The organism is Streptomyces sp. NPDC048600 (assembly GCF_055587025.1).
Genome location: NZ_JBVJGZ010000018.1, coordinates 31,734 through 147,076 on the forward strand (window position 1 = coordinate 31,734; position 115,343 = coordinate 147,076).

The 115,343-nt window shown below is 71.9% G+C and carries 83 protein-coding genes and 2 pseudogenes (1 of these 85 only partly in view); 43 read left to right on the top strand and 42 right to left on the bottom strand.

The window, feature by feature from the left end; genetic code table 11:
• Positions 1–129 precede the first annotated feature (129 nt).
• Complete coding sequence (locus ACZ6SQ_RS23615; protein ID WP_389330652.1) at positions 130–561, bottom strand: peptidase inhibitor family I36 protein; 432 nt, start codon at positions 559–561, stop codon at positions 130–132.
• 231 nt (positions 562–792) lie between these two features.
• On the opposite strand from ACZ6SQ_RS23615, the gene ACZ6SQ_RS23620 reads away from it, so the two are divergent.
• The 5 genes from ACZ6SQ_RS23620 to ACZ6SQ_RS23640 all read left to right on the top strand — a co-directional run bounded on the left by ACZ6SQ_RS23620 (position 793) and on the right by ACZ6SQ_RS23640 (position 10,851).
• Complete coding sequence (locus ACZ6SQ_RS23620; protein WP_469565219.1) at positions 793–1,953, top strand: helix-turn-helix domain-containing protein; 1,161 nt, start codon at positions 793–795, stop codon at positions 1,951–1,953.
• Between the two features lie 261 nt (positions 1,954–2,214).
• Entirely contained in the window at positions 2,215–5,235 is a 3,021-nt protein-coding gene (locus ACZ6SQ_RS23625) for a type 2 lanthipeptide synthetase LanM family protein (protein ID WP_469565221.1), read from the top strand.
• 220 nt (positions 5,236–5,455) lie between these two features.
• Positions 5,456–5,656 carry a hypothetical protein gene (locus tag ACZ6SQ_RS23630; RefSeq protein ID WP_389330642.1) on the top strand — a complete coding sequence of 67 codons (201 nt, stop codon included), beginning with the start codon at positions 5,456–5,458 and terminating at the stop codon, positions 5,654–5,656.
• A gap of 120 nt (positions 5,657–5,776) precedes the next feature.
• Positions 5,777–8,740, top strand: a complete 2,964-nt coding sequence (locus ACZ6SQ_RS23635; protein ID WP_469565223.1) for an ATP-binding protein — start codon at positions 5,777–5,779, stop codon at positions 8,738–8,740.
• 257 nt (positions 8,741–8,997) lie between these two features.
• Positions 8,998–10,851, top strand: coding sequence for an AfsR/SARP family transcriptional regulator (locus ACZ6SQ_RS23640; protein WP_469565225.1), 1,854 nt, complete (start codon positions 8,998–9,000; stop codon positions 10,849–10,851).
• A gap of 68 nt (positions 10,852–10,919) precedes the next feature.
• On the opposite strand, the gene ACZ6SQ_RS23645 is transcribed toward ACZ6SQ_RS23640, so the two are convergent.
• The 6 genes from ACZ6SQ_RS23645 to ACZ6SQ_RS23670 are packed head-to-tail and all read right to left on the bottom strand — an operon-like array spanning position 10,920 to position 19,097.
• Entirely contained in the window at positions 10,920–13,049 is a 2,130-nt protein-coding gene (locus ACZ6SQ_RS23645) for a prolyl oligopeptidase family serine peptidase (protein WP_469565227.1), read from the bottom strand.
• Positions 13,050–13,080: 31 nt separating this feature from the next.
• Entirely contained in the window at positions 13,081–14,625 is a 1,545-nt protein-coding gene (locus ACZ6SQ_RS23650) for an MFS transporter (protein WP_469565229.1), read from the bottom strand.
• Positions 14,622–15,536: a DUF6895 family protein gene (locus ACZ6SQ_RS23655; protein WP_469565231.1), complete on the bottom strand. Its 915-nt coding sequence runs from the start codon at positions 15,534–15,536 to the stop codon at positions 14,622–14,624. Before ACZ6SQ_RS23655 ends, ACZ6SQ_RS23650 begins: the two co-directional genes overlap by 4 nt.
• Before the next feature lie 2 nt (positions 15,537–15,538).
• Entirely contained in the window at positions 15,539–16,822 is a 1,284-nt protein-coding gene (locus ACZ6SQ_RS23660) for a radical SAM protein (RefSeq protein WP_469565233.1), read from the bottom strand.
• Entirely contained in the window at positions 16,819–17,781 is a 963-nt protein-coding gene (locus ACZ6SQ_RS23665) for a DUF6895 family protein (RefSeq protein ID WP_469565235.1), read from the bottom strand. Before ACZ6SQ_RS23665 ends, ACZ6SQ_RS23660 begins: the two co-directional genes overlap by 4 nt.
• Positions 17,778–19,097 (bottom strand): glycosyltransferase, encoded by a 1,320-nt coding sequence (locus tag ACZ6SQ_RS23670; protein ID WP_469565236.1) that lies wholly within the window; start codon positions 19,095–19,097, stop codon positions 17,778–17,780. The genes ACZ6SQ_RS23665 and ACZ6SQ_RS23670 overlap by 4 nt, the downstream gene beginning before the upstream one ends.
• Positions 19,098–19,632: 535 nt before the next feature.
• Here ACZ6SQ_RS23670 and ACZ6SQ_RS23675 point away from each other — a divergent pair.
• The 8 genes from ACZ6SQ_RS23675 to ACZ6SQ_RS23710 all read left to right on the top strand — a co-directional run bounded on the left by ACZ6SQ_RS23675 (position 19,633) and on the right by ACZ6SQ_RS23710 (position 28,488).
• Complete coding sequence (locus ACZ6SQ_RS23675) at positions 19,633–20,793, top strand: radical SAM protein (RefSeq protein ID WP_469565237.1); 1,161 nt, start codon at positions 19,633–19,635, stop codon at positions 20,791–20,793.
• Entirely contained in the window at positions 20,790–21,539 is a 750-nt protein-coding gene (locus tag ACZ6SQ_RS23680) for an iron-containing redox enzyme family protein (RefSeq protein ID WP_469565239.1), read from the top strand. The genes ACZ6SQ_RS23675 and ACZ6SQ_RS23680 overlap by 4 nt, the downstream gene beginning before the upstream one ends.
• A 13-nt stretch (positions 21,540–21,552) precedes the next feature.
• Positions 21,553–21,762: an aroma-sacti cluster domain-containing protein gene (locus tag ACZ6SQ_RS23685; protein ID WP_386380242.1), complete on the top strand. Its 210-nt coding sequence runs from the start codon at positions 21,553–21,555 to the stop codon at positions 21,760–21,762.
• A gap of 32 nt (positions 21,763–21,794) precedes the next feature.
• Positions 21,795–24,917 (top strand): adenylate/guanylate cyclase domain-containing protein, encoded by a 3,123-nt coding sequence (locus tag ACZ6SQ_RS23690; protein ID WP_469565242.1) that lies wholly within the window; start codon positions 21,795–21,797, stop codon positions 24,915–24,917.
• Positions 24,914–25,747, top strand: a complete 834-nt coding sequence (locus ACZ6SQ_RS23695) for a S8 family peptidase (RefSeq protein WP_469565244.1) — start codon at positions 24,914–24,916, stop codon at positions 25,745–25,747. Before ACZ6SQ_RS23690 ends, ACZ6SQ_RS23695 begins: the two co-directional genes overlap by 4 nt.
• 26 nt (positions 25,748–25,773) lie before the next feature.
• Positions 25,774–26,349, top strand: a complete 576-nt coding sequence (locus ACZ6SQ_RS23700; protein WP_469565246.1) for a GAF domain-containing protein — start codon at positions 25,774–25,776, stop codon at positions 26,347–26,349.
• 101 nt (positions 26,350–26,450) lie between these two features.
• Positions 26,451–27,881, top strand: coding sequence for a hypothetical protein (locus tag ACZ6SQ_RS23705; protein WP_469565248.1), 1,431 nt, complete (start codon positions 26,451–26,453; stop codon positions 27,879–27,881).
• A 19-nt stretch (positions 27,882–27,900) separates the two neighbouring features.
• The gene (locus ACZ6SQ_RS23710; protein WP_469565251.1) at positions 27,901–28,488 is read left to right on the top strand and encodes a hypothetical protein; all 588 of its coding nucleotides are present in this window, start codon (positions 27,901–27,903) and stop codon (positions 28,486–28,488) included.
• Between the two features lie 168 nt (positions 28,489–28,656).
• Here the strand turns inward: ACZ6SQ_RS23710 and ACZ6SQ_RS23715 are convergent, their stop codons facing one another.
• Positions 28,657–30,681, bottom strand: a complete 2,025-nt coding sequence (locus ACZ6SQ_RS23715) for a fibronectin type III domain-containing protein (RefSeq protein WP_469565252.1) — start codon at positions 30,679–30,681, stop codon at positions 28,657–28,659.
• A gap of 226 nt (positions 30,682–30,907) precedes the next feature.
• Positions 30,908–31,288, bottom strand: a complete 381-nt coding sequence (locus tag ACZ6SQ_RS23720) for an HGxxPAAW family protein (RefSeq protein WP_469565254.1) — start codon at positions 31,286–31,288, stop codon at positions 30,908–30,910.
• Between the two features lie 155 nt (positions 31,289–31,443).
• Here ACZ6SQ_RS23720 and ACZ6SQ_RS23725 point away from each other — a divergent pair, with 155 nt between their 5' ends.
• Together ACZ6SQ_RS23725 and ACZ6SQ_RS23730 are read left to right on the top strand one after the other, a co-directional pair.
• Positions 31,444–31,941 carry a MarR family transcriptional regulator gene (locus ACZ6SQ_RS23725; protein ID WP_386380264.1) on the top strand — a complete coding sequence of 166 codons (498 nt, stop codon included), beginning with the start codon at positions 31,444–31,446 and terminating at the stop codon, positions 31,939–31,941.
• 248 nt (positions 31,942–32,189) lie between these two features.
• Complete coding sequence (locus ACZ6SQ_RS23730) at positions 32,190–33,284, top strand: carboxylate-amine ligase (RefSeq protein ID WP_469565256.1); 1,095 nt, start codon at positions 32,190–32,192, stop codon at positions 33,282–33,284.
• Positions 33,285–33,473: 189 nt separating this feature from the next.
• Here the strand turns inward: ACZ6SQ_RS23730 and ACZ6SQ_RS23735 are convergent, their stop codons facing one another.
• The 4 genes from ACZ6SQ_RS23735 to ACZ6SQ_RS23750 form a co-directional block, all read right to left on the bottom strand.
• The gene (locus ACZ6SQ_RS23735; RefSeq protein ID WP_469565258.1) at positions 33,474–33,860 is read right to left on the bottom strand and encodes an STAS domain-containing protein; all 387 of its coding nucleotides are present in this window, start codon (positions 33,858–33,860) and stop codon (positions 33,474–33,476) included.
• Positions 33,857–34,942 (bottom strand): cobalamin B12-binding domain-containing protein, encoded by a 1,086-nt coding sequence (locus tag ACZ6SQ_RS23740; protein ID WP_469565260.1) that lies wholly within the window; start codon positions 34,940–34,942, stop codon positions 33,857–33,859. Before ACZ6SQ_RS23740 ends, ACZ6SQ_RS23735 begins: the two co-directional genes overlap by 4 nt.
• Complete coding sequence (locus tag ACZ6SQ_RS23745) at positions 34,939–36,618, bottom strand: SpoIIE family protein phosphatase (RefSeq protein ID WP_469565261.1); 1,680 nt, start codon at positions 36,616–36,618, stop codon at positions 34,939–34,941. Before ACZ6SQ_RS23745 ends, ACZ6SQ_RS23740 begins: the two co-directional genes overlap by 4 nt.
• Before the next feature lie 374 nt (positions 36,619–36,992).
• Positions 36,993–37,427 (bottom strand): VOC family protein, encoded by a 435-nt coding sequence (locus ACZ6SQ_RS23750; protein ID WP_469565263.1) that lies wholly within the window; start codon positions 37,425–37,427, stop codon positions 36,993–36,995.
• Positions 37,428–37,536: 109 nt separating this feature from the next.
• Here ACZ6SQ_RS23750 and ACZ6SQ_RS23755 point away from each other — a divergent pair, with 109 nt between their 5' ends.
• On the top strand, positions 37,537–37,797 hold the full coding sequence (locus ACZ6SQ_RS23755; RefSeq protein WP_469565264.1) for a hypothetical protein: 261 nt from the start codon (positions 37,537–37,539) through the stop codon (positions 37,795–37,797).
• Here the strand turns inward: ACZ6SQ_RS23755 and ACZ6SQ_RS23760 are convergent.
• Both ACZ6SQ_RS23760 and ACZ6SQ_RS23765 read right to left on the bottom strand, forming a co-directional pair.
• Complete coding sequence (locus ACZ6SQ_RS23760; RefSeq protein WP_469565266.1) at positions 37,773–37,949, bottom strand: hypothetical protein; 177 nt, start codon at positions 37,947–37,949, stop codon at positions 37,773–37,775. The two genes, ACZ6SQ_RS23755 and ACZ6SQ_RS23760, sit on opposite strands and share 25 nt — an antisense overlap.
• Positions 37,950–38,570: 621 nt before the next feature.
• Positions 38,571–39,200 carry a type III effector protein gene (locus ACZ6SQ_RS23765; protein ID WP_469565268.1) on the bottom strand — a complete coding sequence of 210 codons (630 nt, stop codon included), beginning with the start codon at positions 39,198–39,200 and terminating at the stop codon, positions 38,571–38,573.
• Positions 39,201–39,328: 128 nt separating this feature from the next.
• On the opposite strand from ACZ6SQ_RS23765, the gene ACZ6SQ_RS23770 reads away from it, so the two are divergent.
• The 4 genes from ACZ6SQ_RS23770 (at position 39,329) to ACZ6SQ_RS23785 (ending at position 41,603) form a co-directional block, all read left to right on the top strand.
• Complete coding sequence (locus ACZ6SQ_RS23770; protein ID WP_469565271.1) at positions 39,329–39,760, top strand: Hsp20/alpha crystallin family protein; 432 nt, start codon at positions 39,329–39,331, stop codon at positions 39,758–39,760.
• Positions 39,761–40,139: 379 nt separating this feature from the next.
• Positions 40,140–40,583 carry a DUF2267 domain-containing protein gene (locus ACZ6SQ_RS23775; RefSeq protein WP_469565272.1) on the top strand — a complete coding sequence of 148 codons (444 nt, stop codon included), beginning with the start codon at positions 40,140–40,142 and terminating at the stop codon, positions 40,581–40,583.
• A 251-nt stretch (positions 40,584–40,834) separates the two neighbouring features.
• Positions 40,835–41,197, top strand: a complete 363-nt coding sequence (locus ACZ6SQ_RS23780; RefSeq protein ID WP_469565274.1) for an STAS domain-containing protein — start codon at positions 40,835–40,837, stop codon at positions 41,195–41,197.
• 73 nt (positions 41,198–41,270) lie between these two features.
• Positions 41,271–41,603, top strand: a complete 333-nt coding sequence (locus ACZ6SQ_RS23785; RefSeq protein ID WP_469565276.1) for an ANTAR domain-containing protein — start codon at positions 41,271–41,273, stop codon at positions 41,601–41,603.
• 300 nt (positions 41,604–41,903) lie between these two features.
• Here the strand turns inward: ACZ6SQ_RS23785 and ACZ6SQ_RS23790 are convergent, their stop codons facing one another.
• Positions 41,904–43,580, bottom strand: coding sequence for a hypothetical protein (locus ACZ6SQ_RS23790; protein WP_469565278.1), 1,677 nt, complete (start codon positions 43,578–43,580; stop codon positions 41,904–41,906).
• Between the two features lie 1,130 nt (positions 43,581–44,710).
• Between ACZ6SQ_RS23790 and ACZ6SQ_RS23795 the strand changes: the two genes are divergently transcribed.
• Both ACZ6SQ_RS23795 and ACZ6SQ_RS23800 read left to right on the top strand, forming a co-directional pair.
• Positions 44,711–44,941 (top strand): HflX-like GTP-binding protein, encoded by a 231-nt coding sequence (locus ACZ6SQ_RS23795; protein WP_469565280.1) that lies wholly within the window; start codon positions 44,711–44,713, stop codon positions 44,939–44,941.
• Positions 44,942–45,209: 268 nt separating this feature from the next.
• A complete protein-coding gene (locus ACZ6SQ_RS23800) occupies positions 45,210–46,586 on the top strand; it encodes a DUF5685 family protein (RefSeq protein ID WP_469565282.1) in 1,377 nt (458 codons plus the stop codon).
• 145 nt (positions 46,587–46,731) lie between these two features.
• On the opposite strand, the gene ACZ6SQ_RS23805 is transcribed toward ACZ6SQ_RS23800, so the two are convergent.
• Positions 46,732–47,094: a hypothetical protein gene (locus tag ACZ6SQ_RS23805; protein WP_469565285.1), complete on the bottom strand. Its 363-nt coding sequence runs from the start codon at positions 47,092–47,094 to the stop codon at positions 46,732–46,734.
• On the opposite strand from ACZ6SQ_RS23805, the gene ACZ6SQ_RS23810 reads away from it, so the two are divergent.
• The gene (locus ACZ6SQ_RS23810; RefSeq protein WP_469565286.1) at positions 47,061–47,318 is read left to right on the top strand and encodes a tetratricopeptide repeat protein; all 258 of its coding nucleotides are present in this window, start codon (positions 47,061–47,063) and stop codon (positions 47,316–47,318) included. The genes ACZ6SQ_RS23805 and ACZ6SQ_RS23810 overlap by 34 nt on opposite strands.
• A 288-nt stretch (positions 47,319–47,606) precedes the next feature.
• Here the strand turns inward: ACZ6SQ_RS23810 and ACZ6SQ_RS23815 are convergent, their stop codons facing one another.
• Both ACZ6SQ_RS23815 and ACZ6SQ_RS23820 read right to left on the bottom strand, forming a co-directional pair.
• Positions 47,607–48,434: a hypothetical protein gene (locus ACZ6SQ_RS23815; RefSeq protein WP_469565289.1), complete on the bottom strand. Its 828-nt coding sequence runs from the start codon at positions 48,432–48,434 to the stop codon at positions 47,607–47,609.
• Positions 48,419–49,153, bottom strand: a complete 735-nt coding sequence (locus ACZ6SQ_RS23820; RefSeq protein ID WP_469565290.1) for an RNA polymerase sigma factor — start codon at positions 49,151–49,153, stop codon at positions 48,419–48,421. Before ACZ6SQ_RS23820 ends, ACZ6SQ_RS23815 begins: the two co-directional genes overlap by 16 nt.
• Positions 49,154–49,691: 538 nt before the next feature.
• Between ACZ6SQ_RS23820 and ACZ6SQ_RS23825 the strand changes: the two genes are divergently transcribed.
• A complete protein-coding gene (locus ACZ6SQ_RS23825) occupies positions 49,692–50,549 on the top strand; it encodes a hypothetical protein (protein ID WP_469565292.1) in 858 nt (285 codons plus the stop codon).
• A gap of 13 nt (positions 50,550–50,562) precedes the next feature.
• Positions 50,563–52,770 carry a bifunctional polysaccharide deacetylase/glycosyltransferase family 2 protein gene (locus ACZ6SQ_RS23830; RefSeq protein ID WP_469565293.1) on the top strand — a complete coding sequence of 736 codons (2,208 nt, stop codon included), beginning with the start codon at positions 50,563–50,565 and terminating at the stop codon, positions 52,768–52,770.
• 44 nt (positions 52,771–52,814) lie between these two features.
• Here the strand turns inward: ACZ6SQ_RS23830 and ACZ6SQ_RS23835 are convergent, their stop codons facing one another.
• The 4 genes from ACZ6SQ_RS23835 to ACZ6SQ_RS23850 all read right to left on the bottom strand — a co-directional run bounded on the left by ACZ6SQ_RS23835 (position 52,815) and on the right by ACZ6SQ_RS23850 (position 60,158).
• Complete coding sequence (locus ACZ6SQ_RS23835) at positions 52,815–53,825, bottom strand: DUF2278 family protein (protein WP_469565296.1); 1,011 nt, start codon at positions 53,823–53,825, stop codon at positions 52,815–52,817.
• A 61-nt stretch (positions 53,826–53,886) separates the two neighbouring features.
• The gene (locus ACZ6SQ_RS23840; protein WP_469565297.1) at positions 53,887–54,867 is read right to left on the bottom strand and encodes an endonuclease/exonuclease/phosphatase family protein; all 981 of its coding nucleotides are present in this window, start codon (positions 54,865–54,867) and stop codon (positions 53,887–53,889) included.
• Between the two features lie 218 nt (positions 54,868–55,085).
• Positions 55,086–57,773 (bottom strand): hypothetical protein, encoded by a 2,688-nt coding sequence (locus tag ACZ6SQ_RS23845; protein WP_469565299.1) that lies wholly within the window; start codon positions 57,771–57,773, stop codon positions 55,086–55,088.
• A gap of 876 nt (positions 57,774–58,649) precedes the next feature.
• Positions 58,650–60,158, bottom strand: a complete 1,509-nt coding sequence (locus ACZ6SQ_RS23850) for a DUF4246 domain-containing protein (RefSeq protein ID WP_469565302.1) — start codon at positions 60,156–60,158, stop codon at positions 58,650–58,652.
• A gap of 275 nt (positions 60,159–60,433) precedes the next feature.
• Here ACZ6SQ_RS23850 and ACZ6SQ_RS23855 point away from each other — a divergent pair, with 275 nt between their 5' ends.
• Both ACZ6SQ_RS23855 and ACZ6SQ_RS23860 read left to right on the top strand, forming a co-directional pair.
• Entirely contained in the window at positions 60,434–61,636 is a 1,203-nt protein-coding gene (locus ACZ6SQ_RS23855) for an NAD(P)/FAD-dependent oxidoreductase (protein ID WP_469565304.1), read from the top strand.
• Positions 61,637–61,720: 84 nt separating this feature from the next.
• Complete coding sequence (locus tag ACZ6SQ_RS23860) at positions 61,721–62,617, top strand: RNA polymerase sigma-70 factor (protein WP_469565305.1); 897 nt, start codon at positions 61,721–61,723, stop codon at positions 62,615–62,617.
• 53 nt (positions 62,618–62,670) lie between these two features.
• On the opposite strand, the gene ACZ6SQ_RS23865 is transcribed toward ACZ6SQ_RS23860, so the two are convergent.
• The gene (locus ACZ6SQ_RS23865) at positions 62,671–64,569 is read right to left on the bottom strand and encodes an ABC transporter ATP-binding protein (RefSeq protein ID WP_469565307.1); all 1,899 of its coding nucleotides are present in this window, start codon (positions 64,567–64,569) and stop codon (positions 62,671–62,673) included.
• A gap of 208 nt (positions 64,570–64,777) precedes the next feature.
• Here ACZ6SQ_RS23865 and ACZ6SQ_RS23870 point away from each other — a divergent pair, with 208 nt between their 5' ends.
• The gene (locus ACZ6SQ_RS23870) at positions 64,778–65,647 is read left to right on the top strand and encodes an AraC family transcriptional regulator (protein ID WP_469565309.1); all 870 of its coding nucleotides are present in this window, start codon (positions 64,778–64,780) and stop codon (positions 65,645–65,647) included.
• Positions 65,648–65,732: 85 nt separating this feature from the next.
• Here the strand turns inward: ACZ6SQ_RS23870 and ACZ6SQ_RS23875 are convergent, their stop codons facing one another.
• Positions 65,733–67,292 (bottom strand): methionine--tRNA ligase, encoded by a 1,560-nt coding sequence (locus tag ACZ6SQ_RS23875; protein ID WP_469565310.1) that lies wholly within the window; start codon positions 67,290–67,292, stop codon positions 65,733–65,735.
• Positions 67,293–67,669: 377 nt separating this feature from the next.
• Here ACZ6SQ_RS23875 and ACZ6SQ_RS23880 point away from each other — a divergent pair, with 377 nt between their 5' ends.
• A complete protein-coding gene (locus ACZ6SQ_RS23880; protein ID WP_469565312.1) occupies positions 67,670–70,450 on the top strand; it encodes a SpoIIE family protein phosphatase in 2,781 nt (926 codons plus the stop codon).
• Positions 70,451–70,627: 177 nt separating this feature from the next.
• On the opposite strand, the gene ACZ6SQ_RS23885 is transcribed toward ACZ6SQ_RS23880, so the two are convergent.
• Positions 70,628–71,506, bottom strand: coding sequence for an ABC transporter substrate-binding protein (locus tag ACZ6SQ_RS23885; protein ID WP_469565315.1), 879 nt, complete (start codon positions 71,504–71,506; stop codon positions 70,628–70,630).
• Between the two features lie 343 nt (positions 71,507–71,849).
• On the opposite strand from ACZ6SQ_RS23885, the gene ACZ6SQ_RS23890 reads away from it, so the two are divergent.
• Together ACZ6SQ_RS23890 and ACZ6SQ_RS23895 are read left to right on the top strand one after the other, a co-directional pair.
• On the top strand, positions 71,850–73,430 hold the full coding sequence (locus ACZ6SQ_RS23890) for a serine/threonine-protein kinase (protein WP_469565317.1): 1,581 nt from the start codon (positions 71,850–71,852) through the stop codon (positions 73,428–73,430).
• A 9-nt stretch (positions 73,431–73,439) separates the two neighbouring features.
• Positions 73,440–73,562, top strand: coding sequence for a hypothetical protein (locus ACZ6SQ_RS23895; protein WP_469565318.1), 123 nt, complete (start codon positions 73,440–73,442; stop codon positions 73,560–73,562).
• A gap of 48 nt (positions 73,563–73,610) precedes the next feature.
• Here the strand turns inward: ACZ6SQ_RS23895 and ACZ6SQ_RS23900 are convergent, their stop codons facing one another.
• Together ACZ6SQ_RS23900 and ACZ6SQ_RS23905 are read right to left on the bottom strand one after the other, a co-directional pair.
• Entirely contained in the window at positions 73,611–78,581 is a 4,971-nt protein-coding gene (locus ACZ6SQ_RS23900; RefSeq protein ID WP_469565320.1) for a hypothetical protein, read from the bottom strand.
• Entirely contained in the window at positions 78,578–79,432 is an 855-nt protein-coding gene (locus tag ACZ6SQ_RS23905) for a DUF4132 domain-containing protein (RefSeq protein WP_469565322.1), read from the bottom strand. Before ACZ6SQ_RS23905 ends, ACZ6SQ_RS23900 begins: the two co-directional genes overlap by 4 nt.
• Before the next feature lie 458 nt (positions 79,433–79,890).
• Here ACZ6SQ_RS23905 and ACZ6SQ_RS23910 point away from each other — a divergent pair, with 458 nt between their 5' ends.
• Positions 79,891–84,156 carry a HEAT repeat domain-containing protein gene (locus ACZ6SQ_RS23910; protein ID WP_469565324.1) on the top strand — a complete coding sequence of 1,422 codons (4,266 nt, stop codon included), beginning with the start codon at positions 79,891–79,893 and terminating at the stop codon, positions 84,154–84,156.
• 64 nt (positions 84,157–84,220) lie between these two features.
• On the opposite strand, the gene ACZ6SQ_RS23915 is transcribed toward ACZ6SQ_RS23910, so the two are convergent.
• From ACZ6SQ_RS23915 to ACZ6SQ_RS23955, 9 genes and pseudogenes are all read right to left on the bottom strand, one after another.
• Positions 84,221–84,880 carry a hypothetical protein gene (locus tag ACZ6SQ_RS23915; protein ID WP_469565325.1) on the bottom strand — a complete coding sequence of 220 codons (660 nt, stop codon included), beginning with the start codon at positions 84,878–84,880 and terminating at the stop codon, positions 84,221–84,223.
• A gap of 252 nt (positions 84,881–85,132) precedes the next feature.
• Complete coding sequence (locus tag ACZ6SQ_RS23920) at positions 85,133–86,929, bottom strand: serine/threonine-protein kinase (RefSeq protein ID WP_469565327.1); 1,797 nt, start codon at positions 86,927–86,929, stop codon at positions 85,133–85,135.
• A 67-nt stretch (positions 86,930–86,996) separates the two neighbouring features.
• The gene (locus tag ACZ6SQ_RS23925; protein WP_469565329.1) at positions 86,997–87,593 is read right to left on the bottom strand and encodes a YrhB domain-containing protein; all 597 of its coding nucleotides are present in this window, start codon (positions 87,591–87,593) and stop codon (positions 86,997–86,999) included.
• A gap of 77 nt (positions 87,594–87,670) precedes the next feature.
• Positions 87,671–87,967 carry a helix-turn-helix domain-containing protein gene (locus tag ACZ6SQ_RS23930; protein WP_469565463.1) on the bottom strand — a complete coding sequence of 99 codons (297 nt, stop codon included), beginning with the start codon at positions 87,965–87,967 and terminating at the stop codon, positions 87,671–87,673.
• Between the two features lie 261 nt (positions 87,968–88,228).
• A complete protein-coding gene (locus ACZ6SQ_RS23935) occupies positions 88,229–88,495 on the bottom strand; it encodes a hypothetical protein (protein ID WP_469565331.1) in 267 nt (88 codons plus the stop codon).
• 149 nt (positions 88,496–88,644) lie between these two features.
• A pseudogene (locus ACZ6SQ_RS23940) lies at positions 88,645–89,739 on the bottom strand (FAD-binding protein); the annotation flags it as partial.
• Between the two features lie 218 nt (positions 89,740–89,957).
• Positions 89,958–90,413, bottom strand: coding sequence for a (2Fe-2S)-binding protein (locus tag ACZ6SQ_RS23945; RefSeq protein ID WP_469565333.1), 456 nt, complete (start codon positions 90,411–90,413; stop codon positions 89,958–89,960).
• A 33-nt stretch (positions 90,414–90,446) separates the two neighbouring features.
• Entirely contained in the window at positions 90,447–92,528 is a 2,082-nt protein-coding gene (locus tag ACZ6SQ_RS23950; protein WP_469565465.1) for a xanthine dehydrogenase family protein molybdopterin-binding subunit, read from the bottom strand.
• 188 nt (positions 92,529–92,716) lie between these two features.
• Positions 92,717–94,270, bottom strand: coding sequence for a carboxylesterase/lipase family protein (locus ACZ6SQ_RS23955; RefSeq protein ID WP_469565334.1), 1,554 nt, complete (start codon positions 94,268–94,270; stop codon positions 92,717–92,719).
• Between the two features lie 348 nt (positions 94,271–94,618).
• Here ACZ6SQ_RS23955 and ACZ6SQ_RS23960 point away from each other — a divergent pair, with 348 nt between their 5' ends.
• The 5 genes from ACZ6SQ_RS23960 (at position 94,619) to ACZ6SQ_RS23980 (ending at position 102,043) form a co-directional block, all read left to right on the top strand.
• Complete coding sequence (locus ACZ6SQ_RS23960; RefSeq protein ID WP_469565337.1) at positions 94,619–95,533, top strand: MerR family transcriptional regulator; 915 nt, start codon at positions 94,619–94,621, stop codon at positions 95,531–95,533.
• A gap of 183 nt (positions 95,534–95,716) precedes the next feature.
• Positions 95,717–96,718, top strand: a complete 1,002-nt coding sequence (locus ACZ6SQ_RS23965; protein WP_469565339.1) for a HalD/BesD family halogenase — start codon at positions 95,717–95,719, stop codon at positions 96,716–96,718.
• Positions 96,719–96,790: 72 nt separating this feature from the next.
• Positions 96,791–97,606, top strand: coding sequence for a class I SAM-dependent methyltransferase (locus ACZ6SQ_RS23970; RefSeq protein ID WP_469565341.1), 816 nt, complete (start codon positions 96,791–96,793; stop codon positions 97,604–97,606).
• Positions 97,607–97,729: 123 nt separating this feature from the next.
• Positions 97,730–99,565, top strand: a complete 1,836-nt coding sequence (locus ACZ6SQ_RS23975; protein ID WP_469565343.1) for a choline/carnitine O-acyltransferase — start codon at positions 97,730–97,732, stop codon at positions 99,563–99,565.
• Positions 99,566–99,880: 315 nt separating this feature from the next.
• The gene (locus ACZ6SQ_RS23980; protein WP_469565345.1) at positions 99,881–102,043 is read left to right on the top strand and encodes an ATP-binding SpoIIE family protein phosphatase; all 2,163 of its coding nucleotides are present in this window, start codon (positions 99,881–99,883) and stop codon (positions 102,041–102,043) included.
• A gap of 73 nt (positions 102,044–102,116) precedes the next feature.
• Here the strand turns inward: ACZ6SQ_RS23980 and ACZ6SQ_RS23985 are convergent, their stop codons facing one another.
• Positions 102,117–103,301 (bottom strand): beta-ketoacyl-[acyl-carrier-protein] synthase family protein, encoded by a 1,185-nt coding sequence (locus ACZ6SQ_RS23985; protein WP_469565347.1) that lies wholly within the window; start codon positions 103,299–103,301, stop codon positions 102,117–102,119.
• Between the two features lie 417 nt (positions 103,302–103,718).
• On the opposite strand from ACZ6SQ_RS23985, the pseudogene ACZ6SQ_RS23990 reads away from it, so the two are divergent.
• Positions 103,719–103,859, top strand: a pseudogene (locus tag ACZ6SQ_RS23990) (MFS transporter); the annotation flags it as partial.
• Positions 103,860–103,954: 95 nt separating this feature from the next.
• On the opposite strand, the gene ACZ6SQ_RS23995 reads toward ACZ6SQ_RS23990, so the two are convergent.
• From ACZ6SQ_RS23995 to ACZ6SQ_RS24010, 4 genes are read right to left on the bottom strand one after another with little or no spacing between them, the layout of a single operon-like run.
• A complete protein-coding gene (locus ACZ6SQ_RS23995) occupies positions 103,955–104,263 on the bottom strand; it encodes a hypothetical protein (protein WP_469565348.1) in 309 nt (102 codons plus the stop codon).
• A 4-nt stretch (positions 104,264–104,267) separates the two neighbouring features.
• Positions 104,268–105,185 carry an ATP-grasp domain-containing protein gene (locus ACZ6SQ_RS24000; protein ID WP_469565350.1) on the bottom strand — a complete coding sequence of 306 codons (918 nt, stop codon included), beginning with the start codon at positions 105,183–105,185 and terminating at the stop codon, positions 104,268–104,270.
• Entirely contained in the window at positions 105,182–106,018 is an 837-nt protein-coding gene (locus ACZ6SQ_RS24005) for a hypothetical protein (protein WP_469565352.1), read from the bottom strand. Before ACZ6SQ_RS24005 ends, ACZ6SQ_RS24000 begins: the two co-directional genes overlap by 4 nt.
• Complete coding sequence (locus ACZ6SQ_RS24010) at positions 106,015–107,865, bottom strand: M6 family metalloprotease domain-containing protein (protein WP_469565354.1); 1,851 nt, start codon at positions 107,863–107,865, stop codon at positions 106,015–106,017. The genes ACZ6SQ_RS24005 and ACZ6SQ_RS24010 overlap by 4 nt, the downstream gene beginning before the upstream one ends.
• A 569-nt stretch (positions 107,866–108,434) precedes the next feature.
• Here ACZ6SQ_RS24010 and ACZ6SQ_RS24015 point away from each other — a divergent pair.
• The 5 genes from ACZ6SQ_RS24015 to ACZ6SQ_RS24035 all read left to right on the top strand — a co-directional run.
• The gene (locus ACZ6SQ_RS24015) at positions 108,435–108,647 is read left to right on the top strand and encodes a hypothetical protein (RefSeq protein ID WP_469565355.1); all 213 of its coding nucleotides are present in this window, start codon (positions 108,435–108,437) and stop codon (positions 108,645–108,647) included.
• Positions 108,647–109,321, top strand: coding sequence for a restriction endonuclease (locus ACZ6SQ_RS24020; protein ID WP_469565358.1), 675 nt, complete (start codon positions 108,647–108,649; stop codon positions 109,319–109,321). Before ACZ6SQ_RS24015 ends, ACZ6SQ_RS24020 begins: the two co-directional genes overlap by 1 nt.
• Positions 109,322–110,046: 725 nt before the next feature.
• Positions 110,047–111,900, top strand: coding sequence for a hypothetical protein (locus tag ACZ6SQ_RS24025; RefSeq protein WP_469565361.1), 1,854 nt, complete (start codon positions 110,047–110,049; stop codon positions 111,898–111,900).
• A 98-nt stretch (positions 111,901–111,998) separates the two neighbouring features.
• The gene (locus ACZ6SQ_RS24030) at positions 111,999–113,399 is read left to right on the top strand and encodes a hypothetical protein (RefSeq protein WP_469565363.1); all 1,401 of its coding nucleotides are present in this window, start codon (positions 111,999–112,001) and stop codon (positions 113,397–113,399) included.
• Positions 113,400–113,434: 35 nt separating this feature from the next.
• Positions 113,435–115,343, top strand: partial view of a hypothetical protein gene (locus ACZ6SQ_RS24035; RefSeq protein WP_469565365.1) — the 5' portion only. The gene runs 707 nt beyond the window's last position; only the first 1,909 of its 2,616 coding nucleotides appear in the window; its start codon is at positions 113,435–113,437; the stop codon falls past the right edge of the window.

A 115,343-nucleotide genomic window follows, 5' to 3' on the forward strand; every position in this document is an offset into this window, starting at 1 on the left:
CGTCCCCCCCCCCCCCCTCCCCCCCCACCCCCCCCCCCCCCCCCCCCCCCCCCCCCCCTCCCCCCCCCCCCACACTCCCCCCCCCCCCCCCCCCCCCCCCCCCCCCGCCGCGTCAGTGCCGGGGCCCGGTCAGCCGCAGCTGCTGGAGATCCACTTGTGGGAGCGGACCTTGTACGTGCCCGCCAGGTTGCCGCCGTGCTGCTGCCGGGTGCAGCCGATGCGGTTGGAGTAGTTGGCGCCCAGGTAGTACGCGACGCCGGTGGCGGAGCTGGTGCCGGCGTTCCACACCGACTTCACGTTGGTCGTGGCGGCCCAGGAACACCTGACGTTGCCGCCCTGCCAGTCGGGGTCGGCCTCGTTCCACTGGCACTTGCTGCCCGTGAAGTTGGCGCCGGTCCAGAAGCAGACGTGCCCGGACGGGCAGTCCACCGCGGCCGGCTTGACCGGGGCCGCCGACGCGGAGGAGGTCGGCAACGCCAGGGCCGTGGCGGCGGCTGCGCTGACCGTGAGAACCGCGAGCAGCGGGGTCGTACGAGTGTGCCGGCGAAGGGAAAGGCGCATGGGCCTGGTCTCCTCGGAGGTCGGGGACGGTCGTGCGGACGGCTCGAACCTGGCAAGACACGACCGGGCCGGACAAGGCCGAAGCGGCCCACTGGGACGCCGGGACGTCATCCCACGTCCTACCTGGCGTATTCCGGGTTCATTGGGACGGCCATGGGACGCCTTTGGTGGCAGAGTGTCGGCAAAGCCGCCAGACCAGCGTGCTGTTGGGGATGCCGAAGGGGGAAAGGCGTGTCCGGATGCCCAGAAACAGAGCGGTTCGCCGCGCTGCTGCGTTCGCTGAAGAGCCGGTCCGGGCTGAGTTACGACGCCCTTGCAAGGAAATCCGGACTGGCCAGTTCCACGTTGCACCGCTACTGCCGGGGCACCTCGGTGCCGCAGGACTATGGAAGCGTCCACCGGCTGGCCACGGTCTGCGGCGCCACCCCTGACGAACTGCGCACCCTGCACCGCCTGTGGGCACTCGCGGACGCGGAACGGGCCGCCAGTGCCGCCGCCTCGGATGCCGCCGTCTCCGAGATCCCCACCAGTCCTGGTGCCGGTGCCGGTGCAACGGAGATCGACCAGGGCGCGGACGACGAGGTGGCATCTCTGGTCGACCAGCCAGTCGGCGAAAGGGGCCCGGACCCCGACGAGTTGTCCGACGCCGAGCCAGGGATCCGGCCTTCCGGACGGTCACGTCGGCTCCGGCTGGGCACCTCCGTCGTCTCCGCCGCCGTCCTCGTCGCCGTCACCGTCTCCGCCTGGGCCCTGTCGAACAGCAGATCGCCCGACGGCGGCGGACCCCGCACCGGTGACAACCGGCCCTTGTTCTCGGCCAACTGTCCGCCCGTGATCGCGATGGGCGAGCACGACGAATGCGTGCGAGAGGTGCAGCGCCTGCTGCACACCAAGGGCGCGGACATCGACGTGGACGGCGACTTCGGGCCGCAGACCCTGCGCCGTGTCACGGCCTTCCAGGTGCTCGCCGGACTCCAGGCCAACGGGGTCGTCGGGGAGCCGACGAAGAACGCGCTGTACACCTCGCGCGTCCGGATGGCCGTGTGGTCGCCGCAGAGGGTGCGGCAGCGGGTCCGGGAGGTGTTCCCCGAGGCGCCGGACAAGGCGGTGGCCATCGCCGACTGCCAGTCCTTCCTCGACCCGCTGCACATCCTCCCCAACACCAACGGCACCCGGAACTGGGGCCTGTTCCAGATCTCCGACACCCGGCTGCGCGAGCTGGGCGGCACACCGCGCCAGGCCCTGGACCCGGAGTGGAACATCCAGGCGGCCCGGAAACTGTGGAGCCGGGACCATGACTTCGGCGACTGGCCGCACTGCGAGCGCGCCGTCGACGCGCCCCGGTCCCCCACGCCCCGGCACTCGACCTCCGGAGGCCTGCGCTCGCTTTGACCCCCTGCCCGGAGGCGTGGGGGACGGCCGAGTACAGGTGGTACGCGAGGCCGCGGGGCCGCGCCGCGATACGCCCGCCGGGCGCGGCCTCGTACGGACACCGGGCACTGAGCACCGAGTCCGGCATTCGCGGGCCCCGTACAAGCCCGGCGTGCACGGGGGCCCGTAGAACATGGGGGATTCTCCCCCATGCGGTGTCCGCGCCCGCCGTACGAGGATCGGGCCTGTCGGTGACGGCGGGCCGGACCTCGGGGAGGGACGATGGCGGCGGAGACCGGACAGGGGTGGGCCTCGGCCGCGCTGTCGGGCATCGAGCGGTGGTGGGAGGCCGGACTGGTCCCCGCCGACGCGCGGCGGGAGCGGCCGGACTGGGCCGCGTTCGCCGAGGAGGCCGCCGACGCCGCGCCCGAGGAGGCCCTCGCTCCCGAGGAGGAGTATCCGGGGCTGAGCGGCTTCGCGTGGGTGCTGCGGCCCTTCACCCGCTGTGCGGGCGAGCGGCTGGAGCGGCGGCTGCCGGCCCGGGCGCGAGACCTAGTGGACCTGGACTCCGTACGAGGGGACCTGGAGCGGCATCTCGGGGCGCGGCTGGCGCGGGTTGCGGCGCGCACGCTGGTGCTGGAACTGCACGAGGCGCGCACCGCCGGACGGCTCGACGGGGACGACTCCCGGGCCAGGTTCCGGCATTTCCTCGGGCGGGTGGCCGCCCGGCGGGGTCTGACGGATCTGCTGGCCGGACGGCCGGTGCTGGCGCGGATCCTGGGACGGGCGGCGCTGGACGCGGCGGACGCGATGGCGGAGGCGCTGGAGCGGCTCGCGGACGACCGCGTCCTCCTGGCCGCCGGGCTGTGGGGGCAGCCCGGCCGGGACCCGGGGCGCCTGGTGGGGGTCGAGCCGGGTGTGGGCGACGGGCACCGGGGCGGCCGCGGCGTGATGCTGCTGCGCCTCGCCGACGGAAGCCGGCTGGTGTACAAGCCGCGGCCGCTCGCCGCGCACCGGCACTTCAACGATCTCGTCGGCTGGTTCGGCCGACTTCCCGGTGCCGTGGAACTGCGCACTCTGGAACTGCTCGACCGGGGCGCGTACGGGTGGGTGGAGTTCGTCGAGGCGCGGCCCTGCGCCTCCGACGCCGAGGTGGATGCCTTCTATCGCCGCCAGGGCGCGCTGCTGGCCCTGCTGCATCTGCTCGACGGGACGGACCTGCATCACGAGAACCTGATCGCGGTCGGCGCCCATCCGGTACTGGTCGACGTGGAGACCCTGTTCCACCCGCCGCTGCCGGGTGCCGAGACGCAGGACCCCGCCGCCCGTGCCCTGCACGACTCGGTGTACCGCGTCGGGCTGTTGCCCCAGCTCCTGGTCGGCGACCACAGCGCCCTGGACGTGTCCGCGGTCGGCGGCGGCCGTGCGGCGGTGTCGCCCGTGGACCGGGCGGACTGGGCGGACGCGGGCACCGACCGGATGCGACTGGTGCGCAGGGCCGGGCGGTTCGACGAGTCCGCCAACCGGCCGCGGCTCGCGGACGGTACGCCCGTCGAGCCGGGGGCCCATGTGGAGGCGCTGTGCGCGGGGTTCCGTGCCGCGTACTCGGCGATCAGCGGAGCCTGGGACGAACTGCTCGCCGCGCCGGGCCCGTTGACCGCCTTCGCCGACGACGAGGTACGCGTCGTGCTGCGGCCCACCTGGGTGTACAGCATGCTCCTCGACGAGACGACCCACCCCGACCTGCTGAAGGACGCGGGCGAACGGCAGCGGGTCCTCGCGACGCTGCGCACCGGCCGGTTCGGCGTGCTGCCGGAGCCTGGTGCGGTGGAGGAGGAGATCGCCCAACTCTGGTCCGGGGACGTGCCGTTGTTCACGGCCCGGCCGGGCGGCGAGCGGCTCCTCGGTTCGGACGGCCTGCCGGTCGGACGTGTCGGCCTGTCCGGGATCGCCCGCGTCTCCGCGAAGCTGGCGGCCCTGGACACCGTCGACCGGCAGGACCAGGAGTGGATCGTGCGGGCCGCGATGGCGACGGCCTCTCCCGAGCCCGCGCACCGGCCCGCCGCGGGCAGGCGTCCGCGGACCGCGCAGCTCGCCCCTGAGCCGGAGCGGCTGCTGTCGGCGGCCCGGTCGCTCGGTGACCGGCTCGTCTCCCTCGCCTACCGCGAGGGTCCCCGCAGCAACTGGATCGGCCTGGAACTGCTGGACGACCGCTACTGGCGCATCGGCCCCATGGCCGCCGACCTGGCCGGCGGCTACAGCGGACCGGCCCTGTTCCTCTCCCAGTTGGCGGCCCTCACCGGAGCCGCGCACTACGCAGAGGCGGCCCGTACGGCGCTGTCGCCGGTGCCCGCACTGCTCGAAGCGCTCGCGGCCCGGCCCGGCGACCTCGGCACGGTGGGCTCCGGGGCCTTCTCGGGCCTCGGCGGCATCGCGTACGCCCTCGCCGAGGCGGCCCGTCTGCTCGACGACCCGGATCTGCGCGCGGCGGCGCCCACCGCGCTGCGCCTGGCGGCCGAGGCGACCCGCACGGAGAACGATCTCGGCCTGGGCACGGGTGCCGCGGGCGGGCTGGCCGTACTGCTGGCCGCCCACCAGGCCGACGGGGGCGCCGGGCGGGGGCACCTGCGGGCCGCGCGGGACTGCGCCGACCGGCTGGCCGCCGCCGACCTCACCTCCCTCGGAGGGTCCTTCACCAACGGGACGGCCGGCGTCGGTTGGGCTCTGCTGCGCTTCGCGGACGCCTGGTCCACCGCCGGGGTAGGGAGCGCCGACGCCGTGGAGCACCATCGCAGGGCGGGAACGGCCGCACTGCGGGCGGCCGTAGGCGGGGGTGACGGCGAGGCGCGGGCGTCCGCCTGGTGCGGCGGGCGTGCGGGGATCGCGCTCGCGGTGCTGGACGCGCCGGGCGCCCTGGACGACCCGCACCTCGCGGCCTGGGCCCGGGAACGCGCCGAGGAACTGGGCCGGGCGCACCCGGCTCCCGACGACAGCCTCTGCCACGGGGAGGCCGGACTGTGCGAGCTGCTGGCGCACGACGCGCTCCCCGAGGCACGCCGCCCCTGGGTCCGCAGGGCCGGGGCGCTGCTCGCGTCCGTCGAGCAGGCCGGAGCGCGCGGCGGCGCCCCGGACGGCGTCCCGCACCCCGGCATGCTGACCGGTCTGGCCGGGATCGGACACGGCCTGCTGCGCGCGGGCTTCCCGGAACGCGTACCGTCCCTGCTCCTCCTGCGACCGACCGGCCCCGGGACCATGACCACGATCAGCCCCGGGACCGGGACCGACCCGGCGGCCAAGCTCTGACGCCCATGCCCGGCACGGCCCACGCCCCACGCGCAGGGCCGGACCCCGGCCCTCAACTTCCGCCCCCGGCACCGCCGTCGGGCCCACCGCACCTCACGGCCGCACCACCGCAGCTCTCACACCGCACCACAGCACTCCACATGCCGCACACCACCGCACCACGCACGGCCCGGCACGACCACCACCACTGCTGCCCACACGAAGGACGAGGCGAGGGACCATGCAGATCACTGACTCGGTGAGGTACGTCGACGGCGGGGCGAACGCGGACACCGCGGGCCAGGAGCACCCGGTCGGGGAAGTGACACTCGGCGCGGGCGGCGCGCTGGGGCTGCGCGGCCGGCTGCTCAGGACGGCGGAACTCGACACGGCCGCCACGGTGGACGTGCCCTTCACCACCGGCACCATCACGCTGGCCTGAGGCAAGGGCGCACCCGCCGCCCCGCGAACCGCCGGGGACGATGACCGGAAAGAGTAGGTGGAGGCCGGGGGGCTCCCCGGCCCTCTGCCATGTGCACAAAGGATCACGTAGCCTGCGCACATGCGTGCGATGTCGTCGGTCATCGTGGGGCGGGACGCCGAGATCGGGCTGCTGGGCAGTGCGCTCGACGGTGTCGGCAAGGGCGCCGGACAGGCGGTGTTCCTGCTCGGTGAGGCGGGCATCGGCAAGTCGCGGCTCGTCGGCGAATGCGCCCTGCGCGCCTACGCCCAGGACATGGCGGTATTGCGGGGCCGCGCCACGTCCACCGGGCTGGTCGTGCCCTTCCGGCCGCTGGTCGAGGCGCTGGCGTCGCGGTTCAGGGCGGCCGGCGCCCCGGACGACCCCGAGCTGGACCCCTACCGGCCCGCGCTGGCCGGACTCGTGCCGGAGTGGCGGTCCGCCGCGGCGGCCTCCGGCTACGCGATCTCGCTGGTCGAACTCGCGGAGGCGCTGCTCAGACTGCTGGCCGTGCTCGGCCGCGAGCGGGGCTGCGTCATCCTCCTGGAGGACCTGCACGACTCCGACACCGAGACGATCGCGGTCGTGGAGTATCTCGTCGACAATGTGGCCGGTCTGCCGGTCCTGCTGGTCGGCACGCTGAGGCCCGATCCCGGTCCGGCGCTTGACCTGGCGCTCGCCGCGGAGCTGCGCAACACGGCCGAGTTACGGGAGCTGGGGTCCCTCGCCGAGGACGCCGTACGGGACATGGTGGACGCGTGTCTGGGCGCTGCTCCGGGTGAGGTGCCCCCGGCCGCGCAGCGGCATCTCGCCCGGCGGGCGGGCGGCAACCCGTATCTGGTGGAGGTGCTGCTGGCCGACCTGGTGGACACGGGGTGGCTGAGCCGGTCCGACGGCGGGTGGCTCCTGGCCGAGCAGGGCGAGCCGCCGGTGCCGACCGGGGCGGTGCGCAGCTGGGCGCGTCGGCTGGACCGGCTCGACGAGCCCGTGCGGGAGCTGCTGCTCGTCGCGGCCACGCTCGGCGGCCGGTTCTCCGTCGAGGCGGTCGGTGCCGTGACCGGGTTCGACGACCGGGCGCTCTTCGCGCATCTGCGGTCGGCCTCGGAGGCCGGGATCATCGCCCCGGACGGGGCGGCCCACGACCGCTACACCTTCCGCCATGCCCTGACGGCGGAGGCGCTCAGGGCGTCGCTGCCTCCCGCCGAGCAGGCCGCGCTGGCCCGCCGCGCGGCCGCGGTCATCGAGGGTTCGGCCGTCGAACTGTCGGGCGAGCAGCGTCAGTTGGTCGCGACGCTGCGGCTGGCGGCGGGCGACACGGCGACCGCCTCCCGCCAGTTCGCCCGGGTCGGACGCCAGATGCTGGACGCGGGTGCGTCGGGTTCGGCGGCCGTGCTGCTGGAGCGCGCCCGCGGACTGGCACCCGACGGGGAGCGCGACGAGGTGACCGTGCAACTGGCGATCGCCGAGGCCGAGTCCGGCCGTCTGGACACCGCTTCCGCGCTGCTCGACGACCTGCCCGCGGCCGTCGCCGGGTCCCGCGCGGCGGAGGAGCGGGCGCAGGCGCACACCCAGGTCGCCTGGGTCGCCACCATGGCGGAGCGGCCGAAGGAGGCACGCCGCCGGATCGGCGCGGCCCGGGCCCTGCTCGGGACGCCGCCGCGCCCGGAGCAGGAGGCGGCGCTGGTGGTGGTCGAGGGGCATCTCCTGCTGCTGCCGGAGCAGGACGGCCCGCGCGGGCGCGAGCGGCTCGAGGAGGCGGAACGTTCCGCCAGGCGGGCTGCTCTCACCGCGGAGGAACGCGGCCGGCCCGTGGTGGCCTGCCGCGCCTGGCAGTTGCTGGCGCTGCTGTCCCGCGAGCGGGGGTTCGACGAGGCCGACGCCTGTCTGGTGCGCATGCTGACCGTCGCCGAGCGGCACCGCCTCGCGGTGTGCCGGGCCGAGGCATTGGTGCGGCTCGGCACCAACGCGTTCCTGCGGACCGGTGAGGCCGCCCAGTTGGAGTCCGCCCGGGCGGCGGCGCACGAACTCGGCTCGCTGGCCCTGCTCCAGACCACCGACGGACTGCTCGCCATGCAGGCTGTCCTGGCCGGCCACTGGGACCGGGCCAGCGAGATCGTCGAGCGGTGCGTGGAGGCCAGCGCCCGCCTGCAGAACCTGTCCGCCCACCGCTATCTGCTCCTCGTCGACGCCACCCTCGCCGCACACCAGGGGCGGGCCCGTCAGCAGGAGCGGGCCCTGGCGCGGTTCCGCCGGGCCGGCGGCGAGGAGTCGATGCTGGTGCCCCTGCAGCACGGACTGTGCCTGGCCCTGGGCGCGTTGATGGCCGAGGACCGCGCGCGGGCCGCCGCCGAACTCGACGCCGCCTCGGCCTGGGAGCGGGAACACCCCAGCTTCTTCTACCTCAGCGGCAGCTACGGGCTGCGCCCCCTGCTGCGCGTCCTCGCCCGCGACGAGGACGGCCCCCGGGCCCACCGCGAGGCGCTCGCCTCACCCGGCGGGCAACTGGCCTGGAACCGGATGTTCCTGGGCATGGCGGAGGCACTGCTGCGCGGCCGGGAGGGCGACGAGACGGGCGCGCTGCGCTCCTTACGGGAGGCTCGGCGCTCGGCGGACGCCTTCCCGCAGGCGTGGCATCTCGCCCTGCGCCTGACCGCCGAGGGGGCCCTGGACGACGCGTGGGGCGAGCCGGTCGTCTGGCTGCGGACGGCCGAGGAGTACTTCCACGAGGCGGGCGTCCAGCCGGTCGCCGGGGCCTGCCGGGCCCTCCTGCGTCAGTCGGGCGTCAGCGTCCCGCAGCGCCGCGAAGGCCGCGAGCTGATCCCCGCGGAACTGCGCGCGGCCGGCGTCACCCCACGCGAGTACGAGGTGTTCGTCCTGCTCGCCGAACGGCCCGGGAACCAGCAGATCGCCAGCCGCCTGTGCATCTCGCCCCGGACGGTGGAGAAGCACATGGCGAGCCTGATGACCAAGACCGCCAGCGCGGACCGCTCGGCGCTGTGCGCGCTGTCCGCGCAGCGGGCACAGGACCAGGAGCCACGCGGCCGGCAGGCACCCATGCCCCGCTAGGGCCTTTCGGCGCGACGCCACGGAGATCCGCCAGAAGGCCCTGGCCAAGGCCACCGGCCAAAACGGCGCGTCACGGCCGCCGTTGATGGGGGCCACCCGCACCGGTATGGGGGCGCCGCCCCCATGTGTGGGGGTCCGTCCCCCACAACGCCCCCGCCCGCGGCAGGAGTCTGCGGGCCCGGTACCGATGTGCGACGCGGCGGCCACGGCGGATCATCGAGCGGCCGATTCCCTTCGCCCCCACGGAGGTCCGCTCGATGCCGCGTCCGACCGCGCAGCCCGCCGTGTCACCGCCCGCAGCACCGCCCGGCACGCTCCGGTTCTCCGTCCTCGGCCCGCTCGCGGTGCACCGGGACGGCCGCCCGCTGCCGCTCGGCCCGCTCAAACAGCGCGTCGTGCTGGCCGCGCTGCTCACCTCCGCCAACAGCCCGGTCTCCGTGGACGCCCTGACGGACACGGTGTGGCCCGAGGAACCCCCTCGTACCGCCCGCAAGAACCTCCAGGTCTACGTCAGCGCCCTGCGCACCCTCCTCGCGGACGACGACCGCGACCGTCCCCGGCTCTCCCACACGGGCGCCGGCTATGTGCTGCGCGCGAGCGAGGACGAGCTCGACCTGCTGCGCTTCCGTGCCCTCGTACGCAGCGCCGAGGCGCGGCCCGCGAGCGCGGCCGCCCCGCTGCTGGGGCAGGCCCTCGGCCTGTGGCAGGGGCCGCCGCTGGGCGAGGACCTGCGGCGCTCGCTCCGGCTCGCCGAGGAGGCCGAGCGGCTGGAGCTGCGCCATCTCACGGCGTACGAGAGCTGGGCGGAGGCGCAGTTGCGGCTCGGCGGCGCGCCGACGGTCGTCGAGGGGCTGCGCGACCTGGTGGAACGGCATCCGCTGCGGGAGCGGCTGCGGTCCGCGTGGATGTGCGCGCTGAGCGCGTCCGGCCGGCAGGCCGAGGCACTCGCGGTGTACGACGACTACCGGCAGCTGCTCGCAAGGGAACTGGGCCTGGAGCCGAGCGGTGCCATGGCTGCGCGCTACCGGGCGGTCCTCGCGGGCGACGAGGGCTCGGGGGCGGACCCTGACACCGGCCCCGCGCGGGCCCGGCACGGCTCGGGCCGATGTCCGACCACGGCCGCGCTGCCGCCCGACCTCGCCGACCTGACCGGCCACGGCGAGGAACTGCGTGACCTCCTCGACCTGCTGACGGACGACGTCCTCGGCGGTGTCGTGCTGCTGTCCGGTCCGGCCGGCTCCGGGAAGACCGCGCTGGCCGTACGCGCCGCGCATCTGCTCGGCGACCGCTTCCCCGACGGACGGTTCTTCATCTCCCTGCGGGACCCGGACGGCCGCCCCCGGCCACTGGACGCCGTGCTCGCCGAGACCGGCGCCCTCACCGGCCGCCCCGCGCCGCAGGGGCCCGAGGCGTGGCGGGCGTGGCTGGCGGAGCGACGCGTGCTGGTGCTCGTCGACGACGTGCCGGACGAGAGTGCCGTACGCCCGCTGCTGCCGTCCGGCGGGCTGGGCAGGGTGCTGCTCACCGCACGCGGCCAGCTCGGCGGTCTGGCTCCCGTGCACCGGCTGCCCCTGCCTCCGCTCGGCACCGCCGAGGCCCTGCAGCTGCTCTGCGGGCTCGTCGGCCCGGGCCGGGTGCGGGCCGACCGGGAGGCGGCGCTGCGGATCGTGCGGGCCTGCGGCGGGTCGCCGCTGGCGGTCCGGGTGAGCGGGATGCGCCTCGCGGTGCTGCGCCATGTCCCGCTGCGGGAGTTCGCCGACCGGCTCGGCGACCCCGCCGGAGCGCTGGACGAGCTGACCTCCGGGGACGTGTCCGTGCGGCGGTGGCTCGCCCGCGGCTGGGCGGCGCTGCCCGAGGACCGTGGCCGGGACGCGGGCCGGCTCGCCCTGGGCACCGGGGACGGCCCGTTCGGGCTGGCCGAGGCGGCCGAGGCCCTCGGCTGCGACGAGCGGCACGCGGTGCGGGTGGTGGAGGAACTGATCGAGGCCGGCATGGTTACCTCGCCCTGCGCGGAGGTCACCGCCCACGCCGCCCAGTACGAACTGCCGCATCTGATACGGCTGTACGTGCACGCCGCCCGGCCTGCCGCACCCGCGTCGGTCCAGGGATGACCCGCTCCCGGCGGTCTCGGCTCAGCTGACCGCCGGTTCAGCGTTGACCGGCCCCCGGCGGTCCCGGCTCAGCTGACCGCCGGGCCGGGATCCTCCGGGGCCGGCAGGCCCACGTGCCGGGCCAGGAAGGCGAGGCATTCGGCCTGAAGGGCCGCGGCGCGGGACGCGGACCGGTCGCCGTGGCCGACGCCCCGCTCCAGCCGCAGCAGCACCGGCCCGTCGCCGGTGGTGGCGTGCTGGAGGGCGGCGCACATCTTCCGGGCGTGCAGCGGGTCGGTCCTGGTGTCGCCGTCGGCGGCGGTCAGCAGCACCGCCGGATAGGCGGTCCCCGGGGTGACGCGGTGGTACGGGGAGTAGCCGTACAGCGTGGGCAGCGTCTCCGGGTCCCGCGCGCTGCCGTACTCGGGCGTCCAGCTGGGGCCGAGCCCGGACAGCTCGTAGCGGACCATGTCCAGCAGCGGCGAACTGCACACCACGGCCGCGTACTTGCCCGGCTGCTGAGTCAGTGCGGCGCCGACCAGCAGCCCTCCGTTGGAGCCGCCCATGCAGGCGAGGCGGCCGGGCTCGGTCCAGCCCTCCTCGATGAGCCGGTCGCCCGCGGCGGCGAAGTCGTCGAAGGTGTTCTGCTTGTTCCTGCCGCTGCCGGCCAGATGCCAGGCCTCGCCCTCCTCTCCCCCGCCGCGCAGCCCGGCCCAGGCGAACACCCCGCCGGCGCTGACCCAGGCGAGGACCAGGGCGCGGTAGCGGGGCGACATGGTGCGGCCGAAGCCGCCGTACCCGGTGAGCAGCGCCGGGCGCGGCACGTCCGGGCGGCCGGACGGGGAGATGACGAACATCCGCACCGTCGTGCCGTCGCGGGAGGGGAAGGCGATCTGACGGGTGACAGCGCCGTCGGCGCCCGCCGTGCCGGACATTTCGCGCTCCCAGCGCGTCACCTCGAGCGTGCGCGCGTCGAAGCGGAGCACCCGCGGCGGTGTGACGAAGTCGGTGTAGGCGAAGTAGGCCTCATGGCCGCCGGGGACGGCGGAGAAGTCGCCGACGGCACCGGTGCCCGGCAGGGGGAGGGTGGCGATCCGCCGGCCCTCCACCAGGTCGTGCACGGTCACCTCGGCCACCGTGTCACGGGTCCAGGCGACCAGGCCGAGCGGATGCTTCAGCTCCGGTCCGGACAGCACGACGACATGCGTCAGCACCGCGTCGGGACGCTCGGGCACCACCTCCCGCCAGGCGCCGGGGCCGAGGTGGAGCTCGTCCGGCCGGCAGGCGACGACCCGCCCGCGGGGGGCGTCGCGGTCGGTCCGCAGCCACACCGGGTCCCGCGGACCGCTGCCGGGCACCGCCCGCAGCCGGGTCGCGGCCGTCCTGCCCTCCTGGACCGGCCGCCACCGCGGGCGCTCCGGCGGACCGTCGTGCAGGTCCGCCAGATACAGATCGGTGCCGCGGCCGGTGCCGAGTGTCGCCGTGACACCCAGCCAGCGCCCGTCCGGGGTGACCGAGACGCTGTAGAACTGGGTCCGGTCCCGCCCCTCACCGAAGACGAGGGCGTCCGTCGCCGGGTCGGTGCCGACCCGGTGCAGATGGACGCGGCGGTGGTAGCGCGCCTCGCCGGGGTGGGCGCGGGGGTCGAGGTTCCTGACGTAGTAGAACGCCTCACCGCCGGGCAGCCAGCCGACCGACGTCCTGCGCACCCGGTCCACGGGCCCGTCGACGATCCGGCCGGTGGCCACGTCGAGCACCTGGAGCAGGGAGTCCTCCGTGCCGTCCCGGGACACCTGGAAGGCCAGCAGGGCGCCCTCCACGGAGGGTTCCCAGGCGTCGAGCACCGTGCGTCCGGACGGGTCGAGCGCCACCGGGTCGAGCAGCACCCGCTCCGCGCCGCCGGCGTCCGCCACCATCAGCACCGGGTGCTCCTGACCGGCGCGCTGCCGCTGCCAGAACTGCCGCTCGCCGCGGACCTCGGGAGATCGGACGCGGTCGACGGCGTCGATCGCCGCGACCTGCGCCTCCCACTGCCCCAGGTCCTGCCAGGTCGCGCGCTGCGCCGCGTAGAGCGCGTCCTGCCCGGCGCCCCAGCGCAGGGTCGCGGCGGACTCCGCGTCCTCCAGCCAGCGGTACGGGTCCGGGACGCGCAGCCCGTGCAGTTCCTCGACGACGTCCTGCCGCTCGGCGTCCGGGTGGCGGTGGGCCTGCGAAGTCACGCGATCCTCCCTCATCCGTCGACGTGACGGGTCAGAGTTCGTTGGAGCGGTTGATGACGCAGGCGGAGAGTTCCTCCTCGTCGTCGCTGTGGGCGACGACCTCGATGCCGTCGTGCTCGGCCGGTTCGGGGTCGTCGGCGGGACGCGTGTTCTCGACCGGCTCGGGGTCGTCGGCGGGTCGCGTGTTCTCGGGCATGGCCGTCCTTCTCGGGTGACGGCGTCCGGCGGAGCGGACGCGGGTGGACGTACGGATCCTGGAGGGGGGAGCGTCCGCGCCTGCGGCGCTGTCCGTCTCCGGCAGGGCGGCCCAGGCGAAGACGCCGGCCGCCACGACGACGAGCCCCGACACGGCGAACACGGTGTCGACGGGGCCGAAGCCGACGCCGCCCACGGAACCGTCGACGCCTCGCAGCACGGAGCCCGCGAGCCAGCCGGACAGCACCGCGGACAGCATGGAGGCCAGCTTCGTCACCGGGTAGAACACCGCCACCACCCGGCCCCGGAACTCCGCCGGCGCGGCCGCGAGCAGCAGCGGTGACATCGCGGTGTTCAGCACGGTCAGCGGAACGGTGAAGACGAACAGCAGGGCGACGCCGCCGATGAAGCCGCTCTGCCGGGAGTACGCCACCAGCAGCACCCCGCTCACCAGCAGGCCGATCCAGGTGGTCCGGCGCGCCCCCAGCCACTGCACCACCCGGCCGCCGCCGAGCGCCCCTGCGATGCCGCCCGCGCCCATCGCCATACCGAGGTATCCGTAGAGATGGGCGTCCGCGTTCAGGTTGTCGGTGGTGAAGAAGACGTTGAGGGTGCTCAGCGCCCCGACCCCGAACTGGCCGATCACGGCAAGCACCAGCAGCGCCACCAGGAACCTGCTGCCCGCGAAGAACCTCAGCCCGTCCACGAACTCCCGGCGCAGTCCGTCCGGCCGCCGCTCGGCGGTCTTCTCCGCCACGTCCCGCGCGGCGGGCACGCGGATGGCGCGGATCGCGATGTACGACACCACGTACGTGAGGCCGTTGAACAGCAGGGCCCACTGCAGACCGGCGGTGAACAACAGCGGTGCGGCGAGGGGCGGTCCGATGATCCAGGCCGTCTCACCGGTCGCCTGCGCGATGCCCGCCGCGCGGGCCCGGTCCGCCTCCCCGGTCACCAGGTCGGCCAGGACCGCGAAGCGCGCCGGGGCGAAGAACTGGCCGGCCGAATGCAGCAGCAGGACGGTCACATAGACCAGGGCCAGCCACACCCCGTCGGCGAGGGCGGCGGCCGGCAGGAAGGTCACGGCGGTCAGCACCGCCACCAGCACGCCCCGGACCACCTCGGTGCGCAGCATCGTGGCGCGCTTGTCCCACCGGTCGACGAACACGCCCGCGAGCGGTCCGACGACCAGCACGGCCACACTGGAGGCGATCAGGATGCCGCTGACCGCCATCGGCGCCCACGGCTCGTCCTTCGCCAGTACGGTCGCCACCCACAGCACCAGGGTCGTGCTGAAGACCGCGTCGCCGACGGAGGAGACCGCCTGGCCGAACCAGAGCCGGGTGTAGTCGCGGTTGATCAGCGTCGGCGGCCAGGTCATGACGGCCTCGGCGAAGAGACGATCAGCGCCGTCAGGGCGGTGACGAGGGTCGTGTGGTACGCCTTGCGGAAGAACTCCCCGTCCGTCGCCGACGCGGGCGCCCGAAGCGCCGCCGACCTTCCCGGGATCGACCCGTCGGGCCGCTGGACCCGTACCAGGCACTCCACGGCTGCGGCGCCCTCGGGCGTGTCCAGCGGCTCGCCGCCCAGGACGAACTGCGTGAGGACCAGCTCCACGGCCAGGTCCCACAGGTCGTGCTCGACGCAGTGCAGCAGCATCCGGCACACCAGGTCCCGCGCGTGCGCCAGCGCGCCGCCGCCCAGACCGGGCGCGCTCCGCCCGAAGTCGCTCGCGTAGAAGCCGGTGTGGGTGAGGGCGTACGCCTGCGGAACGGTCAGCGGGCTCCCCTCCTCCGGCTCTGCGGCGCGGAGGGCGACGAGCGGGCTGAGCGGGAGCAGCTCGGCCATCGGCTCGACACCGTGGCGGACCCCGGCCTTGTCCGCGTAGTAGCGGACCTCGACACGCTGGTACGGGGACTTGTCCCGCGGCGTGAGGAACCCGGGGTCCAGCCGGTCGAGCGCCGCACTGACCTGGGTGCCGTCGATGCCGTCGGGCGCCAGCGCGGCGAAGATCAGCCCGTACGTGGACGCGTACCGGGGGGTGTCCTCGAACAGCCGCGGGAGGCCGGGGTCCTGCCAGAGCTTGCGGACGAGGGCCGTCGCCCCGCCCAGCACGTCCGGCGGGTCCGGGAGGCGGGACGCGCAGTGGCAGAGCAGCGCCAGTTCCAGCGCGGCCTTCGCCTTCCCGTGGGTCGACGACCGGGCGCTCGCCGAGAACGGGTCGAAGAACTCCACGTTCGCGTCCAGCCAGCGCAGCGCGCCGCCGGAGAGCCGCTCCAGAGGTGAGGACATGTCTACAGGCGCCCCGTCTCGTGCAGATGGTCGAGCAGGGCCGTGTCGACGGAGTCCCGGAACCGCGCGAGCGTTGCCGCGTCCTCGTCGAAGCGGTAGAGGTCCTGGCAGGCGATCCAGCGGTCACGGGTCTCCGCCGACGGCAGATAGCCGTCGGTGACCGTGCCGACCTCCCAGTCGGGCTTGCCCGCGGTCTCCCAGCAGCTCGCCAGCGTGCCGTCCGCGCTCACCACCGCGCCGTAACGGCCGTCGGTGTGACCGCAGGTGACGCAGGTCTTGCGGGCACCGGGCCGGCTCACGGTGAACCCGAGGTCGAGCGCCCGCCGCTGCCAGCGGACGAAGGAGGCCGCCAACTCGCCCGTGTGCAGCAGGCTGTTGGCGTAGCCGACGCCCACGTCGCCGATGCGGGCGAAGTACAGCGTGCACCGGGCCGGGTCGAGCGCGGCGGCGAGCCGGTCGATCAGCGCGTCCACGCCGTGGAAGGTCTCCTGGGAGACGTTCACCCGCAGGGTCCACCGGATCGGCGTCTCCTCGGTGGCCCGCACGAGGTTTCGGACGATCTTGTCGAAGGTGGCGCCGCCGTCCGCCCGGCCGATCCGGATCCGGTCGTGGTCGTCGCGGTCCCCGTCGAACGTGACCTGCACCGACGTCAGTCCGAGGCCGGCGAGCCGACGGGCCAGGGACGGGGTGAGCAGGGTCGCGTTGGAGATCATCCACGCCGAGGTCGGCGCCAGCCGCGCCGCCCGCTCCAGCAGTTCCACACAGCCGCGCGGGTTGAGCAGGGGCTCGCCGCCGAACAGCAGGATCCGGAGCCGGTCCAGACCCGCGGCCGCCATCTGCCGCTCGGTGAACCCGAGGATCGAGGTGATCGTCTCCGAGGTGAGGCGGCTGCGCCCGATCCGCGGCGGCCGGCTGCCGCCCCCCTCGTCCTGCGCCGTGTTCTGGAAGCAGTATCCGCAGCCCAGGTTGCAGTGCGTGCTGGTGAGAACCGTCAGCGCGTACGCGTGGATCCCGGGCACGGTGAACATGCCGCTCTCGCGCAGCCGCCGCTCCGCCTCGGGACGCAGGCCTCCGTCGGCGGTGACATGCCGCCCGCTCAGCCGGGCCACACCGCCAGGACCGAGGAACCACCAGTTCCGCGCGCCCTCGAGGAGCCGCGCCCCGGACGGCAGGACGGGGGTTGTGCCGGGGTCCGCCGCCGGTCCGGAGCGCACGGTCCGGCCGAGCCCCAGGGCCCCGCCGGCTCCCACCGCGCCGCCCGTGCCCACCGCTTGGTCGATGCTCATCGTTCCTCCCGCAGGGACGCCGCCCCGGTCAGGGAAGGCGCCTGCGCCCGGCCGCCGTCGACGATGAGCGTCATCAGGGCCACGACGAGGGTCACCTTGTAGGACTTACGGAAGTACTCCACGGAGTTCGCACCGGCCGGGGGCCGCTCGGCGGCGCAGCGGCCGGGGATCGCCCCGTCGGGAGCCTGCGCCCCGGCGAGCAGCCGCAGCCCTGCCGCTCCCGACGGTGTCCGCCGCGGATCGGCGCCCAGGCAGTGCTGGGCGAGCAGCAGCTTCGCGACGACGTCCCAGTCGCCGAGCGCCACGCAGTGGTCCGTCAGCCGTTCCACCACGCGCAGCGCACGATCCCGGTCCTCCCCGGTGAGACCGGGATCGCGGAAGCCGAAGTCGCCGAGGTAGAAGAGCGTGTGGGCGACCAGGCAGCCGTCCAGGTCGGCCGGAGCCAGCGTGCCGGCCCGGGGCAGCGGGCTCGCCTCGTACAGGTCCCCGTACGACGCGAACCGGTGCCCGGCACCGGCCATCTCGGCGTAGAACCGCGCCTCCAGCTGGAGGAACGGCGGCTTGCGGCCCGGGGTCAGATAGCTGCCGCCCGTCAGCCGGGCCAGCACGGCCCTCGGTGCCCCGGCGGCGGTGCCGGCCGGGGCCAACGCCGCGTACATCAGCTCGAACTGCCGCGTGTACCTGCTCTCCAGGGTCAGCAGACGCGGGAAGTCCTCGCTCCTCCAGACCTGTTCCACCACTTCGGTCACCTGGGCCAGGTCGGCGTCCCCGGGCGCGCACCTCTCCCAGTAGCGGCGCAGCATCGCCAGCTGGAGGAGGGCCTTCACCCGCGGTGTCACCGGCAGCTCGGCGCGCGCGGCCGGGGAGTCGAGGTAGGCGGCGTGCAGCCCGATCCACCGCCGCGCGCCCGCCGACAGGCTGGTCACGGCCTCGTCGAGGCCTGCTGGTCGCGTACTCATACCTTCTCCTTCAAGGAAGCCGAGGCCTCGGCGGGGGACGGGGTGGCGGCCCCGGTCGGAGAGAGGGCTGCGGCCCTGGTCCGAGGGAGGGCGGCTGCTCTGGTGGGAGAAGGGGCGGCTGCCCTGGTCGGAGTGGGAGGCCCGGCCCTCGTCGGAGAAGGGGCCGCGGCACCGGCCAGCCGTTCGACGGCGTCGGCCGCGCCCCCCGCGCCGTCCACCGCGGCCAGCCTGCCGCCGAGCGCCCGGGCGCGGGCGCGCAGGGCGTCGTCGCGCCACGCGGACTCCAGCAGCGCCGAGGCCCCCACGGACGGGCTCTTGGAGAAGTGCACGGCCACACCGGCGCGCAGGCAGGCCCCGGTGAGCAGAGGCTGCTCGGAGCCGTTGGGCGAGAGCGCGAGAGGCAGTCCGCGCAGCAGGGCGGCGAGCACCGGGGCGGAGGTGCCGTTGCTCAGCACCAGCCCCGCGCGGTCGACGAGCGGACCCAGCCACCGCTTGCGGACCAGCAGGATGTCGGCGTCCGGGGCGGGCCGCGGGTCGGTGGACCGGCCCTGCTCGACCACGGCCTGGAAACGGCCGCCGGTGAACGCCTCGTTGAGCCGCGGCCACAGGCTCTTGCCCTCGAAGAACCGGCCCAGATGGACATAGACGACGGGTTTGCCGGACCGCCGCAGATGCTCCTCGACCGCCTCGACCTCCGCCGGTTCGGGCCTCGGCTCCCAGGACAGCGGCCCCACGTGCCGTACCCGCTCCGGCAGGCGCGCCCCCGGGAACTCCAGCTCCGGGTCCCCGCGCAGCAGCAGGGCGTCGCCGAGCAGCGGCCCGTCCCCCCACCGGGAGGCGCGCCCCGCCAGACCGGCCTGCTCCCGCAGGTCGGTGTAGAACCGCAGACAGTCACGGGTCCGGCTGTCCCGGGTCCGGCCCAGCTGCGGCTCGCCCTCCCCGCCCGAACGGTAGTCCCACAGGTGGACGGAGAGCCCGACCACCACCACGGGGATGTCCAGCGTCTCGGCGGCGAGCAGGGCCCCGGTGCACAGCACGGAGGTGACCAGCGCGTCGGCGCCCGTCACCCGGGCCGCGCGCACGATCGCCCGGTACTGCGCCGCGCCGGAGGGCCCCCACCACGTGGCGGAGAACGCCCGGCGGCCGCCGAAGTCCTCCGCCGCCGCGAACGGCAGACCGGCGTCGGCCGCGACGGCTGCCGCGGTGGACCGGCCCAGTACGTCCACGTCATGTCCCCGGCGCCGCAGTTCCCGGCCGGCCGCGATCGCCGGGTAGAGGTAGCCGCCGTCGCTGAGCGGGCAGAGAAGGATCTTCACGACGTGCCGCTCCCTCGGTGTGCCGGGTCCACCGCCCTGGTGGCCGCGGGCCCCCGGTTCCGGGCAGGATCTGCCGGGAACCGAGGGGCCCGCGCGGTGCTCAGGGCTCGTTGACGAGGTGTCAGTTGAGCTCGCTGGAGTGGTTGACGACGCAGCCGGCCTCGGCCTCTTCGTCCTCGCTGTGGGCGACGACCTCGATGTCCTCGTTCTCGGTGGGCTCGGGGTTCGTGTTCTCGGGCATGTGGTCCTCCTCGGTCGACGGCGTCGCTGCGCCGGCTGAGCAGGAACCTAGGCAGCCGCGGTATGGGAACGCCTGACCGCCGGTTCGGCGCCGGTATACGCCGACGACACGGGCCGGACACGGCCGGTCCCGCCCAGCACCGGCACCGTCCCACGTCGGCCCCCGGCGGCGCCGACCTGGTGCTTAACCGATCCCCAGGCGTTCGCGAACCGGAAGTGTGCCGCGCCCGGGCACGCTTCGGGCCATGCCCCGCGCGCGGCACGAGCACGCGGCGGTCGACCCTGAGGAGGCGCCGTGGAACTGGCGGAGCTCATCGGACTGCGCCCCGTCCCGTGCGGCGGCCTCCTGGTGGCGCTGACCCGACGCTGCCCCATGAGCTGCGCGCACTGCTCCACCGGATCCTCGCCGTCGGCCTCCGAACGGCCCGACCAGGAGCAACTGCTGCGCTTCGTCGACTCGTTCGGCACCGACGACCGCCCCGAGGCGGTCATGCTCACGGGCGGCGAACCGCTGCTGCTGCCCGGCCTCGCCGCCCGGCTCGCTCGCCTCGCCCGGGCGAAGGGCTCGCGGGTGGCCCTGCTCAGCGGGATGTTCTTCGCCCGCGACGGACGCGTCCCGGACCGGATCATGCGGGCGATCACCGCCCTCGACCACTTCTCGGCGAGCATGGACGTCCACCACGAGCGGGAGATCCCGCGCCCTCACGTGCTCAGCGCCCTGCGCGCCGTGCTCGACACGGGAACACCCGTCAGCGTCCACCTCACGGGCAACGGCCCCGACGACCCGTACACGGCGGACGTCGTCGCGGACGTCCGCCGCGCCTTCGGCGGCCGGGTCCCGCTGCTGGTCAACGAGATACGGCCGCTGGGCCGCGCGGCCGCCGCCGGCCTCGCGCGGGCGACACCGCCCGGCCCCGAGGGCTCCGGCCCGGCGCCGTGCACCCTCGCCGCCTGGCCGGTGATCGCCTTCGACGGCACCGTCACCGCCTGCTGCAACCAGTGGACGGTGGACCGGCGGCCCGTGCCCCCGCACCTGCGCCTCGGGCACATCGCCGACGACGACTGGCAGACCGTCCGCGCACGTTCCCTCGCCTCCCCTGTGCTGCGCATGCTGCGCGCCGCCGGACCGCTGCGACTGCACGCCCGCTCCGGCGCCCCCGCCCCGGCGGGCTACTGCCGCGCCTGCCACGCACTCGCCGACCGGCCGGACCTCCTCGCCGACGCGGCCCGGGACGCGAGCGGCCCCGTCGGGGAACTCCTAGACCGGCTCAGCGCCCAGCAGCAGTTCGCCGCCGGACCCGCCGCCCTGGTACGCCGCATGGGCTGCGCCCCGTACGCGCACCTGGTCGAGTCGTCGGCCGACGTCCAGGCACCGGCCGACGTCGAGTCACCGGCCGCCGTCGAGTCTCTGGCCGCGGTCGATTCACCGGTCGCTCGGGAGGCGATCGGCCGATGACCACCACCGCGTCCCACGCGCCGAGCACCGAACCCACGCCCGAGGCCGCGCCCGCGCCCACCATCGCCGCCTCGCTCACGCCGAACACCAAGCCCGCGCCCACCGTCCCCGCGTCTCTCGCGCTGAACACCAAGCTCGCGCCCGCGACTCCCGTGCTGCGGGCCGCGACCGCGGCCCTGTGGCGACCGGAGGGCCTGCGCCGGCGCTACCCCCGCTACCTGGCCGCCATGCACGCGCTCGTACGGGCCTCCGTACCGCTGCTGGAACGTGCCGCCGAGCGGTGCGCCGAGCTGGACGACCCGGCCGCGCGGCGCCTCGCCGCCTACTGCCTCCGGCACGCCGAGGAGGAGCGCGACCACGACACCTGGCTGCTGGAGGACCTCGCCGCCATCGGCGCCGCTCCCGCCGCCGCGCCCCACCCGGTCGTCGTGGAACTCGCCGGGGCGCAGTACTACCGGATCGAGCACGAGCACCCCGTCGCCCTGCTCGGCTACATCGCCGTCCTGGAGGGCAACGCGCCCGGTCCCCGGCTCGCGGACCGGCTCGCCGAGGCCACCGGACTGCCGCCCGCCGCGTTCCGCACCGTCAGGGAACACGCCGAGCTGGACGACGGTCACGTCGACGACCTGCTCCGCGAGCTCGACGCCCTCGAACTGCCCGCGCACCGGCAGACCGCCGTCGGTGTCAGCGCGCTGCACACCACCGGTCTGCTCACCCGTCTTTTCCTCGCCCTCGCCGCCGACTGACGTAAGGACACCCATGACCGACCACGCCGCGCCCCGGCCCACCCTGGAGGCTCTCACCGCCGCCGGATTCGACGTCCACGCCCTCAGCGAGGAGCAGCTGGAGGTGGTGGCGGCGCTGACCCCCGAGGAACTCGCCCTGCTCGTGGACATCAGGGGCCGGCTCGACGCGGCGGCCCCCGAGGTGCAGGCCCACGCCGACGTGGCGGGCGGCGCCCTCTTCTGACCCCCGCCGCCCCCTGTCCCCCGGAGGAACCCATGACCTGCGCCTCCTGCCGCGGCGCCACTCCGCCCGGCGCCCGGTTCTGCCCCTCCTGCGGCAGCCCCTGCACCCCGGCGTCTGACCCGGCCAGACCGACCGGCCGCAAGGTGGTGACCCTCCTCTTCAGCGACCTGGTGGGCTCCACCGCGCTGTCCGGAGCCCTGGACGCGGAGACCCTGCGCTCGGTGACACTGCGCTGGTTCGGCCTGATGCGGCAGCGGATCGAGGAGCAGGGCGGCACGGTGGAGAAGTTCATCGGGGACGCTGTGATGGCCGTCTTCGGCGTGCCGACGGTGCGCGAGGACGACGCCCGCCGCGCGGTCGCCGCCGCGCTCGCCATGCGGGAGGCCCTGGAAGGGTTCAACGCCCGGCTGGAAGGCGCCGTGGGCGTACGGCTGGAGATGCGCATCGGCGTCAACACCGGTCAGGTGGTGACGGGTTCGGCCAGCGAGCGGCAGGCCATGGTGTCCGGGGAGGCCGTCAACATCGCCGCGCGCCTCGAACAGAACGCCGCCGCGGGCGAGATCCTCCTCGGCCCCGGCACCCTCGCGGCCGCGGGCCCCGGGGTCCGCACCACGCCGACCGGCCCGCTGCTGCTCAAGGGCAAGCGCGACCGGGTCACCGCCCACCGCCTGCTCGGCCTCGACGAGGAGGACGGCCCCGAGGCGCTGCGCCGCTTCGACGTCGCCTTCGTCGGACGCACTCGCGAACTCGGCCTCCTCGACGCGGCGTTGGACCGCACGATCCGCGACCGGCGGGCCGCTCGTGTGCTGGTGGGCGGTGAGGCCGGACAGGGCAAGACCCGGCTGGTGCGCGAATGGCTGCACCGCACGGGCGCCGACAATCTCCGCCACGGCGTCGGACGCTGCCGCGCCCGCGGCGAGCAGCCCAGCCTCGGACCGCTCGCCGCCGCCGTGACCGACCTGCTCGGGACCGGCCCGGCCCCGCCGTCACCCGAACTGGAGCTGCTCCGCAAGGGGCTGCTCCTCGACGGCACCCCCAACCTGTCACCGGCCGACACCTGCGCCGCGCTCGCCAAGGTCCTCGCCGACCTGGGCGAGCACGGGCCCGTCGTGCTCGTCCTCGACGACTGCCACTGGGCGGCGCAGCCCCTGTTCGACGCCCTCGACCGGCTGCTGCGCGCCCTGACCGAAACTCCCGCGCTGATCGTCCTGCTCACCCGCCCCCAACTGTTCGACACACGGCCCGAGCCAGCCCCGGACGCCGTCCTGCTCGGTGGTCTGTCCGACGCCGAGGCACAGCGGCTGGCGGCCGGGCTGACCGGACGCGAGGGCGACGACGAACCGCTCGCTCCCGCGGTCCTAGCCAGGGTGGGCGGCAACCCTCTGCATCTGGAGCAACTGCTGCTCGCCGGCGGGCCCGTCGACGCCGACAGCGTGCCGCTGCCGCTCCAGGCACTCATCGGCGCCCGCATCGACGCGCTCGATCCGCCCGAACACCGGGCTCTGGGCCTGGCGTCCGTCCTCGGCGGCGAGTTCACCGCCGGGGAAGTGACCGCCCTCGCCGGACCCGGCGAGCAGGGGTGGACGGAGGCCGGACTCCGCCCCGTCCTCCACCGTCTGGTCCGGCACCGGCTGATCCGCCCGGACGGCGAGGCCTTCCGCTTCGCCGGAGGACTGATCCAGGAGGTCGTCTACGCCGGCCAGTCCAAGCAGGACCGGGCCGACCGGCACGAACGGGCGGTGCGCCTGCCGTCGGTGCGGGCGCGCGGCAGGGCCGCGGTCGGCGCCCACCTGGAACAGGCGTACCGCTACCGCGCCGAACTGGGCGCCCAGGACGCGCACACCGACGCGCTGCGGCTGCGCGCCGCGGACGCCCTCGCGGAGGCCGGCCGGCTGGCCCTCGCCCACGCCGACCCCGTGTGGGCCGCCGACCTGCTCGCCAGGGCCGCCGACCGCTACGGCACGGGCGAGCCCGGCAGCACCGCGACGCGGCGGCGGCTCGGACAGACGCTGCTGGACCTCGGCCGCGCACCCGAGGGCCGGGCACTGCTGGAAGAAGTACTGGCCGACGACGCGCACCCGGTGGAACAGGCCCATGCGCGCCTCGCCCTGGCCTTCGCCGACGGGCACCCGGGACAGGCCGGTTCACCCGCCGACACCGCCCGTGCCACCCTCCCCGTCTTCGCGGCCGCGGGCGACGAACTCGGCCAGGCCCGAGCCTGTCTGCGGCTGGCGCAGCGCGCCCAGGAGCAGGGCCGGCACGGTGCGGCCGAAGAACTGCTGGCCCGGGCCACGGACCACGCCGTACGCGCCGACGCCGAACCGGAGCGGGCCGCGGCTCTCGGCGCGCTGGGTGTGTCCCTGTGGCGCGGCCCCCAGCCGGTCCCGGACGCCCTCGCCCGCTGCCGGGCACTCCTCGCCGAACAGAGCCCCGACCGCCGGGCGGTCCGGCTGACGCTCAACTGCCCGCTCGCGGTGCTGCTGGCCCTGCACGACGACACGGCCGGCGCCATGGCCTGCCTCTCGGAGGCCGAACACCTCGCGCGACGGCTCGGCTACGCGGAGGCCGAGGCCTTCCTGCCGATCTTCGCGGCGACCGTGGCCGACCTGGCGGGCCGCCCCGAGGACGCCCTGGCCTGCCTGGAGCGCGCCGCCGGTGCCGCCCGCGACCTGGGCGCGACGGCCCTGCTGCGCGGCGCCCTCCTCGACATGGCCCGCATCCGGCTGGACCTGGGCGAGCCGGGCGCCGCGCTCGACGCCCTCACCGAACTGGACCCGGAGCGCGTGGAACCGGCCCGGCCGCACGCGGAGTCGGCCGACCTGGACGGTCTGCGTGCCCGGCTGGCCGCCGCGCGCGGTGACGCCGCGACCGCCGGGCGGCTCTGCGCCCGGGCGCTCGCCACCGCGGCCGGCACCGACTCGCCGATCGTCCAGGGCCTCGCCGCCCTCGACCACGCCCGCGCGGCCCTCGCCCTGGAACGGCCGGCCGAGGCGGCCGAGGCGGCGGCACGGGCCCACCGGTACTTCGACACGAAGGGCCATCTGCCCGCCGTACGCCGGGCCGAGGCGGTGGCCGTCCGCTGCCAGGGCCGATCGCCGGGGCCCCGCCCCGCAGCCGTGCGGGCCACCGGAGCCGGACAGGAGGCATCCCGATGACCACCGCGCGACCACCCGCGCCCGCCCTCACCTGGGGCCTGCGGGGCAGGGGCATCGCGGACGTGCCCGTGGAGGCCGACGGCCCCCCGGACGCGCCCGAGGGAGGACTCGTCGGCGGCACCGGCCGGGGTGTCCGCGTCTGCGTGGTCGACTCGGGCGTCGAACGGGACCATCCGATGATCGGCCCGCTGGACGGCGCGTGGCGGGTCGTCAAGGACGACGAGGGGGTCCGCGTCGAGGAGACGGACGAGGGCGACGCCTGCGGCCACGGCACCGCCTGCGCCGGAATCATCCGCCGCACCGCGCCGGACTGCGAACTCACCAGCGTACGGGTCCTCGGCGAGCGCTTCTCCGGCAGCGGGGACGTCCTGCTCGAGGGGATCCGGTGGGCGGTGCGGCAGCGGTTCGACGTGGTGAACCTCAGCCTGTCCACCAGCCATGAGCGTTTCGCGGCGGAGCTGCGCCGGCTGGCCGACGAGGCGTACTTCCAGCGCACGGTGATCGTCGCCGCGGCGCACAACACCCATGTGGAGAGCTTCCCCTGGCGGTTCTCCTCGGTGATCTCCGTCGGCAGCCACCAGGAGGACGACCCGGACCTCCACCTCTACAACCCCGAGCCGCCGGTGGAGTTCTTCGCCCCCGGGCAACGCGTCGAGGTGGCCTGGCTGGGCGGCACGTCGATCCGCAGCTCCGGCAACAGCTTCGCCACCCCGTTCGTCGCGGGCCTGTGCGCACGCATCCTGTCCAGCCGCCCACGGCTGACACCGTTCCAGCTCAAGAACGCCCTGTACCTGTCCGCAGCCAACGTCCGTGTCCACGGACGCCGGTGACGACCGGCGCCGGAAGGGAACCCCACATGGCCCAGACGATCACCCCCTCCGCGTCACCGACCTCCCGGCCGGACCCGGCCATGGCGGAGCTGCTCCAGTCGGTGGTCGACACCGCCCGCGCCCTTTTCGGCGCCCAGGCCAGCTCCATCCTGCTGCTGGACGACGCCGCGGACGAGCTGGTCTTCGAGGCCGTCTCCGGACAGGGCCAGGAGTTCCTGGTGGGCCGGCGGTTCGCGGCAGGCCGGGGCATCGCCGGGTGGGTCGCCGCCTCGGGAGAGCCGATGGTGGTCGACGACCTCCACCGCAGCACCGCCTTCGACCGGGACATCGCCAAGTCCACCGGCTTCGTCCCCGACGCCCTGATGGCCGCGCCCCTCGTGCGCGGCAGCCGCGTCCTCGGCGTCCTGGAGGTGCTCGACCCCTCCCCGCAGGCCCGGTCCGGCCTCCCCGAGCTGGACCTGCTGTGCCTGTTCGCCCGCCAGGCCGCCGTCGCCCTGCACATCCTCACCACCCACACCCCGCGCACACCCGCCCCGCCCGACCCCTCCCGCACCGAACTGCTCGACCTCCTCTCACAGGCCCGTCGCCTCCTGGAGGAGTGAGGGCCACCAGGCCCTTGATCGCTTAGACTCCAGCGACTCGACCCCGCGTAGCCCGGGGCAACTCCAACGCCCCGATGCCCCACCTCCTGAGTGAGCCCGCCTTGACCGACCGCACCACCCCGACCCTGGACGGGATCACCCCCGTCCCGCAGTCCCCGGCAGGCATACGTGCCGAGCGCCGCCGCATCATCGAGTCCATACGCGCCCTGCGTCGGCTGCTCAACAAACGCGGTGCCTTCGAGACGGCCGACCGCCGCCGGCTGAACCGCGAGGCACGTGACCGCAACCGCGCGGAAACCGCCCACACCGGGGAACTGCACCGCATCGAGGCACAGCGGGCGCGCCGACAGCACTCGCTCACGCATGACTTGAACAGCCTCGACGGCAAGCGCGAACAGCAGGAGACCCAAGCACTCGGCGTCCTGCGCCGCGAGTTCATCGAGCGACGCCTCAGGAACACACCTCTCAGCGTCAGCGAACTGAACGGCTTCGGCACCGGCCTGATCCGCGACCTCGCCGCCCAGGGCATCAGCACTGCCGCCGACTTCACCGGCGTGACCTGGGACAGGTCGCCGAACGGCAAGGGCGGCAACGTCCTCTACATCGACCGCGCGGACGGCCACCGCATCCACGTCAACGGCATTGGACAGCACCGCGGCCGCCCCCTGACGGAGTGGCGGCAGGCCGCCCTGGCCCGCGCCGAAGCCCGCGCGCCCCAGACACTCCCCCCGGACGAACGTCACCGCATCTCCGAGATCATCGAGGCGGAACGCACCCGTCTGCGCAAGGAGTCGGCCAAGGCCACCCGCGCAGCCGAGGCCGCCCGCACCGAGGCCGGCCGGCACCACGCCGAGGCCCTCGAACGCCTCACCACGGCCGAACGCGACGCCGCCCGACTCGCCGCGGAACGCCGGGCCGAGTTCGACACGATGGCGGAACAACTCCTCGCCCTCCAGGCGGAACTGTCCGCCCACATCGACCGCCACGGCGACGCGGGCCTGCGCATCCGCCGTGCCCAGCGCCGCGCGCTCCGGCCGATCCCCGCCGGCCCCACCCTCACCGCGGTCCCCTCACCTCGCTCGCCGGTCGATTCGGCCAAGAGGGCAGGCGTCGCGGCCCCCTCGCCCACGCCCGAGCGCCGCGCACGCCTCGGCTGGCTGCTTCCGATCCTCTACTTCGGCTTCACCACCGTCGTCGGCGTGGGTGAACTGGGCGACAACACCGCACCTCTCGCGATGATGATCGCCTCCCGGTTCCTCGCCCTGGCGATCGCCCTGGAACTCCTCCGCCTGTGGATCCCCCGCAGAGGCCGGCGCACGCCGGGCCCGATGCCCGCGGGAATCGGCTGGCAGAGCGCCGGCGTGTTCCTCACGCTGGCCGCCGCCGGCATGTTCGCCGACGAGAAGTCCGACGTGTTCGCAGCGGCCTGCGCCGTCTCCGTACTCGCGGTGCTGCTGCTCCTGGCCGGGACCGGTCTCCGCATCGGCAAGTCACAAGGCGGGCAGGACACCGACACCACACCTTCCGACTGACCCGAGAAGGAGCCGGTCCATGACCGACAACACGCCAGAACGAACCGAACCGACGCCCGCGCCCCCGTATCCCTCCGCCCCGCCGCCCAGCCCTCCCCTGGACATCCTCGCGTCGCCGAACACCGCACCCTTACGCCGTCCCGGCAAGGGGACTCTGATAGCCGCGGCCGCCGTCGTGGTGCTCCTCGCCGGTGGTGGCCTCGCCTGGTGGACGCTGGCGGGCGACGGTGACCCGATCGACCATGTCGAGGTCTCGGGCGGCAAGCTCACCTCGGACGACGACGAGGACTGCGACGACACCGACGAGTTCACGTACAACGACTGCGACTCGTACAGCGAGTCGGACGACACGGTGTACGAGTTCGACTACAAGATCACCAACAAGGGGGACGAGCCCGCGAATTACTCCGTCATCGTCAACGCCTTCGACGAGGACGGCGACTTCGTCAGCCAGACCTACATCGGCTCGGTACACCTGGCGGCCGGCAAGACCGACTCCGACGAGAGCGAGTTCGACGAGTACGCCACCCTCGAGGACGGCCATGAGCTGTCCGACATCAAGTCCGTGAAGGTCGCGTGGGTGGAGCGTATGGCCCTGGCCAACTGATCCCGACGTGGCCGGTGTCCCCGCAACCGGCGCCTCAGGTGGGGAGATGCGTGGTTCTTCGCCGCCACGGTGGGGGTGGAGCCGTGGCGGGGGGACCGCCGGCCGGGCCGGGCGCGGCGGCGGTCGCCGTCCCGTCCGTCCGGCCGGCGGTCGTGGGCCTCACCGGTGTCAGGCTCCGCTCGGCGCGGTCGCGACCGAGGTGTAGCGGGCGGCGATCTCCGAGCCGTCCGCGGCGACCGCCGTGATCGTGTAGTGGCTGGTGGTGCCGCGCGGGGTGGCGGCGTCCGTGTACGCCCTGGTGGCGGCGGACAGGGGCTGCTGGGTCAGCCGCACCCACTCCTCCGTGACGCGGTCCCAGCGGTAGACGTGGAAGCCGGTGGCCGGGCAGGAGCCGGTGGTGCAGTTCCACGACAACTGTGCCTGGGCGGACGCGTCCACGGTGGCGGACAGGGCCCAGTCGTAGGTGAAGGGGAGGTTGTACGTCGGGCCGAGGTAGTACTCGTTGGTCTCGACGTGGGCGACGTCCGACGGGGAGCCCGTCAGGTAGATCGAGTTGCCGGAGGTGTCGACCGCGTCGACGTAGTAGATCCAGGACTGGTCGTCGGCGACCTGGACGTCGGCGTAGCCGGTGGTGCCGGGTGCGACCTCCGCGATCCGCTCGATGGTGGCGAACGGGTCGTCGGCGGGGGCGCGGTAGACCACGTACCGGGCGAGGTCGGCGGCGGGGCTCGCGTCCCAGCGCAGGACCGTGCCGTACTCCGTGGTCGTGTAGTCGAGGCCGGTGACGGCGGGCGGCGCGACGCGGTCGGCACGGGTGATGCTGCTCGGCTGCGACGGCTCGGACTCACGGCCCTGGGCGTCGACCGTGTGGACGCGGTACCAGTACGTCACGCCGAACTCGGCGGAGGTGTCGGTGCACGCGTACTGCGGCTTCGGGTCTTCGGGGTTGCCGGTGCGGCGGGGCTCGCAGGTGACCGGCTCCGGGACGGCGTTCTCGTCGAAGCGGTCCCAGCGGTAGACGCGGAACGTGGACGGGCCGGACGCGGGTGAGGTCCAGGCGACCTCGACGCCGCTGTCGTCGTCCGCGATCCGGGTGCCGTCCATGGCGGGCACCGCGAGCGGCCGGGCGAACTCCACCACCGGGGACGTGGTGCTGTTCCCGGCGGCGTCGGTCGCGGTGACGCGGTAGTAGGAGGTCTCTCCGTAGGGTGCCGTCTCGTCCCGGTAGCCGGGCGTGCGGACCGTGCCCAGTGCGGTGAACTCCCCGTCGGGGGCGGACGCCCGCTGGACGTCGTACGTGAGGCCCTCCTCCTCGGCGGTCCATGCCAGCGAGACGCCCAGCCAGTTGTCGTGGGTCGCGGTCGGCGCCGAGAGGGCCGGAGCGGTGCGGTCGGCGGTGGTGACGGTCGGCTCGGCGCCGCCCGTCGACTCGTTGCCGGCCAGGTCCACGGCCCGCACCTGGTAGGCGTACGCGGCTCCGGTGACCGGCAGGTCCTGGGTGAAGGACGTCTCGGTCAGCAGATTCGCGCCGCTCACCGGCAGGAAGTCGCCCCCTTCCGCGGCCCGCCGGTAGACGCGGTACCCGGCGAGGTCCATCTCCTCGTTCCGTGCCCAGGTCAGCGAGGCGCGGCCGGCGCTCTCGTCGTACGACGCGGCGACACCGGCGGGCGCGAGCGGCGCGACCTGGTCGTCCGCCGGGGAGGTGCGCGGGGTGTAGGCGAACTGGACGGCCGCGGGACCGGACCAGTTGACGTAGTCGACGCGGAGGCTGTGCTGCCCGGAGGGGATGGTGACGTCGACGGTCCGGGAGACCGTGGTCGAGGTGTTCCTCCAGAGGTCGATCTGGAGAGCACCGTCGAGGTAGACGCGCATGCCGTCCTGCCCGGAGGCGGTCAGGGCGAAGGGGCCGCCGGAGCCGAAGTCGCGGTTCAGCGACCAGCGCACCCCGAACCGGTTCGACGGCAGGCCGGACGCTGGAGCCCCCGCGCCCCAGTTCTCGGCGATCGCGTCGTCGCAGTCGGTCTTCGCCGGGGTGCCGGAGAAGGTGGTGTTGGCGAAGAACTGCCGCTCGAACGCCGGAGCGGCGCAGTCGGCGGCGGAGGCGGGCGCGGCGGCGACCGTCAGCAGGCCACCGGCGGTGGCGAGTACTACGGAGGCCGCGGCGGCGGCTGTGGTGCGTCTGGGTCGGTACATGGTTCCTCTCTCAGAGCGGTACAGCGATGACCGGGGTTCACGTTCAGGGATCCGTGGATCACGTGAACCCTTCGTGATCATGACTCGCGGAGAGACCCATTGGTTGTGCGGGGATTTCGAGGAACCTTCACACCGTCAGCAGGGCTTACAGCAAAGCCCGTTGTCCTACAGGGACCGGCCTGCCGTTGCATCGATCGGCGAACTCCCGCGTCCCGCAGGGCGGGTGTCACCCTGAGGGCTGCGCATCCGGACATGCCCGAGCGTCCGGCGCGGCGGGCTCGGCAAGGCGCTGCGGCGCGGTGGCCGCTCGCCGTCCGGCGAGACGACAGCCGAGGCAGTCCTGATGGCCGCTTCGCGCCGCGCGGTCCCGGACGCGCCAGTCCCATTGGTCTGCGGGGCGCGGCCCACTCGGCTTCCCCCATCCGGCCAGGTGCAGCATCCAGGTGACCGGCAGCGCCCCCAGCACGACCGCGGCGCCCACCACCGCGAGGAGGGCCGAGCCTGCGACCACGGCGGTTCCGGACAGGGCGAAGCCGGCCAGGGCGGTCGCCGAGCCCGTCCAGCCGGCGACGGTGTGACCCATGTCTACTTCCTCATGCACGAACATGGATGTCTCCCCTTCGATGGGTGGAACACCGAGATGACTGTCCGTGGTCGAGTCGGACAGTTATCTCGCGAACTAAGATACTTAGATGCTAAGGGAATATCGTGGAACGAGGCAAGAACCGCCCCGCGGCCGACGCCGACCAGGCCTTGCACGCCATGGACCGGATGATCGCGACCGCGCAGTTCGGGCAGCAGGACATCGCGCGAAGCCTCGGCCTCAACGTCACTGACGCCACATGCCTCGGCTTCCTCATCGAGGCATCGCTGGCCGGCCAGTCGCTCGTGGCGGGAGATCTGGCCGAGCGGGCACGGCTGACCACGGGCGCGGTCACCGGCGTGATCAACCGCCTGGAAAGGGCGGGCTATGTGCGCCGCGAGCCCGACCCCCAGGACCGCCGCCGCGTGCACGTCGCCATGGACGACAGCGCACAGCAGCGCCTGATCGAGGTGTACGCCCCTCTCTACGGACGTCTGACCGCACTGTTCGCCGACTACGAGGCCGATGAACTCGCCGTGCTGACGGACTGGTTCACCCGGGCCCGGAGCCTGTTCCTGGAAGCTCTGGAGGAGATGCGCCAGGGAGTCGGCTCGCCCCGCACGACCGCGCAGGCGGCGGGCGACGGGGATGCTGATGACGGTGACCGACGCCTCTGACGGACAGCAGCCCGAGGGGGGACGTCGAACGCCTTCCACATGGCCGGAACGCTCGTGCCCGCAACCGAATGTCGCCGCCGGGTTCGGCGTGCCACCTCGATGGTGATCGCCCGAGGTCCTCCGTTTCCGAACCGGTCGCCTGGGGACTCGGATGCTCGACAAGGCGCGGCCTCGCCGAGCGCCCGGGCCACGTATCGACACCGGTCCGGTCCTCGCGGGCCGGGACGGAGCCGACCCAAGGGCGGGCCATGACGACGATCGGCGTCGAAGAGGAATACATGCTGGTCCATCCGGTCACCGGCGTGCCCGTGCCCTACGCGGAGAAGGTGCGCAAGGCCGCCGGCCTGGAGCGTCTCACCGGCGGCCGGGAAGTACAGGGCGAGCTGCTGCAGTCGCAGGTCGAGGTCGCCACCCCGGTGTGCCACAGCCTGGACGAGGTCGGAGGACACCTGCTGCGCCTGCGGCACGCCCTGGCTTCGGCAGCCGAGACGCACGGCTGCCGTATCGCGGCCGCCGGGACGCCCGCGCTGCGCGACACACTGCACGCCGTGCCCGTCACCGACCACGCGCGCTACCGGGCCATGGCCGCTCGGGCGCCCCAACTCGTGGCGGAGCAACTGGTGAACGGCATGCATGTCCATGTCGCCGTGCCGAGTCGCGACGCGGGCGTGCAGGTGCTCAACAGACTGCGGCTGTGGCTGCCGACTCTGACGGCCATGGCGGCGAACTCCCCGCTGTGGGACGGCCGTGACACCGGTTTCGCCAGCTGGCGCACCGTCGTGTTCAGCCGCTGGACCGTGGCGGGCCTGCCCCCGGTCTTCGAGGACATCGACGACTACGACCAGCGGGCACAGCACCTCGTGGACTGCGGGCTCGTGGCCGACAAGGGCCAGCTCTACTGGCTGGCGCGGCTCTCGGAGCGGTACCCCACCGTCGAGGTGCGCTGTACCGATGTTCAGCTGCTCGCCGACGACGCGGTCATGCTCGCCGGTGTCGTGCGGGCGCTGGTGCAGACCGCTCTCGCCGAGGCCTCCGCAGGTGCTCCCGTGCCGGACTGCGCTCCTGAGCTGCTGCAGGCGTCCCTGTGGCATGCTGCCCGCTATGGCCTCAGTGGCAGCCTGATGGATCCCGGCGGCGCGGCTCGCCGAGCGGGCGATGTGCTCTGGGAGCTTTTCCGGCACACGGCTGCGGCGCTGGAGGAGTCCGGCGACACACGTGAGGTGAGCGCACTGGTCCATCGTCTTCTTCGCCGGGGCACCGGTGCGGACCGCCAGCGTGCCGCCTTCGCCGCGGGGGGTCCTCTCGCGGCCGTCGATCTCGTAGTCCGCGAGAGCAGCCCCTGACGCACGATGACGAGGGGTCTGTGGCGTGCGGCGGCCGGGTCCGGCAGGCGCGCCGGTCGCCCGTCGGTGGCGGGAGCGCTCCTGCGTCAGTCCCGGCGCCGGGGACTGTGCGGCCGTGACGTGCGAGTGCCCTTCCCGATCGGCGAGGGCCCTCGGGGTGTCAGGAGCCGGGCGCGGGTGAGGGGATGCCTACGCCGGCCACGCCGCTTCCCCTTCCGCCGGTTGAACAGTCACAGGGGTCGGCGGAGCGGTGAGATGGCCGAGGACGTTGGTGAGCTGGAGCAGTCGTTCCAGGTGAGCGGGCCGATTGTCCAGGTGCAGTGTGGCGCCGAGGGCACTGGTGCGGCGGTGGATCATCAGCAGGGTCGTCAGTCCCGAGGAGTCGATGTACGCCAGATCGTGAAAGTCGAGTCGGACGTCTCCGGGCGGCGTACGGCCCGCCGTGAGTAGTTCGCTGGCCTTGTCGAGCAGGTCGTCGCTGGTGTCGTGGTCGAGTTCGCCGCCGATCGTGATGGTCAGCACTGCGGGCTCGCGGCGGACGTTCAGGGTGAATTCGACGGGTGGCAGGTGGGTCATGCGCTCGTGCGGGTGTCGGGGGCAGGGCGGGCGGTGTGCTCGGTCACGGCGGTGGCCGCGCGCTCGAGCAGCTTCTGGGTGCGGGGGAAGTCGTGCAGTTGGTCGGCCAGGGTGTCGAGGCCGGCCAGCAGCGAGTGGGCGGGGACGCCTCGGGCTGTGAGGATGTCTGCGGTCCAGGTCATGAAGGCGGTGAGGACTTCGGGGTCGGCGACGTAGAGCGCGGTGGTCAGGAAGTCGATGATGTGGGCGATGTCCTCGGCGGTGCGGTCCCGCTGGGCGACGGTGTAGACGCTCATGGCCGGGAGACGGTGTTCCAGGTCGGCGAGAGTCCGTTTGACGAGCCGGGGCCGCGATTGGACGACCATGGTGTATTCCTGGTCGGCCAGATGCGGCAGGTCGTCCACGGCGTGCCGGACCGCCGGGGCGTCCGGCCGCGGGATGCCCGTTTCCAGCACGTCGGCTGCGGCCCGTGCGTCGGCCGCCCACCGGTCGGCGCCCAGAGCCCTCGCGTAACGGCCCCCAGGACCGAAGGCACGGCCGCCGGCCAGCACGGGGACACCGATGGCCTGGCTCGCCGTGACGGCCGCGTGCGCGGCGGGCAGATGGGTGGTGATCGATCCGGACAGCAGCACGGCGTCGGGGTTGGTCAGATGCAGGTGGGCGATCAGGTGCGGGGTGGGTGTCCGGGCCCCCAGGTAGTCCACCCGCCAGCCGCGGAGGGTGAGGACCTCGGCGACCAGGCGGGCGGGCAGCGCGTGCCATTCCCCGTCCACGCAGCTCACCGTCACCCGGCCGCGATCGGCCGCGGCCCGGCTGCTGCCGGAGTGGTGGGTGAGAGTGGCGATGACCCGCTCGTTGATCGCGGTGGCGGCATGCTCCTGGGCGACGCTGAGACGGTCGGCCGCCCACTCGGCGCCGACCTTCTCCTGAACCGGTGCGATGACCTCGAGCAGGATCGCTTCCTCACTCACCCCCTGGGCCAGTGCGGCGTGGACGACCGCGGCAGCCCCGCGCTCGTCGCCGTCAGCCACGGCCAGCCACAGTTGCTGCACCGCGCGGGTGGTCGCGGTGGGCTCACTCATTCGCCGCTCCCGCGCGCAGGTCCGCTGACTGCCTGCCCGTCGGGGACGGCGTGCGCGTCGGATTTCGGGACTGTGATGGCTATGACGGCCATGTCGTCGTGGCGGCCGCTGCCCAGCCACTGGGCTGCCAGCATCTGCACCCGCTCGACCACGGCCTCCGCCGGGATGGCCGCGCACTCGGCGAGCACCTGCTTCAGGCGGTCCTCGCCGAAGAGCTCATCGCCCAGCGGGCCGCCGCGCGCTTCGGTGATCCCGTCGGTGTACAGCAGGCAGGATTCCCCCGGGTCGAGGACTGTCGTCGCGGTGTGCGCTGTGACGGTCGGCAGGGCACCGACCAGTGTGCCGCGGGTGTCTGCTTCCTCCACGGTGCCGTCGGTGCGCACGATGAGGGGTGGCATGTGCCCGGCGCTGGTCAGCCGCAGCTGCGTCCGGCCGCCGTGGCGGCGCACGGAAGCCAGGGCGAGTGTGGCGAAACGTGCGTGATGAGAGGTCAGCAGGGCGCTGTTGAGCAGGTTGAGGATGCGCTCGTGGTCTTCGGCCAGGGGCAGCAGGGCGTGCAGGGTGTTGCGGATCTTGCCGGTCAGGACCGCCGCTTCGAGGCCCTTGCCCGCCACATCGCCCAGAACGGCGAGCGTCTCCTCGGAGGGGCCTGCACCGGGGTGGATGTCGTAGAAGTCGCCGCCGACGTGTTCGTGGTCCTTGGAGGCCCGGTAGCTGCCGGCGTACTCGACGCCATGCACCGTGTGCAGCCTGGGCGGCAAGAGGTCTCGCATCAGTGTGGCGGTGATCGCGGCCTGCTCGGTGTACAGGCGAGCGGCGGACAGGGCCGCGCCGGCTCGCGCGGCGAACAGGCGGGCGAAGAGCTCCTCGCCCTCGGTGAATGCCTGCTCGGTACTGGAACGCAGGAGGATGAGTGCCCCGGCCGGGACGCCGTGGCCGGGCAGCGGAGCGACGATGACGGACCCGACAGGTCCTGCGAAACCGTCCGGGATCGCCCAGTCGGGGATGTCGGCGGAGTTGATCCAGCGGGCCGGCACCGGAGGAAAGCCCTGCAACGCCTCCCTCAGCCCTGGCACACCGGTCACGTCGATCTGACGGGTGCTCTGCACGACGGAGCCGCCCCGGCACGCGTAGGTGAGTGAGCAGCGCCGCCCCTGGGGCGGCGCGACGAGGACGGCGGCCTCGGCGAGATGCTCCGCGGCCATCGAAGCGGTCACCTCCAGGCAACGCGGCACATTCAGCGTGGACAGCAGCGTGCTGGACGCCTCGGCAAGGACCTCAGAGCGTTTTCGCGCTTCCGTGAGCGCGTTCTCGGCCAGGCGGCGGGCGGTCTCGTCAACCAGCCACCACACGACCTGGCCCTCGGCGTCGAGAGTGGGGTGCGCCTCGAAGAAGCGGTCGTCGATGGCTCCGTGCGGGGCTTCGGCCGTCGCGACCGGACCGGCACTGCCGATGATCTGCTGGTGGGCCTCACCGAGCCAGGCCGGTACCTGCTCGTGGAACCGGGCGCCGCTCGCGGCATTCGGCAGTATCAGCCGGGCGGCGTCGTTGAGGTGTACGAAGCGGCCGTGCCGGTCGGCGACCAGGACGGGCCAGGGGGCCTCAGTCCGCGTGGCGTCGACCGGATGGCCCGCCTCGGGCTGCGGGGCGGAACAGCTGCGGGGAGCAGTCACCAATGGAGGTACGCACGGTGCGCACCTCACCACCTTCCTGCCATGAGGAAACAGTTGTCTTTCGGCAACCGTCCCGCATGGCCCCCGCCGTTGCAAGCCCCCTTGAAAACACGCACGTAAACGTCACAAACAGCTCGTCGACAGGACGGGCGACGGGCGCGAGAATCCACGCATATCCGTATCTTTCGCCTCTGCCGCAAGAACCTTGTCACCTGGCTCGGCGACAAATCACCCACGCGTTCTCGTCAGCGCGGCGGCGAAGTCGGAGCAGCCGTCACGAAGCTCTGCCGACTCGTGCCGAACGGCTTCACACGGACGGCGGCGCACGCCGTGAGGTCCGGGACACGCAGAGCGAGTTGCACACGGGACAGCCCGTCTCAGTCGAGGCAGAACTCGTTGCCCTCGATGTCCTGCATCACGATGCACGACTCGTTCTCGCCGTCAGCACGCAGTGTTCGTACGTGTACCGCGCCGAGTGCGACCAGCCGCGCGCATTCGGCCTCCAGCGTGGAGAGGCGCTCCTCACCCACGAGTCCGGTGCCGGCCCGTACGTCGAGATGCACCCGGTTCTTCACGACCTTCCCCTCGGGAACGCGCTGGAAGAGCAGCCGCGGTCCGACACCCGAGGGATCACTGCACGCGAAATAGACGACCTGATCCTCGGGCGGCAGCGAGCGGTGGGAGTCCTCCCAGGTGGCGAACCCCTCCGGGACGGGCGGTACGACGTATCCCAGCACCTCGCACCAGAAGCCGGCGAGACGCGCGGGTTCCGCGCAGTCGAAGGTCACTTGGAACTGCTTGATCGAAGACATCGGCGCACCTTAGCAGGGGACTTCGTCGGCCATCTCCTGGCGTGGACCGGCATGTTGGGGGAGGTCGGCGCCCGTCTGACGGCCGGCCGATTCGGTGGAGGGTGACGCCGTGGTCGACGAGTGCCTCCGGCAGGCGGGCCAGGGCGGGCAGTTGCTCGATGTGGTGGACGCCGGGCGGCAGGGAGCCGGTGAGCAGTTCCCGGGTGGCGTGGGCGGCGACGAGGCCGGTGACGCGGCTCTGGGCCCGCCCGGTGAGCGCGTATGCCGCACGGTGCGCGCCGCGGTGTGCGTCGGCGCGCACGGCGAAGCGGTCGCTGCCGAGGCGGATCCGGCGGAAGGTGGTCGTCAGGGTCGCCGTACGACGGAGTGACGAGCGACCGGGCACAGGGCGAACAGGCTGGTGGTGAGCAGCCGGGAGTCCAGGCACAGGCGGGTGGTCACCTGGCCGACGCCGAGGGTGCTGGGCAGGGTGTGCTGGTCGGAGAACGGGAACGGGTGCGTGGTGTGGGAACTCCTCGACACCGTCGTCGCCGGCGACCTCGATCCGGTCGCCGCCCTCGACCGGCCCTGGGCTCGCGAGATCCTTGACGAGCCCGACCCTGCCGCGCAGCTCGTCCTGCAGGCCGCGGGCGCCCGACGGATCCTGGATCGCGCCGCGCCGGTCCTCGAGGTCGTCCGGGGAGCGGCCGGCGCCGACCCGGAGATCGCCGAGCTGTGGCGCACCAACGTCGCCCAGCGGCACGCCGTGCAGCTCCGCTTCGCCCAGGCCCTGTCGGCGAAGGCGGGCGGAAGCCTTCGGGGCGGCCATGACAGCGCCTCGGCGGCGGACGTCGCCCTGACCGTCCTCGGCCCGGAGACGTACGGCCTGCTCGTCACCCAGCGCGGCTGGACCCCGTCCCGCTGGGAGCGGTGGGCCGCCTACTCCCTCGCACGCCGGCTTCTCCCCCGACCTGCCGGTGGGCCCGGGAATCGTCTGCCGCGTGGGGTGGCGTTCGAACCAGGCCACCTCAGCGGTGTGGCTGTAAAGCGCCAGGTGAGAGGCGCGCGGGCAGGGCCAGCCCGCAGGAGAGCGGTACTGCCGACGGGCCCGTTCACGGCCGGGAACCCGGAACGCAACTGCCTACGGGTCGCCCGGGCGAAGCATCAGGGCGGTGTGAGCACGTCGAGCTGCGCGGCGATATCGGGGTGGCGGACGGCCAGGTGGGGGCGGGTGGCGGCCAGCGGCGCGATGAGGGCGGCGGGGTCGTCGTCGGCGAGGGCCGCGTGGAGCTCGCCGAGCGGGAGGCGGGCGGCGGGTGGAAGGTCGGTGAGCGCGGTGATCCGGCCGGCGAGGCGGCGCAGGTCGGCGGCGTTGCTGCGGGCCCAGGCGGCGGTGGTGCGGTCTGCGGCCCGGGCCTGGCGGGTGGCCTGGACGCGCTGTTCGCCGGTCGTTCCGGCCTCGCCGGGGCGGCCGCGCAGGTAGCGGCGCTCTGCGGCCTGGCGGCTGGCGACCCCGAGGGGGTGGGCGAGGTCGGCCCAGCTGGCGCCCGCGGCACGGGCTGTTTCGATCAGGGCCGTCTCCCATCCGGCGAGTTGCTCACGGATCTGCCGCAGCAGCAGCAGCGAGGCCAGGGCCTGATCCGTGGCCGGAGCGGCAGCGGGCTTGTCGGGAGCCGTGCGCAGGGCGGCGCGAAGGGCGTCGTCCATGGCGTGCAGGGCCGTGGTGGTGGCGAGGAACGACGCCGGGCTCGGAGCGGTCGCACTGGCCGTGAACGGCTGATCGGCCGAGGTCACGGGCACCTCCTTCCTGTTGTCATCCAGTGGACGACACCGTGTTTGTCATCCATTGGATGACATGCTACAACGGTGGCAGTGAGGCGCATTGGCAGCAACTGCCTGAACCTGCTGGAGGTGTTTTCACGATGTTGATGCGCACTGACCCCTTCCGTGAGCTGGACCGGCTGGCACAGCAGCTGATCGGACCGGGCACCTGGTCGAGGCCGTCGCCCATGCCGATGGACGCCCACCGCGAGGGCGACGCGTACGTCGTGGCCTTCGACCTGCCCGGTGTCACCCCGGACGCCATCGACGTCGACGTCGAACGCAACATGCTGACGGTCAGGGCCGAGCGCCGGCCGGTGATGAAGGCCGACGACGTGCAGATGGAACTGTCCGAGCGGCCGATGGGCGTCTTCTCCCGCCAGATCGTGCTCGCCGACACCCTCGACACCGAGCACATCGACGCCGACTACGACGCGGGCGTGCTCACCCTGCGCATTCCGATCGCCGAACGTGCGAAGCCCCGCAAGATCTCCGTCGGCGTCGGACCCGGCCGCAGGGAGATCTCCGGCTGACACGGGCCGGACGGTGCGGAGGACGGACGCCCGAGCTCTCCCCTCCCCCGCCCTCCGCACCCCCTGCGGGCAGTTCGAAGAAGGGGTGGCGGCCGAGATGACTTGGCGACGCGAAGCGTTCCACGATCCCGTGAAGCGACGCGGCCGGTGAGGCACCGTGATCGAGCGGCACCGCGCGGCAGACCGTGACCGGGGACGTCATCGCCGTTTCGTCCGCACTCGCCGACACCCGCGGCGACGACCGGCCGGTCGGATCCTGCTCCGGCTCCCCCGGCTACGGCCTGCGCTTCGCCCGCCGTCGGTCCGCCTGCCCCGTACCTCGGTACCACCCGACGGCAGCACCATCCCGACCCTGGCTCCATGAAAGGCATGCACCACAATGATCACCGATGTGCGCGCACCGCTCGAGCACCCGCAGTTCTACGGGACGGCGTACGAGCAGATGCTGGAGAAGGTCCGCTACGACGGCGCCTACCCCACCCGCGAGAAGGCCGACCAGGCCGTCCGCCTGGTCCTTTCGGGGCTGGGACGCCAGCTGACCGGCGACGAACGCGTCGACCTGGCCGCCCGGCTGCCCCTGGAGGCCGCACGCCTGCTGACCGCACAGATTCCCGACCCCCGGCCGCTCACCGGCTGGGCCTTCGTCAAGGACCTCGCCGCCCGCGCCGACACCTCCCTGGCCACCACCCGCTGGGACACCGGCTCCGTCTTCGGGGCCGTCGCCGCCTGCGCAGGCCCCGACCTGATCACCCGCATCCTCCACCAGCTCCCCTCCGGCTATGCCCTGCTGTTCGGCCGCGCCGAACTCAACCCCACCGCCTGAACGGGCCGTGACCTCCCGACGCCGACGGGGCTGGAGGCGGTGGCCCCGGCAGAGTCGTCGAGACTCAACGGACTCGCGCCGCCACCGCCCCGCTGCCGGGGTCGGCACCGCTACGGGCCCGGTCGGCTTCCGCCAGCCGGGTCCGTACCCGCCATGGCAGGCCAAGTGGCCCGCACAGGCGGCGGGTTGGACACCGCAGCGCCGGGTAGCCGGGAAAGTCATCAGCCCGCCCCACATGAGGGAGGACCTCCGTGTCGCGTCACGATCCGGGGCAGGCCGGCCCGCCGTCGATCTTCCGCCGTACCACCGACGGCATCGCCGTCGTCGCCCTCCTCGGCGAGATCGACTACAGCAGCCGAGACCAGCTCCGCGAACACCTCCTTCCGCCGCACAAGGCGGAAAGGCCGCGAACCGTCGTCGACTTCGCCAAGGCCACCTTCATCGACTCCGCAACCATCAACGCGCTCCTCGCAGCCCACCAGGCAGCCGACCGCGCACACGGATGGCTCAGGCTCGCAGGCCTGCAGCCGCCTGCCCGCCGTGTCGTGGAGATCACCGGCCTGGACACGCTCATTCCCTGCTACCCGGACCTTGACCAGGCACTACGCGCTTGAACGCTCAAGCCGCCGTGCCCGGCGACACCCCCTCGGCGGTCCAACCCCCCACCGAACTAAGGAGGATCTGAAAGTGAGCGAGGAACGTGGGGCCCAGAGACGCGCGACAGACCGGATCGTGGAGCTCCAGGCGGAGGTTGAGCAGCTCAAGGAGGCCGTCGTCTCGCACGCCGTGGTCGACCAGGCCATCGGGATGATGGTCGCACTCGGACGCGTAACCCCCGATCAGGGCTGGACCGTGCTCCGCGAGGTGTCCCAGCACACCAACGTCAAACTCCGCACCGTCGCCGAACTCGTACTGCAGTGGGGCCGCAGCGGAAATCTTCCGTCCAGCATCGGCGCCGAACTCGAGGGCGCCCTGGACCGCCACAGCCCCTCCCAGATCCCCGGCGCGGACACCGCATAGCTCGCCACCCACCCCCGAACCGGCATCGGCATCGGCATCGGCATCGGCATCGGCAGGGAGCCTCACGCCGGCATCGGGGGCAGATCCTCCCGATCGACTCCTACCCTCGAGGACTACAGCCTTGCCGAGGTCACGAGTTTCCTCACCCCAGGGACCTGGGGAGACGCTCCGGGAAGAAGCGACCCGATCTGCTCTTCAGGCGCGACACGTCTCGTGCCGCGCCTGAAGAGCATGCTCCGGTGCCGCTAGAGCCACTCTCACTGACGGCCCCCAGCAGTGACACTCACGTCACTGCGCTGTTCAGCGGGTCTTCTTCAGAGTGATCTTGCCGGCCTTCTTCGTGATCAGAGAGCCGCCCGTGCTCATGGAGACGTACAGGCTGTACCGCCCTGCCGGGACCTTCGAGACGTCGAGGCCCTCGTCCCCGGTGGTGAAGTATCCGGCGTCGTAGATGCCGAAGTCGTCCTCCGGCACGAGAGGCCGCACGCGTGCGGGGTCCTTCTTCGCCCCCAGCAGGAACGAGTACGACGAGGACCTGTCCTGGAGGACGAGGTAGTAGGCGGCGTGCGACTCCCGCTCGGCGTTGCGGCCCGGCAGGAAGAAGACACCCTCCGCGTGGAGCTTGCGGCCGGCCGCCTCGGCCTTCACCAGGGAGTAGCGCGCGCCCGGGGAGTCGGCTCCGACGATGTTCCTCTTGATGACCTTGAGGCCCGCCCTGCCGCCGCGGAAGATGACCTCCGAGTCGCCGAAGGGCAGACGCCGGTCGATCACTTTGTCCGAGGTCAGCCGGGTGCGTCGCTCGATCCCCTCGGCCTCGCTGGCCACACTCACCGACACGTCGAAGGTGCCGCGGGGCAGGGAGGTGAAGTCCAGGCCGCCGTCCGTCGCGAATTCACCGTCGGCGTACTCGCAGAAGTACTCGTCGTAGTACTCGCGGTAGAGCTTCTTGCCCGGCCTGTTGTCGAGGGGGTAGTCGAAGCTGCGGCCCTTCTCCTCCAGAATGATCCGCTTTGTCTCCGCGGTCGGCCCCTCGGGCGAGACGCCGGGCAGGAAGGCGTGGCCCTTGAGGTGCAGCTTGCCGTCGATACGCACGGCGCCGGCGAGGGCGGCCGCGACGGTGTCCCGCTGCCGGAGCTCGGCCAGGTACGCGGAGGCCTTCTCCGGGTCCTCGGCGCCCGCACCGATCCGGACCTCGCCGAAGCTCGGCGTGAGGCCCTCCGACAGCGCGTGGACGAGGCTCCACACCGACGGCAGCGCCTGGCGGGTCACCTGGTAGTGCTCCTGGACGGTGGGCGAGTCCAGGAAGAGGAAGTTGAAGTTCTCGTAGGCGCGCAGTCCGGGGAGGTAGTGCTTCACCTCCTGCTCGTACTGATAGTCGTTCGGGGAGGAGATGACGTAGATGTTCCGGTTGAAGTCCACCTCCTTTTCGATGAGGTCCTTCATCACGGAGTCCATGACGGCGACGTTCTCGTCCGACTGGCCTTCACCGAGGACGGCGTCACCGAGCTGGCCGTGACCCTTGGAATAGCTGCCCAGGAAATACTGCGGCGTCGACGACACAATGTTCTTGTAGTCGTACTTCAGCCCGTAATAGAGCGCGGCGGCACCACCCTTGGAGGTACCGAGCAGGGTGACCTCGTCCCGGGTCACGCCCAAGCGCTGCATGTAATCCTGTATGAGGTCCTGAATGGAGTCCGAAACACTGAAATCCATGTTCCGGGCGACGTAGTAAGAGGCGCCTTCGTCGAAATGGTCGCGAATCCTCAGCACATTGCACAGAACGCCGTCGAGTGCCGCGCCGAAACCGTACTTGCTGTCCACCGAGGAGAACACGACCAGCAAGTGCCGGTGGTCACCGTGCGCAGGGCGGAACTGGAACTGGACGGGCCATTTCCCGTACACCTCCACATGCTCCTTGGCGACACGTGACCTTTCCGTGACGTAATTCGGAGACAGCGCGGGGAGCGTGGTGTTCATCGAGAGACAGACCTTCGGGGCCGGGGGTAGTGCGGGGGGTGGCTCCGCAGTATACGTATGGTTAAAGGCTTGACAATAGAGGGTATGGCACACGTCAAGTCGCGACCGCGCACGTGGCTCCGGTCCGGCGCTGCACCACGTCGAAACTTTCGACCTTCCGGAGCAGATGCGGTGATGGTTGCGTGTGGAAATTAGAAACTTCGGCGCAACAATTCCACGGCACGGAGGCGCTCTTGGCGTCCGCCGTCCACGACCCCGTTACGGCTGGGGACAGTTGCCACCGCGTTCCGACGCCAGGCCACCCCTGGCACCTTCGGGGCCTCCTTCGAGGGTCTCGCCACCGTTGAAAACCGGACCAACCACCCCATGGATGCACATGGTTACGCCGAGTGCGGGGACATCTCGCGCAGGGCCAGGGGCACTCAGGGCCAAGTCGCGTCTGGCCACCACGGCCGGCGGGGACGACAGCCAGGCGCGGAAGCAGCTCCGGCCGGCACCGAGCGCCACGCACGCTGACGCAAAGCATCCGCCGATGAGCGGGGAGTACCGTCGTCGCCCGGCGGGCGGAATGGTCTCGACCAGAGCACGCCACCGACCAACCTGTCGGTGGTCCCGCCACGGCCGCCTCACGGCCATCGAGACGCGGAAGCAGAGGCGCCGTCCGCCCCTACGCCGCCTCGCCCTCGCGCCCCACCGGATCGCTAATCGCGGTCGACGAGCGACGTATCGCACTCGGAGTCGGGCACAAACAGGCTCAGTCGATAGGTGGTTGGCTGTACCAGTCGCCCACAGAGAGTGTCGATTCGGGTCAGAGACCAGTCGACCGGCTTGTCCGAGGACCGCAGACGGCGAATGTGAGCATGCCAATCCTGCTCGTCCTGGGTCTCGTACAGCACCTCCCAATGGCCGGAGCCATGAATGGCAGGAACGGTGGCCCGCTGACTGCTGTCCGTCTGCTGACGCTTCCTCTTCCGCTGTCCTGGCACCGGCCAAGCATCACCGGCCCTGTGGGCGCTCGGCAAGGCCATTGTGTGGGGCTGGGCGCTTCGCGTCGCATGGTCGGGTAGCCGGGACGAGGGGGCGTCGCTCTTTTACTCGAGGCGCGTGGTGCGCGGGTCGTCGAGCGGATCGTGCAGCGCCGGGGCGTCTCGGACGGCGGGGTCCGGAAGATGGGCCTGCCCCACTCGTCGCGGACTCTGCTCAGCCATGGAAAAATCCACGAGGTGGCGCGGGCCTCGGACCAGGTCGACGCCGACGCGGTGATCTTCGTTGCCACGTTGACCGATCGCCAACAGCGCACCCTGACGGACATGCTCGGCCACCCCGCCGTGGGTCTCGCCGACATCCTCGGCGCCGGGTGACCGCTCCTCGACGTCGTTGCCGGGCGGCGGGCATCAGGACCGGAGCCCACGCGGCCGTCGTCACCAACGGCGTTGGCCCCTGTGAAAGCACCGTTGCCAAACCGCAGCTCACACCCCGTACAGCCCAGGCCTTAGCATGTCGCCCGTTGAGTGACGGGCGGTCCTGCGTATCACGCGGTCGTGCCTCGTGTGCGGTCGGGCTTCATGTGCGACGTTGCCGCCCGTCCGGCTGCGTGCCGGCAGCCGTGTCTACGGGGGGAGAACGCCGATGTTCGGAATCATCAGGCCGTGCAGTCATCGCCTGGGCGAGGGCATGCGTACCGAGTGGATGGCGCACCTGTGCGGGCTGTGCCTGGCGCTGCGCGGCGAGTACGGGCAGTTCGCGCGGGTGGCCACCAACTACGACGGCCTGATCGTCTCGGTGCTGACCGAGGCGCAGTCGGAGCGTACCGGCGACTGGCGGCGAGGCGCCGGACCGTGTCCGCTGCGCGGTATGCGGTCGGCGGACGTGGCGCAGGGTGAGGGTGCCCGGCTGGCGGCGACGGTGTCGCTGGTGCTGGCCGCGGCGAAGATACGCGACCACGTCGCCGACGGCGACGGCCTGTTGGGCCGCCGCCCGGTGACGCTGGCGGCGCGCCGGATCGCCCACGGCTGGGACCGCGCGGGTGCGGCGGGCGGCGAGCGGCTCGGCTTCGACACCGCGATACTGCTCGGCGCGGTCGAACGGCAGTCGGACATCGAACGGCTCACCGGCCCCGGCGACTCGCTTCTGACGGTCACGGAGCCTACGGAGACGGCGACCGCCGCCGCCTTCGCGCACACCGCGGTGCTCGCCGACCGTCCGGGGAACGCCGAGCCGCTGGCGGAGGCCGGCCGGCTGTTCGGGCGGCTGGCGCATCTGCTCGACGCGGTGGAGGACCTGGACGCGGACCAGGCGACCGGCGCGTGGAACCCGATCGCGGTGACCGGCGCCACCCGCACCGAAGTGCGCCGGCTCTGCGACGACGCGGTCCGTGGGATCCGACTCGCCCTGTCCGACGCCCAGTTCGTCGACGGGCGGCTGGCGCAGGCGCTGCTGGGCGGCGAGCTGGAGCGTGCTGTCGACCGCGTCTTCGACCCGCGGCATCGTCACCACCAGCACCGTCACCAGGCTCGGGGCCCTCGCGTGCTTCCGTGGCTGGGACGCCGTACCGCGACGGAACCGCTGTCGGGGGCGGGTACGGGGACGGAATGCGGGGTCGGAGCGCTTGCGGGCGTGGCCCCGGAGGGCGCGACGGCGTCGGGCCGGCCCTCGGAGGGACGGTGTCGGCGGTGTGAGCAGTGGCGCCAGCTGTGCCGTCATTGCGGGTTGTGCTTCAACTGCTGCAGCTGCAACGACGACGCCGGCGACGACGGCGGCGAGGCCTGGCAGTTCGGCGAAGGCAACGGCGGCGGCGACTCTCGCCAGGGCGGTTCGGGCAGGGACAATTCCGGCGGCGACGGCTGGTTCGGCGGCGGGGGCGGGGGCAACTCGGGCGGCGGTTTCGGTGGTTCCGGCGGGGGCGGCCGGGGGTCGGGGGGCTCCGGTGGTGGCTCGGGGGACGGCTGCTGCGGTGGCGGGGGTTGCTGCAACCCGTGCAAGTGCTGCTGCGATTGCTGCGACTGAGCGACGGAGCAGCCGCGAGTGCCCCGGCCCCGGAAGGGAACCGGGGCCGGGGCACTCTCCACCACGTGGCATCGGAGTGCAGCGACGTGGCCCTCGCCGAATCCGGTCTCCAGCGGATCGGCCTTGAGGGGCAGTAGGCCGGCGCTCAGGGACGCCCGTACCGCTTGCAGAGGTAGTACGTGGGAGGGTATTCGCCGTCATCGAGGCAGATGCGGACAACTGCTGCGCCACCAGGGACGTCCGCTTCGACCGGGACGGAGAAGCTCGAGCTGGTCCCGCACACGCTGGCGCTGTAGCCCCGGCCAAGTTCGACGTTGGCACTGTCGAGGGTGAACACCGAGGTGCCCCGGCAGTTGAAGCCGTCCACGGACTTCTGTTCGCCCGTGACGGTGACCGAACGGTTGTACCAGGTGATGGTGCCCCTGGTGTAGGTGTTCCCGACGGTGACGTCGAACGGGCTTGTCGGGTAGGCGGTTGCCTGGGCGGACGCGACGGGCGCGCCTGGCACGCATCCACCACCTTCTCGGCGCTCATGAAGCGGCGGTGCAACTGGCCGAGAGAGCACTGCGGATCGACGAGACAGCGTACGGACCGGACGATCCGTACGTGAGCTTCGACTTGATAGCACTGGCGAGCGTCCACCTCGACCTGGACGACCACGCCGTGGCCGTGCCGCTGATCTCGCGTGCGCTACGGATCCGGGAGACCAGTTACCCACCGGACCACCTGTAGCACCCGGCTGGGAACGACACACCCCAAAACCGAGGATGCCATCGCCCTGGCCGACCACCTGCAGAAGGGCGGCAACCGCCGCGGGCGCAGCGAGGTCTTCGCGCTCGGCGAGGCCTAGCGGCCTTCTCCGCCACGCCGCACGAGGCCGGTTCGCGGTCGTACGGCACGGCCGCAGGCGGCGGGCCTCGCCGGATTCGGCCCGCCCACGTCGCTGCAGGGCCGCGGCAGCGACGTCCTCCGACTGGCACCGCGACCAGCCGGAGTACCGCAGACCGCATCGGCGTCTCCTCAGGGCACCAGGCCTCCACCAGGCCCGGAGCCCTTCACTCCGGCGTCCTGGCCGGGCGCCGGGCCGTTCTCCGCCGAGTTGTCCGTGCCGCTCGAACCTTCGCCGGCCGTGCCGTTGCGGGACACACCGCCGACGCCGGTCGCACCGTCGTCGGCGCCTTCGGCAGAGCCTCCCGAGCCGACGGACCCGCCCTGTGCGGCCCTCGCCCGCCTGAGCTCCTCGGAGCAGTATCCGGGGACATCGCTCTCACCGCCGGCCGCGGCGACCAGCCGCTGCCAGACCGTCGAGTCGAGCGCCGTTCCTCGGCCCTCGACACGCTCGTACGCACGGCAGTGAGCCTCGGTGTCCTGAGCTGCGGCTGGTCCGTCCGCCGGCCGAGGGCCGCCGGAGGGTGTCGGCGAGGCGGTCTCGCTCGGCCAGCCGGAAGCCGCCTTCGACGGGGACTCCGTACCACGGCTAGCGCCGGGTGCGTCCTCCGACGAGACCGTGGAACCGATGCCCGCCACGGCGACACCGCCCAGGACCAGGCTGCCGAGCAGCGCCCCGAGCGTCACCTTCAGCGGGCGCCGAACCCGCCGCTCCTCAGGCAGCCGCCAGTCGTCGCGGCGGCGCGTACGGGCCCGGTGCGCGCCCGCGTCGCGGGCGGCTCTGAAGGCCGCCAGCGCCTGTTGCTCAGCCTGCCGGCCGGACGGAGCGGCGGCGCGAACGGCGGCCGCGAGAGCTGCTTCCAGCCCGGTCGCCTCACCCCGGTCCAGCGGCGCCGCCGGGGCAGTGGAAGGCTCACGCCGACGGCCCGTGAGCCCGCTATCACTCAGCCTTCCGCCCATGCCCGCTTCCGTGCCAGTCCTATGAGTTCGGTTCTCTTGACGTGTTCGGTCCGGCCGCCGTTCACCCGGCTGTCGTCGCCGCCGTTCGTTTCTGCGGTTTCACCACCTCGGGGCCTCCAACGTGTCCCGCTCTCCTTCGCCTCGTCGGCGATGCCGAGCTGCCGCGCCAGCCGTTTGAGGCCCCGGTGGGCGGATGTGCGCACCGCGCCCGGGCGTTTGCCCAGGACGCGTGCGACGGCGGGACCGTCCAGGCCGACGACGACGCGCAGGAAGACGGCTTCCGCCTGGTCCCGCGGCAGGCCTCGCAGCAGTTCCATGGCCCATTCGGTGGACAGTGTCTCCAGGGCCTGCTCGTGCGTGCTGTGCGCACTGGGCACGTCCAGCACATCCTGTTCGGTCCCGCCGGGCCGGGGCCGTACGCGCAGGCGGCGCAGGTGGTCCAGCGCCCGGTGCCGGGCAATGGTGGCGGTCCAGCCCCGGAACCCGGCTCCGTCACCCTTGAACCGGCCGAGATCACGGGCGATCTCCAGCCATGCGTCGGACGCCACGTCCTCGGCGTCGTCACCGACGAGGCCACGCAGATATCCGAGCAGACCCGGCTGGACGATCCGGAAGGCGACCGCGAACGCCGCCTCGTCGCCGTCCTGGGCGCGCGCCACAGCCGCACTCAGTTCCCCGTCGTGCGCGTGCGCTCGCCGCGGTTGACGTACTTGGCCCAAAATCATCCTCGTTCACAACGGATTCAGCGGAACTTCCTGCCGCCGGCCGCGCTCCGTACGCTTCCCCGGCACATGCTGGACAGCGCACGCCGTCCCGGAAGTGTCACAACACGCCGGGCACGGCGATCGCCTCACCGGAGTCACGCCGTCGACTGCGAGTCCGCCACACCTCCCCTCCGCCCACGCCACCCCCGACCGGGCTCAGTGACATCCGGCATGCCCCATACGCTGGAGGAATGCCGGGTCAGGTTCCGGGCAGGCCATGGGCACCGCTCGCCGCAGCCCGCGCCGCAACCCTCCTCGGACCTCTCCGGGCCGTTCGCACTTCCCCCCGACGGGCGGTACGAAGAAAGCCGAGGCGGCCGGGACCCCCACCACTGCTCGGGGTCCCGGCGGCCCGGCGTTTCGGCTCCCACGAGATGCCGCTTTCGGCGGAAGGATCCTCTCTACGACCCTCGAGGTGTAACAGTTCCGGCCACCGGCGCTCTGAAGTAGACGGGCGACCACGTCGGTCGGCCAGGACAGGGGACTCGAACTCGTGCAGTGGTCGGACGGCAGTGGTGGCACGTACGGCGAGGACCCGTACGCGGGAAGCGGGTACGGGTACGGGTACGGGTACGGGTACGCGTACCAGGACGGTGGCAGCACCACCGGCACCCTGACCTGGGACCCCGCCCGAGCCGCCTACCCGACGCACCACCTTCACGTCCCTGAGCCCCAGACCCCGTACGCGGAGACGTACCCGGACGTGGTCACCACGGCGGCCTGTCACGTCGCGGGCAACGGTTGGGGAACCCTCTACGACGACCCCTGTGCCACCCTTCCCGACGGCACGTACTCCGCCCTGCACAACGGCCCGTACGGCGGTCTCCACGGCAGCCCCCGCGCCGAGGTGCTCACCGGACCGCCCGCGCAATCCGACGCATACGGCCGTCCCGCACCGGAGCCGGTCCTCCGGGAGGACGAGACGCCGGGTCCGGTCTTCGTCGACGCCTCGGGACGACGTGAGCGCCGTGTGAGGCGCGCCGCACGCCTGGCGGTGATTCCCGCCGGCGGTTACGTCGCCCTGCTGATCAGCACGGTCCTCGGCGGCCCCGGCTTCAACTCCCCGTTCGTCCCGCAGGCGGACGCACCCCACACGGGCACGTCCGGCGTCTCCGCCCCCGACGCCTCTCCCGCCCCTGCCCGACCCGCCGCGGCGCAGGGCACGACCACCCCGCCCGCGGACTCCCGGCCCGCCGAGCAGACGCCCCCCGGCCCCACGGCCTCCGCCACCCCCGCCCCCACAACCGTGGAGCCCACCGACACCACCACATCGGTCTCGGACCCCACCACCCCAACCGCCCCCTCCCAGAACGGACGATCCCTCGGCTCGTCCCACAAGCCCGTGAAGTGATCCAGAACCCCACGTGACCAGACGCCGACACCGCAACACCCGAGCCCGCCGCGGCCGCACCCGTCCGATCACCCCCCGCGCCCACTGGCTGCTGCTGTGCGTGTTCGCGGTGACCCTGTCGACGGCTCTGCTGCTCCAGGGCTACACCCACCACATGTTCGCCATCACCTCGGACGGGCCGACCGGCCCCCGCGGCCGCGCCGAGACGGTGCCCCCTCAGGTGATCCACGGCGCACCCGTGATCGCGAACGCCGACGGGTCCGCGCACACCGCCCGGCTGAAGCCGCGCACCATCGCGCTCACCTTCGACGACGGTCCCGACCCGGTCTGGACACCACGCATACTCGACGTACTGCGCCGCAATCAGGTACGTGCGACCTTCTTCGTCGTCGGCACCCAGGTCGTCGACCACCCGGACCTGCTCCGCCGCATCGTCGACGAGGGCCACCAGATCGGCATCCACGCCTTCACCCACCCCGACCTGTCCCGCCTCGCCCCCTGGCAGCGGTCGCTGGAGCTCCGCGAGACGCAGTTGGCGGTGGCGGGCGCGGCCAGGGTCACCACGGCGCTCCTGCGTCCGCCGTTCTCCTCGACGAACGAGGCGCTGGACGACGCCGACTGGAGCGTCCTCCGGCAGGCCGGGGCGGCCGGCTACGTGACCGTGCTCTCCACCCTGGACTCCCAGGACTGGCGGCGCCCCGGAGCGGACCGCGTCCTCGCCGGCGCGACTCCTCGCGGGACGGCCGGGCAGATCGTGCTGATGCACGACGGCGGCGGCGACCGGTCGCAGACCGTCGCCGCGCTGGGCACCCTCATCCCACGGCTGAAGTCACAGGGCTACCGGTTCGCGACCGTCGGAGCCGCCGTCGGCATGGCCGGGCCCGTTCACCGCGCCGGAATGGGCGAACATCTGCAGGGCCTGGCCCTCATCACGTCACTGCGGGCCGGTAACCGGGCCGTGTGGCTGCTGGGCGTGCTGATGTACGCGGCCGGAGTGATCAGTGTGCTGCGCGCGGCGGTCGTCCTGGTCGCGGCCCGCCGTCACCGGCGGCAGCGCACAGGGCACCGGGCACGGCCCTGGGGGCCTCCCGTGACCGAACCGGTCAGTGTGATCGTCCCCGCGTACAACGAGAGCGCGGGCATCGAGGCGGCCGTACGCTCGTTGGTGGCCTCGGACCATCCGGTGGAGATCATCGTGGTCGACGACGGTTCGACCGACGGTACCGCCGACCTGGTGGAGGCGCTGCGCCTGCCGGGGGTCAGGGTGATCCGGCAGCGCAACGCGGGCAAGCCCGCCGCCCTCAACACCGGCCTCGCCGCGGCCACCTGCGAGCTGGTGGTCATGGTCGACGGCGACACGGTTTTCGAGTCCGACACCGTCCGCACGATCGTGCAGCCCTTCGCGGATCCCCGCGTGGGTGCGGTCTCCGGCAACGCCAAGGTGGTCAACCGCCGAGGCCTGCTGGGCCGCTGGCAGCACATCGAGTACGTCGTCGGCTTCAATCTCGACCGCCGCCTGTTCGATCTCGCCGAGTGCATGCCGACCGTGCCTGGTGCGGTGGGGGCGTTCCGCCGCCGGGCGCTGCTGGCCCTCGGCGGCGTCAGCGACGTCACCCTCGCCGAGGACACCGATCTCACCATGGCGCTGTGCCGCGCCGGGTGGCGCGTGGTGTACGAGGAGGACGCCGTCGCCTGGACCGAGGCGCCCGCGTCCCTGAGCGCGCTGTGGCGGCAGCGGTACCGCTGGTGCTACGGCACCCTCCAGGCGATGTGGAAGCACCGCGGTGCGCTGCTGCAGCGCGGCGCCGCCGGCAGACTGGGCCGACGGGGACTGATCTATCTCCTCCTCTTCCAGGTGCTCCTGCCCCTCCTGGCCCCGGTGGTGGACATCTTCGCCGTCTACGGCCTGCTCTTCCTGGACCCGGCCCGCATCATCGGCCTCTGGCTGGCCTTCCTGCTCCTCCAGCTCGGCATGGGGCTCTACGCGTTCCGCCTCGACGGCGAACGGCCGGGCCCGCTGTGGAGCCTGCCGCTGCAGCAGTTCGTGTACCGCCAGCTGATGTACCTGGTGGTCGTCCAGTCGGTCTTCACCGCCGTGTCAGGATCACGGCTGCGCTGGCAGCGCATGGAGCGCTACGGCACACTGCGCTCCCCGTCGGACCCCAGGGCACAAACCTCCACCGGTCCCTCCGGGAGGGACCGGAACGCTGACGTGCTCTGACCGGCAAAGCGGCGGCGGTCCGTCGCGGTGGGTGAGGAGGGCGCTCAGAAGGACACCGTCCAGCCCTCGCGACTCGCCTCGGCCGCCGTGTACGACACTCCGTCGACCTTGAGACCCTCGGGGTCGAGCAGGGTGATCGCACCACCGTTGTTGCCGAGGGCGAAGCCGTTGCCTCCCTGGACGACCAGGGTCGAGCCCGCGGCGACGAGTTCGGAGGGCAGTGCGAGCATGTGGTCCGCGCTGTCGGCCAGTTGCCAGCCTCTGAGGTCGACCGGTTCGGGGGAGGCGTTGATGAGGGTCACCGACTCCCGCTCGGGCGACGGGCCCTTGGGGTTGACCATGGCTGCCAGGATGCGCACTTCCGCCTCGCGCCGGACGGGCCGCGCGGGTGCGGTCTCGATCGGGTCACCGGTCCGGTCGTCGGTGTGCCAGGCCTGGGACTGGAAGGCGAGGAACACGGCCGCCCAGCGGGACTCGGCGGGGAAGTGGATGATCAGCGCGCCGTCCTGCCAGACTCCGTTGCTCGAGCGGAATCGCCCTACGCTGCCCTGGTTCATGTGGATGTCGTGGACACCGTTGCCGGGCTCGAAGCCGAACACCTTGTCGCGCTTGTTGCGTTCCGGCCCCCATCGCTCTCCGAGGAGGTACACGGCGGCCGTGGAGTCGCCCATGGCCCGCCCGATGTAGTGATCCAGTCTGTCGGACAGGTCGTTGTCGGGGCCGATCACATCGGGAGGCAGCTTGCGCATCGATTCCGGGGCGAAGAGATTGCCGCGGATGAAGTCCAGACTCGCCGTGCCGGGCTTGGACTGGAGTTCCGTCCAGCCGCTCCCCGCCGGGGGAAGCTGCGCGGTCACGGGATGCCGGAAGTCGTCGATGGCCAGGAACAGCAGCTCGGAGGGAGCCTGCTGGGACAGCACGTTGACCGCGCCGCGGTAGTGCGTGCCCGCGCTGTCGGTGAGGTGCAGCTGGTAGTGCGGGGTGTCGTCGGGAGCACCTTCGCGGAGCCGGTCGACGACGCTGCACGCCAGCACTCCGTAGTTCTTCAGTGGCATGAGACTTCCCTCCGCCGCTGGTCGAGCCGGAACGGATCCGGTATGTGGAAGGGGAACGAGGTCAAAGGTCGAGGACGACCCAGGCGGGATCGTGATCCGATGCGTCACCGCCGTGCCTGGTGCGCCGGTCGATGTGAGAGCTCTTGTGCCGCGTCGCGAGGCTCTTGCTGAGCCAGATCTGGTCGAACAGCTCGTACTTGGCGGGCTGTCCGGCTTCCTTGAACCGATGGGTCCACGACCCCGAGGCAGGCGGTGGAGGACTGTCGGGCTTGGGTTCCCGGGTCTCCTGCGGGTGGGCGAGCGCCTCGGTCAGACTCAACTGAGGTGTCGGCTCGGCGAATTTGGCGAGCGTCGGCGCGTCAGGGCTGTCGTTCATGTCGCCGAGCACGATGTAGCGTCCGTCGGGGCGTGTGCGTTCGCCGACGATCCGGATGATGGCGTCGGCCTGGCGTGCGCGTCGCTCGTCGGCGAGACGCTTGCCCTTCTCGGGGTCGGTGTCCCGGTCGACGAACTGGCTCTTGAGATGGTTGTTGAACACGGTCAGCAGGTGCTTGTCGGGGTCACGGGGATCCCGGATGTCCACTTCCAGCAGGTCCCGGCTGAAGACACGTTCGCCGGGCACGTCCGGATGGACCGCGTGCTGCCACGAGGTCACCGCGCCGACCGGGAATTTGGAGACGACGGCGACATCGATCAGTCGGGGGTCGTTGCCCTCGATCAGCGAGAGATACGGGTAGGCGCCGCCGAGGGACTGAGCGACGAAGAACCTCAGCGTGTCGATGTCCTCGACTTCCTGCAGGGCCAGTACGTCGAGGTCCATCTCGCCGATCCGCCGGGCCAGCACCTTCTGCTCCTCGGGATCTATTCCCTTGACCAGCTTGCCTTTGTACGTGCGGATCCGGACGCTCTCGGGGTCGTCGAAGACGTAGCTGGAGGTCAGACGTCCCTCGCCGTCCAGTGCGTGGACAGCCGATATCTCTGCCCGGAAGTTGAACCGTGAAAAGAGGTTGTTGAGGTTGAATGTTCCGACAGTGACATCCATGGTGACCTCCGCGATCGACCATTTGTCCCCTGCACCTCGAACATGTCAAGCGTAACTCGATCGGCCGGTCGGCGAAAACCGGCCCTGGCTTGCCTGTTGAATGAGAAACGAGACATGAGAGTCCACACTCGAGGGTCCTGTGCAGGCAGAGAATGCATGTGCCCGGCCCGTCGGCGATCAGGTGCTGCGCGTCGGTCCAGGAGGCTGTCGGGACCTGATCAGCTGGCACGACGGAAGTTGTAGGCACCACCCGTTCTGATGACGGCAAGCGCACGCCACCACCTATCGTGGGGATCATGGAAGCGGTGCATGGCCGTGAGCAGGGCCGCGTCGTCCTCGTCGGGATCGACCTGATCACGCAGAGCGCGCCAGGCGATCTCGTAGTCCCTGCACAGCAGTTTGACGGCGGCCTGGGTGACGAAATCCGACGATGCGCCATGACGCCGGACGGACGTCAGCCAATGGACGCTCAGGACGATAGGGGAATGGGGGTTCTCCGAACCGTTCAACCTCTCCGACACGACCGACTTCATGGAATCGAGGCGGTTCTTGATCTCCCGCTCGGCCTCCTCGACATGACTTCTCGCATCGTCGAAGCTCAGCCATGTGGCATTGTCCAGGAGGTCGTCCATTTCCGGCAGTCTCGCCGGAAGTCCGCACTTGACCAGCAGGGTGATATCGGCGAACTCCCTGACCTTCTGGAGGAGTTTCTCACGATCACGCCAGTGACGGCCCTCGTTCTCGGCGATGCGCTGGACGCACCGCCACAGTTCGGCGTCGCTGGAGAACCACTGTGCCAGCTGGTGGGATTCCACCGGGAGCTGTTTTCCCCTGAGACGCCAGGTGTGCTCCATCACTTCGGCGCAGCCGCTCAGCAGGTGCTGGTCGTACGCGGTCATCTCCGGCCACACCGGTCTCCTCGGCCGGTGGCGGTCCGGCGAGGCGTGCGGGTAGGTCTCGCGCTCGAATCGGATGAAGTGGTCCGTCTGGCGCAGCTCCTCGAGATCCGGGTCCTCGGCCAGCAGCCACGATCGCATGAGGGGATGATGAAGTCCGCTCGAATCGGCGTGCGTCGCGTTCTCCAGCTCCTCCACGGCCAGGTCCGCGAGGGCTCCGTGCTCGGCGCCCTGGTCCGCGAAGCGGTTCATCCCCACCGCGTAGGCGCATGCGGCGTTGTAACTGTCCTGCCAGAGGTGCCACTCGGGCGCCAGCCATTGCCGCGGCACACGCAGCAAGCCCCTTGCCCTCTTCACCCGTCGCCGGAGCGTGTCGGCCGACAGCGAGTCCCACCGCAGTGGGTTCTCCAGCCCCCGGAAGGCGTAACCGCCTTGAGCCTCCACCCGGGCCAGTCTCAGTGGCGCCCACACATCCCGGTCGAGTCGCAGCGAAGTGCGGCTGAGTGTCCCGTGGGCGCGTGAGAAGGGGTGCCGAAGCTGGAAGAGATGCCGGAGCAGACGGGGGTAGTCGTCGGCGAGCTGCCGCATCTCCTCTCTGCAGGCGAGCAGGAAGATCACCCTGACGATCTCCTCTCGGCGTTCCCCCTCGCCGAGTTGCTTCTCGAGCCAGCACCTGGCGTCCGTCTCCCGCGCCCCGCAGAAGGGACGGGTCTCCCCCGGAGGTGTCAGCCCCATGAGGATGCGCCAGTGTCGGGCGGCGAGGGCGGGGACAAGGGCCTTGCGGATCTCCATCCGGGCGTGCTCTCGTCGTGGATAGCGGCCCGCTTCCGAACGACACCACTGATCGGCGGTCCGCTCCGCCACCCCCAGGACAACGGCGTACCGAAATCGCGCCTCCAGCAGCCCGCTGCGCCACCACCTGTATCGCCGCTGGAAGATCCGGCGCGGATCCCAGGAACTCAAGCCCATACGGGCGTTGCGCTGTGCGCTGCTCTGCCCGTCCAGCAGCAAGGCCCCGTAGTAGGTCTCCAGAGCGTCGAGATGCAGCCAGAGCTGTTCCTGGATGCCGGCGATCTGTGTGCGCAGATACAGGTTCGTCGGGTCGATCCGCAGCGCCTCGTAGTAGCGGTCCAGAGCGTCGTCGAACTTTCGGTCCGAGCTCAGCTCCCTGGCCTGCTGATACGCGGCGAACAGCTCCGGCGGCAGATCCCGGCCGCGCCACTGCTGCCAGGGCGGTCGCCGGCTGGCCCGGGTGACGGGCACGAGGGAGGCCATCACCCAGTACCCGGCGTCCTGAACCGCCTCGTCCCACGTGGTACCCCAGATGGCCTCCGTTCGGCTGCCTCGGATGGCATAGGAGGTGACAGTGACGGTGATACCGAAACGGGGCTCCTGCTCCCGCACGCGGAGAACTCCGCGAACCGTATAGGCGATCTTCGGCCGCAAACGGCTGAAGAGTCTCAGCAGACTCGTCCACACCTTCCGGGGTTCGAGGTCGACGTCTCCCAGGAGGTCGAGGAAGTTGTCCGCCGGCGCCTCCGCGGGCAGCGCCGTCGGCGGGTAGAGATTCGTCTCGGACAGCTGTTTGCGGAACTGCGCCGTAAGCCCTTCCAGATTCGGTTCGACATCCGGCACGGACGCGACGAGCATCTTCACGTCCACAGCACCCGGCTTGTACGCGTAATACATCAGCATCCAGCGCCGCAGCGCCACGAACAGCACGATGAGCAACAACAGGCAGCCGAGCCTGGCGGTGGAGGAGGCTCCGTCGCCGCCGGCCTTCACCAGTCGGGCGATGCCTTCCACGAACTGCATGAAAAGCTCGGCGGGCCATTCAACGATTTCCATCCATCCCGTTGCCTCCCATGCCGAATTCTTGCCGCCGACGGAACGGATCACGGCGAACAGAACGGCGAAGACGTACAGCGTGACCGCCGCTGAACGCATCACATGCGGCGTCCGCAACGACGAGGCGTCAGTCGGGGCATGGCGCTCGATACGAGAGGACATGACTCCCTCGGATCTGTCTGGCCTTCGGAGTGAAGCCTTCTACGATGCGTCTGCCGGGTTGTGGCATTCGAGAACAGGGCGTATAGTCCCCGGCCCTCCTTCCACACGAATGTCACACAGGTGAGCATAGGAGCGCACCGTCAGCGTGGCGTCATCGGTACCCGGGACCCTGGCCGCCGCATGCCTCACATCGAGGGCACGCGCCCAGAACCCCGCGGGCGAACGTCCGTGATCCACCAGGTTCACCCATATCAAGAGCCCTGACGCGTGGCGTGCGCCACTCGAAGCGAATTCACATACCGGTTTCCTTCGCATCGCATTGCGAGAGCTATTCCGGAACTCTAGGAAGCTCATTGCGCGAGATGGGTACCACGGAAGGACAAACGATCCTTCATCCGCTCTGGAGTATTACTGGCAGAGCTGCTTGTAGCCGCTCGCATCTGGCCTGGCGCGGAAGCGGACCTCGTGTCCGGCGTCGTCGGTGAAGACGGCTTCCGTGTCGGACTTCAAGGTCATCTCGCCACGCTGGGTGGGGTTGTCCCACCCCTCGGGCGGGCTTCCCGAACCGTTGGAGAGGGGGACTTCCGCTTCGAAGTATGTGGAGCCGATGCGGAATTCGTCGATTCCGCAATGTGTAGGGAGGTCGAAGGGAAACGTCCGACCGGACGGTGCCGACCGGACAGTCTCCCCGTCTTCACCACTGGCCGTCGCACAGCCTGTGAGTACCCCAGCAGCCAGCGCAGCGACAACAACGATTCGCCCGATTTTCTCAGCCATGGCCCTTCGACGCACAGGTCGGGCCAACGGTTCCACGGCTCCGGCGTTCTCATGAGCACCCTCTCGCGGGTGCTCGATCATCAGCCGACTATGAGCGTCTCAGTGCTCGCAGAGCGAGAACTCTCGTTCGTAGAGCTGCTCGTTGTGTTCGTCGACGAAGAACTTGCGTTCCTGCATGAGCTGCTCGCGGTACTCCTTGGCCTGCTCGAGCGTCATGGTCGAGGTGGAGGACCATGGCTGCTGCGGGGGGACATCGGAGGTCGAGACGATCTGTTCCGACGGGTCCACCAGGAAGAACGCGAGAATCTTGCGATGTCCCGGCCGGGTGGGGTCCGAGAGGCGGAACGAGCCGACGCGGTGCTGCAGGATGTTCGGGAACGCGAGGCAGCGGCCTGCCGGGGTCGATGCCGCACCCAGCATCTGGTTCAGCGCGTCCTCGTCCTCGAGGCCGTAGACCTCACGCAGACCGTTGTCGTCGTTCTGCTCATAGTCCGGGTCGTCCAGGGCCGCGCGGAAACTCAGCCGGCTCTCGGTGATGTTCTCGCTGTCCCAGTAGTAGATGCCGGTCGAGACGATCCGCTCGTTCATCATCCCCTCGACATGCCAGGAACCGCCCGTGTACTCGGGCTTGTCCGGGGTGAGTTGAATGGTGGCGAGCTTGACGATGACCTGGAGCCGGCGGCCGCGCAGGTCGACCCGGGCCGATTCGTCGGGCAGCGCGGGCGGGATGAAGTCAGGGGCGTCCGGGACGACCGGGCGGCGGTTGTCCCACCACTCGTCCTGGGCCGCTTCCCATACACGAAGGGCTTCCTTGTGGGCCGCCGCATCGGCGTAGGAGGACTTGTCCGGATACTCCGGCTCCGAGTCGTACCAGCCATAAGGATCGGCCTCGATCCGCAGGGGCCGCGGATTCCGCAGATCGGTGAGCACGTTCTCGAACAGCGGGCGCAGACGCGCGAACAAGTCCGGCAGGACGGAGGCCAGTTCGCGATGGTTCTCGGGGTGGACGTTGTTGACGTACGAACGGAAGGCGACATCGCCGCCGGCACTGACGTCGACATCGGTGGGCAGCCACTGGAACTTCTCCGAGAACTCGTACCGCGAATAGCGGTCCGTCGGGTTCCGCCAAGCCCGCTCGGGCGCGCCGCTCACCCCGTTCACCAGACAGAACAGTGAGGGGTGAACCAGGTCCAGTACCTGGCCGTCCGATCCCGGGTGCCAGTCCAGGTCCGCTTCGGGGACCTCCTCCAGAACCCGGACCGCCTCGCGCAACCGGGCTCCGAGCTTGTCGTCGACCAGCGCGTCCGACTGCCACACCCCGTCGACGGCGGACACCTCGACGCCGGTGCGTCCGTCCCGCAGCGCGGCGTAATGCACGAGTTCGGCGAGGACGTACCGTACCTGCGCTTCGGTGAGGCCCTGGGCGACGGCTTCCTGCGTCCACCTGGCGACGATGTCGGCGTCGTTCATCTTGTCGAACCACCCCGGCTTCGCCCGAATGTGGGCGCTGCACTGCAACATCTGAAGTTCCCGCAGCGTTCGGGGTGTTGCGAACGCTATGGAACGCGATGCGTGAAAGGGCAGCGGGAATGCGGACAGGCCAGTCAAGTCTCTTGGTCCTCACGGTCGGTGTGCGGTGGCGGGAAGAATACTTCAGCCCACTGACACCACAGCCGTGGTGCTGTCTTCGCTGGTCCGGGACGCGCCAGGGCTTCGACGCGGTCCGCGCGACGTCCCGTTGGCGCAGAGCATCGGCCCGAGAAGCCCCGGCCCCGCGCGCCCCTCCATAGGGGCGACCGGATGTGATCCGAGCCACACCGTGTCACAAATTCCCTCCGCCAGGCGCCTTATGGGCGAACCCGGAAACGATGGGAGCAGAGACCATGACGAAGCACACCGGTGGCAAGACGGAGGTCGTCGTGATCGGCGGCGGATACGCCGGAGTCCTCGCGGCCAACCGCCTGACCGGCCGTGACGGCGTGGCCGTGACCCTTGTCAACCCGCGCCCGACCTTCGTCGAGCGCCTGCGCCTGCATCAGCTGGTGGCGGGGTCCGGCGATGCCGTCGTCGACTACAAGGACGTCCTGAGCGACCGCGTCAGGCTCGTGGTCGACACCGCGGTCTCGATCGACCGGGAGGCGCGCACCGTCTCGCTCGCCGACGGCGGCACTCTCGGCTACGACTACCTGATCTACGCGGTCGGCAGCCGCAGCGGCGCGCCCCGGGTGCCCGGAGCGGACAAGTACGCCTACCCGATCGCGGTGCTGGAGGAGGCCGAACGGCTGCGCCAGGCCGTGGCCGCCGCGCCCGCCACCGCGGGGGTGACGGTGGTCGGCGGCGGGGCCTCTGGCATCGAGACCGCAGCCGAGCTCGCCGAGGCGGGCCGTACCGTCACCCTCGTCTGCGGAGGGGAGCTCGGCCCCTATCTCCCTCCGAGCGGCCGCCGCTTCGTCGCCAAGCGGCTGGCGGCCCTCGGCGTGACCGTCCTCGAAGGCCCCGGCACCAAGGCCGCGGCCGTGACGGCCGACGCCGTACGCCTCGCCGACGGGCGCGAGGTGCGCGGTGAACTGACCATCTGGACCGTCGGCTTCGGCGTTCCCGATCTGGCCGCACGCAGCGGCCTCAGCACCGACGAGGCGGGCCGACTCCTCACCGACGAAACGCTGACCAGCGTCGACGACGACCGTATCGTCGCCGCCGGGGACGCGGCCTCGCCTTCGGGGCTCGCCTACCGGATGGGATGCCAGGCCGCCGTCAAGCTCGGCCCGCACGCCGCCGACGCCGTGCTCCGCCGGATCGAGGGCGGGCGTCCCGAAGCCATCAGCATCACCTTCGCCGGGCTGTGCGTCAGCCTCGGCCGCGGCTCCGGCATCTTCCAGTTCTCGCGCAAGGACGACACCCCGACCCGGTTCTACATCGGCGGCCGCCCCGGCGCGCGGCTGAAGGAGCTCATCGTCTCCCTCACCGTCAAGCAGCTCGCCGACGAGGCGCGCAAGCCCGGCGTACGCGTGCAGAAGGCCAAGGACGGCGCGCGGCAGGAACGCGTCCGGGCCGCGCACGCGAATCGGCCCGCCCACACGGCGTAGCCCTCGGGAGCTGACGGACAGGGTGCCGCCCGCTCCCCCGATGCCCGGCGTCCCCGAACGGGCCACCGTGAAAGGATTTCGAGAATGCGAGACCACGCCGAGGACCCCGCGACCGAGGCCTTCGTCGCCCACCGCAGCCTGCTCTTCACCGTCGCCTACGAGATCCTCGGCTCGGCGGCCGACGCCGAGGACGTCCTCCAGGAGACCTGGCTGCGGTGGGCCGAGGCCGATCAGGCACAGATCCGGGACCAGCGCGCGTTCCTCGTCCGTGTCACGACCCGGCGGGCACTCGACAGGCTGCGGGCCCTGCGGCGCCGCAGAGAGGTCTACGTCGGTCCCTGGCTGCCCGAACCACTGCTCACCTCGCCCGACGTGGCCGAGAACGCCGAACTCGCCGAGAGCCTGTCCATGGCCGTGATACTCGTCCTGGAGACCCTCTCGCCCACCGAGCGGGCCGTGTTCGTCCTGCGCGAGGTCTTCGACGTCGGCTACGACGAGATCGCGGAGGCGATCGGCAAGACCCCTGCCGCGGTCCGTCAGATCGCCCACCGCTCCCGCAAGCACGTCGATGCCCGCCGCCCTCGCGAGGTGGTCTCCCCGGGCAAGGCCCGGGCGGCGCTGGCCTCGTTCCAGCGTGCCATGGAGACCGGCGACCTTCAGGGTGTACTCGACGTGCTCGCCCCCGACGTCGTCCTGATCAGTGACGGCGGCGGCGTCAAGAGTGCCGCTCTGCGGCCCATCACGGGCCCGGCGAAGGTGGTCCGCCTCCTCCTCGCCAGCCTCGAGACGCTGCACGGCACGCTCACCAGCGAGCCCACCACCGTCAACGGTGATCCGGCACTCCTCCTGCGCGTCGACGGCGAGATCGACTGCGTCATGGCGATCCGTACCGAGGAAGGCCTCGTCACCGGCATCTACGTCGTCCGTAACCCCGCCAAGCTCACGCACGTCACCGCCGCCGAACCGCTCACCCTGGACTGACACCGCTCGAGGCGGGCACGGACGACGGGCGAGGACGTCCGTGCCCGGCTCGGTCATGTGGCCGCCGTGCCCGTTCGAGCGTGCGGCGGTGTCCTGCGGTCCGCGTCCGGCGCCGGGTCGGGCGGTGCGGGAAGCCCGCCGGCGTCGGGGTCCGGCTCCGAGTTCTCGCCGAGGAAACCGCCCGACTGGTGCTGCCAGAGCCTGGCGTACGCACCGTTCGCCGTCAGCAGCTCTTCGTGGGTGCCCTGCTCGACGACGCTTCCGTGGTCGAGGACGACGAGGCGGTCCATACCGGCGACGGTGCTCAGACGGTGGGCGACGACAAGGGCCGTACGTCCGTCCATCAGCCGCCACAGGGCGTCCTGGACGAGGAGTTCGCTCTCGGAGTCCAGCGCGCTGGTCGCCTCGTCGAGCAGCAGGATCGGGGCGTCGCGCAGGATGGCCCTGGCGAGGGCGACGCGCTGGCGCTGGCCGCCCGAGAGCTTGACACCCCGCTCCCCCACCAACGTGGCGAATCCGTCGGGGAGCTGGTCGGCGAACTCCGTGACGTGCGCGGCGGCGGCCGCGGCGTGGATCTCGTCGTCGGTGGCGCCGGGCCGGGCGAAGGCGATGTTGTCCCGCAGGCTGCGGTGGAACATCGCGGGTTCCTGGGGGACGTAGGCGATCAGTGAACGCAGGTCGGTCTGGCGCAGCCGGCTGATGTCCTGGCCTCCGATCAGGATGCGTCCGCCGTCGATGTCCGACATGCGCAGCAGGAGGCGGGTGAGTGTGGTCTTGCCGCCGCCGGACCTGCCGACCAGACCGATCCGCGCGCCCGCGGGCACGTCCAGGTCGAGTCCCTCGAAGAGCTGCTTCGCGCCCGCGTGGGAGAAGGCCACCGCCTCGAAGTGGACGCCGGTGTCCCGCGGTGCGAGTGGTTCGGGTTCCGTCGGGTCGAGCACGGTGGGCGGATCCAGCAGCAGTTCGGTGAACTGCGCGGCCTCGGTCATCGAGCTTTCCAGGCGCCGGTAGATCTGGTTGAACTCGAACATGATCTGGGTGGCGTTGGAGTAGTAGGTGAACGCGACGACGACCTCTTCGACTCCCTGTCCCTGTCCGCCGAGGGCGATGGCGACCAGCAGGCCCAGCACGTTGGTCAGCACGGACATGGGGGCGATCAGGGTGTCGACGCGCAGATTGCCGTAGTCCCACGATCTCAGCGTCAGGCGCCGGGAGTCCGCGACGCGGCTGCGGTGCTCGTCGGCTTCTCGCCGCTCGGCCGCGAACGCGCGGATCGTCTCCATGTTCGTGAGGCTGTCGGCGACATGGCCGGAGACCCGGGCGATCGCCGCCTCACGGTCGCTGACGAGCCGCTGCCGGCGCCGGATCAGCGGTGTCGCGGCGACCACGGTCAGCGCGATCATCATCAGGAGGCCGACGACGAGCATCGGTTCGTAGCTCCACAGCACCACCGCGCCGAAGGCGAGCGGCACAAGGCTGCCCACGATCCGGTACGTCAGCGTGTCGACGAAGTCCTCGAAGCGCCTGCCGAAGCTCAGCACCCGCTTGGTCAGGGAGCCGGAGAAGTTGTCGTGGAAGAACGCGGCGTCCTTGGCGAGGAGTTCGTCCATACCGCTGACGTACAGGTGCTCCATGCCGAGGGCGTCCACGCGGTTCAGGCAGTGCTGCCCGACCCGCCACACGGCCTCGGCGAGCAGCAGTGTCACGCCGAAGCCCAGCACGTACGGCAGTGCCGAGCCGAGGGTGAGCCCGCCGTCCTCGGCGGCCTGCCCGGCCAGCTTGGCGATCAGCAGGGGGGCGACGTAGCGGGTGCCGATGTTGCCCAGGGCCGGAAGCAGCAGCGCGGGCAGGGCGAGGCGTCGTAGGCGCAGCATTTCCCGGCCGTAGCGGCGTAATGCCAGAACGACCGCGCTCCTGCCCGGTGTCGGCCCTCTCGTGTCTGTTGTCCTCATCACACTCCCCCGGGGTTCGGAAGTCGGAAGTTTCCCGTCGGGGGAGATCCTCAGTCCAGGCATTTAACGCGGACTGGCGAGAATCGGACACCGCTGGCGCGGGCATGCGTCTGCCCCGTGTGCGCCGGGGCGCATGATCGGATCGGTTCGCAACGGTCGGGTACGGCCGAGGCGTCCGCTGTCAGGGTGGGAGTCGAAAGGAGGCCTCATGATCTCGGCACTCAACCAGCTGGTCGATCTCGTCGAGGAACACCTCGCCGAGGAGCCCGACATCCAGAGGCTGGCCGGGGCGCTCGGCACGACCGAGTACCACCTGCGCCGGATGTTCTCGTCGTTGGCCGGAATGCCGCTGTCGGAGTACGTGCGGCGGCGGCGCATGACCGTGGCCGCCGCCGATGTCGTCCAGGGCGAGGGAGACCTGCTGGGCATCGCGGTCCGGCACGGATACGGCTCGAGCGAGGCGTTCGGACGGGCGTTCCGGGCGGTCCACGGTGCCGGTCCCGGTGAAGTGCGCCGCAACGGAGGCCCCTTGCGCACACAACCGCAGCTCAGGTTCCGCCTGACCGTCGAAGGGAGCACTCCCATGGACACCCGCATCGTCACCCGGCCGGCGTTCCGCCTGGTCGGACACGCCGCCCGGGTCCCGCTCGTCCACCAGGGCGTCAACCCGCACATCCAGCGCCACATCGCCTCACTGCCGCAGGAGGAACACCTGCGGCTGAAAGCCCTCGGCGACACCGAGCCGGGCGGCCTGCTCCAGGTCTGCGACGACCTCGATCCCGACAGCACGGAGGGCAGCGAACTGACCTATCTGCACGGAGTCGCCCTCGGCCGGGACACACCGGCCCCGGACGGCCTCGACGCCATCGAGGTGCCGGACGGGGCATGGGCGGTCTTCCGTACCGGCGGACCGCATCCGCAGGCCCTCCAGACGACCTGGGCGGCGACCGCGACCGACTGGTTCCCTTCCAACCCGTGGCGGCTGCGGCCGGGGCCCTCGATCGTCGCCGTCCTCGAGCGCGCGGACGACTTCAGCACCGCTACCTGCGAGCTGTGGCTGCCCGTCGAACCCGCCTGACGCGCATGTGCGGACCCGCCGGGCAGCGACCCCATGGGTGCGCCCGAGCGGGAGGAGGAGGGCCGGGCTCCTGGCGCACCGGAGGTCACGCCGGCTGCGTGACCTCCTGAAGGCGGGTGAACAGGGGACGTGCCGCGGGCAGGAGCCCGTCGACCGGTGTCAGCTGTGCGGTGATCCGTGTCGCGGCATCGGGGACGAAGGGGCGTAGTTCATCGGCCAGCGTGCGGCACGCCGTGACGAGGGTGAGGAGGGCGGCGTCGAGCCGCTGCGCCGCTTCGGCGCTGCCCTTCCGCTCCTCCCGGGCCAGCTCCCAGGGCCGGGTCGCGTCGATGTATCGATTGGCCTCCTCCACGATCTCCCAGACGGCGTGGACGGCACGCCGGAAGTCGAAGTCGGCCAGGGCCGCGTCGACGAGGCCGGGCGCCCGCGCGCAGACCTCCGCCAGCGCGAGTCCCGCGGAAGGCGCGAGCCTGCCGGCATGTCCCCCGGACGGCGCGGGCGTGCCGGCAGGGACACTTCCGCCGCGGAAGCGGTGGACCATGGTCACGACGCGGTGGACGAGATTGCCGAGACCTCCGGCGAAATCCGCGTCCGCGCGAGCGATCAGCCGGTCGGGAGTGAAGTCCGCGTCCCCGACCCGGGGCACATCACGCAGCAGCCACCAGCGCACCGCGTCGGTGCCATGGGCCGCGGCGAGCGCCGCGGGGTCGACGGTGGTTCCGGCGGACTTGCTGATCTTGCGGCCGTCCACGGTGAGGTAGTCGTGGACCAGGATGTCGGTGGGCACCGGGAGTCCGGCGGACAGCAGGATGGCCGGCCAGTACACGGCGTGGAAGCGCAGCACGCCCTTGCCGATCAGGTGGACGCGGCGATCGCCGGCTTCCCACCACCGTTCGTAGGCGCTGTCGCCGGTGCCGTATCCGAGACTGGTGACGTAGTTGCCGAGCGCGTCCCACCATACGTAGACGACCTGGCTCGGGTCGTCCGGCACGGGAATGCCCCAGCCGCGGGCGCGGCTGTGGGAGCGGGAGACGGAGAAGTCGTGCAGGCCGCGTTCGATGAGGGCGAGGACCTCGTTGCGGCGGACGGCGGGCTCGATGCGCAGGTCGCCGCTCGAGATCAGCCGATGGAGGCGGTCGGCGTAGCGGGACAGGCGGAAGAACCAGTTCTCCTCGGCGACGGGCTGCGGTGCGGTGCCGTGCTCGGCGCACCGTCCGTCGACCAGTTCACCCGGGGTGTAGAACTGCTCGCAGCCGACGCAGTACAGGCCCTCGTACTCTTTGCGGTAGAGGTCGCCCGACGCGGCGCACCGGCGCCACAGCCGTTCGACTCCGACGCGGTGACGCGGGTCGCTGCTGGTGCGGATGAAGTCGTCGAACGAGAGCGCCAGCGGGCCACGCAGCGCCGCGAACGCGTCGGCGTTGCGGTCGACGAACGACTGCACGTCGACACCGGCCGCTTCGGCGGCCAGGACGTTCTTGAGGGAGTTGTCGTCGGTTCCGCTGAGCAGCCGGACCGGCTCGCCCCGTCGGCGATGGTGGCGGGCCAGCGTGTCGGCCTGGACGAGCTCCAGTGCGAAGCCCAGGTGCGGGCGGGCGTTGACGTACGGGATGGTGGTGGTGATGTAGTGGCGTCGTGCGGTCATCGGTCCTCCTGCCGGGTGGCGAGGCCTGGTCGCACAACAGGCGAGGCCCCGTCCCGGGGCCTCGGATTGGTACGCGTCCGTGCTCAGCAGCCCCGTTGACGGGGCATCATCCGGTGCTGAGGCGTAGGCGTGATCATGCGTGGGAGCGTAGCAAGGCAGCTGTGCCCCGGCACGCGCTTTTCCGTCCCTTCACGGCGGCCCGACGCACTGGGGTGTCACAGCGGGCGCAGGGCAGGACGGGCGTCGCCCGGTGCACCGCACGCGCCGGATGGCGCGGGACCGGAGCACCTGCGGACTCATCCCTGAGCCGCGCCCGCCGGGCCGGTGCGGGCTTGTCCTGAGCCGCGCCCGCCGGGCCGGTCACTGATACTGAGGAAATGGGCAAACTTGGACAATACGTCCCGGCGAGCCGACGGGACGACCGAGTGCCGCCGAAGGCGGGGTCGCCGGAGGGCGGCCCGGAGGCCCGTCACCGTTCGGCCGGCCGACGCGGGCTGTCGTCGCTGAAGCCCCGCAGCGTCGCCGGCCAGGTCTTCCTCCTGCAACTGGTGGTCGTCCTGCTGCTCATCGCCACGGCCGTCGTGGTGCTGGTCTTCCAGGACCGCAACCGCGCGATCCAGGAGGCCGGCGACCGGTCACTGGTGGCGGCGGAGTCGTTCGCGAACGCCCCGGGCACCGCGGAGGCGATGACGAGCGACGACCCGACGGCGGCCCTCCAGCCGCACGCCGAGGCGGTGCGCAAGAAGACCGGGGTCGACTACGTCGTGGCGCTGAGCCCCTACGGCTTCCGGTGGACCCACCCGGACCCGGACCAGATCGGAAAGCACGTCTCCACCTCCTACGGCCAGGCCCTCGAGGGCGAACCCCACCAGACCACGTTCGACAGCAGCCTGGGCAAGGCGGTCGACTCGACCGTGGCCGTCTTCGACGACAAAGGCACCGTGGTCGGCCTCGTCACCGTGGGCGTCACGGTGGACAAGGTGACCAGCGTGGTGCAGCACCAGCTGCCGGTGATCTTCACCGCCGGCGGCGTCGCGCTGCTGCTGGCCGCAGGCGGGTCGGCCCTGGTCAGCGGGCGTTTGCGGCGCCAGACCCGGGGCCTGGGGCCGGTGGAGATGACCCGTATGTACGAGCACCACGACGCGGTGCTCCACGCGGTCCGCGAAGGCGTGATCATTCTGGACGGCGACGGAAAGCTGCTGCTGGTCAACGACGAGGCCCGTCGGCTGCTCGCCCTGCCGCCGGAGGCCGAGGGCAGGCAGGTCACCGCACTGGGGCTGAGCCCCGCCCTGGCCGGGCTGCTGGGTTCGGGCCAGCCGGCCACGGACAAGGTCTTCCTGGCCGGGGACACCCTGCTCGCGGTCAATGTACGGCCGGTGGGCCCGAGGGAGGGCAGCGTGGCCACCCTGCGGGACACCACTGAGCTGCGCGCCCTGGCGGGCCGGGCGGAGATGGCGGGCGGGCGCCTGCAACTGCTCTACGAGGCCAGCACGCGAATCGGTACCACCCTCGACATCAAGCGCACCGCCGAGGAGCTGACCGAGGTGGCGGTCCCGCGCTTCGCCGACTTCGCCACCATCGAACTGGTGGAGCCCGTACTGCGCGGCGGTGAACCGACCGGGGCGAGCATGGCCCTGTACCGCATCGCGTCCACGGGCATCCGGGACGACGTGCCCCTCTACCCGGTCGGCAGGCGCATGCGCTACGCGCCCGGCAACCCCGTGGCCATCGGTATGGCGACCGGCCGGCCGATCCTGGTGGCGCAGCTCGCCAAGGCCGACGGCTGGCGGGTCCAGAACCCGGAACGGGCCCGGAAGGTCATCGAATACGGTATCCACTCCATGATCTCGGTGCCGCTCCAGGCCCGGGGCCAGTTGCTGGGGGTCGTGGAGTTCTGGCGTTCGGAGCAGGACCCCTTCGAGGCGGACGACCTGTCCCCCGCCGAGGAACTCGCCGCCCGGGCGGCCGTGTGCATCGACAACGCGCGCCGCTACACCCGCGAGCACACCACCGCCGTCACCCTCCAGCGCAGCCTGCTGCCCGGCGCGCTCCCCGAGCTGTCCGCGCTGGAGGTCGGGCACCGGTACCTGCCCGCCCAGGCGGGGGTGGGCGGCGACTGGTACGACGTCATCCCGCTGCCGGGGGCCCGGGTGGCCCTGGTGGTCGGCGACGTCGTCGGGCACGGTCTGCACGCCGCCGCGACGATGGGCCGCCTGCGAACCGCCGTGCACAACTTCGCCGCCCTGGACCTGCCTCCGGACGAGCTTCTCGCGCATCTGGACGACCTGATCACCCGGATCGACCAGGACGCGGCCGCCGAGGGCAACACCGAGGCCGTCACCGGTGCCACCTGCCTGTACGCGGTCTACGATCCGGTCTCGGGGCGGTGTGTCCTCGCCCGGGCGGGTCATCCCGGTCCGGCGCTGGTCTCGCCCGACGGCTCCGTGACCTTCCCCGACATCCCCGTCGCCCCGCCACTCGGCGTGGGCGGGGGTCTGCCGGTCGAGACGGCCGAACTCCGGCTGGCCGCCGACAGCCGGCTGGTCCTCTACACCGACGGCCTGGTCGAGGCCCGTGGCCGGGACATCGACGTCGGGCTCGGCAAGCTGAGGGACGCCCTGGCCGAAACGAACGGCGCCCCCCTGGACGACACCTGCCAGGCGGTGCTCGACGCGATGCTGCCCAGCGGGTCGAGCGACGACGTGGCCCTGCTCGTCGCACGCACCCGACTGCTCGACCGGGAGCAGGTCGCGGAGTGGGAGGTGCCCGCCGACCCCGCGGCCGTCCCCCGGATCCGCGCCGAGGCCACCCGCAGGCTGGAGTCCTGGGGAGTGGGCGAGGCCGCCTTCACGACCGAGCTGATCCTCAGCGAACTGGTGACCAACGCCATCCGGTACGGAGCGAGCCCCATCAGTCTGCGACTGCTGCACGACCGCGGCAGCCTGATCTGCGAGGTCGCCGACGGCACCAGCACCTCCCCGCACCTGCGGCGCGCGACCCTCACCGACGAGGGAGGCCGCGGTCTGTTCCTCGTCGCGCAGATGTCCCGCCGCTGGGGCACCCGGTACACCGACCGAGGCAAGATCATCTGGGCCGAGCAGTCGCTCGAGGCGGGAGGCGCCGGGGACCTGGGCGCCTTCCTGATGGCGGACCTGTGAGGCGGGACGCGGCCTGTACCGCCTGGCCCAGGCGCGCACGCCAGGGGTGGGCAGCGGCTGACTCAGGGCACGCCAGTAGGTGCGCAGCGGCTGATCCGGGGGCGCACGCCGGGGGTACGGACCGGCTGCCCTCGGGGGCGCACCGCCCGCCCTGGGCAGGGCGCACGCCCGGAGTGTTCAGGAGCCGTCGTCGACCTTGAGGTACGGAATCTTGGCCGGGTCCTGACCGAAAGCGGCCCCCAGGTAGACGGCCGACAGTTTGGCGAGGGTCCCGTCGTCGATCAGCTGCCTGATGATCCGGTCCAGCTCCTCTCTGTTGGACGACCCCTTCGGGTACAGGGCACCGTAGCCCTGGTCGGTCCTGTACTGGCCCACCAGGCTCACCCGGCTCTCCTCCTCCTGCGGATAGGCCAGCAGAATCGTCGTGTCGTGGACGACCGCGTCGATCCGCCTCTCCTCCAGCGCCGTGATCATCTCCGGGTCGTTCGCGAAGGCCGTGACGGGCTTGGTCGGCTTGAGGCGGTTCTCGACGAACTCCTCGCCCGTGGTGCCCTCGGCCACCCCGATACGGACGTCACGGATGTTGTTCTCGTTGATCCTCTCGCCGTCCCTGATCAGCACGCCCAGGGTCGAGGAGAGGTAGGGCGGGGAGAAGTCGGCGACCTTGCTCCGTTCCGGGGTGATCGTGATCTGCGCCAGGGCCAGGTCGAAGTCCTCGGTCCGGCCGGACACGACGTCCGGGAAGGGGGCGTTCTCCACCTTCACCCGGTCGAGACCGGACCGGTAGGCGATGTTGGCGGCCATGCAGTACTCGTAGCCGCTCCTGACGGACTCCGGCGTGTCCCCGTTCCACCAGCCGGGAGCGGGCAGAGTCGTCTTGACCGTGAGGGCGCCCGCCGTCTCGGGCGACAACTGGAACTCCCCGTAGCGTCCCGAGACCGTGCAGTCGCCGAACTCGGCGTTCTGCGACTCCGACCCGCCCTGGTCACACGCCGATGTCGCGACGATGAGCGCCACGCTGACAGCCAGAGAGACGGTCGCTGCCGCGGCGCGCATCATTGCACCTCCGGTAGGGGCATACTCCTTGAGTCACCATAAATCACCACGAACCAAACGACTGCCGGAGCCACGGTGAGGACGCCCGGGCGCGTGATCGGCCCGGGCGGGTTTCCGGTGGGGTGCCCCGGGAGCTCGGGTTTCTGGTGTCGGGATCGTTCCGGTGACGGACAGCACTCCCCCACGCCTGTGCGGCTACCGCTGACCCGGTTCCGGACGCGGGCGACCGCGCGGGTCGCGTCCGAGGGGGCCGGGTCAGCCCGCGTCCATGGGCCGCTTAGGGTTCTGCTTGGTCAATCGGCGGTTGACCAGGGAGTTCAGGGCACAAGGGGGAGGCAGGGCGTTGGAGGACGCGAGCGGGGTGTTCCGGTCCCTCGAGGCGGACGATCCGGCTGTCGTGGGCGGCTATCGCCTCGCCGCGCGGCTCGGCGCCGGAGGCATGGGCCGTGTGTATCTGTCACACACACAGGGTGGGCGGCCGGTGGCGATCAAGGTGGTACGGCCGGAGCTGGCCGACGATCCCGACTTCCGGCGACGGTTCAGCCGTGAGGTGCAGGCGGCCCGCCGCGTCCGGGGCGCGTACACCGCGGAGCTGATCGACGCCGACAGCGACGGCGTACCGCCCTGGCTGGTCACGCTGTACGTGCCCGGCCCCTCCCTGGCGGAGGCTGTCGGCCGGGGCGGACCGCTGCCCGTACCGGCGGTGCTGTGGCTGATGGCGGGCGTGGCCGAGGCGCTCCAGGCGATCCACGCCGAGGGGATCGTGCACCGCGACCTCAAGCCGTCGAACGTCCTGCTGGCCGCAGACGGCCCACGGGTGATCGACTTCGGCATCTCCCTGGCCGCCGGGCTCAGCTCGCACACGGCTACCGGAGCGGCCGTCGGCACGCCCCACTTCATGGCTCCCGAGCAGGCGACGGCAGGTGAGGTCACCGCGGCGACCGATGTCTTCGCGCTGGGACAGACGGCCGCCTTCGCCGCGCTCGGCGAACCGCTGTACGGCTCCGGTTCCGCGCCCGGCGTGCTGTACCGGATCGTGCATGAGCAACCCGATCTCGCTCGGCTGCCCGGGCCGCTGCGACCGCTGATCGCCCGCTGTCTCGCGCCCGATCCACGGGAGCGGGCCACTCTGGCGGAGGTTCTGGGGTGGTGCCGGGAGCAGTTGGGCGCGGACGCCGACGCGGGTGCCGGACCGGCCGTATGGCGAGAGGTCGCGGGACGGCCGGACACGGTGCTCCAGGCTCCGGTTCCGGCCCCCACGCTGCGTCTGCCCCGGCCGCCATGGTTCCGCGGCCGGCGTGCCGCGCTGGTCTCGGCGGCGGCGGTCACGGCGGCGGCGCTGCTGACGACCGGCCTGGTGTGGGTGACGTCGGACGCGGGTGCCGGGTTCCGCGACTGGGTCGCGGGTGCGTCCCCGACCCACGGTCCTGAGGAGTCCGTACGCCCCTCGGCGACCAGCAGTGGGGCGTCGGGCACCGGGGACGACGACCGTCCCGGTACTCCCCCGGCCCCCGCCCCCTCCCGGATCGCCTCCGGGGCGTCGGGCGCCGTCGCCTACACCTCCCTGTACCTCGACGCGCAGAAGTCGCTGAGCTTCGGCGAGCCGGTGCAGCGCCAGGACCGCGAGGGCGACATCCGCTTCGACTGCGAGGAGGTCGGCTGTTCACTGGACAGCGACTCCAGCGTGTTCGTGCAGGTGTTCGGCGACAAGGCCGCTTCCCGGGGAGTGTGCGGCTTCCTCCTCTCCGGCACCGGCTCCGACTACCGCCACTGGCCTCTCGCCGCGGCGGCCAACGGCAGCCAGATCTGTGTCCGGCACTCCTCGGGCGACATCGCCCTGCTCGTGATCCGGACGAAGTCGACGGCGCTGCCCGAACTCGCCTTCATGCAGGTCGAGATGACCGTCTGGCGCAAGACGGCATAGAAGCGCGGGGTGTTGACCCGGCAGGGCCGGGTCCGCTCGGCGAACGGGCAGGCGGTCTTTCCCGGCGTCACGGGCAGCGGCGGCGCCTGGCCGCCGCTGCCCGTGACCACCGTGACCACGGCACGGGCGTGAGCCGTCACGCGGGCGAGCGTTGCCCGTCCTCCCGGGCGGCAGCCGTTCTCATCGGCGCCTCCCCGTCCGCGCCGCCCGGGTCGTGAGTTCCTCGTAGGCGGGGGCGTCGCCGGATCGCACACGCTCCCAGGCACGGGCGAACAGTTCGGGTACGGGGAGTACCGGAACGGTGCGCAGGCGGTCGTGGACCGGGTAGAGACCCTCCTTCCAGGTCTCGACCGGCAACGCGGCACCCTTCAGGTCGCGCCAGCCGCAGGGCAGGAAGAGAGTGCGGCCGGCGCGCGCCCGTTTGGCCTCGACGACGAGGTCGGTCGCGGCCAGTTCGGCGCGGGCCTTCTTCAGTCGGGCGGGCTTCCAGCCGGTCCAGCGGGCGCAGTTGCGGTCCGTGGGGTCGGGCAGGGCGAGCAGCTGGAGGTAGAGCGCCGCCGCGTCCTCGCCGAGGCCGTGCGCCGAGGAGACCTCGGCGACCAGCGCCGGCGAGCCGACCATGGGGTTCTGGGCGTACCCGGCGGGCCCCTCGGGGTCGGTGCCTGCCGCGAGGGCCCCGGCGAGGTCGTCGTCCAGGATCGTGCGCAGCGCGCGCAGTCCGGCGCCCCGGAGCGGACCGGCCAGCCCGTCCAGCAGCGCGAGGACCGCGTCGTCAGGGCCGGTGAGCCCGGCCGGGCGTACCAGCGTGGTCTCGCTGTCGCGGTGCCAGGGCCGCAGCACGATCGCCTCCCCGACGCGGGTGAGTCCGTGCGCGTCGCCGCCTCCGGTGGCCGGGAGGCCGTGGGCCTTGCGGATCTCGGCGGCGGTCGGGCTGCCCTGCTGGGTCCACTCGACGTCCACGTCGAGCAGCAGCTCCGGGTCGGCGAGGCGGCGGCGCAGCGCGGCGAGAGCCTCGGGCAGGGCGGCGCGCAGCGGGTGCCCGTACGGCAGGGCGTAGGCGAGCGAGGTCAGGGAGGCGACGGCCGTCACCAGGTCGCCTCTGCCGGGGAGGGCCTCGGGGTCCTCCGGGACGAGGTTGCCGTCCTTGTCCGGCCGCAGGACTGTCGTCCGGCTGATCCAGGGAGTGCGGCCCGGGTTGAGCACGGCCGCGGCGGCGGTGCAGGGCAGCCCGGCGAGGTCGGCCGAGACGTCCTCGGGCAGCCGCACGACGGTGCCCAGCCGTTCGGCCCACACCCGGCCCGCCGCGTCGGTGTCCGGCCCGGTCGTCCACAGCTCGGCGGGGTCGGCGGGCAGCAGGGCCCCCAGCAGCTCGGTGCGGTCCGTGGCGGACAGGGAGCCCAGCATGCCGTTGGCCTGGTCCATCTGCCGCGGCTTCAGGCCCATGAGGGTGAGCGCGTCGGTGTCGCGGTCGTGCGGCCGGGCGGCGAGCAGCACGGTGGCCTGGAGCGGGCCCAGCCCGCCGCGCGTCGCCGCGGCGAACGCGTCGACCGCTTCGGGCCGCCACGGCGCGGCTCCCTTGTCCCGGACCAGCCGGGCGACGGCGGCGAGCCCGTCGGCGGGGAACACGGACGAATGCCGGGTCTCCTCCTCCAGGGTGAAGCGCGCGATCGCGCCGAACGTCCCGGTGGGGTCGTGGTCCAGGGCGAGCCAGGTCACCTGGCCGCGGGCATTGTCGATGCGCTGGCAGCCGAGCACGACGACGGTACGGCCGTCGCGGCGCAGCACCTGGCCCACGCGCTGCTGCTTCTCCGCCGGCTCGGCCAGGACGATCACGCGCACCGTCTCTGCGGCCTCGGCGAGCGGTCCCTCGGCCAGGGCCTCGAACAGCAGGAGCAGCGCCTCGCGTTCGTCGTCGGGCACGGCCGGCGAGGCCGCGCGGTAGGCGAGCGGCCGCAGTGCGCCCAGCAGCGACGTCCAGATCGTGCCGATGGCGGGGATGGTGAGTTCGTCGCTGGTCCAGCCGTCGCCGAGCGGGGCCGGGCGTCCCTGTGCGGCGGGCAGCGGCATGCCCTCCGCGGGGTGCCCGGACAGCACGTGGTTGACCGCCCGGACCTGGCGGAGCACGGTCCACCGGTTCAGGTTGCCCCACCCGCCCCACAGACGCGCGATGCCGGAGGTGGCCTGGTTCAGCGTCCGGTCGTCACCGTGTTCTGGACTGTAGTCGGCGAACATGCCCTCGGTGCGGCGCCTGACCGGCGCGTGCTGCACGGGAGGGGCCGCGAAAGCGGCGGCGGCCTCGGTCAGCCGCAGCGCCGAGCGGACCAGACAGGAGATGCCGATGAGCAGCCGCTCTTCGGTGACTTCGGGCAGCGTCGTGGCCACGGCCCGCCGGACGAACCCGTCGGCGCTCGGGAGGGCGGCGCGGGTGGCCGCGTCGGCCGCGGCGAGCAGCGCACGGCACTCCTCCAGGGCAGCTGCTCCGGCGCGCAGCAGCTCGGCGGCCCGCTCGTCGCCGAGGGTGCGCAGCACCGCCGACGCCCGCTCGTCGCGGGGGCGCAGGGCGTGCCAGAACGGGATCGGCGGCACGTAGCGGGTGCCGCCGGCGAAGTCGCTGCCCCGGTCGCCCAGTGTCACCTGGCCGAGCAGGCCGTCCTCGGAGGTGTCGTCGGCCGCGAAGAGGGCGACGTTCCCGCCGAGGAGAGCGGCGACGGGCTCGGCGCCTCCGGGCAGCCGCAGGTTCCCGAGCGGTATGGCGTGGGTCCCGCGCGTGGTGACGGTGCGGCCGTCCGGCGCGCCGGCTGTCTTCAGCGTCTCGTCGCCGTCGCTCCCGGTGCGCACCCAGCGTCCGAGAACGGTGCCGTCGGTTCCGAACGGGCTGTGTTCGAGGCCGGGTTGCAGCGGCAGGACCTCGCACACCGCCTGATGCAGCGAGGTCTTCTCGCTGAGGCCCGACGCCAGGAGGGCGGGCAGCGAGGCACGGCCGTGTGTGCCGGTCGCCGGGTCGTACTCCATCCACACCTGCTGCTGGCCCTGCCTGCCCTGGCGCCACAGGCTGGTGCCGTCGCCGATCACCGGGCGGCTCGGCGGCAGCACGGTGTCCCCGGAGTGCAGGGCGCGGCCGCCGGTGGCCCGGCCGCCGCCGGGCAGCGGGATCGAGGGCAGGCCGACGTGCTGGCCGTAGCCGAGCCGCTCGCCGCCGAGGGGGAACACGTCCGAGGGGCGGGCGGACCAGTAGCCGAACTGCTTGCCGTCGTGCTGCCACATGACGAGCAGGTTCCCGTCGGTGAATCGGAACTGCGGGCGGCTCCAGCGGTCCGGTTGCACGGGCAGGCGCAGGTCGTGTTCGAGCAGTACCTTCTCCGGGCCGACGACGAACGCCTTGTTGCCCCGCGACACGATCAGTGCCGGCCAGGCCTCGGTGACCGACAACTGGTTGCGCTGGTCATCGGACCGGGGCTCGTCGCCGAGCAGCCGCAGTGCCTCGTCGAGGGCGGGCCAGCCCAGCTCGTCCATGATGCCCGCGCGCAGGGTGCGGCCGAGCAGCGGTGCGATCTCGTGGCCGGCGACCCGGGCGACGGCGTCGGCGTTCACCTTGTCGGCGACGGCGCGGAAGGACCGCAGCCGGTCCAGGGCCGCGCGGGCCCTGGGCAGTCCCTTGGCGCGGGTGAACTGTCCGGCCGCGTCGGTGAGCCACTCCCGCAGAATCCCGCCCAGCACCGGGTGCGCGGCGAGCGCCGCCAGCACCTCGGGCGAGGCCCGGTTGCCGCCCAGGGCACCGATCGCCTCGTAGAGCAGGCGCCGCAGCCGCGGGTCGGCCGCGGCGGCCTTCAGGTCGCGGCGGCCTGGCCTGTTCTCGCGCAGCCAGCGGTCGAGCCCCAGGTGGACGGAGGTGTGCGGGGCGGGGACCGACAGTGCGATGCCCTGTGCCGCGCACAGGTCCAGCAGGTCGAGGTCGGCACCCGCGTGCCAGCGGCCGGTGAAGAGGTCGACCGCCCGGCCGTCCTCGCGCAGGCGCGACGCCATCCGCTCGACGAGCGCGAGGGTGGCCTCGGAGCAGGTGGAGAACGTGCCTCCGTGCTTGCGGTGCCTGGCCCAGCGGCCGAGCCAGTCCACGGCGTCGACCGACTCGGCCGCTTCGCCGTCCTCGCCGGTCAGCAGGCGGTCGGCACCGGTCTCCGCCAGCAGCGCGAGCCAGAACTCGTCGTCCTGGACCGTGCGGCCCAGACCGCTCGGCGTGATCTCCAGCAGCCGCGTCCGCGTGGACGGCTGCTGCTCGGCGAGGACGGCGAGTGTGGCCCGGTAGGTGTTCCAGAAGGAGGCGGGAGCCCGCACCGCGGCCGGAGAGGCGATCAGATCGGCGACCAGGGAGCACTCCTCGGTGACCCGGGACAGTCCTGCCGCCTTGATCAGGCTCCGGGCGTCCTGCGGCAGCGAGGCGTACGGCGGCATGCCGGCCGCGCAGCGCTCCACCGTCAGCTGCCGGTACTGCGCCCACGCCTCGGCCGGGTCGAGCCGGCGGGCGAGGTCCCTCACATGCTCCTTGAGGGCCTTGACCGTCAGCGCCCCGGCGAACGCGAACTCCAGGAACACCGCCCGCTGCCGGTCCTCGTCGACGGCCAGCGCGTGCACCCGCTCGGCCTCGCGCGCCTTGCCGAAGAAGGCCGAGGCGTACGTCGTGTTCTCGTGCTGGAGGAAGATCCGCGCCGCCTGCTCGTAGAAGGTCGGCAGGAAGTGCGGGACCGCGCGCCCGAGACGCGCACCAAGGACCTCGAAGCTCTCCTTGGCGGCGCCGGGGCGGGACTTGGCCTGGCGGGCGAGCCGTTCGACGTCCTTGACCAGGGCCAGCGCGTGATGGCCGTTGGCCGGGTCGTTGACCAGCGCCCAGGCGGGAAAGCCCAGGGCCTCCCGGCGCACCTGGCCCACCTCAGGGGCCTCCGGATCGCGGGAAAGGCCGAGGAACTCCAGGGCGAGGTCCTCCGCCTCGCCGAGAGTGCCCGGCACGAGCCGCACGACACGCCGGTCGCCGAGGGCGGTGTGGGTGTAGGCGCGGACGGTGAGGGCGTCGGCGTCCTCGCGGGCGGTCGTGGCCGGCGGCAGGATCGCCCCCGCGTCCAGCAGCGCGGCCGCGGTGGTCTCGTCGTACAGGCTCACGCGGCCTTCTCCTCGTCCTCGATGTCGCGTCCGGCGTAGAGCGCGGCCGCCATGCGCATGCCCTCCGACCAGACCACCGGCCCGACCTGACCGAGCCTCAGCGCCCGTCCCGAGCCGTCCGCGAAGGTCAGCGGGCCGGTCTCGGTCTCCAGGTAGTTCTCGTAGTCGCCGATCCAGACCCGGGCCTCGACCGCGCGGCCGTCCTCGCGCAGGGAGCAGACGGCGTCGCCGCCCCGGACGCGGTGACCGAGCTGGGTGGCCCTGGCGTGCAGGAAGCGCAGTTCCTTGAACACCCCGCCCGCGTACTCCTCGACGGCGTGCGCCTCCGCGTCGAGACCGTCCGGCCGGTGCCACACTCCGCGCGTGAGCTGCTGGGCGCTCTGCTCCAGGCCGAGTTCGACGGCGAACTCCCGCAGGTCCTCCAGGTCGTCCAGGAGCACCGGGTGCGGGATACGGACGAGGTCGGGGCTGATGCGCACGGTGTCGCCGTCGAGGTCGATGAGTCCCAGCCCGCGGTCGAGGTCGGCGTCGCGGAGGAATCCGGCGACCCCGCCGTCGGGTCCGGTGACGACGAGGTCGCGCAGTGCGCTCTGCCAGGCCGGATCGGGCCACACCCGGGCGATGACGGCGAGGGGAACCGGGAGCGAGTGCACCATCCACCGCTCCACGTCGGCCAGGCACTGCCGCTCGTGCCGCTCCAGCCATTCCGCGAGCTGGCGCAGTCCCACCACGGCGGGATCGTCAGCGAGCTTGGCCGGTACGGACTTCAGCCGCCGCCCCGCCGCATTGCGGCAGATCACCTTCCCCGCGTCCAGCGCCACCTCGTAGTCGCCGGCCGTCACCCACCCCACACGTGCCTCCCCGCACTTCACTGATCAAGTGACGGGAACTCTAGGGCAGGCCACTGACAACGCCGTCGACGGCCTCGTGCGCCGGTCCGTGCAGGGCGTGGAGCGGTCGGTCCGCGCGGGGCGTCGAGCGGTCGGTCGTGGTCGGTGCGGAGGGCAGCCCTGGTGGGGCGTGCACCGCGGCTGTGCGGCGGCCTGGCCGGCGACATCACTTCGCCCCCGCCGCCGGGACACCGGGCCGAGGCCCCCATTCGCGGCGTTCGCCTGTGCCTTCCGGGGCCGTCCGGCAATATGCCGTTCGTGGGGATATCGAGGGTGGCATTGGATGAGCCCGTCGCGCACGAGCCGACGTTCGACGCCGAGTTGAAGGCCGCAGCAGGCGAGAGAGACGCGACACGGGTGCCGCTGAGCCGCGGCTCGCGCCGGGCCTTCGGCGGCCGCGCACCCGCCGGGGAGGTCAGATGACCCGCGGCCCCAGCGGGCCGTTCGAGGCGGACGGGCAAGGAGATCCGATCGCCGTGATCCTCACGGCCCTGCCTGTGGAGTACGAGGCCGTACGGGCCCATCTCACCGACCTCGAGAGCCTCGTGCATCCCTCCGGCACCCGGGCCGAGCGCGGGCGGCTCGCCGGGACCTCCTGGTACGTCGCACTCGCCGAGATCGGTCGGGGCACGCTGGCCGCCGCCGCCCTCACCGAGCGCTTCCACGACTGGCTGCGCCCGCAGGCCCTGTTCTTCGTCGGCGTCGCGGGTGGGCTCAAGAAGGACATCGAGGTCGGGGACGTCGTGGTCGCCACCAAGGTGTACGGCATCCACGGCGGCAAACAGACCCCGGAGGGCTTCCTCGTACGCCCCGAAGCCTGGCGGACCTCCCACCGCCTCGAACAGGCCGCCCGCCATGCCCTGCGCGGCAGAGCCCACTTCGCGCCCGTCGCCGTGGGAGACGTCGTCCTCGCCGACGGCGCCTCCGCGATCGCCCGCCACCTCCACGAGCACTACAACGACGCCGTCGCCATCGAGATGGAGGCCACCGGCGTCACACAGGCCGCGCAGCTCACCCGTGACCTGGAGGCTCTGATCATCCGCGGCATCAGCGACAAGGCCGATGCCCACAGACACGAACTCGACGCGGAGGGCTCCCGGTCCAGAGCCGCCGGCAACGCGGCCGACGCCGCGATGACACTGGTGCGGCAACTGGACAAGGACCGTGCCGCGGCGCGCACACGGCAGGACCCGGAGTTCGACACCGCGCGTCAGTCGTACTTCCGGCGGCTGCGCCGGAAGTACGAGGAGGTCGCGGTCCTGGCCTCGCGGAGCGATCCGGTCCGTCCGCCGCTCCGGCTGAGTGACGTGTTCGTCCCGCCGACGGTTCGCATGGAGCCGTGGGCGGTGAAGCCGACTGTGGTGGAGCCGCCGGACGGTCGGACGGGGAGCACGCCGGCCGCGGTCGAAGCCGGAGGGGACCGCCGGCCCGCGGTCGGCGACGACGCGTCGCAGGACCACGTCCGGCAGGCGTACAGTGACCGCCCCGCCCGCCCGGTCCTTCAGGTACTGGCCGAGGAGTCCGCCCAGCGGATCGTGCTGCTCGGCGACCCGGGCGCGGGCAAGTCGGCGCTCGCCCGGTACCTCGCGCTCGCCCTCGCGGAGGCGACGGACGGCGACTCGGTCCTCGCCCCGCTCGCCGGATCGCTGCCCCTGCTGGTCGAGCTGCGCGCGTACACCGACTCGCGATGGCGCACGAGTACCCTCTTCGATCTCGTCGAGCACCGGTACCACACCGACGTACGAGGCCGGCCGCGCGACCTGCTCGAGGGATACCTGCGGTCCGGTGGCCGCGCGGTGGTGCTGTTCGACGGACTCGACGAAGTGTTCGACCCACGATTGCGTGAGCAAGTCGCCGATGAGATCGCCGAATTCGCGGAGCGCCACCCGAGTGCCCGCGTCGTGGTGACGTCCCGGGTGATCGGATACCGGCGGCAGGAACTCGAAGGGGCGGACTTCCGCACGTACAGGATTCAAGCCCTGGACCGGGCACGGATCGACACGTTCGTGACCGGCTGGTACCGGCTGGCCTGTCCGCAGCAGCCAGCCGAGGCGGCCCGCCTGCGCGAGCGGCTGCTGGCGGCCGTCGACGACTCGCCGTCGGTCGGCGAACTGGCCGGCAACCCGCTGATGCTCACCATGCTGGCCCAGCGAGGGGAGCAGCGGGATCTGCCGCGCGACCGGCGCGGAGTCTACGAGCAAGCCGTGACCACCTTCATCGCACAGTGGGATCCGAGCCGCTACCAACGCGACGAACAGACGGCCCAGGACGCGGGCCGCCTCAACGAGTCCGAACGGCTGGAGCTGCTGCGCCGCGTGGCCCGTCGCATGCGGGGCGGCTCGGCCGGGGCGGCCGCGAGCCTTCTTTCCTACCAGGATCTGACCAAGGAGCTCGCCGACTACCTGCACGAGCACCCCAGGCTCTCGCGTGAACGCTCCATGGCACTCGCCCGCGCGATGGTCGACGAGTTCCGCGCGCGCAACAGCATCCTCAGCCACTTCGGCGACGAGCGGTACGGCTTCGTCCACCGCACCCTGCTCGAGTACCTCGCCGCTGCGGACATCCAGCACCAGGTCACCGTCGAACGCAGCCTGAGCGAGCACGCCCTCGTCCATCAGGAGTACGGCCAGAACTGGGCCGACCCCACCAAGCACGAAACCCTGGTCCTCGTAGCCGGAATGGTCGAACCGCGCCTCGCCGGCCGGATCGTCGACCACCTCCTCGCGGCCGATCCGCTGTGGTTCGTCCAGCGGCCCGGTTCGTCGAGCGAGACACCCCACCACATCGTGCTCGCCGCCCGGTGCCTCGGCGAGGTCCGTGACCCCGGCCAACTGCCCGACCAGTGTTCCGCCGTCGTCGACGCGGTCATCGCGCTGATCGAGCACATGGTCGAGCAACGGGCCCGCCCCGGTTCCCCGGTCACCCTCGCGGTCGTGGACACCTTCCCCCCGGTGCTCGGCCGCCTCGCCACGCGAAACACCGGGATCCGCAGGCGCTACCACGACTGGTACCTGGCGCACGGCCAGTTCCTGAGCGTGACGCGGGAGGGGGAGAACTTCGCCTGGTCCGAGGTACCCCCGGCCGCTCGAGTCGGAGCTGCTCTGTTGCGCGACGACAGCGACTTCCGCGAAAGCCTCGTCAGTCAGGCGGTCTTCGGATCCACGCCCGCCCGCAAGGAGGAAGCGGTGCGCGCGCTCATACAGGAATGGCCCAAGGATCCTGAGGTCGCCGGACTGCTCCGCGAGCTCGCCGAGACGGACCCCGACGGGAACATCAGACACGGCTCGCTCCAACTGCTCGCCATGACCTGTCGTCAGGATCGTTCAGTCCTGCACTGGTTGCTGACATGTCTCACCGACGACGACACCTACTTACGGCGTGGCGCGCTGGCCGCACTCGCCGACGGCTGGCGCGACGAACCCGAGACGTTCGCCGTGGTACGCCGGTCTGCAACCGATGACCGGGACGACCGGGTCCGCCGCACCGCGGTGCAGTGCGTCGCGACCTGCTGGCCGGGAGACCCTGACGCCGCGGCCGTGGTACGCGAGCGCGCGGCCCGCGATCCCGACCCGTATCTGCGGACCGTCGTCTTCGACATTCTCGTCGACGGCTGGCCCGACGATCCACAGACCACGGCACTACTGCGTTCGATCGCCGCCGACACCGGTGACAAGGCATGGGTCAAGGAGGCGGCCGAGCGGGCGCTCGCCCGCGCCAGGACCCGCTGGGTCCGCCCTCCCGCCGTCCGCTCGGCTCTCCCATCGCCCTCGGACGATCCGCGACACGCCGAGCTGAAACACCTCGTCGTCGACCGGCGCGCCGATGCCAAGACCCCCATGCTGCTGCGCGAGCGGGCCGAGACCCACCCCGACGACACGGTCCGCGTCGCCGCGGTGCGGGCGCTGGCCACCGGCTGGCACACCGACCGGCACACACTGCCGTGGCTGTGCGAGCTGGCCACTTCCGGCGCGAGCGAGCCGGTACGGCACGCCGCGCTGCGGGCCGTCGGCTCGGTCTGGCCCGGTCATCCCGACGCAGCGGCACTGCTACGCGGCGTCGCCACCGGCGAGGGCGAGTCGCACACCCGTGAGACGGCCGTCCTCGCCCTCGCCGCCGGATGGCGTGACGACCCGGGGGCCGAGTCGTCGCTTCGCGAGCTCGCCGTCGCCGACCCCGCCGCGGACGTACGGGCGACGACGGTACGGACGCTCGGGGCCTGCTGGCGCGACCACTCCGGCACCGTCGCACTGTTGCACGACAGGGCCGAGCGCGACCTCGATCCCTCTGTCCGGTGGGCAGCCGTCCAGGCCCTCGTCACAGGCCGTCGCACTCCGCAGACCGCAGCCCTGCTGCGGCGCATCGCCGACAACGACCCCGACGATCAACTGCGCTCGGGCGCCGTACATCGCCTGGCGAAAGGCTGGCGCGACGATCCGGAGACAGGCGCGCTGCTCCGGCGAATCGTCACCGGAGGAGTCGGCAGCCGCGTCCGACGCACGGCGATCCAGGCACTCGCAGGCGGCTGGCGCGACGACCCCCTCACCGGGACACTGCTGCGCGAGCGCGCCGCCGACGACTCCGACTGGTCCGTACAGCGGGCGGCCGTGGAAGCACTCGCCGAACGCTGGCCGCACGATCCGGAGATCCAGGAACTCGCCGAAGCCTTCGCGAACGACGACTGGTAGGTGGTCGGAAGGGTGTCGGTGTCGCTGTTGATGTCGCACTACTGCACGGCGAGGCAGAAGGCGCTCAGTGCTCCAGATCCGCGCGCATGGCGACGAAGAGTTCTCCCGCGTCGGCGAGGGTGCTGTTCTCGAAGAGTGCGACCGCTGCCGTGCCCTCGTCGGCCCAGCCGCAGATGACGTTGCCGTCCTCACTGAGGGAGGCGAGCAGGCATTCCACCGAGCCGCCGAGCGGCCCCGGCTCCACCGGCTCCGCCTGCGGGTTGCCCAGCTCCGGGTCCCACTGGATGTACTCGAGCATGCCCCGGAACAGGTGCTCTCGGCGCTTGTTGGTGTCCTCGGGCACGTGGTCCACACCCTCGAACAGCACCGGCGCGTCCTGACTGCCGGCGGCACGGTAGTTGCCGACGACCAGCGTCATCCCGTCGCGCATCTCGCCCGGGTCCACCGGAACGTCCGTCAGGGCTTCGCTGCCTGTCAGCTTGTCCAGTCCGCCCGCTGTCGGCGCGTCCACCAGGGTGCGCGGGCCGCTCGGCTCCGGCTTGGGGTTCGGCGACGCCGGTTCCGAGGCGTCCCCACTCGGAGAAACGGCTCCGCTCGGAGAAGTGTCTCCGCTCGGAGAAGCGGCGGGGAGGGCCACGTCCTCCGTCCGGCAGCCACCGACCGTCAGGATCGCCAGCGCCACGACGGCCGTCAGACCCGCTCTTCTTGCGGATGCACGCTTCATGGAATTCCCTGTTGCTCGACTCACGGTGTTCATCGCCGCTCCGAGCGGCAACCATCGTCAGTGACGACCGATTCCAGCCACGCGGTTCCCGCCTCCCCGGGTGTCCGCGCACGGCTTGGCCGGAGGGACGTTCTCACCGCCCCGGACGATCCGGCAGCGGGAACCCACGGCCCCCAGCCTTCCGCGAAAGCCCTGACAGGCGGCCGGCCCGAGAGGCTCGCCTGACAGGCGGCCGGCCCGAGACGCCCGCCCCTATTTCCGCACCCACTCCGCCGGCTCGGCGTCCACGGCCAGGCTGAACTGCAACAGATGACCGTTGCGGTCGGCCATGAGGAAGATCGAGTCGGGCTGACGGCACTCCTCGGCCGCGTCCGCCGCGTAGCTCGCCGGGCTCAGCGTCAGCACCGGGGACACGGCGCCGACGACGAAGGTGTTGTCGCAGCTCTCCGAGCCGTCCTCCGAGACACCCGACTCCCAGATCTGCACCAGACGGCCACCGACCGGCCCCTGGGTCACCCGGAGCATCGCCTTCTCGCGATAGACCTCGTTCGCGGGCACCCAGACGCCGACATACTCGTCCGGCACCGCCTTCCGCCCGCCGGACGACCGGTACAGCTCGGCCGTCAGGTCACCCGCCTTCCACACCAGTACGTCCGGCGACCGTACCGTCAGAGTCTGCTGCGACAGCGGCTCGCAACGCCCCCGCGGCACCTCCGCGGTCACCTGGCTCTTGCCGACGATCAGGGCGTCCGCATCGGCGGAGACCAGCTCACCGCGCCCGGTGCACTGCGCGTAGCCGCCGGTGTCGATGTACGCGGCGACCTTGTCGCCCGGACGGCCGGTGGAGATGTCCAGGCGCAGCACCCGCCTCGGGTAGTCGACATCGCCTTTGAGTACGCCCTCCCAGGCGCCGACGAAGTCCTTCGGGACGCTCGGCCCGGAACCGGCCGACGCCGCCGCTCCGGAGGCCGACGAATCCGAGGAGGCCGAGCCGGTCACGGAGGGCTTCCCGTCCGCCCCCGGATCGGCGTCGCCGTCGAAACGCAGCGCCAGCGCCGTGCCGGCGGCGATCGTGGCGAGTGCCAGCCCTCCCGCGAGCAGCGGCTTCCACCGTTTCCCGGACCGCCCCAACGCCGGTGAGCCCTGCGGCGGCGTCTCCGCGGTGAGCAGCCTGGCGGCGAGCCTGCCGAGGTCGGCCAGCAGCTCTGCGGGCAGCCACGGGTCGGAGGCGTCGGTGCGGGTGAGGGTGGCGATCTGCTCAGCGGTGGGCCGCCGTTGCGGGTCCTTGGCCAGGCAGGCGGCGACCAGGGGGGTCAGTGTGTCCGGCACACCTCCGAGGTCCGGCTCCTCCTCGGCGATACGGAACATCAGCGCGTGCAGCCCCACTTCGGCGGAGCCGAACGGCAGCCGCCCCGTGGCCGCGTACACCAGCACCGACCCGAGGCTGAACACGTCGGAGGCGGGTGTCACCTGGTGCCCGCGCACCTGCTCGGGCGACATGAACGCGGGTGAGCCGATCACCAGCCCGGTGGAGGTACGCAGACCGCTCGCCACGGTGTCCAGGGCGCGCACGATACCGAAGTCGATGACGCGCGGGCCGTCGACGGTCAGCAGGATGTTCGACGGCTTGAGGTCTCGGTGCACCAGGCCCGCGCCGTGGATGGCGCGCAACGCCCGGGCGAGGCGCCCGGCCAGGGACTGCAGCGTGGCCTCGGGCAGCGGCCCGTAGTCCGAGTCGACGACCTGCTGCAGGGAGGGACCGGGCACGTACTCCGTGGCGACCCAGGGTGCCGCGGCCTCGGTGTCGGCGCCGAGGACCGACGCCGTCCATTCGCCGCCCACCCGGTGCAGCGCGGCGACCTCCCTGTGGAACCGGGCACGGAACTCGGGGTCCTCGGCCAGCTCCGCCTTGACCACCTTCACCGCCGCGGCCCGACCGCCCGCGGAACGTCCCAGGAAGACCTGGCCCATACCGCCGGCACCCAGCCTGCCGATCAGGGTGAACTCCCCGATCTGCCGCGGATCCCCAGGCTCCAGGACGTGTCTCACTGCCCCGCTCTCCCCCGTTCGACAAGCTGCTCTGCGCGGCGGCGACATTACTCCAGTCGCAAGTGGGTCACCCTCGATCCCCTCCCTCGCTGCCCCGGCCGGCTTGGATCGCCGCGCCTCTCAGTACGGTCCGCACGGCATCGACCGGGTCGGGAGGTTCCACGAGTTCCTCGGTGGCGACGGCCACGAGGCGCGCTGGCGGGGCACCGTCCAGCAGCGCGCTCACGTACTCGATGGCCTCCGCAGGAGAGAGCACTGGCAGCCGTCGGCGCAGCACCCGCACGGCGGGCATGCGTCCGAGTGTGGCGGCTGCATCGCGGAGCGCATCGTGCAGTTCGTCCACCGCGGTACGCACCGGCAGGCCACGTATCCGCGACCGGTAGTCGGTCTCCCATGCTCCGGTCACCGCGGAGACAACGCCGATCTGGTGCAGTGTGCCGTCGACCCGGTCGACCAGGTACGGCCCGGTGCCGAGCAGCAGGTACTTTGAGTTCCCGGTGCGTTCGTACTCCTCGGACTGCCAGGAGACTATCCACACCAGTTCGTGCTCCTCCACGTCGCCCACGGCCATGCGCACGGCGCTCACATCCGCGACCCGCTGCTCCTGGTAGTCGCGCTCCAGTTGCCGTTCGACAGCTTGAACTGCCGCTTCTCGCTCGATCACACGTGCAGCATCCCTCCAACTCGCAGTGACGACCAGTGAATTCACGCGCAGACCAACCACGGTGGGCGTCAATCCGCTCATGCCGGACCAGTCCAACAACCTCTCAGGTCCCGGCCGGCTCTGTCGTGCCCGGACAGGGCCTCCCTCCGGAACTCCCGGGGAGAAATCCCGTAGGCGCTCCGGAAGGCGCGGGTGAAGCTCGATGCGGAATGCAGGCCCCAGCGCGCTGCGATGGTGCAGACGGGGGCACCGCGCAGTGAGCTGTCCGCCCGGTCGCGGCGGGTGCCCTCAAGTCGCTGGGCGCGAATCGAGGCCGAAATGGTCTCGCCGGGTACCTGCTGCTGGAAGATCCGGTGCAGATAGCTGAGCGAGATGTGACGCGTCGGCGATCACGCGCGGTGTCAGGTCGGGACCGTGCAGGTTCTGCCGGACGAACGCCCGCACGCGTTCCACCAGGACAGTGCCGCGCGCTTCCGGTGACAGGGCGCACTGTTCTTGTGGTGGCACCACATACGCGAAGGCCGTGCTCCTCCGTGCTGCGCTGCGCTTCGGGGCTGCCCGTCAACCGGTCCCACACGGAGATCCGTGTGGGACCGGTTGACGGGCTGCCGCCCGGGACCGCCGTAGCCGCCGGGTCAGAAGATGCGCTGGCCGGGGGTGAGGATGCCGTCAGGGTCGTAGAGGTGGCGTGCCGTACGGAACTCGTCCCAGAAGGAACCGAAGTGGTGGACCCAGTCGTCCTGGGTGAGCGGCACCGATCCGATCGGGTACCAACGGCCGCCGGCCTCGCGGGTGGTGTCGTGCTGTTCGCGGTTCGCGGCGACCATTTCCTCGGCGGAGTCCGCACCGGGCGATGCGGTCTTGAGGAGGGAGAAGAGGTAGACCAGGTCACCGTCCGGCATGACGGGAAGCGGTGTCCTGCACTTCGCGGTGAGTACGGGGTAGAGCAGGACGACCGCGGTCGCGCCGAGCGCGCCGGGCTGAGGCCGGAGAGGGTCTTCGTGACGACGGCGTTCACGGTGGAGGCCGGGAGGAAGCTGTCGTACCAGGGGTGGGGGCGCTGCCACTCGCCCATGCCCTTGAACGCTTCCACCGCGGGCGCGAGCCGGTTGAGGAAGTCGAAGTAGGGGACGTCCTGAGCCTCCACCGTGGCGGGTTCGAGGTCGCCGGTGAGCCGGGCGTCGTCGGCTGAGGTCCCGTCGTAGGAGGCGGCCTCGATCATGTAGGTCCAGCCGTCCGGGGTGGGAAGCGCCTGACCGACGAGGTAGTCGAACCGTCCGTCCTGCACCAGCGCGGCCTGCTGCGCGGTCATGGCCTCGACGGTCGAGTAGGTCAGGACATAGTGCCGTACCGAGTGAGGGGCGGGGACCAGGGAGAGGGTGGCGCTGGTGATGATCCCGCACTGTCCCAGCCCGCCGAGGACGGCGCGGAAAAGGTCCGGATGCACGGTGGGCGAGCAGGTCTTGATCTCGCCTTCGCCGGTGACTAGCTGAACCTCGAGCACGTTGTCGACCTGCCGGCCGTGCCGAACAGTCTGTCCGCCGAGGCCACCGGCGGAGAGCGTGCCGCCCACGGACAGTTCCAGGTAGTCGGTGAAGGCGGGCGGGGTGAGGCCCTGGGACATCGTGGCGCGGACGAGGTCGCTCCACACGACTCCGCTCCCGACGACGGCGGTGTCCTCGCGTATCTCGATGGTGTTGAGCGAACCGAGTTCGACGACGAGTCCGGAGGGTACCTGGGCCTGTCCGTTCGTCGAGTGTCCCTGGCCTCGTCCGGCGACCTTGAGTCCGCGTTCGCGGCAGTGGCGGACCATCGCGGCGACATCCTCGGCCGAGCCCGGTCTCAGGACCGCGGCGGGCTGTTGGTGGACCAGGCCTCCGAAGTCGGTGGCCGCCGCTTCCAGAGCGGCCTGGTCGAGGCGCAGCTCGCCGTCCAGCGCGGGGACCGCGCCGAAGGGGTTGCCGACGCCGTCGGATCCGGTCATGTCCGGCTGGGGGGTGGGAAGTTCGGGTGTCAGGGTTGCTCCAGATCGGGCTTGGATACGAAGGCTGCCCCGACGTGGTTCAAGTCGTGGTGGCGTGCGCGGTCCCGCAGGACGGGCAGCCGCGCCGGGTGCCGACACACTTCGCGCGCAGGGGATGCGCATTCCGGAGCACAAAAACCTGACGTGACGTCAGTCGCCGTGCCGCGAAGCGGACAAGAGCCCCAAGCGCCTCCCGGTAGGTGTCGGAGTGGCAGTCTTGACACGCTATCCGGGGCCGAGGGCTCATTGCCGCCGCTTTCGGCGGATTCCTGACAGAGGCCCGACGCCTGCCGGATTGTGACGCTCCAGTTGTGGACAGACCTCGCCCGGCTCGCCCACAGTCAGTCCTTCACCGAAGCCCTCTCGATGGCCTCACGAATACGGGAGTACGTGCCGCAGCGGCAGACGTTCTCGATGCGGTCGATGTCGGCGTCCGTGGGAGCAGGGGTCCGTTTCAGGAGGGCCGCCGCGGCCATGATCTGGCCCGGCTGGCAGAAACCGCACTGGGACACGTCGCAGTCCAGCCAGGCCTGTTGGACGGGGTGGAGGGTGTCGCCGTCGGCCAGGCCCTCGATCGTGGTGACCTCACGGTCCAAGCAGTCCGCGACCGGCACGACGCACGGCTGGACCTCCTCGCCGTCGAGGTGACTGGTGCAGGCGCGGCAGACTCCCACGCCGCAGCCGTACTTGGGGCCGGTGACGTTCAGCAGGTCACGCAGCACCCACAGCAGCGGCATGTCGGCGGGGGCCTCGACGGTGACCGGCTTTCCGTTGAGGACGAAGGAGTAGGAGGGCATCGGTACCTTCTCGGACGGTGATCGGAGAGTCGGTCAGAAGTTGAGCGGGAAGCGGCGGGGCTTGGTGCCGGTGGCGCGGGCGTAGGCGTTGGCGACGGCGCCAGCGGCGGCCGGGACACCGAGTTCGCCGGCGCCACCTGGCTCGCCCCGGGACGGCATGATGTGCGCCTCGAAGCGCAGCGGGGCGTGCCGTTGGCGGGCCCAGTGGAAGTCGGCGAAGCTGCTCTCGCGCACCGCGCCCCGGTCGATGTGCAGGCCGGCCCGGAGCACGGTGGAGATGCCGTCGACGGCGGTTCCCATCAACTGGGCCTCCAGGCCTCGCGGGTTGACCGCGGTTCCGACGTCAGCCGCCATGACCACCTTGGTCACCCGGGGATTCTTCGGGTCGGTGGCGTCGATCTCCACCAGGCAGGCCACGCAGGAGCCGTACTCCTCGTGCACCGCCACACCCTGGGCGTGGCCGGCGGGCATGGTCCGGCCCCAGTGTCCGGCGGTCGCGACCTTGTTGAGCACGACCTTGACGGCCTTGCTCCTGAGAGTGGTCCGCCGGAAGGTGACGGGGTCCTTGCCCAGTCGTGCGGCGACCTCGTCCACGACGATCTCCTCGGCGGTGCGCACCGTCCCGGAGTCGACCGAGCGCCAGGCGCCCAGGGGCATCGCCAGCCCGACCGAGCCCGAATCCCCGGACAGGCGGCCGAAGTTGTACAGCCCGCTGTCACTGGGCAGCGGGCCGGCGGCGCGGGCGGCGGCTCCGCCCTGGGCGGCCACGCCCTCGAACGACTCGCTCACCGAGGCCGTCGCATGGGCGAAGGCGACCACCCTTCCCCGTGCGTAACTGGCACGTATCCGGTGGTGGGAGGCGGGGCGCATGCGGCCGTGCCGGATGTCGTCGGCGCGGCTCCACATCAGCTTGACCGGCAGTTTCGCCTTCTTCGAGATCTGCGCAGCCTCGATCGCGGCGTCGTAGTCGAGCCTGCGTCCGAACGAGCCGCCGCCACGCACGACATGGACCCGGACCTTCGACTCCGGCAGTCCGATCTCCCCGGCGATGCTGCTCCGCGCGCTCTGCGGTGTCTGCGAGGAGAACCAGATCTCGGCCCGGTCGGCCCGCACGTCGGCCACCGCGGTCAGCACCTCCATCGGCGCGTGGCTGACGAAGGCGAACGCGAACTCCGCCTCGACCTGCGCCGATCCGCTGGGCGCGGCGCCGAGCCGGGGGACGGCCGCCCTGAGCCGGGAGCGGATGGCGGCGTCGGACAGCTGTGCCAGCGGGCCGGGCGCCCAGGTGATCTTCAGGGCGTCGCGGGCCTTGAAGGCGTGGTGGAAGGAGTCCGCCACCACGGCGACACCGCCCGCGATCCGGACGACCGCGCGGACGCCGGGCAGGGCGCGGGCCTCCCGGGCGTCGACCGAGACGGCCTTCCCGCCGATCGTCGGAGGTCGGGCGACGACCGTGGGCCTGGCCCCGGCCGGTGTCAGGTCTCCGGCGAACTTCGCCTTGCCGGTGACGATGTCGCGGGCGTCGATGCGGGTGGTCGGACGCCCGATCACCCGGTGCCGGGAAGGCGGCTTCGGCTTGCCCGGCACGGCCGTCCGGCGAATGCCGGCAGCGTCGGCCGTGAGGGACCCGTAGGTGGCCGTGCGGCCGTCGGGGGCGATCACCGTGGTGTTGGCGGTGCGCAGGGTCCGGGCGGGCAGGTGCCATCGGCGGGCGGCGGCGGTCACGAGCCGGGCGCGGGCGACGGCGGCCAGCCGCCGGGCCGGCCCGTACAGCGAGCTGACCGAGCTGGAACCGCCGGTGAACTGGTTGCCCCTGGTCCGGGCGTCGGCGAGCGGGATGTCGACGTCGACGAGCCGGGCGTCGAGTTCCTCGGCGATCATCATGGCGACCGCGGTCGTGACGCCCTGGCCGACCTCGGCGCGCGGCAGCCGTACGACGATCCTGTTGGCCCGGGTGACCTCCAGGACCAGCCTCTCCTCGTCCTCGCCGGTCACGAGGACGTCGGAGGGCCGGGCGGCGCCGTCGGCGCGCTCCTCGGCTCCCTGCGCGGACGGCGCGTCGCAGCCGAGCGGTGCGGCGATGGTCAGGGTCGTCGCGGCGAGGGAGTAGACCACGAACTTCCGGCGGGACAGCTGGCGGGCCAACGGACACTCCTCTGCGAGAACACGGGACCGGTTCTCCTGGTAGGAGGTGTAGGTGCTCCGCGAGGTTCCCTGGGGGCCTTACCCACTGCCCCGAGGTTCCCTCGGTGCATCACCCACTCCCCCGGCGTACACGCACGTGCATCCGTGACGAGGGAGGCTCACCGGGGCTGTCGGTCCCAGAACGAGCAGTTGTGCTCGGAGTGGGCATCGACCGGTCGGATGCCGCCCGGTCCGGGAGCCAGCGACTGCACCGACGTCGAGAGCGGCGCCGAAGCATGCAGGACAGGCCAGAGCGGGGCGTCGGGCGCGTTCGGGTCGCCGGTGTCCGCGAAGCGCGTCCAGTAGTCGACCATGCGGTCGGACAGGGCGCGCTGGGGCTCGGCCGGCGGACGCTCGGTGGGCAGGGAGGAGAACAGGTACGGCATCTCGAAGCCGTGCGCCGCGCCGTAGGGGAAGGTCGGGTCGGACGGCAGACCGGCGAGGACCGGAGCGTGCGGATCGTTGAACTCGTAGCCGTACAGGGCAAGACCGGGAGCGTGAGCGGCCATCGTCCTTCCGGCTGCGAGCGTGGTGCAGGCGAAGGACCGGTCGGTCAGGACCGCGGCCCAGGCCAGTGCGGGCGTCGGGTGGCCCGATGCCGGGTACCGCGCCTCGACGGCCGGGGCCGAGAGCCCGAAGGCGTCCGTCAGGCGGGCACGGTAGTCGCTTTCGGTGCGGATCGGGAACGCGGCGAGCGACAGGCCGACGAACATCCGCATCTCGTCGTGGTTGGTGCCCTGGATCACCGGCACGTGATGGAAGCGCCCCGACGCGAGGGCCTGGTACGGCGCCTCAGGCAGCAGCACGTTGCCGAAGGCGGGCCGGTTGAAGGACTGCATCAGCGGCGCGGTGGCGAGGCGCTCGGTACTCAGGCCGCGCAGGCACGCCATCACCTTGTCCTCGCCGCCCGCAGCACAGCCCAGTTGGCGGGCGGCTTCTGATCCGGCGTTCTGGACATCGCGCTGTGACGCGAACGGCTCGTACGGCGGTGTTCCGGGTCCCAGGGCGCCGGGCGGGAAGGAGGTGAGGCAGGAACCGCTTTGCAGCACCGCCCGTTGGAAGAGGCCTGCGGCGGTCGGGGAGGTGAGGTGCGTACAGATGCCGAGCGCTCCCGCGGACTCGCCGAACAGCGTGACACGGTCCGGATCACCGCCGAAGCGCGCCGCGTTCGCCCGCACCCAACGCAGGGCGGCCTGTTGGTCCGCCAGGCCGAACGGTGGCGCTGAGCCCAACTTCGGGTGGCCGAAGTAGCCGAACACACCCAGGCGGTAGTTGACCGTCACTACGACCGTGTCGCCCCTGACCGCGAGGTGTTCGGCGCTGTAATCGCTGCCGGAACCACCCAGGAATGCCCCGCCGTGCATCCACACCATGACGGGCCGCTTCCGCCCGACATCCTTCGGCATGGGCGTCGGCATCGTGATGTTGAGGTAGAGGCAGTCCTCCGATCCGACGACCTCACCGGTACCCGGCGCCGGCATCTGCACACAGCGCTGAGCGGCCGTCCTCGCGTCCAGGACACCGTGCCAGCGGGTGGCGGGCACGGGGGCGCGCCAGCGCAGCGCGCCGGTCGGCGGCGCGGCGTAGGGCACTCCTTCGAAGGTCGTGTACGAGCCGTGGGACACGCCGCGTACGGGGCCCCGGTCGGTCCGTACGACAGGACCGCTCTGCATCGTCGATCGCGAGGTCGCGGATGGCGCCGCCGTCACCGGTACGGCGGCCACCGTGAGCAGTGCGGCGGCGCAGAGCCCGGGGAAGAGCGCCGCGCGGAGCCCGACTCTTCGGTGTGGACGTGGTGTTGTCGTGTTCGGGGACATGCGGATCCACCGTTCTTCGGCCGGACAAGGACGGACAAGGACGGAGCAGTCGTTCCGGGGCGGACGACGACTGCCGAGAACGGACAGGGCGCACGTGGGCGCTCGGGCCGGAAGTGTCGCCTGAGCAGCGGGACATGGGTGCGGACCGATCCGGTCAGTGCTCAATACGCTAGAACCTCCCGCGCACTGGAGGTTCAAGGAGCTGTGACGCAAGACACGTGGAGCATCGGCGAACTCGCTGCCGGAACGGGGGTTCCTGTGAAGACCCTCCGGTACTACTCCGACAGCGGCCTGCTGCCTGTGGCCGGCCGCAGCGGCGGCGGTCATCGGCGCTACGGCCCGGAGGCCTGGGAGCGGATCCGGCTCATCCGACGCCTACGGGCGCTGGACACGCCGATCGCGACCATCACACGGATGGTCACGGGCGAGTGCACTCTCGGTGAACTGGTGGCAGGCGAGCTCGAATCGGTACACGAGCGGCTGACCGAACTACGGTGGCGCCAGGCCACCCTCAAGGCCCTCGACGACTGCTCGAGCGAGGAACGGCTCCGGCGTCTGGAGATCCTCTCTCGTGTGCAGCGGCTCCCGCAGGCGCGTCACGCCCTCGCAGATCACTGGTATCGCGAACTGCCCGCGGCCATGCCCAAGCGCCGACTCGACATCATGATCTCCATGCTGTCGCCCGACCCACCGCAGGACGGCGAGCCTGAGACCGCGCTGGCCTACGCCGAGCTTCATCTCCTCATCCGCACGGCCAGCTTCACCCGATGGACGCAGGACCACGCCGAAGAGATGAGGGACGCCCCGGCCTTCTACGGAGAGATCGACGACGCCGCGGTCCTGACGGCCGCCGCTGTGGCCCAAGGGCTGCCGCCCGGCGCCGGGGACGCGGTCGACGCCTTCGTATCGGCCCATGCGCGGGCCCGGCGGGAGTCGGACACCCCCGCCTTCCGCGCCTACCTGCACGACCTGGTGTCGAGATCATCCGGCTTCGACCCGCGCCTGGAGCGCTATTGGTCCCTCGTCGGCACCGTCACCGGTGGACGCGTAATGAACATGACGGTCGCTCACAAATGGCTGACCAATGGACTGGCGCTCTCGATAGCCGATGCCGCCTGAACGAAGTTCCCCGACCGAAGGAAATTCGGCATCTCGCCAGTTCCCGTTCCATGTGGGCTTCATGACACGCCGTCAGTGTTGACGATCACACATCACGCCGTATCGGAGAACCGAAGCAAGATCATGTGTTAGACCCCTCTGAGGCTCGACGAGGGAGGAGGCAAGGCCGCGGACGGTCCGCCGGTGAGCGACGGCGAGTCTCACGAGGCGCGGACCATGACGCTCGCTCTTTATGGGCCGGTGAAGACAAGAATCACCGAACTGACCGGGATGTCCCGACACGGGGCACTGAGCTTGCACGTGGAAAGGATCCTGATGGATGCATCGAATGTGCGGACGGTCGAGCAGGTCGTCGACACGGATCGCTACCCCCTGCTGGAGCCGGACAGCGACGCCTGGAAGGCCGTGGTTTCCCGCACCCGGCAGGAGCTGGAGACCATTGGCTGCAGCATACTGCCGCAGTTCATTCGCCCCGCCCAGCGTGAGGCATTGCGGCGGGAAGGCGTGGAAGTCGCCCCGCGCGCACATTATGAGGTCGAAACGGTCAACGCGTACAACATAGCCGTGGATTCCTCGCTGCCGGAGAATCATCCGGGACGAATCCCCATCCAGCGAGGCAACGCGTTCGTGGCGCGGGACCAGATTCCGCACGAATCCATCATCCATCAGCTCTACACCAGCGAACGGTTCCAGAGCTTCGTCGCCGACTGCTTCGAGCTGCCGCGCCTTCATGAACTCGCGGACCCGCTGTCCGGGCTGTGTCTCAATGTCGTCACCCAGGGAATGGAACACCCCTGGCACTTCGACACGAACGAGTTCACGGTGAGCATGCTCACCCAGGAGTCGCAGGCCGGCGGGGTCTTCGAGTACTGCCCCAACATCAGGTCCGCCCAGGCGGAGAACTTCGACGACGTCCGGGACGTGCTGCTCGGAAAGGGCGAGCGCATGATCCGCCGTCTCGCCCTTCAGCCCGGCGATCTCCAGCTCTTCAAGGGCCGCTACTCGCTTCACCGCGTCACCGCCGTGCAGGGCGACACCGCGCGCCACTCGGCGATATTCGCATACAGCGAACGAGCCGGAGTCATCGGCAGCGTGGCGCGAACCCAGCAACTGTTCGGCCGCGTGCTGCCCGAGCACCGCGAAGCCGAGGGCCGCGCGGTCCGGGTCGACGAACTGCTGGACTAGCCCCCGATCAAACGCAGTTGACGCACCACCAGGCGGTCGCCCGCTCTGCAATACACAGAGGAGTACGCCCCCGTGCAGTTCGACACCAGCGGTAAAGTCCAACTCGATCACATCTACACACAGCCCGACCCGAGGGCCTACTTCGGTACGCTGCGCGAACTCGGTTACGGCATCCCTCAGCTCGCCAAGCCCTACTTCGTCAAGGTCATCGACGAATACCGCGAGTCGCGGCACGTCCCGACCCCCCGTGTCCTGGACATCGGATGCTCCTACGGCATCAACGCGGCTCTGCTGCGGTGCGATGTGTCCATGGACGACCTCTACGAGCGCTACTGCGACGACGACGTCCGCATCGAGAGCCGCGACGCACTGCTGACCCGCGACCGGGAACTGGTCCGTACCCGTCGGCGGCTGAACAACGTCCGGTTCACCGGTCTCGACACCTCGCACGAAGCGCTGTCGTACGCGCTCTCCGCAGGATTCCTCGACGACGCGGTGCGAGCCGATCTGGAGACGAACGACCTCACGAAGCGCCAGCGCGAGAAGATCGCCGGTACGGACATCGTCACCTCCACGGGCTGCATGGGATACGTCACCGAGAAGACCGTCGCACGGATCGTCGAGGCGCAGGACGGGCACAGGCCGTGGATGGCGCACTTCGTGCTGCGGATGTTCCCGTTCCACCGGGTCGAGGAGTGCCTGGCCGCCTCGGGATACGAGACCGTCCGTGTCGAAGGCGTCTTCCCGCAAAGGCGGTTCGCATCTCCGGAGGAGCAGTCCCTGGTCCTCGACACACTGTCGTCCGTCGGAGTCGACCCGCAGGGTCTGGAGACCGACGGCTGGCTCTACGCGCAGCTTCACATCTCGAAGCCGCGCGGCGCCGCGTAGTACCCGGCGTGGCGACAGGGAGCCCGGTCGGGGAGATCTCCCGGCCCCGCTGCGCGTCGCCGCACCCGATGCCCCTCCCGCACGTCCCCCGACCCCACACCACGGCACCGATAGAGGGTTCATATGAACGGCAGTCAGGAACCGGCCACGACCACCTTCGCCCATGAGGACCATCTGCCACGGGTGCCTCTGCCCGGGCTGGAGGAGACCTGTGAGCGATTCATCGACTGGTGTACGCCACTGCTGACCGCAGAGGAACTTGCGGCGACCGAGGCGGAGTTGGCCTCGTTCCTGCGACCCGACGGCCCCGGTCGCACACTCCACGCGGCCCTGGAGCAATACAACGCCGGCGAAGGGGTGCACAGCTGGCTCGACATCTTCTGGCCCTCCCGGTACCTGGGGCGCCGGGACCGTATCGCCCTCAACGCGAACTTCTTCTTCCTCTTCAAGGACTCCGGCCAGCGGCAGGTGGACCGGGCGGCCGGGCTCATCGCCTCGGCCGTCAACTACAAGCTGCGGCTGGACGAGGAGAGCATTCCACCGGTCGTCCAGCGGGGTCAGCCGCTGTCGATGGAGCAGAACAAGTTCCTCTTCTCCACGACGCGGATTCCCGGGCGAGTCCAGGACACCGTCCGTGCCCCCTACTCCGAGGCCCGGCCCGGGCCGTCGCCGGCTCGCCACATCATGGTCTTCTTCCGCGGCAACATGTTCCGGATGGACGTGCTGGGGCCGGACGGACGCCCGCACACCCTGGACGACCTGGTGACCGGGCTGCAGTCGGTGATGAAGGCCGGTGCGGTCCGCGCCCCCTCCGACAGCTGCGCCGGGCACCTGACCACCAAGGCCCGCGCGGAGTGGGCCGCCGGCCGGGACGAACTGCTCGCCCACCACCCCGCCAACGCGGAGGCGCTCGAAGAGATCGAGTCGGCGCTGTTCTGCGTGTGCCTGGAGGACTTCGAACCCCGGAACACGCAGGACGCCTGTGACCATCTGCTCCACGGCGACAGCGGCAACCGGTGGTTCGACAAGGCGGTGTCCCTGATCGTCTTCGAGGACGGCACGGCGGGCATCAACGTGGAGCACTGCGGTCTCGACGGGACCACCATCCTCAGCTTCGTCGACGCGCTGCTGGGCACCCCGGCGGAGGAGCAGTCGCGTCAGTCCGGCGCCCTGTCCCAGGGCATGCCGGCTCTCGCGCCGGTCGAGCTGGTCCTCGACGACGGTCTGCGTGCCGACATCGGTGCCGCCGCCGAGTCCTTCGCCGCCTACGCCGCCGACACCGCGACCTCCGTCCTGTCGTTCGAGGACTTCGGCGGGAACCGGGCCAAGCAACTGCGCATCTCCCCGGACGCGTTCGTGCAGATGGCCTATCAACTCGCCCACCAGCGCGCCAAGGGGCATGTGGGCGCCACGTACGAGTCCATCGCCACGCGGCAGTACCGGCGCGGACGCACGGAGGCCATGCGCGTCGTCACTCCCGAGGTGCTGCGGTTCGTCGCCGCCATGGACGACCCCGCCGCCGACGCGGTGACCCGCAGGGCGGCGTTCCGGGCCGCCGCCGTCAAGCATGTGGAGCGTGCGAAGCAGTGCCAGGCGGGGCAGGCGCCCGAGCAGCATCTGTGGGAGCTGCTGCTGATCCAGAAGCGGCGCGGTGACGAGCTCGGGGTGAACGAGCCGCCCGCGCTGTACGAGACGCCGGGCTGGCTGAAGATGCGGGACGACTATCTGAGCACCAGCTCGGCGCCGTCAACCAACATCCAGTTCTTCGGTTTCGGCTCGACCAGCAGCAAGTGCATCGGCGTCGCCTATGTGCTGCTTCCCGACCGCTTCAACCTCTACCTGAGCACACCGCGCCCGGTGGCCCAGGAGATGGCCCTGTTCGCGGACCGGCTCCGGGAAGCGGTGACCGAGCTCCAGGAACTGCTGTCCACGGAGGTGCCGGAGGACTCGGCAGCCTGACCGGCGGGCCGGTACGCCCCCGTGCCCGGCAGGGACGGGGGCGTACGGCGTGGAGCCCGCGGCCCGGCCACCGGCACCGGCACCCGCGCCGCCGCAGGACCGGTGCCGGTCAAGGCCGGGGCAGGCCCCCCGTTCGTCACCGAACGTCACTCTCGATCACGTTCCGCACCCACTGTGCGATCCGCTCATGTGGGCGAAGCCGCCCGGGGTGAGTTTGAATGAGGTGTGCGATCAGGATTCTCGGGACCCAGGCGCCCGGGTTCTGGCAGGGCTCCGGCGCTGCGCCGGGGTCGGCGAGCGAGCTGAGAGATCCGTATGGACTCCACCCCCTCCCCGTCCTCCGCGTCGCCGTTCGACATGGTCAGCCGCGCTTTGGGGCGGTACATCCCGCGCCGCGAGGCGGCAGCGGCCGCCAGGTCTGTCGACCCGCGGGGCGAGCGCGCCGTGCGCCGAAGCGTGGAGTCCGACCCGACACCCGCCCGTCACGAGCAGATCCTCGGCGCGGTCAACCTGGACCGGGACCTGCGCATCACGCGCTGCAATCTGGACGCCCCCGTTTTCGCGGGAGTGGAGGCCCCGGTCGGAAGCCCTCTCGTCGATCTCCTGCCTCCCTGGGACGTGCCGACGGTCATCCGGCGGCTGCGGCAGGTCCTGGAGACCGGTGAGCCGCACGTCGCCCGGGTGCAGCGCCTGCGGCGGGCCGACGGGTCGGAACTGGTGGTCTCGATGAGCATCCTGGCCGCCGCGGCGCCCCAGGAGGGCCTGACCGTCACTCTGATCGCCATGGCCAGAAGGCTGCACCTGTACGCCGCCGAGACCGCGATCGGCACCTCGCTGGACATCGGCGAGACCGCGCAGTCGCTGGCGGAGTCCCTGCTGGCCTGGGGAGACGTGGCCGCCATCGACCTGGACTTCGCCGTGTGGACGGGTGAGGTGGTCACCGGGCAGCCGCAGGGCCGCATCCGTCTGCGGCGGGCGGCCCTGGTGCCGGAGCGGGCGTGGCCCGACGGCTACGTGACTCCGGGCGACGATCTTCCCGGCGACGCGAGCCGCCTGCTGGCGCAGGCGATCCAGCGCGACGACGCCGCGCAGGCCATCGTCATACCCGACCGCGAGGCGATCCTGCGGGTACTGGGCAGCGCGCGGCTGGTACGCGCCCTGGTCCCCGGCGACCGGGCGGCGGGCGTGGCGTGTATACCGCTGGTCCTGGACGGCACACCGCCCGTCGTGCTGGGTGTGGCGGAGGTCTGGCGGCGGACGGAGCGCCCCTTCCACGACAGCGAGCTGCTCGACCTCCAGGAGTTGGTGGCGAGGACCTCCCACCACGTGGACCTGGCCCGTCAGCACCAGCGGGAGCACACGCAGGTGCTGGCGCTGCAGCGTCGGCTGCTGCCGCGGTCCAGCGGCGACACCATCGAGACGGCCAGCGTCTACCAGCCCGCCACCCCCGACAGCGCGGGCGTCGGCGGTGACTGGGTGAACAGCTTTCCGCTGCCGGACGGCCGTACCGCGCTGGTGGTCGGGGATGTCGTCGGGCACGGCCTGGGGGCCGCGGCGACCATGGGACAGCTGAGCATGGAGGCCCGCGCGCTGCTGTCCGCCGGGCTGGCGCCCGACGAGGTGCTGGAGCATCTCGACGAGACCGTGTCGCTGCTGGACGACGCGGAGTCAGGGCTCGCGGCCGGTTACAGCGCGCTCGGATCGACCTGCTGCATCGCCGTCTACGATCCGGTGAGCCATCAAATGGCTCTGTCCAGCGCCGGCCACCTCCCTCCGATCCTGGTGACCCCGGAGGGGTCCGCCGACCCCGTCGCCGTAAGCCCCCACCCCGGTCTCGGTGCCGAGTTCGCGCTGCGGGAGCCGTTCGACGTGCACACCTTCGCCGCGCCCCCGGGCTCGATGCTCGCCCTCTACACCGACGGTCTGGTGGAGGACCCCACCCTGTCGATCGACGACGGCATCCGCAGGCTCGCGGACGCCGCGGCGACGGTGCACCCCTGGGACGATCTGCCGCAGGCGGCGCGCCACCTGGTCTCCGTGCTGGCACCGGTGCACCAGCGCGACGATGTGACCCTGCTGCTCGCGCGCATGATCGGCTACCGCAAGGGGGACACCGCGACCTGGCGTCTGCCCGCCCGCGGTGACGCGGCCACCCGGGCCCGCACGCTGGTCTCCGCGCGGCTGAAGCAGTGGCGCACCAGGGCCGACACCCGGGACCATGTGCTGCTGGTGGTCAGCGAACTGGTCGCCAACGCGGTCCGCTTCGCCGACGGACCCGTCACGGTACGGCTGATCAGGGCCGGCCACGAACTGCTGTGCGAGGTGGGCGACACCGGCAACGGCAGGCCGCGGCTGGGCCGCAAGGGACTCCTCGACGACGGCGGCCGTGGCCTGCACGTCGTCCACCGGCTCACCACCCGGTGGGGAGTGCGGTGGACGGACACCGGCAAGGTGGTCTGGGCATCGGTCGCGCGGTGACGCGACGGCGGGCGAGCCGGGGGGCGGACGCTCACCCGGCAGCGCCACGGCCGGCACGGCGCGCGGTCTCGCGCTAGAGCCACTCCCCTTCCAGTGCGGTGGCCGTCAGGCCGGGCGCCGCCGCGTACAGAACGGCACGGCTGCCCGCCTCCTGACCGGCGTCGTGCGCCCTGCGCAGGATGTCGAACACGGCGGCGCCTCCGCGGTTGCCGCTGGTGTAGCTGTCCCTGCTGTAGTCCAGCAGCCCGGACGGCCACCCGTCGGGCATCGTCTGCTCCATGTACTCCAGCACACGCGTCCCGCCGGGGTGCGCGAGCAGAACGTCGGGGTGCCACGCGTCGGGGTCGTCCTGGTAACGGGCGCGCAGCCAGTCCCACATCGCGGTGACCGTCTCCTGCACGGCGCGCGGCCCGCGCCGGTCCATCACGAAGTGGGTGCCGTCGTCCCGTGTCTCCAGGCGGTGCAGATCCTGGGTGTCGGGCACGGTGTGGTGCCAGGCTGCGTCCAGCCGCACCACCGACTCGGCCCTCGGGCGGCCCGTGACCACGGCGGCGACCGCGGTGTCCGCGAACAGCAGCCGGACGATCAAGGACTCGAGCGTGTCGTCGGCGGGCTGGTACGTCGTGCTCAGGGCCTCCGCGATCACGACCAGCACCACCCTGTCCGGGTCCGCGGCCACGAGATCCGCCGCCAGTGCCAGGGAGCGGGTCCCGGCGATGCAGGCCCACTGCGTCGCCGGCAGCATCATCACGTCGCCGCGCAGCGGGAGCTTGTTGGCCAGGGCGACGTCCAGCCCCGGCAGCGCGGGGGTGGTGGAGTGGCTGGTGATCAGGCAGTCGACGTCCGCGGCGTCCAGCCCGGCGATCTGAAGGGCCCCGCGCGCCGCGCGTTCCCCGCAGGCCTGTACGGCCGCCCAGGCCGGTGCGGTGCGTTCCTGGACGGTCTGCGGCGCGGGTATCGCCTCCAGGGCGGCGATCACACGATCCACGTCTCCTTCGCCGAACCCGTCGCCGACCAGCGCCTCTCGGGCCGGACCGACACCGGCGGCCGGCAGGACGCTCCCGTTTCCGGGCGCGACGGCGGCCTGAAGCGGCAGCATCCATCCGCGCGTCTCGATGCCCGTGCTGGCGGCGATGCCGTCGATCCGTGGCGCCCACGCCGCATGCGGGTGCCGGCCGCGCACCTCCTCCACGATCTGGCTGGTCTTCACGGTGTGTTCGCCGTGTATCACGGCAGGCGGGCACAGGTATGCGGCCATGGGGCAGCACCTTTCTACGGGGAACCGGGCGGAGGATCGGGGGCGCCTGTCACGGGTCGCTTCGGCGCGGTGTGCCCAAGTGAGCGACGGCAAGCCCCACTTCGGGCTTCGATGTCCGTTTCGAGCATGGACGCTTAACGGACATTTGCGCTGTGATCTGGGCAACTCTGGCGGGTACTGAAATGCGTGACACGCGACACACACGCCTGCGCGACGGGCCCGCCCCGGCGCGAGCGAGGCGCGCGACGATCCGCCCGCGCACCGTTCCAGCAGGCGCCCGACACACCTTCTCCGAACTACGGCCTCGGCCTGCCCGCTTCGCTGAAGGCCGCCTTCTGCGTCGGGCCGCCGACGGCTAGGGTGCGGACGCGGTGAGCCACCTACCAGACGTCCCTCGTACGACTGGTGGCACGCGGCCAGTTGGTGAACGTCACGGTCATGGCCGCCCGGCAGTCCGTCACTCCTGACGCGATGCAGGGCCGAGCGGCCGCGACCATCACGTTCCTCGGTATGGGTACGGCCCCGCTCGGCTCACTGCTCGGCGGAATCCTCGCGGAGTATCCGGCCGCCCATCACAAGGCCGCCGCCAGCTGCTCACTCCGACTGACGACAGCCCTGGTTGACGGACAAGAGGGCACCACGGGAAGCCCCGGTCAGGGCCGCTCCACACGGAAGTCGCCGGTGGCCGGGTGGGGTTCCGCGAGGATGTCGCCCGAGGAGCCCAGCTTCGCCCTCAGACGGAGGGTCGCCCCGAGCTCCGCGCCCTGGAGGAGCTCGCGCCGGATGCCCAGACTCAGCCCGGAGCCGGTCAGGTTGGGGGTGATCAGGTCGGCCACGCCCGGGACGGGAAGGGATTCGAGTACCTCGCAGGTGGCGAGGTCCCAGCCGTCCAGCCGCGGATGGCCGGTCAGGCTGAGGAGCCGCAGAGTGAGTGCGGTGAGGTTCTCGATGGCCTGGACCATGTGTTCACACCCCCACGGGAGCCGGGGACCGGCGGCCGCAGAGGTACGCGACGAGCGCCGAGGCGATGGGCAGCCCGGTGTGCGCCTCGTAATAGCTGTACGCCGGCATGGGGTTGACCTCGAAGCACACCCACGCGCCGTCGGGTGTGCGGCGCAGGTCGATGCCCGCGAGCGGCAGCCCGAGCGAGGCCGCGAGGTCCACGCAGCGCCGGGCCGCGTCCGGGGGCAGGTCGTGCGGGGCGAGGCGGGCGGACTCCCCGCCCTGCCCGGCGTAGCGGTAGTCGATCGCGTCGCTGTCGACGGCCGCGGCGTAGGTGTCCTCGCCGACGACGTGGACGCGTACGTCCTGGCCCGGCACATAGGTCTGGAACTGGGTCGGGAGCCCGCGGACGAGGGCGAGACGGCTCTCGTCGGCGTCGGTGAACTCCCTGACGATGGAACGGATGCCGCTGGCCGACTTGTAGACGATCCGGCCGTGCCGGGCGCGGAACTCGAGGATCTCCTCGGGGTCGTCGCTGATCAGCGTCTCCGGTACGGCGAAGCCGGAGCGTCCGATGAGCTGTGCCTGGTACGGCTTGGAGGAGTTGGACTCCATGGCGCGGGGCCGGCTGACCACGACGGCCGGGGCCGTGTCGAGCCAGCCGACGAACCATTCCTGGAACGCCGCCGCCCGGGCCCGGGCCGCCGGGTTCCCGCTGGCCGGCGGCTCGAGCGGGCGGGCGTACACGGCCGACACGTCGGCGAGCGGGACCCGCATCCCCTCGACGGTCAACCGGGCGTCCAGCGCGTCCGTTCCGACGACGAGGTCGTACCCGGCGGTGCGCGCCTGGTCGATCACCAGGTGCCGCAGACCGGCGTCGCGTGCGGCACCGATCGCGCGGGTGAGGGGCGGATCGTCGGTACGGCCGAAGAACAGGATCACTCGGGCCTCCTCGTGGGTTGTCCCGCGACCGCCACCATGAAGGAGGCTGTGGCCTCGACGTGCGGCGGGTCGTCCAGGCGCGGGCACAGATCCACGTCCGTCACGACGGCCCCCGTCGCGCGGGGCGCGAACCGCAGCTCGAAGTGCCGTGTGCCGAGCACCTCGGCGAGGCGTCGACAACGCTCGCCGTGCTCGTCGGCCCGGGGTCCGACCACTCGCTCCCCGGCGACGAGCAGACTGTCGCGGTACCCCGGCGGCGCCTGCGGCAGTACGTCGACCGGTACCGGAGATCCGGCGCCGCCCGGCCACGTCAGGCGCGGCACGTGCCGCTCCCCGGGGTCGGGCCGGCCCACCAGCCCGCCGCGCGTCGCCCCGCCCCGCCGGGCCACCGGCAGTCCGCACTGTTCGGCGTGGACGAGGGCCGTCGTCCGGGAGACCGTTCCGTGGGCGGTTCCGAACGCGCTGATCAGGCCGATGACGCGGGGCGCGAGGGAGAGCAGCCAACTGGCGACCAGGGCCTGCCGCTCGCTGTGCGTGTACAGGGCGTCCTTGGCGCGGGGGCCGCGTCCGGCGCCCGCGGCGAGCGGCAGGCCCGGCAGGCGGTGGAGGACCGCGCCGATGTTCCGGTCGTCGAGCACCTGACCGGTGGGCAGGGTGATCCGGGTGGACGCCGCTCCCCCGCCGCTCACCCGGTGGCTCCAGCGGGCACGGGCGAGGTCGGCGGGCGTGAGGGTGAGGACACCCCCGTGGCCGCCCCGGGCCGACAGCGCGCGGGCAACCGCCGCCGCGCCGCCGTCGCCGGGAGCGGCCAGGAGCAGCAGTGTTCCGGTCACTGCTGGGGGAGGTTGTCGTACGACCGTTTGGCCTGCGCGTCGCCGGCCTCGACGGCTTCGCGCAGTTCGTCGCCGCCCGTTCCGTACTGGGGTCCTCCGATCAGGTCGGGCCGCAGTTCGGTGCCGATGAACGGCTCGGCTGCCTCGCCCGTGCCACCGGCCCCGCCCAGGGCCTCCTCCAGCGCGGCGAGCCGGGTCTGAAGGTCCGCGATGGCGGCGGTGGGGTCGGCGGTGGGGTCACCCTCACCACCTGTCGCTCCCGGCCTCACGGGTGGCGGCGGAGGGTTGTCGAAGTCGTCCTTGATCTCCTTGAACGGCGGCTTGTGGTCGGCCCGGTCCTTGCGCTCCTTGAAGGGCTCCTTGGACTTCACCTCCCCTTCCTTGAGGTCCTTGAGGTCCTTCAGCTCCTTGGGCCGCTCCTTCGCCTCCTTGAGGGGTTCCTTGATCTCCTTGTGTTCCTTGATCTCCTTGATCGGGGCCTTTCCGCAGGAGACCGCCACGGAGGCCGTCATGGTCGCCGCCGACGGCGAGATCCGGGTGACGGAGACACAGGAACCGGCACCCGCGTGGGTATTCGAGTCGGGCGCGCTGGAGGAGGTGAACGTGGTGTTGCCGCTGCTTCCCGGATAGGGATCGCCGTCGTCGCCGCGGTTCTGGTTCAGCTCGAGGTTGCGTCGGTTGTCGGCCTGCACCAGGCCGACCTTGTAGTGGTTCTCGTCCCGGTTGTTCGGCTGGTTCTCGTCGATGTGCCAGATCAGCAGCCCGTCGCCCGGCAGCGAGGCGTCGTACCCGGTCCGCTGACGGTTCTCCAGGAGGAAGTACTCGCTGCCGCCCGCGCCGTTCTTCCAGAGCCGGTGGACGGTGTGGCTGGCCTTGACGTCCGGGAAGGACTCGGTGCCGCTGGTGGTGACGACCTTGGTCGTGGCCCAGCCCTGGTTGACCTTGCACCAGGCGGACGGGTGCGTGGGGATGTCTCCGCCTCCGCCCCAGGAGCCGGCTCCCATCAGGCACCACGAGCCGACTCCCTCGGAGCTGTCGTCGGTGTCGTAGAGGTCGGGGAAGCCGAAGAGCAGGTGGCCGAGTTCGTGCGCGCAGACGCCGATCTTCGCGTCCTCGGAGATGGTCAGATAGCCGAAGACCCTGGTGCCGTCGGTCTGGTGCACGGCGGGCAGGGTCGCCTTGTGCGACCAGATGTGGAACGGCTTGCCGGTCTCGTCGGCGGCGGGCCCGGCGTGCACCACGATGAAGGCGTCGACGAAGCCGTTCCCGTCGTTGTCGAACGGCGCGAAGTTCACGCTCGGGTCCGCGGCCTGCACGGCGGACCTCGCCATCTGCGGTGACCGGAACGGCCCGCTGGGCCTGCCGATGCCGAAGTTGCCTGCCGCGTAGAAGTCCATGGTCTCGGGCATGCGGAACGGACCGTGCACCTCGCCGACGAGGTCCACCAGGCCGTTCGTGACCTCGCGGTAGTACTCGCGCACACTGCCGTGCGGCATGGCGCCGAGCGAGAAGAACAGCTTGTCGAGGTCCGCCGCCGACTTCGTCATCGGCTTGTCCGAGAAGTCGACCAGGATGACGACCGCCCTGATGGTGCCGCGCAGCGGGGCCCTCTCGGCCGCCGCCGCGCTGATGGTGACGCCGGGCGTCCCCGGTGGAAACTCCTCCGGCGGGAAGATCGTTCCGTCGTCGAAGCCCAGGGGCGTGGGGGTGCTCGTGAACCCGAGCAGATTCGTGAGCTCGCCCGGACCACCGCGTACTTGGTCGAGTTCGTCCAGCATCCGCCGGCGCAGTTCCGGACTGGGGGCGACGGCGCAGAAGGAGGGAGAGACGGCGACACGGTCAGCCATGGTCGACTCCAGAGAGTGATGGAATGTCACCTACCGTCGTCAAAGTAGCCGTCACCGGCTGCGAGGCCACGCTCGACGAACGGGCCCTCGGCACATGCACTCGCCTGGTCGGCGCACGGGGGCACCGGCGTACACCCTCACGCCCCCACACGCCCACGACGCCCCAGCCCCCTTCCGCGTTGCCACGCTCGACCTTGAACGCGGGCACAACAGGGGCTTGGGGGCGGCTCCGGCGCGCAACCCGGCTCGAACGCACCGCTGAATTTCGCCATCTGCTGATGACTCAGAAAGCTCGCACTCCTTTGCGAGTGAGAGGCCTGTCGGCGCGGTGCGTTCAGGTCCGAGGCCAAGGCCGCCCTTCGACCGTGCCGCGAACGGCAGAGGGGCCGACGGGAGGGACAACAGCAGCCGTGTGCTTCGGCCAGACCGTCGGCTGATGTGCGTGGCCGGTTCGTGTCCTGCCACGGTCCAGCGCCGTGATGACCCGCCGGGCGGTGTCAGTGCCCGCTGATACACCCGATTTCTGTGGCGGTCCCACTCCGTGGTCGCCGTGACAGGGAGGGAAGTTCATGTCGAAGGCACCTGAAGGTTTTCACTACGTCCGCGCGCACCTGCGCCGTAACCCGAGGCCGCGCAGCGTCAAGCGCATGAGTGGCTGGACGGTCGCCGGTCTGTGCGCCGGTGTGTGGCTGTGGGGTCAGTTATTCGGTTTCGGGGAGGCGTCGACCGGCACGTCCCCGGCCGAACCGCGGCCGGCCGTCAGCTCGCAGGCCGGCCGCTGATGCGGGGAGCGGGTCTACGACGCCCGCGGGGTGCGGCCGAGATCGTCTCGGCGGCGGTCGTGGCGCTCGCCGTACTGGTTCCCGTCGTCCGGGTGGTCACCGCTGCCGCGGGTGCCGTGGTGAGTGCCTGGCCGGTGTTGGCGGTTGCTGCCGTTCTCACGGCGGCGGCCGTCCTGTGGCGGGTCAGACAGACAGCCCTGCGCAAACGCCAGGACGCCCGGCGGCTGGCCGCCCTTCGCCTCGCGCTCGCCGGGCTCGACGCCATGGACGACCGCGCTTTCGAGTACGCGCTGCGCGACCTGCTCGTCCGTGACGGCTGGCCCTCACGCCGGGTCGGCGGGCGAGGGGACCAGGCCGCCGACGTCATCGGTGACCATCCGCTGCTCGGGAGGATCGTCGTGCAGGCCAAGCACACCAAAGTCGGCGCCAAGGTAGGGGCTTCGGTGATGTACAAGGTCAACGGCACGGCCGGACCCGCCCACGGCGGCCGGCACGCCGTCGTCGTCACCAACGGGACCTTCACCCGGGACGCGATGGCATGGGGCGAGCGGTACGGCGTCCACTGGGTCGACCGGGAAAGACTCAGGCGCTGGGCCGAGAACGGTGAGGCGCTCCATGCTCTCCTCGGCCTGACCCGCCGCCCACGCCCTCACCGCTTCAGACGCGCCGTCTGAGCGTACGGACGCCCGGGGCCGCCGAGGCGGTCGCGTTTTCCGGCGATTTCCGAAGCTGCCCGAAGTCCATCAGCCGCCATACCGGGTCGCTGTATAGAAGCGACGTCTCGCGACCGATTGCTTGCATATATGCAAAGCGGCCGAGTAAGGACGGTTCGACGCCGGGGTACTGAGCTGCCCTTCGAATAGGGCTCAGGTGAGCGATTTCCCGGGCGCGCACCTGCAACTACGGGTGGAGTTCCGGGAGGAGCGGCGCCGACGACCGCCTCCAGGGCACGGGCGCGGGCCTGCCACTCGGCCGCAATGTCGACATGACCTGGTCAAAGAAGGTGTCACTGTCGCCCGCTCGCACCCTCCGTCCGGCGGGTGCCCGCCGGCCACGTCCGCCTCACCCGTATCCACGCTCGATCAGATTCGGCCCCCTTCGGTCATATCAAGTCTTCTCATGGACTCGAAACAATCGACTTCGAATACACATCGATACGATCAGCGTCTCTTTCTTTCATCGCGGGATACGTACGCCAGATGCGGCAATAAAAGTCCACGAGGATAGGTCGCATACGCCCGACTGGCGATAATGTGAAACCTCAACCGGATAGGGGATTCCGGGTTCTGCTCTCAGTCATGGCCGCCTTCTCGTCCGGGCCGACCCATGCCTGATGTAGGTGCAACAGCGGTCGCAGCCGTCTGCCTCGACGGGGCGGCCGTATCGGGGGGTGCGAACAGTGCAGTCGAACCACGGGGCGAACTTTCTCGCGGCCGATCTCAGGGCCGCGTTGCGCGTCGCGGACCATCTGGCCGCGGGGCCGGGCGGCGAGGACGGGGGCGGGGACTCCCCCAAGGCGATACCGCCCATCGGTCAGCAGGTGGTCGCGCTGGTGGCCGGGTCGGGCCCCCAGCCCACCCGCTACGACTGGCGATCTGCCTGGCAGGGCGTGCGCGCCGAGGAGTACTCCCGGCTGACCCGGGCGGGCCTCGGATGGGCGCTCACCCGCTTCGCATCCGGCCTGTTCCCGGCGCTGGACATCCTGGAGGTCGGTTGCGAGCGCCTGCGGCTGAGCCGGCTCGCGCACGCGCCGTCCGCAGCCGTACCGGAGCTGATACGGCTCGCCGAGTCGTCGTGGACGGCGGTGGCGCCCGCCGCGGGAGTACTCCCACAGGAGCGAACCGTCCGCCTGTTCACCCTCGCGGGCGGCGCACAGCATGCACCGGCGGGTGTGGACAAGGCGCTGCGCGAGGCCCTGGCCGCCTTCGTGCGAGCCGGTCGCCGCGACACGAAGGACCCCTTGCTGCTCGCTGTCCGGGCCACCGGCTGGGAGCCCGTCGAGCGGGCGGCCGAGGCGGTACGGACGGAGGCGGGCGCGCTGCTGTCCCTGCGGCTGGCCGAGGGCTGGCCCATGGCACCCGAGGACCTGGTGGCCGAGCTTCCGCTGCGCGCCACCGTCTGGCTGGCGGCCGCCCGGGTCGACGGAGGCTCGGGGGCGGTCGGCCTGGTACGCCGTCCGCTGTTCCCGGCGGGCAGCCGCGCGGACGGCCGTACCGCCGGTCCCGTGGTGCACGTCCCGGTCACCGCCGCGCCGTACGACGTGACCGGCGGCGAGAGCGTCGCAGCCGTCGTCACGGCCGGCCACGACGAACCGCCCTCCCGGTGGCAGCCCCTGCGGGTCGACCGGCTCCAACTCCCGCCCGGCTCCCGCGCCACGCTGTCCTACGCGCTGCACGGACACCAGCACGTGGAACTGCGGCACGCCGGACACCACAGCCCCGAGCCCACCCCTTGGGCCCACCTCGCTGCCGCCACCCCGCGGCAGCTCCCCCGGCCCCGTCCGCTCGACCTCATGGTCGCCGTGGAGATCGCCGGACCCCAGGGCGACGGGGGCACCGCCGTCGAGGAGCGGCTCCAGGAAGCGGCGGCCGTCGTCACCGCCGTACAGGACGCGGTCGGCACCGAGGACACCCTGCGGGTGGGCCTGATCGGCTACCGCGACCACGACCCGCTGCACCGGGCCGGCGAGAACGACCCCGTCGTGCACCGTGTGGGCATGTCGGCCGCGCCGGACGCGGCGCAGGCTCTGGCGTCCTGGCGCCCCAGTCCGCTGCGGCACGACTTCGCCACGGGGCTGGAGCACATACCCCGCGAGCTCTCCGGCTGGCGCCACCTGTGGCGGCCCGGCAGCCAGCGGGTGCTGCTGGTCGTCGGCTCCCGCCCGCCGCATCCGCCGGTCCGGCCGCCCCAGGTGCTGCGGCGCGGCGCCGCGGTGCGGATCTGCCCCGACCGGCTGGACTGGCGGGCGGAGCTGGAGGAGGCGCGCCACTACGACGGCCTGGCCTGTGTGGCGGTCGTCGACGAGCCGTTCTGGATGGACCACTTGGCGGGCGAACCCCACCTGGCGCACTGGGCGAACCACGCCTGGGGCGAGTTCGGCACGGAGGGGCGGTTCAGCGCGGGCCACGATGCGCGGGTGATCGCCGCCGCCGTCGCGGCACCGGCCCTGAGCCTGCCTCAGGACGGCCCACCGATCCGCCTGGTCGTCGCCGACGGCGCGGCCGGTGACTGGGAGCAGGCCGCCGCCGGCTGACCAGGACAACGCCCATCCCTCCGGTGCGCGCGGGCTCGCGGACCGGACCACCACCGCAGGCGGACGCGTTCCGCCGACCGTCAGGCAGGAGCACATCCATGGTCGACGACGACACACCGCCCGAGCGGGCCAGGAACGGCGAACCCGACCGCGGGCGGGACCGGGAGCAGTCACCGCTCGACATCCTGGGCCGGTCCACCCTCGTGGGACGCAACGCCCTTCCGCCGGCACCGGCTGCACCGGCGGCACCGGCGGCACCGGCGATGCCCTCCACCGCACCCGGGCCCGTGCCGCCCGGCCCGCGCCAGGAACCGCAGAGCGCGCCGAAGGACAAGGCGCGCGCCTCCGCCGCGCCCCGTGTCGCCTCCCGGGCGCTGCCCAGCGTCTTCCTGGAGAAGGCCGACGACCAGGACCCGTCGGACCCCGCAGACAAGCGGGGGAAGAAGGGCGGCAAGAAGTCGCCGACACCGCCGGCGGACAGCCCGCCGGAGTCCCGTCAGCCCTCGGGCGGCCGGGCCGTCGCACCCGCGTCCGCGATCACACTCTGGGGTGGCAACAGCAGCGGAAAGTCCACCCTGCTCGCCGCACTGTCCCAGGCCGTCCAGGACCCGCTGTACGGCAAGTGGGCCCTCTACCCCGAGGACCACGCCTCACAGGCGGTGCTCGACAGGCTGGAGAGCAGCCTCTACCGCAACCGCACGTTCCCCAGCGCCACCATCAGGCCGGAGGGCCTGATCCGCTTCACGCTGGCCGGGGACCTCGGCGGCACCCGGTTCTCGCAGTCGAAGCGCAAGTTCCTCCGGCGGGGCGCCGACCGCGCCCGGGACCAGACCGAGTTCCAGGTCAGCGTCCGCGACATGCCCGGCGAGGCGTTCGACCTGCACTCGGACACGGGGAAGAAGTACGGGGACGAGCTGATCAGGGATCTCAGTGACTCCCGTGCCATGGTCTACGTCGTCGACCCGGTCCGCGAGTGGCTCGTCAACGGCGAGGACGGACCTCTCACCCACGACACCCGCCAGAGCGCCGACTTCTTCAGCGGGGTCCTGCGCCGGGTCGCCACCGAGATCCACATGCGCAGGGAGCGCCAGGGCAACCATCTGCCGCACAGCATCGCCGTGTGCATCGCCAAGTTCGACGACGACCGCATCTTCCGCCTGGCCTGCGACCAGGGCAACATCCGGATCAACCCGCGGACCGGGCAGCCCCAGGTCGTGGATGCCAAACGGCTCTACGACGGGCTCTGCCACGCCATCCCGCAGAGCAGCCTGCCGGAGATCCAGAAGCTCATCGGCCAGTACTTCGCGCCGGAGCGCGTCGGCTACTTCGCCTGCTCCGCCGTCGGCTTCTGGGTGGACCCCGACCGGGGGTTCGACATCGAGAACCCGTCCCTGATCAACCATGCCGAGGACACCGTCCGCTTCCTGGCGACACCGCGGCCTGTGAACGTCCTGGAGCCGTACCTCTTCCTTCGGGGATTCGGCCCCGTGAATCCCTGATCCGGCAACCGACAGCGTACGAGGAGGAGCACACCATGGCATCGGGGCTGATCGCCGACTGGGCGCTGTGGGGCAAGGTGCCCCGCACGACCCGTGGTTACGAGGTTCTCGCCGCCCATCCGTCTGACCGCAGCGGCGAGTTCAACGACGCCATCCAGCACTGGACGCCCGGCACACCGTCAGCGGGCGACCGACTGCCCTGGATCACCATCGGCTGTGCCCCGCAGGGTGCGGGCACCGGCACGGTCGGAGTCTTCCTGCTGGACGAATCGGCCGACTACGACATCACCAACCGGGTCATCCACCGGATCAGCCACTTCGCCGTGCCCTACCCGCAGGTGCGGGACACGGGGGTCGGCTGGTGCGCCCTGGCGCGGGCGACCAGCACCGCCGCCCAGGGCCTGAGCACGCGCACAGACCCGGTCGAGCTGGCCTACGGCGAGGAGGACCTGCTGGTCAACGACATCGCCGCGAACATCACCACGAGCGTCTCGGCAACCACCAGGTGGCTGGCGGCCGCCGCGGCGTATCTGCTGGACGGCCCGGTGGCAGTGACCGGCAACAGCGGCTCCGGACCGTTCGGTGTGCTGCGCATGCTGGACACCGTGGCCGCCCTCCTGCCCTTCGGGGTGCGCAGCACGCTGTCCGCGGCCACCTCGATCTCCCCCGGCGCCCAGGTACCGATGCGCCTGTTCTGGGGAGACCCGCTCGACACGCCCGGGGTGACCAGCCTGCCGCTGAGCGGTGAACTGCCGGACCTCGGTGGACTGTCCCAGCAGGCGCGTACGTATCACGACCTGCTCCTCGAGAACTGGACCGAGCACGGCGGCGAAGCGGTCGTCCGCCATCTGGCCGACGTAGGCGAACCGTTGGACATCACCGACGAACGCACACCCGAATACGCCTTGGAGGTACTGACGGAGCTCAACCCGGCGCTGGCCGCCGCCCAGGAGATCAGCGAAGGACGACCGGTGACCCGCGAGCGGATGCGTCACGTCCTGCTCAACAGCCCTCAGATCAGCACCGGGCCTCTCACTGTCCTGATGAGCCAGGTGCTGGCGGACCCGAACCCCGACCTGGAGGCGGTGGCCCCGCATCTGGCCGAGAAGGTCGTCTCCCAGGCCTTCCGGGACCAGCTCCGCAGGGACCTGCTCGACGGTCAGACGCAGGCGGCCCTGGCCTCCTTCGAGAACATGCGCGCCGCCCGCACCGCGGCAGGACTCGGCCTGGACCCCCTGGACGAGATCCTGGCCGGTGTCATGGACGAATCCCTGGCCGTGTGCAGACCGGGCGAGCCCGACCCGGTGACCGAGTGGCTGCTGCCCGGCGTCGCCCCGTTCGCCGAGGGCACCATGGATCTGACGCAGTCCATGCTGCGCCAGAGGCCCGGCCTGGCGAGCCGACTGATCCGAGCACTGTACGACCAGCCCGAACCGGGCCCGCTGGTACGGTCCTGGCTGCAGTGGCTGTGCGGCGAACCGGATCCCCGCCGGAGCGTGGAGATCGCCGGGAGCGCCGAACTGCCGTTGCTGTACTCCATGCTGAGCACCGGCATCGGTCTGGCCGGGGCCGGCCGCAAATGGGACGCCGGCCAACCCGGCGCGCCCGCACTGCTGCTGGAGGGTGCGGTCGTCTGCGGCCACGGGAACGAGGTGCTGCAACACCCCGGCTTCCTCGATACCTTGGTCGGCACCCTGCGCCCGGGCGCCGCGGGGCCGGACGGCACGGACCCGGGGGAACTGCTGACCCGTGCGCTCGCGCGGCAGCCCGACGGACTGCGGCCCGAGGCCGCAGCCCTCTGGGATGTGCTGTGCGCACTGAAGGGGCTGCCTCCGTCCGGCTTCACCACCGTGATCGCCACGCCGCCCGGTACGAGTGGCCCCGAGACCCGGGTCGCCACATACGCCAGCGCGCTGAAGGCCGTACTCGATGCCAAGCTGCTGC

Excerpts from the sequence above, each read along its gene's own strand:
- ACZ6SQ_RS23715 (WP_469565252.1), bottom strand. The coding sequence starts at position 30,681 with ATGTACCGACCCAGACGCACCACAGCCGCCGCCGCGGCCTCCGTAGTA.
- ACZ6SQ_RS23735 (WP_469565258.1), bottom strand. The coding sequence starts at position 33,860 with ATGACCCACCTGCCACCCGTCGAATTCACCCTGAACGTCCGCCGCGAG.
- ACZ6SQ_RS23740 (WP_469565260.1), bottom strand. The coding sequence starts at position 34,942 with ATGAGTGAGCCCACCGCGACCACCCGCGCGGTGCAGCAACTGTGGCTG.
- ACZ6SQ_RS23790 (WP_469565278.1), bottom strand. The coding sequence starts at position 43,580 with ATGAACACCACGCTCCCCGCGCTGTCTCCGAATTACGTCACGGAAAGG.
- ACZ6SQ_RS23875 (WP_469565310.1), bottom strand. The coding sequence starts at position 67,292 with ATGACCGCACGACGCCACTACATCACCACCACCATCCCGTACGTCAAC.
- ACZ6SQ_RS23770 (WP_469565271.1), top strand. The coding sequence starts at position 39,329 with ATGTTGATGCGCACTGACCCCTTCCGTGAGCTGGACCGGCTGGCACAG.
- ACZ6SQ_RS23680 (WP_469565239.1), top strand. The coding sequence starts at position 20,790 with ATGACCACCACCGCGTCCCACGCGCCGAGCACCGAACCCACGCCCGAG.
- ACZ6SQ_RS23800 (WP_469565282.1), top strand. The coding sequence starts at position 45,210 with ATGTTCGGAATCATCAGGCCGTGCAGTCATCGCCTGGGCGAGGGCATG.
- ACZ6SQ_RS23935 (WP_469565331.1), bottom strand. The coding sequence starts at position 88,495 with ATGCCGGACGGTGACCTGGTCTACCTCTTCTCCCTCCTCAAGACCGCA.
- ACZ6SQ_RS23840 (WP_469565297.1), bottom strand. The coding sequence starts at position 54,867 with ATGGATGTCACTGTCGGAACATTCAACCTCAACAACCTCTTTTCACGG.
- ACZ6SQ_RS23625 (WP_469565221.1), top strand. The coding sequence starts at position 2,215 with ATGGCGGCGGAGACCGGACAGGGGTGGGCCTCGGCCGCGCTGTCGGGC.
- ACZ6SQ_RS23910 (WP_469565324.1), top strand. The coding sequence starts at position 79,891 with ATGACCCGCGGCCCCAGCGGGCCGTTCGAGGCGGACGGGCAAGGAGAT.
- ACZ6SQ_RS24030 (WP_469565363.1), top strand. The coding sequence starts at position 111,999 with ATGGTCGACGACGACACACCGCCCGAGCGGGCCAGGAACGGCGAACCC.
- ACZ6SQ_RS24015 (WP_469565355.1), top strand. The coding sequence starts at position 108,435 with ATGTCGAAGGCACCTGAAGGTTTTCACTACGTCCGCGCGCACCTGCGC.
- ACZ6SQ_RS23980 (WP_469565345.1), top strand. The coding sequence starts at position 99,881 with ATGGACTCCACCCCCTCCCCGTCCTCCGCGTCGCCGTTCGACATGGTC.
- ACZ6SQ_RS23955 (WP_469565334.1), bottom strand. The coding sequence starts at position 94,270 with ATGCAGAGCGGTCCTGTCGTACGGACCGACCGGGGCCCCGTACGCGGC.
- ACZ6SQ_RS23730 (WP_469565256.1), top strand. The coding sequence starts at position 32,190 with ATGACGACGATCGGCGTCGAAGAGGAATACATGCTGGTCCATCCGGTC.
- ACZ6SQ_RS23635 (WP_469565223.1), top strand. The coding sequence starts at position 5,777 with ATGCGTGCGATGTCGTCGGTCATCGTGGGGCGGGACGCCGAGATCGGG.
- ACZ6SQ_RS23700 (WP_469565246.1), top strand. The coding sequence starts at position 25,774 with ATGGCCCAGACGATCACCCCCTCCGCGTCACCGACCTCCCGGCCGGAC.
- ACZ6SQ_RS23710 (WP_469565251.1), top strand. The coding sequence starts at position 27,901 with ATGACCGACAACACGCCAGAACGAACCGAACCGACGCCCGCGCCCCCG.
- ACZ6SQ_RS23835 (WP_469565296.1), bottom strand. The coding sequence starts at position 53,825 with ATGCCACTGAAGAACTACGGAGTGCTGGCGTGCAGCGTCGTCGACCGG.
- ACZ6SQ_RS23885 (WP_469565315.1), bottom strand. The coding sequence starts at position 71,506 with ATGCGCGCCGCGGCAGCGACCGTCTCTCTGGCTGTCAGCGTGGCGCTC.
- ACZ6SQ_RS24010 (WP_469565354.1), bottom strand. The coding sequence starts at position 107,865 with ATGGCTGACCGTGTCGCCGTCTCTCCCTCCTTCTGCGCCGTCGCCCCC.
- ACZ6SQ_RS23855 (WP_469565304.1), top strand. The coding sequence starts at position 60,434 with ATGACGAAGCACACCGGTGGCAAGACGGAGGTCGTCGTGATCGGCGGC.
- ACZ6SQ_RS23630 (WP_389330642.1), top strand. The coding sequence starts at position 5,456 with ATGCAGATCACTGACTCGGTGAGGTACGTCGACGGCGGGGCGAACGCG.
- ACZ6SQ_RS23975 (WP_469565343.1), top strand. The coding sequence starts at position 97,730 with ATGAACGGCAGTCAGGAACCGGCCACGACCACCTTCGCCCATGAGGAC.
- ACZ6SQ_RS23615 (WP_389330652.1), bottom strand. The coding sequence starts at position 561 with ATGCGCCTTTCCCTTCGCCGGCACACTCGTACGACCCCGCTGCTCGCG.
- ACZ6SQ_RS23750 (WP_469565263.1), bottom strand. The coding sequence starts at position 37,427 with ATGTCTTCGATCAAGCAGTTCCAAGTGACCTTCGACTGCGCGGAACCC.
- ACZ6SQ_RS23865 (WP_469565307.1), bottom strand. The coding sequence starts at position 64,569 with ATGAGGACAACAGACACGAGAGGGCCGACACCGGGCAGGAGCGCGGTC.
- ACZ6SQ_RS23685 (WP_386380242.1), top strand. The coding sequence starts at position 21,553 with ATGACCGACCACGCCGCGCCCCGGCCCACCCTGGAGGCTCTCACCGCC.
- ACZ6SQ_RS23915 (WP_469565325.1), bottom strand. The coding sequence starts at position 84,880 with ATGAAGCGTGCATCCGCAAGAAGAGCGGGTCTGACGGCCGTCGTGGCG.
- ACZ6SQ_RS23640 (WP_469565225.1), top strand. The coding sequence starts at position 8,998 with ATGCCGCGTCCGACCGCGCAGCCCGCCGTGTCACCGCCCGCAGCACCG.
- ACZ6SQ_RS23660 (WP_469565233.1), bottom strand. The coding sequence starts at position 16,822 with ATGAGCATCGACCAAGCGGTGGGCACGGGCGGCGCGGTGGGAGCCGGC.
- ACZ6SQ_RS23650 (WP_469565229.1), bottom strand. The coding sequence starts at position 14,625 with ATGACCTGGCCGCCGACGCTGATCAACCGCGACTACACCCGGCTCTGG.
- ACZ6SQ_RS23845 (WP_469565299.1), bottom strand. The coding sequence starts at position 57,773 with ATGTCCTCTCGTATCGAGCGCCATGCCCCGACTGACGCCTCGTCGTTG.
- ACZ6SQ_RS23720 (WP_469565254.1), bottom strand. The coding sequence starts at position 31,288 with ATGTTCGTGCATGAGGAAGTAGACATGGGTCACACCGTCGCCGGCTGG.
- ACZ6SQ_RS23690 (WP_469565242.1), top strand. The coding sequence starts at position 21,795 with ATGACCTGCGCCTCCTGCCGCGGCGCCACTCCGCCCGGCGCCCGGTTC.
- ACZ6SQ_RS23655 (WP_469565231.1), bottom strand. The coding sequence starts at position 15,536 with ATGTCCTCACCTCTGGAGCGGCTCTCCGGCGGCGCGCTGCGCTGGCTG.
- ACZ6SQ_RS23860 (WP_469565305.1), top strand. The coding sequence starts at position 61,721 with ATGCGAGACCACGCCGAGGACCCCGCGACCGAGGCCTTCGTCGCCCAC.
- ACZ6SQ_RS23870 (WP_469565309.1), top strand. The coding sequence starts at position 64,778 with ATGATCTCGGCACTCAACCAGCTGGTCGATCTCGTCGAGGAACACCTC.
- ACZ6SQ_RS23880 (WP_469565312.1), top strand. The coding sequence starts at position 67,670 with ATGGGCAAACTTGGACAATACGTCCCGGCGAGCCGACGGGACGACCGA.
- ACZ6SQ_RS23695 (WP_469565244.1), top strand. The coding sequence starts at position 24,914 with ATGACCACCGCGCGACCACCCGCGCCCGCCCTCACCTGGGGCCTGCGG.
- ACZ6SQ_RS24020 (WP_469565358.1), top strand. The coding sequence starts at position 108,647 with ATGCGGGGAGCGGGTCTACGACGCCCGCGGGGTGCGGCCGAGATCGTC.
- ACZ6SQ_RS23985 (WP_469565347.1), bottom strand. The coding sequence starts at position 103,301 with ATGGCCGCATACCTGTGCCCGCCTGCCGTGATACACGGCGAACACACC.
- ACZ6SQ_RS23995 (WP_469565348.1), bottom strand. The coding sequence starts at position 104,263 with ATGGTCCAGGCCATCGAGAACCTCACCGCACTCACTCTGCGGCTCCTC.
- ACZ6SQ_RS23945 (WP_469565333.1), bottom strand. The coding sequence starts at position 90,413 with ATGCCCTCCTACTCCTTCGTCCTCAACGGAAAGCCGGTCACCGTCGAG.
- ACZ6SQ_RS23725 (WP_386380264.1), top strand. The coding sequence starts at position 31,444 with ATGGACCGGATGATCGCGACCGCGCAGTTCGGGCAGCAGGACATCGCG.
- ACZ6SQ_RS23775 (WP_469565272.1), top strand. The coding sequence starts at position 40,140 with ATGATCACCGATGTGCGCGCACCGCTCGAGCACCCGCAGTTCTACGGG.
- ACZ6SQ_RS23665 (WP_469565235.1), bottom strand. The coding sequence starts at position 17,781 with ATGAGTACGCGACCAGCAGGCCTCGACGAGGCCGTGACCAGCCTGTCG.
- ACZ6SQ_RS23815 (WP_469565289.1), bottom strand. The coding sequence starts at position 48,434 with ATGGGCGGAAGGCTGAGTGATAGCGGGCTCACGGGCCGTCGGCGTGAG.